Annotated in this window: 104 protein-coding genes, 4 tRNA genes, 3 rRNA genes, 1 pseudogene and 3 riboswitches (1 of these 115 running past the window's edge); of the genes and pseudogenes, 30 read left to right on the top strand and 82 right to left on the bottom strand. The window is 44.6% G+C overall.

Annotated elements, in window-relative coordinates; translation table 11 throughout:
• On the bottom strand, window positions 1–67 hold the 5' portion of the coding sequence (gene gatA / locus MHB62_RS03575; protein WP_003242878.1) for an Asp-tRNA(Asn)/Glu-tRNA(Gln) amidotransferase subunit GatA. Its footprint begins 1,391 nt before the window's first position; only the first 67 of its 1,458 coding nucleotides appear in the window; it begins with the start codon at window positions 65–67; its stop codon lies off the left edge, out of view.
• Window positions 68–82: 15 nt separating this feature from the next.
• Window positions 83–373: an Asp-tRNA(Asn)/Glu-tRNA(Gln) amidotransferase subunit GatC gene (gatC, locus tag MHB62_RS03570; RefSeq protein WP_003219442.1), complete on the bottom strand. Its 291-nt coding sequence runs from the start codon at window positions 371–373 to the stop codon at window positions 83–85.
• Window positions 374–786: 413 nt separating this feature from the next.
• Between gatC and opuE the strand changes: the two genes are divergently transcribed.
• Both opuE and MHB62_RS03560 read left to right on the top strand, forming a co-directional pair.
• A complete protein-coding gene (gene opuE, locus MHB62_RS03565) occupies window positions 787–2,265 on the top strand; it encodes a proline transporter OpuE (protein WP_003242814.1) in 1,479 nt (492 codons plus the stop codon).
• A 105-nt stretch (window positions 2,266–2,370) separates the two neighbouring features.
• Window positions 2,371–3,069, top strand: a complete 699-nt coding sequence (locus MHB62_RS03560; RefSeq protein WP_010886431.1) for an MgtC/SapB family protein — start codon at window positions 2,371–2,373, stop codon at window positions 3,067–3,069.
• Between the two features lie 37 nt (window positions 3,070–3,106).
• On the opposite strand, the gene MHB62_RS03555 is transcribed toward MHB62_RS03560, so the two are convergent.
• The 5 genes from MHB62_RS03555 to MHB62_RS03535 form a co-directional block, all read right to left on the bottom strand.
• Window positions 3,107–4,117, bottom strand: a complete 1,011-nt coding sequence (locus MHB62_RS03555; protein WP_003233909.1) for a phosphotransferase enzyme family protein — start codon at window positions 4,115–4,117, stop codon at window positions 3,107–3,109.
• Between the two features lie 161 nt (window positions 4,118–4,278).
• Complete coding sequence (locus tag MHB62_RS03550) at window positions 4,279–5,469, bottom strand: CamS family sex pheromone protein (RefSeq protein WP_003242795.1); 1,191 nt, start codon at window positions 5,467–5,469, stop codon at window positions 4,279–4,281.
• 15 nt (window positions 5,470–5,484) lie between these two features.
• A complete protein-coding gene (ligA, locus tag MHB62_RS03545; RefSeq protein ID WP_032722978.1) occupies window positions 5,485–7,491 on the bottom strand; it encodes an NAD-dependent DNA ligase LigA in 2,007 nt (668 codons plus the stop codon).
• Window positions 7,492–7,514: 23 nt separating this feature from the next.
• Window positions 7,515–9,734, bottom strand: coding sequence for a DNA helicase PcrA (pcrA, locus tag MHB62_RS03540; RefSeq protein WP_015383008.1), 2,220 nt, complete (start codon window positions 9,732–9,734; stop codon window positions 7,515–7,517).
• A gap of 61 nt (window positions 9,735–9,795) precedes the next feature.
• Complete coding sequence (locus tag MHB62_RS03535) at window positions 9,796–10,482, bottom strand: heptaprenylglyceryl phosphate synthase (RefSeq protein ID WP_032722977.1); 687 nt, start codon at window positions 10,480–10,482, stop codon at window positions 9,796–9,798.
• Between the two features lie 262 nt (window positions 10,483–10,744).
• Between MHB62_RS03535 and MHB62_RS03530 the strand changes: the two genes are divergently transcribed.
• Entirely contained in the window at window positions 10,745–12,322 is a 1,578-nt protein-coding gene (locus MHB62_RS03530; protein WP_032722976.1) for an FMN-binding glutamate synthase family protein, read from the top strand.
• Between the two features lie 37 nt (window positions 12,323–12,359).
• Here the strand turns inward: MHB62_RS03530 and MHB62_RS03525 are convergent, their stop codons facing one another.
• From MHB62_RS03525 to MHB62_RS03515, 3 genes are read right to left on the bottom strand one after another with little or no spacing between them, the layout of a single operon-like run.
• Complete coding sequence (locus tag MHB62_RS03525) at window positions 12,360–12,674, bottom strand: YerC/YecD family TrpR-related protein (RefSeq protein WP_003219429.1); 315 nt, start codon at window positions 12,672–12,674, stop codon at window positions 12,360–12,362.
• A gap of 2 nt (window positions 12,675–12,676) precedes the next feature.
• Window positions 12,677–13,672 (bottom strand): DUF3048 domain-containing protein, encoded by a 996-nt coding sequence (locus MHB62_RS03520; RefSeq protein WP_032722975.1) that lies wholly within the window; start codon window positions 13,670–13,672, stop codon window positions 12,677–12,679.
• A gap of 26 nt (window positions 13,673–13,698) precedes the next feature.
• The gene (locus MHB62_RS03515; protein ID WP_003233929.1) at window positions 13,699–15,441 is read right to left on the bottom strand and encodes an adenine deaminase; all 1,743 of its coding nucleotides are present in this window, start codon (window positions 15,439–15,441) and stop codon (window positions 13,699–13,701) included.
• A 128-nt stretch (window positions 15,442–15,569) separates the two neighbouring features.
• On the opposite strand from MHB62_RS03515, the gene MHB62_RS03510 reads away from it, so the two are divergent.
• The gene (locus MHB62_RS03510) at window positions 15,570–15,797 is read left to right on the top strand and encodes a DUF2892 domain-containing protein (protein WP_003233931.1); all 228 of its coding nucleotides are present in this window, start codon (window positions 15,570–15,572) and stop codon (window positions 15,795–15,797) included.
• 14 nt (window positions 15,798–15,811) lie between these two features.
• Here the strand turns inward: MHB62_RS03510 and MHB62_RS03505 are convergent, their stop codons facing one another.
• A complete protein-coding gene (locus tag MHB62_RS03505; RefSeq protein WP_029726603.1) occupies window positions 15,812–17,086 on the bottom strand; it encodes an APC family permease in 1,275 nt (424 codons plus the stop codon).
• 143 nt (window positions 17,087–17,229) lie between these two features.
• On the opposite strand from MHB62_RS03505, the gene MHB62_RS03500 reads away from it, so the two are divergent.
• Window positions 17,230–17,652, top strand: coding sequence for an Lrp/AsnC family transcriptional regulator (locus tag MHB62_RS03500; protein WP_003233935.1), 423 nt, complete (start codon window positions 17,230–17,232; stop codon window positions 17,650–17,652).
• Between the two features lie 38 nt (window positions 17,653–17,690).
• On the opposite strand, the gene purD is transcribed toward MHB62_RS03500, so the two are convergent.
• The 22 genes from purD to mneS all read right to left on the bottom strand — a co-directional run bounded on the left by purD (window position 17,691) and on the right by mneS (window position 42,145).
• Window positions 17,691–18,959, bottom strand: a complete 1,269-nt coding sequence (gene purD / locus MHB62_RS03495; protein WP_032722974.1) for a phosphoribosylamine--glycine ligase — start codon at window positions 18,957–18,959, stop codon at window positions 17,691–17,693.
• Window positions 18,960–18,974: 15 nt separating this feature from the next.
• On the bottom strand, window positions 18,975–20,513 hold the full coding sequence (purH, locus tag MHB62_RS03490; protein ID WP_032722973.1) for a bifunctional phosphoribosylaminoimidazolecarboxamide formyltransferase/IMP cyclohydrolase: 1,539 nt from the start codon (window positions 20,511–20,513) through the stop codon (window positions 18,975–18,977).
• Window positions 20,510–21,097: a phosphoribosylglycinamide formyltransferase gene (gene purN / locus MHB62_RS03485; RefSeq protein ID WP_032722972.1), complete on the bottom strand. Its 588-nt coding sequence runs from the start codon at window positions 21,095–21,097 to the stop codon at window positions 20,510–20,512. The genes purH and purN overlap by 4 nt, the downstream gene beginning before the upstream one ends.
• A complete protein-coding gene (purM, locus tag MHB62_RS03480; protein ID WP_003233945.1) occupies window positions 21,094–22,134 on the bottom strand; it encodes a phosphoribosylformylglycinamidine cyclo-ligase in 1,041 nt (346 codons plus the stop codon). The genes purN and purM overlap by 4 nt, the downstream gene beginning before the upstream one ends.
• Before the next feature lie 101 nt (window positions 22,135–22,235).
• Complete coding sequence (gene purF, locus MHB62_RS03475) at window positions 22,236–23,666, bottom strand: amidophosphoribosyltransferase (protein WP_003233947.1); 1,431 nt, start codon at window positions 23,664–23,666, stop codon at window positions 22,236–22,238.
• Window positions 23,642–25,870: a phosphoribosylformylglycinamidine synthase subunit PurL gene (gene purL / locus MHB62_RS03470; protein WP_015715441.1), complete on the bottom strand. Its 2,229-nt coding sequence runs from the start codon at window positions 25,868–25,870 to the stop codon at window positions 23,642–23,644. Before purL ends, purF begins: the two co-directional genes overlap by 25 nt.
• On the bottom strand, window positions 25,854–26,537 hold the full coding sequence (gene purQ, locus MHB62_RS03465; protein WP_015715440.1) for a phosphoribosylformylglycinamidine synthase subunit PurQ: 684 nt from the start codon (window positions 26,535–26,537) through the stop codon (window positions 25,854–25,856). Before purQ ends, purL begins: the two co-directional genes overlap by 17 nt.
• Window positions 26,534–26,788 (bottom strand): phosphoribosylformylglycinamidine synthase subunit PurS, encoded by a 255-nt coding sequence (gene purS / locus MHB62_RS03460; RefSeq protein ID WP_003219409.1) that lies wholly within the window; start codon window positions 26,786–26,788, stop codon window positions 26,534–26,536. Before purS ends, purQ begins: the two co-directional genes overlap by 4 nt.
• Window positions 26,781–27,506 carry a phosphoribosylaminoimidazolesuccinocarboxamide synthase gene (gene purC, locus MHB62_RS03455; protein WP_003233953.1) on the bottom strand — a complete coding sequence of 242 codons (726 nt, stop codon included), beginning with the start codon at window positions 27,504–27,506 and terminating at the stop codon, window positions 26,781–26,783. Before purC ends, purS begins: the two co-directional genes overlap by 8 nt.
• 73 nt (window positions 27,507–27,579) lie before the next feature.
• Window positions 27,580–28,875, bottom strand: a complete 1,296-nt coding sequence (gene purB, locus MHB62_RS03450) for an adenylosuccinate lyase (RefSeq protein ID WP_014663060.1) — start codon at window positions 28,873–28,875, stop codon at window positions 27,580–27,582.
• A complete protein-coding gene (gene purK / locus MHB62_RS03445; protein ID WP_032722971.1) occupies window positions 28,872–30,014 on the bottom strand; it encodes a 5-(carboxyamino)imidazole ribonucleotide synthase in 1,143 nt (380 codons plus the stop codon). Before purK ends, purB begins: the two co-directional genes overlap by 4 nt.
• Window positions 30,007–30,495, bottom strand: coding sequence for a 5-(carboxyamino)imidazole ribonucleotide mutase (purE, locus tag MHB62_RS03440; RefSeq protein ID WP_003244134.1), 489 nt, complete (start codon window positions 30,493–30,495; stop codon window positions 30,007–30,009). The genes purK and purE overlap by 8 nt, the downstream gene beginning before the upstream one ends.
• A gap of 141 nt (window positions 30,496–30,636) precedes the next feature.
• Window positions 30,637–30,738: riboswitch (purine riboswitch) on the bottom strand.
• 79 nt (window positions 30,739–30,817) lie between these two features.
• The gene (locus tag MHB62_RS03435; protein WP_003219403.1) at window positions 30,818–31,015 is read right to left on the bottom strand and encodes an NETI motif-containing protein; all 198 of its coding nucleotides are present in this window, start codon (window positions 31,013–31,015) and stop codon (window positions 30,818–30,820) included.
• Window positions 31,015–31,569, bottom strand: a complete 555-nt coding sequence (locus MHB62_RS03430) for a DUF2179 domain-containing protein (RefSeq protein ID WP_015482896.1) — start codon at window positions 31,567–31,569, stop codon at window positions 31,015–31,017. Before MHB62_RS03430 ends, MHB62_RS03435 begins: the two co-directional genes overlap by 1 nt.
• Window positions 31,570–31,782: 213 nt before the next feature.
• On the bottom strand, window positions 31,783–31,950 hold the full coding sequence (locus MHB62_RS03425) for a Fur-regulated basic protein FbpA (protein WP_003244066.1): 168 nt from the start codon (window positions 31,948–31,950) through the stop codon (window positions 31,783–31,785).
• 158 nt (window positions 31,951–32,108) lie between these two features.
• Window positions 32,109–32,912 (bottom strand): hypothetical protein, encoded by an 804-nt coding sequence (locus tag MHB62_RS03420; RefSeq protein WP_032677450.1) that lies wholly within the window; start codon window positions 32,910–32,912, stop codon window positions 32,109–32,111.
• Window positions 32,913–33,122: 210 nt separating this feature from the next.
• On the bottom strand, window positions 33,123–34,445 hold the full coding sequence (gene pbuG / locus MHB62_RS03415) for a hypoxanthine/guanine permease PbuG (protein ID WP_003233968.1): 1,323 nt from the start codon (window positions 34,443–34,445) through the stop codon (window positions 33,123–33,125).
• A 135-nt stretch (window positions 34,446–34,580) separates the two neighbouring features.
• A riboswitch (purine riboswitch) is annotated at window positions 34,581–34,682 on the bottom strand.
• Window positions 34,683–34,825: 143 nt separating this feature from the next.
• The gene (gene guaA, locus MHB62_RS03410) at window positions 34,826–36,367 is read right to left on the bottom strand and encodes a glutamine-hydrolyzing GMP synthase (protein ID WP_003233970.1); all 1,542 of its coding nucleotides are present in this window, start codon (window positions 36,365–36,367) and stop codon (window positions 34,826–34,828) included.
• Window positions 36,368–36,529: 162 nt separating this feature from the next.
• On the bottom strand, window positions 36,530–38,743 hold the full coding sequence (locus tag MHB62_RS03405; RefSeq protein ID WP_015715431.1) for a DUF4129 domain-containing transglutaminase family protein: 2,214 nt from the start codon (window positions 38,741–38,743) through the stop codon (window positions 36,530–36,532).
• Window positions 38,744–38,764: 21 nt separating this feature from the next.
• On the bottom strand, window positions 38,765–39,961 hold the full coding sequence (locus MHB62_RS03400) for a DUF58 domain-containing protein (protein ID WP_015715430.1): 1,197 nt from the start codon (window positions 39,959–39,961) through the stop codon (window positions 38,765–38,767).
• Window positions 39,961–40,923 (bottom strand): MoxR family ATPase, encoded by a 963-nt coding sequence (locus tag MHB62_RS03395; RefSeq protein ID WP_032722970.1) that lies wholly within the window; start codon window positions 40,921–40,923, stop codon window positions 39,961–39,963. Before MHB62_RS03395 ends, MHB62_RS03400 begins: the two co-directional genes overlap by 1 nt.
• Before the next feature lie 349 nt (window positions 40,924–41,272).
• Window positions 41,273–42,145, bottom strand: coding sequence for a manganese transporter MneS (gene mneS, locus MHB62_RS03390; protein ID WP_015382984.1), 873 nt, complete (start codon window positions 42,143–42,145; stop codon window positions 41,273–41,275).
• A 73-nt stretch (window positions 42,146–42,218) separates the two neighbouring features.
• On the opposite strand from mneS, the gene MHB62_RS03385 reads away from it, so the two are divergent.
• The 7 genes from MHB62_RS03385 (at window position 42,219) to MHB62_RS03355 (ending at window position 48,209) form a co-directional block, all read left to right on the top strand.
• Window positions 42,219–42,506 carry a hypothetical protein gene (locus MHB62_RS03385; protein ID WP_032722969.1) on the top strand — a complete coding sequence of 96 codons (288 nt, stop codon included), beginning with the start codon at window positions 42,219–42,221 and terminating at the stop codon, window positions 42,504–42,506.
• A gap of 37 nt (window positions 42,507–42,543) precedes the next feature.
• The gene (gene gabP / locus MHB62_RS03380; RefSeq protein WP_003233998.1) at window positions 42,544–43,953 is read left to right on the top strand and encodes a GABA permease; all 1,410 of its coding nucleotides are present in this window, start codon (window positions 42,544–42,546) and stop codon (window positions 43,951–43,953) included.
• Between the two features lie 151 nt (window positions 43,954–44,104).
• Window positions 44,105–45,646, top strand: coding sequence for an outer spore coat copper-dependent laccase CotA (cotA, locus tag MHB62_RS03375; RefSeq protein ID WP_014479048.1), 1,542 nt, complete (start codon window positions 44,105–44,107; stop codon window positions 45,644–45,646).
• 98 nt (window positions 45,647–45,744) lie between these two features.
• The gene (locus tag MHB62_RS03370; protein WP_032723013.1) at window positions 45,745–46,734 is read left to right on the top strand and encodes a DUF4003 domain-containing protein; all 990 of its coding nucleotides are present in this window, start codon (window positions 45,745–45,747) and stop codon (window positions 46,732–46,734) included.
• Window positions 46,735–46,746: 12 nt separating this feature from the next.
• The gene (locus tag MHB62_RS03365) at window positions 46,747–47,562 is read left to right on the top strand and encodes an alpha/beta fold hydrolase (RefSeq protein ID WP_032722968.1); all 816 of its coding nucleotides are present in this window, start codon (window positions 46,747–46,749) and stop codon (window positions 47,560–47,562) included.
• An 82-nt stretch (window positions 47,563–47,644) separates the two neighbouring features.
• Window positions 47,645–47,854 carry a cold-shock protein gene (locus tag MHB62_RS03360; RefSeq protein WP_003234008.1) on the top strand — a complete coding sequence of 70 codons (210 nt, stop codon included), beginning with the start codon at window positions 47,645–47,647 and terminating at the stop codon, window positions 47,852–47,854.
• A 196-nt stretch (window positions 47,855–48,050) separates the two neighbouring features.
• Window positions 48,051–48,209, top strand: coding sequence for a hypothetical protein (locus MHB62_RS03355; protein WP_003234009.1), 159 nt, complete (start codon window positions 48,051–48,053; stop codon window positions 48,207–48,209).
• Between the two features lie 33 nt (window positions 48,210–48,242).
• Here MHB62_RS03355 and MHB62_RS03350 read toward each other — a convergent pair whose 3' ends face one another.
• On the bottom strand, window positions 48,243–49,289 hold the full coding sequence (locus MHB62_RS03350; RefSeq protein ID WP_032722967.1) for a PD40 domain-containing protein: 1,047 nt from the start codon (window positions 49,287–49,289) through the stop codon (window positions 48,243–48,245).
• A gap of 65 nt (window positions 49,290–49,354) precedes the next feature.
• Window positions 49,355–49,726, bottom strand: a complete 372-nt coding sequence (gene walM, locus MHB62_RS03345) for a cell wall metabolism protein WalM (RefSeq protein ID WP_003234013.1) — start codon at window positions 49,724–49,726, stop codon at window positions 49,355–49,357.
• Between the two features lie 437 nt (window positions 49,727–50,163).
• Between walM and bdhA the strand changes: the two genes are divergently transcribed.
• Window positions 50,164–51,204, top strand: a complete 1,041-nt coding sequence (gene bdhA, locus MHB62_RS03340) for a (R,R)-butanediol dehydrogenase (RefSeq protein ID WP_003234015.1) — start codon at window positions 50,164–50,166, stop codon at window positions 51,202–51,204.
• A gap of 47 nt (window positions 51,205–51,251) precedes the next feature.
• On the opposite strand, the gene iolT is transcribed toward bdhA, so the two are convergent.
• A complete protein-coding gene (iolT, locus tag MHB62_RS03335; RefSeq protein ID WP_003234027.1) occupies window positions 51,252–52,673 on the bottom strand; it encodes a myo-inositol transporter IolT in 1,422 nt (473 codons plus the stop codon).
• Between the two features lie 584 nt (window positions 52,674–53,257).
• Here iolT and MHB62_RS03330 point away from each other — a divergent pair.
• Window positions 53,258–54,283, top strand: a pseudogene (locus MHB62_RS03330) (potassium channel family protein).
• Between the two features lie 46 nt (window positions 54,284–54,329).
• Here the strand turns inward: MHB62_RS03330 and MHB62_RS03325 are convergent.
• The 7 genes from MHB62_RS03325 to gutB form a co-directional block, all read right to left on the bottom strand.
• Window positions 54,330–55,301 (bottom strand): SPFH domain-containing protein, encoded by a 972-nt coding sequence (locus MHB62_RS03325; protein WP_003244029.1) that lies wholly within the window; start codon window positions 55,299–55,301, stop codon window positions 54,330–54,332.
• A gap of 30 nt (window positions 55,302–55,331) precedes the next feature.
• Complete coding sequence (locus tag MHB62_RS03320) at window positions 55,332–56,096, bottom strand: YgcG family protein (RefSeq protein WP_003242723.1); 765 nt, start codon at window positions 56,094–56,096, stop codon at window positions 55,332–55,334.
• Entirely contained in the window at window positions 56,096–57,121 is a 1,026-nt protein-coding gene (locus MHB62_RS03315; RefSeq protein WP_015252671.1) for a TFIIB-type zinc ribbon-containing protein, read from the bottom strand. The genes MHB62_RS03320 and MHB62_RS03315 overlap by 1 nt, the downstream gene beginning before the upstream one ends.
• Window positions 57,122–57,186: 65 nt before the next feature.
• A complete protein-coding gene (locus MHB62_RS03310) occupies window positions 57,187–57,870 on the bottom strand; it encodes a PspA/IM30 family protein (RefSeq protein WP_015715426.1) in 684 nt (227 codons plus the stop codon).
• Window positions 57,871–58,064: 194 nt separating this feature from the next.
• Entirely contained in the window at window positions 58,065–59,027 is a 963-nt protein-coding gene (locus MHB62_RS03305; protein WP_029726586.1) for a carbohydrate kinase, read from the bottom strand.
• A 94-nt stretch (window positions 59,028–59,121) separates the two neighbouring features.
• Window positions 59,122–60,513: an MFS transporter gene (locus tag MHB62_RS03300; RefSeq protein ID WP_032722966.1), complete on the bottom strand. Its 1,392-nt coding sequence runs from the start codon at window positions 60,511–60,513 to the stop codon at window positions 59,122–59,124.
• A gap of 73 nt (window positions 60,514–60,586) precedes the next feature.
• Window positions 60,587–61,648: a sorbitol dehydrogenase gene (gene gutB, locus MHB62_RS03295; protein ID WP_015715423.1), complete on the bottom strand. Its 1,062-nt coding sequence runs from the start codon at window positions 61,646–61,648 to the stop codon at window positions 60,587–60,589.
• A gap of 201 nt (window positions 61,649–61,849) precedes the next feature.
• Between gutB and gutR the strand changes: the two genes are divergently transcribed.
• Window positions 61,850–64,339, top strand: a complete 2,490-nt coding sequence (gene gutR, locus MHB62_RS03290; RefSeq protein ID WP_032722965.1) for a glucitol operon transcriptional regulator GutR — start codon at window positions 61,850–61,852, stop codon at window positions 64,337–64,339.
• A 105-nt stretch (window positions 64,340–64,444) separates the two neighbouring features.
• Here gutR and MHB62_RS03285 read toward each other — a convergent pair whose 3' ends face one another.
• The 3 genes from MHB62_RS03285 to groES all read right to left on the bottom strand — a co-directional run bounded on the left by MHB62_RS03285 (window position 64,445) and on the right by groES (window position 68,033).
• Entirely contained in the window at window positions 64,445–65,413 is a 969-nt protein-coding gene (locus MHB62_RS03285) for an alpha/beta hydrolase (RefSeq protein WP_032722964.1), read from the bottom strand.
• 657 nt (window positions 65,414–66,070) lie between these two features.
• Complete coding sequence (gene groL, locus MHB62_RS03280) at window positions 66,071–67,702, bottom strand: chaperonin GroEL (protein ID WP_003234067.1); 1,632 nt, start codon at window positions 67,700–67,702, stop codon at window positions 66,071–66,073.
• Window positions 67,703–67,748: 46 nt separating this feature from the next.
• A complete protein-coding gene (gene groES, locus MHB62_RS03275; protein ID WP_003155970.1) occupies window positions 67,749–68,033 on the bottom strand; it encodes a co-chaperone GroES in 285 nt (94 codons plus the stop codon).
• Window positions 68,034–68,270: 237 nt separating this feature from the next.
• Between groES and MHB62_RS03270 the strand changes: the two genes are divergently transcribed.
• Complete coding sequence (locus MHB62_RS03270) at window positions 68,271–69,005, top strand: CPBP family intramembrane glutamic endopeptidase (RefSeq protein ID WP_003234069.1); 735 nt, start codon at window positions 68,271–68,273, stop codon at window positions 69,003–69,005.
• Window positions 69,002–69,193: a YdiK family protein gene (locus MHB62_RS03265; protein ID WP_003225680.1), complete on the top strand. Its 192-nt coding sequence runs from the start codon at window positions 69,002–69,004 to the stop codon at window positions 69,191–69,193. The genes MHB62_RS03270 and MHB62_RS03265 overlap by 4 nt, the downstream gene beginning before the upstream one ends.
• A gap of 231 nt (window positions 69,194–69,424) precedes the next feature.
• Here the strand turns inward: MHB62_RS03265 and tatC are convergent, their stop codons facing one another.
• From tatC to moaC, 4 genes are read right to left on the bottom strand one after another with little or no spacing between them, the layout of a single operon-like run.
• Entirely contained in the window at window positions 69,425–70,189 is a 765-nt protein-coding gene (tatC, locus tag MHB62_RS03260; RefSeq protein ID WP_015252680.1) for a twin-arginine translocase subunit TatC, read from the bottom strand.
• A 6-nt stretch (window positions 70,190–70,195) separates the two neighbouring features.
• The gene (tatAY, locus tag MHB62_RS03255) at window positions 70,196–70,369 is read right to left on the bottom strand and encodes a sec-independent protein translocase protein TatAY (RefSeq protein WP_003234072.1); all 174 of its coding nucleotides are present in this window, start codon (window positions 70,367–70,369) and stop codon (window positions 70,196–70,198) included.
• 21 nt (window positions 70,370–70,390) lie between these two features.
• The gene (locus MHB62_RS03250; protein ID WP_003234073.1) at window positions 70,391–71,038 is read right to left on the bottom strand and encodes a redox-sensing transcriptional repressor Rex; all 648 of its coding nucleotides are present in this window, start codon (window positions 71,036–71,038) and stop codon (window positions 70,391–70,393) included.
• Window positions 71,035–71,547 carry a cyclic pyranopterin monophosphate synthase MoaC gene (moaC, locus tag MHB62_RS03245; RefSeq protein WP_003243499.1) on the bottom strand — a complete coding sequence of 171 codons (513 nt, stop codon included), beginning with the start codon at window positions 71,545–71,547 and terminating at the stop codon, window positions 71,035–71,037. The genes MHB62_RS03250 and moaC overlap by 4 nt, the downstream gene beginning before the upstream one ends.
• 125 nt (window positions 71,548–71,672) lie before the next feature.
• On the opposite strand from moaC, the gene MHB62_RS03240 reads away from it, so the two are divergent.
• Window positions 71,673–73,601: an ABC-F family ATP-binding cassette domain-containing protein gene (locus MHB62_RS03240; protein ID WP_029317385.1), complete on the top strand. Its 1,929-nt coding sequence runs from the start codon at window positions 71,673–71,675 to the stop codon at window positions 73,599–73,601.
• 228 nt (window positions 73,602–73,829) lie between these two features.
• Here the strand turns inward: MHB62_RS03240 and tsaD are convergent, their stop codons facing one another.
• From tsaD to MHB62_RS03180, 12 genes are all read right to left on the bottom strand, one after another.
• Window positions 73,830–74,870 carry a tRNA (adenosine(37)-N6)-threonylcarbamoyltransferase complex transferase subunit TsaD gene (gene tsaD / locus MHB62_RS03235; protein WP_032722963.1) on the bottom strand — a complete coding sequence of 347 codons (1,041 nt, stop codon included), beginning with the start codon at window positions 74,868–74,870 and terminating at the stop codon, window positions 73,830–73,832.
• On the bottom strand, window positions 74,863–75,318 hold the full coding sequence (gene rimI, locus MHB62_RS03230) for a ribosomal protein S18-alanine N-acetyltransferase (protein ID WP_003243019.1): 456 nt from the start codon (window positions 75,316–75,318) through the stop codon (window positions 74,863–74,865). The genes tsaD and rimI overlap by 8 nt, the downstream gene beginning before the upstream one ends.
• A gap of 9 nt (window positions 75,319–75,327) precedes the next feature.
• Window positions 75,328–76,017: a tRNA (adenosine(37)-N6)-threonylcarbamoyltransferase complex dimerization subunit type 1 TsaB gene (tsaB, locus tag MHB62_RS03225; protein WP_003234078.1), complete on the bottom strand. Its 690-nt coding sequence runs from the start codon at window positions 76,015–76,017 to the stop codon at window positions 75,328–75,330.
• Window positions 75,998–76,474: a tRNA (adenosine(37)-N6)-threonylcarbamoyltransferase complex ATPase subunit type 1 TsaE gene (gene tsaE / locus MHB62_RS03220; protein WP_032722962.1), complete on the bottom strand. Its 477-nt coding sequence runs from the start codon at window positions 76,472–76,474 to the stop codon at window positions 75,998–76,000. The genes tsaB and tsaE overlap by 20 nt, the downstream gene beginning before the upstream one ends.
• 14 nt (window positions 76,475–76,488) lie before the next feature.
• Window positions 76,489–77,466, bottom strand: coding sequence for a thiamine-phosphate kinase (gene thiL, locus MHB62_RS03215; protein ID WP_032722961.1), 978 nt, complete (start codon window positions 77,464–77,466; stop codon window positions 76,489–76,491).
• 179 nt (window positions 77,467–77,645) lie between these two features.
• Window positions 77,646–77,722, bottom strand: a tRNA-Asp gene (locus tag MHB62_RS03210).
• Window positions 77,723–77,782: 60 nt separating this feature from the next.
• Window positions 77,783–77,859 (bottom strand) — tRNA-Met (locus MHB62_RS03205).
• A gap of 14 nt (window positions 77,860–77,873) precedes the next feature.
• A 5S ribosomal RNA gene (rrf, locus tag MHB62_RS03200) occupies window positions 77,874–77,989 on the bottom strand.
• Between the two features lie 55 nt (window positions 77,990–78,044).
• Window positions 78,045–80,972, bottom strand: a 23S ribosomal RNA gene (locus tag MHB62_RS03195).
• Between the two features lie 170 nt (window positions 80,973–81,142).
• Window positions 81,143–82,692 (bottom strand): 16S ribosomal RNA (locus MHB62_RS03190).
• Together the 16S, 23S and 5S rRNA genes with 4 tRNA genes alongside form the textbook arrangement of a ribosomal RNA operon.
• A 161-nt stretch (window positions 82,693–82,853) precedes the next feature.
• Window positions 82,854–82,927: transfer RNA gene (locus tag MHB62_RS03185), tRNA-Gly, on the bottom strand.
• A 13-nt stretch (window positions 82,928–82,940) separates the two neighbouring features.
• Window positions 82,941–83,017: transfer RNA gene (locus tag MHB62_RS03180), tRNA-Arg, on the bottom strand.
• 334 nt (window positions 83,018–83,351) lie between these two features.
• Between MHB62_RS03180 and MHB62_RS03175 the strand changes: the two genes are divergently transcribed.
• The gene (locus tag MHB62_RS03175; protein ID WP_032722949.1) at window positions 83,352–84,206 is read left to right on the top strand and encodes a manganese catalase family protein; all 855 of its coding nucleotides are present in this window, start codon (window positions 83,352–83,354) and stop codon (window positions 84,204–84,206) included.
• 60 nt (window positions 84,207–84,266) lie between these two features.
• Here the strand turns inward: MHB62_RS03175 and gmuG are convergent, their stop codons facing one another.
• The 8 genes from gmuG to MHB62_RS03135 all read right to left on the bottom strand — a co-directional run bounded on the left by gmuG (window position 84,267) and on the right by MHB62_RS03135 (window position 91,507).
• On the bottom strand, window positions 84,267–85,355 hold the full coding sequence (gene gmuG, locus MHB62_RS03170) for a mannan endo-1,4-beta-mannosidase (RefSeq protein WP_032722948.1): 1,089 nt from the start codon (window positions 85,353–85,355) through the stop codon (window positions 84,267–84,269).
• An 18-nt stretch (window positions 85,356–85,373) separates the two neighbouring features.
• Window positions 85,374–86,321, bottom strand: a complete 948-nt coding sequence (gene manA, locus MHB62_RS03165; RefSeq protein WP_032722947.1) for a mannose-6-phosphate isomerase, class I — start codon at window positions 86,319–86,321, stop codon at window positions 85,374–85,376.
• On the bottom strand, window positions 86,318–87,217 hold the full coding sequence (gene gmuE, locus MHB62_RS03160; protein WP_003234095.1) for a fructokinase GmuE: 900 nt from the start codon (window positions 87,215–87,217) through the stop codon (window positions 86,318–86,320). The genes manA and gmuE overlap by 4 nt, the downstream gene beginning before the upstream one ends.
• A 28-nt stretch (window positions 87,218–87,245) precedes the next feature.
• Window positions 87,246–87,959 (bottom strand): transcriptional regulator GmuR, encoded by a 714-nt coding sequence (gene gmuR, locus MHB62_RS03155; RefSeq protein WP_003234096.1) that lies wholly within the window; start codon window positions 87,957–87,959, stop codon window positions 87,246–87,248.
• Between the two features lie 142 nt (window positions 87,960–88,101).
• Window positions 88,102–89,499, bottom strand: a complete 1,398-nt coding sequence (gene gmuD, locus MHB62_RS03150) for a 6-phospho-beta-glucosidase GmuD (protein ID WP_089172468.1) — start codon at window positions 89,497–89,499, stop codon at window positions 88,102–88,104.
• A 17-nt stretch (window positions 89,500–89,516) separates the two neighbouring features.
• The gene (gene celB / locus MHB62_RS03145; RefSeq protein ID WP_015715334.1) at window positions 89,517–90,845 is read right to left on the bottom strand and encodes a PTS cellobiose transporter subunit IIC; all 1,329 of its coding nucleotides are present in this window, start codon (window positions 90,843–90,845) and stop codon (window positions 89,517–89,519) included.
• A gap of 18 nt (window positions 90,846–90,863) precedes the next feature.
• A complete protein-coding gene (locus tag MHB62_RS03140; RefSeq protein WP_003234101.1) occupies window positions 90,864–91,196 on the bottom strand; it encodes a PTS lactose/cellobiose transporter subunit IIA in 333 nt (110 codons plus the stop codon).
• On the bottom strand, window positions 91,196–91,507 hold the full coding sequence (locus MHB62_RS03135; protein WP_014475989.1) for a PTS sugar transporter subunit IIB: 312 nt from the start codon (window positions 91,505–91,507) through the stop codon (window positions 91,196–91,198). Before MHB62_RS03135 ends, MHB62_RS03140 begins: the two co-directional genes overlap by 1 nt.
• 176 nt (window positions 91,508–91,683) lie before the next feature.
• A riboswitch (purine riboswitch) is annotated at window positions 91,684–91,783 on the top strand.
• A gap of 55 nt (window positions 91,784–91,838) precedes the next feature.
• Here MHB62_RS03135 and pbuE point away from each other — a divergent pair.
• Window positions 91,839–93,005 carry a purine transporter PbuE gene (gene pbuE / locus MHB62_RS03130; protein WP_003234105.1) on the top strand — a complete coding sequence of 389 codons (1,167 nt, stop codon included), beginning with the start codon at window positions 91,839–91,841 and terminating at the stop codon, window positions 93,003–93,005.
• 12 nt (window positions 93,006–93,017) lie between these two features.
• On the opposite strand, the gene MHB62_RS03125 is transcribed toward pbuE, so the two are convergent.
• Both MHB62_RS03125 and MHB62_RS03120 read right to left on the bottom strand, forming a co-directional pair.
• Window positions 93,018–93,638 carry a YdhK family protein gene (locus tag MHB62_RS03125; protein ID WP_080287654.1) on the bottom strand — a complete coding sequence of 207 codons (621 nt, stop codon included), beginning with the start codon at window positions 93,636–93,638 and terminating at the stop codon, window positions 93,018–93,020.
• Window positions 93,639–93,779: 141 nt separating this feature from the next.
• On the bottom strand, window positions 93,780–94,757 hold the full coding sequence (locus MHB62_RS03120) for an HD domain-containing protein (RefSeq protein ID WP_019712448.1): 978 nt from the start codon (window positions 94,755–94,757) through the stop codon (window positions 93,780–93,782).
• Between the two features lie 82 nt (window positions 94,758–94,839).
• On the opposite strand from MHB62_RS03120, the gene MHB62_RS03115 reads away from it, so the two are divergent.
• Both MHB62_RS03115 and MHB62_RS03110 read left to right on the top strand, forming a co-directional pair.
• Window positions 94,840–95,322: a GNAT family N-acetyltransferase gene (locus tag MHB62_RS03115; protein ID WP_010886425.1), complete on the top strand. Its 483-nt coding sequence runs from the start codon at window positions 94,840–94,842 to the stop codon at window positions 95,320–95,322.
• Between the two features lie 17 nt (window positions 95,323–95,339).
• Window positions 95,340–95,837: a YdhH/YoaO family protein gene (locus tag MHB62_RS03110; RefSeq protein WP_003234115.1), complete on the top strand. Its 498-nt coding sequence runs from the start codon at window positions 95,340–95,342 to the stop codon at window positions 95,835–95,837.
• Window positions 95,838–95,911: 74 nt separating this feature from the next.
• On the opposite strand, the gene fra is transcribed toward MHB62_RS03110, so the two are convergent.
• Window positions 95,912–96,283, bottom strand: a complete 372-nt coding sequence (fra, locus tag MHB62_RS03105; protein ID WP_003244145.1) for an iron chaperone frataxin — start codon at window positions 96,281–96,283, stop codon at window positions 95,912–95,914.
• Between the two features lie 330 nt (window positions 96,284–96,613).
• Here fra and phoB point away from each other — a divergent pair, with 330 nt between their 5' ends.
• Window positions 96,614–98,002: an alkaline phosphatase PhoB gene (phoB, locus tag MHB62_RS03100; RefSeq protein ID WP_080287651.1), complete on the top strand. Its 1,389-nt coding sequence runs from the start codon at window positions 96,614–96,616 to the stop codon at window positions 98,000–98,002.
• Between the two features lie 65 nt (window positions 98,003–98,067).
• Window positions 98,068–98,778: a membrane lipoprotein lipid attachment site-containing protein gene (locus MHB62_RS03095; protein WP_032722943.1), complete on the top strand. Its 711-nt coding sequence runs from the start codon at window positions 98,068–98,070 to the stop codon at window positions 98,776–98,778.
• Between the two features lie 38 nt (window positions 98,779–98,816).
• Here MHB62_RS03095 and MHB62_RS03090 read toward each other — a convergent pair whose 3' ends face one another.
• From MHB62_RS03090 to MHB62_RS03080, 3 genes are all read right to left on the bottom strand, one after another.
• Entirely contained in the window at window positions 98,817–100,004 is a 1,188-nt protein-coding gene (locus MHB62_RS03090) for a macrolide family glycosyltransferase (protein WP_032722942.1), read from the bottom strand.
• Between the two features lie 160 nt (window positions 100,005–100,164).
• Window positions 100,165–101,427, bottom strand: a complete 1,263-nt coding sequence (locus MHB62_RS03085) for a glycoside hydrolase family 18 protein (RefSeq protein WP_015715325.1) — start codon at window positions 101,425–101,427, stop codon at window positions 100,165–100,167.
• Between the two features lie 124 nt (window positions 101,428–101,551).
• On the bottom strand, window positions 101,552–102,226 hold the full coding sequence (locus MHB62_RS03080) for a GntR family transcriptional regulator (RefSeq protein WP_003234129.1): 675 nt from the start codon (window positions 102,224–102,226) through the stop codon (window positions 101,552–101,554).
• Between the two features lie 248 nt (window positions 102,227–102,474).
• On the opposite strand from MHB62_RS03080, the gene MHB62_RS03075 reads away from it, so the two are divergent.
• Window positions 102,475–103,212: a sulfite exporter TauE/SafE family protein gene (locus MHB62_RS03075; RefSeq protein ID WP_003234130.1), complete on the top strand. Its 738-nt coding sequence runs from the start codon at window positions 102,475–102,477 to the stop codon at window positions 103,210–103,212.
• A 35-nt stretch (window positions 103,213–103,247) separates the two neighbouring features.
• Here MHB62_RS03075 and MHB62_RS03070 read toward each other — a convergent pair whose 3' ends face one another.
• A complete protein-coding gene (locus MHB62_RS03070) occupies window positions 103,248–104,456 on the bottom strand; it encodes an MFS transporter (RefSeq protein WP_015715324.1) in 1,209 nt (402 codons plus the stop codon).
• Window positions 104,457–104,767: 311 nt separating this feature from the next.
• On the opposite strand from MHB62_RS03070, the gene MHB62_RS03065 reads away from it, so the two are divergent.
• Both MHB62_RS03065 and MHB62_RS03060 read left to right on the top strand, forming a co-directional pair.
• The gene (locus tag MHB62_RS03065; RefSeq protein ID WP_080287650.1) at window positions 104,768–105,262 is read left to right on the top strand and encodes a MarR family transcriptional regulator; all 495 of its coding nucleotides are present in this window, start codon (window positions 104,768–104,770) and stop codon (window positions 105,260–105,262) included.
• Window positions 105,263–105,277: 15 nt separating this feature from the next.
• Window positions 105,278–105,907, top strand: coding sequence for a nitroreductase family protein (locus MHB62_RS03060; RefSeq protein ID WP_032722940.1), 630 nt, complete (start codon window positions 105,278–105,280; stop codon window positions 105,905–105,907).
• A 145-nt stretch (window positions 105,908–106,052) separates the two neighbouring features.
• Here MHB62_RS03060 and MHB62_RS03055 read toward each other — a convergent pair whose 3' ends face one another.
• Entirely contained in the window at window positions 106,053–108,710 is a 2,658-nt protein-coding gene (locus tag MHB62_RS03055) for an MMPL family transporter (RefSeq protein WP_032722939.1), read from the bottom strand.
• Window positions 108,707–109,165, bottom strand: a complete 459-nt coding sequence (locus tag MHB62_RS03050; RefSeq protein WP_003242874.1) for a MarR family transcriptional regulator — start codon at window positions 109,163–109,165, stop codon at window positions 108,707–108,709. Before MHB62_RS03050 ends, MHB62_RS03055 begins: the two co-directional genes overlap by 4 nt.
• Before the next feature lie 168 nt (window positions 109,166–109,333).
• Here MHB62_RS03050 and dinB point away from each other — a divergent pair, with 168 nt between their 5' ends.
• From dinB to vmlR, 3 genes are all read left to right on the top strand, one after another.
• Window positions 109,334–109,852 carry a damage-inducible protein DinB gene (gene dinB / locus MHB62_RS03045; RefSeq protein ID WP_014478997.1) on the top strand — a complete coding sequence of 173 codons (519 nt, stop codon included), beginning with the start codon at window positions 109,334–109,336 and terminating at the stop codon, window positions 109,850–109,852.
• 171 nt (window positions 109,853–110,023) lie between these two features.
• Entirely contained in the window at window positions 110,024–111,400 is a 1,377-nt protein-coding gene (locus MHB62_RS03040) for an amino acid permease (protein ID WP_014475969.1), read from the top strand.
• A gap of 317 nt (window positions 111,401–111,717) precedes the next feature.
• Window positions 111,718–113,361 carry an ABC-F type ribosomal protection protein VmlR gene (vmlR, locus tag MHB62_RS03035; protein ID WP_032722938.1) on the top strand — a complete coding sequence of 548 codons (1,644 nt, stop codon included), beginning with the start codon at window positions 111,718–111,720 and terminating at the stop codon, window positions 113,359–113,361.
• A 159-nt stretch (window positions 113,362–113,520) separates the two neighbouring features.
• Here vmlR and MHB62_RS03030 read toward each other — a convergent pair whose 3' ends face one another.
• From MHB62_RS03030 to MHB62_RS03020, 3 genes are all read right to left on the bottom strand, one after another.
• Window positions 113,521–113,994: a GNAT family N-acetyltransferase gene (locus MHB62_RS03030; RefSeq protein ID WP_003234145.1), complete on the bottom strand. Its 474-nt coding sequence runs from the start codon at window positions 113,992–113,994 to the stop codon at window positions 113,521–113,523.
• 162 nt (window positions 113,995–114,156) lie between these two features.
• Window positions 114,157–114,501, bottom strand: a complete 345-nt coding sequence (locus MHB62_RS03025) for a DoxX family protein (protein ID WP_019712446.1) — start codon at window positions 114,499–114,501, stop codon at window positions 114,157–114,159.
• Window positions 114,498–115,094 carry a TetR/AcrR family transcriptional regulator gene (locus MHB62_RS03020; protein WP_019712445.1) on the bottom strand — a complete coding sequence of 199 codons (597 nt, stop codon included), beginning with the start codon at window positions 115,092–115,094 and terminating at the stop codon, window positions 114,498–114,500. The genes MHB62_RS03025 and MHB62_RS03020 overlap by 4 nt, the downstream gene beginning before the upstream one ends.
• Window positions 115,095–115,343: the final 249 nt, after the last annotated feature.

Raw genomic sequence — 115,343 nt, 5'->3', positions numbered from 1 at the left:
AAATCTTAATCTCTTTTTTATGTATGAGCTGTTTTAATTCTGTGATTTTATGATCAAATAATGACATTCTTGTGTCCCTCCTTTAGTCCAGAATTGATGGCACACGAATATAGCCGTCTTTATGGTCAGGCGCATTTTTCATGACATCCTCAACCGGAAGACCTTTACCCGCTTCATCTTCTCTCATGACATTTTTCATTTTCAGCACGTGAGTTGTAGGCTCCACATTGTCTGTGTTAACCTCATTAAGCTCCTCAGCAAATGAAATGATACTGTCGAGCTGTTCAGTGAACATTTTTGCTTCTTCTTCAGTAATCGCAAGTCTTGCAAGGTGCGCAACGTGCTTTACTTCTTCTATTGAAATTCGTGACATATGATCCACCTCCACATATTTCTCCGTTAAGTCATATAATACTGATCATATCAAAAACAAGCCCTTTAAAGCAACAAAACGCCTTGAGACAGGCCTGTGTTTTCGAAACAATACCCTATATATTTTATACTAAAATGAGGAGAAGGAGAAACGAAATATTTTTCTGAATATTTTTACTTTAATTATTTTTTGAAAGCGTTTTATTCTTTATTCCCTTCTAGGTTTGCAACGGTATTTCCAGCTTATGATCAATGTTTCATCGCTTGAATGGCCGGGAATACTTTGTTAGGTTAAGTTACCAAGTGCACCCGCAAAAGAATTTCTTTTGTTTTGCACTTACGCCAGGCTGCTTAACTGGCACCATCAATTTGAGAGGTGATGCAACATTATTAGAAATGAAGAGAGGGTAAAACGTGAGTATTGAAATTATTATATCTTTAGGAATTTACTTTATTGCCATGCTGTTAATCGGCTGGTATGCATTCAAGAAAACCACTGACATCAATGATTACATGCTTGGAGGAAGAGGCCTCGGACCATTCGTTACTGCTTTGTCTGCCGGCGCGGCCGATATGAGCGGATGGATGCTGATGGGTGTTCCCGGCGCGATGTTTGCGACAGGGCTGTCCACCTTATGGCTTGCTTTAGGTCTTACAATCGGGGCGTACTCAAATTACTTGCTGCTGGCTCCAAGACTGCGTGCTTATACGGAAGCGGCGGATGATGCGATTACGATTCCTGATTTCTTTGATAAACGATTCCAGCATTCTTCATCACTGCTGAAAATCGTATCTGCATTGATCATCATGATCTTTTTCACATTGTATACCTCTTCCGGTATGGTATCTGGCGGACGGCTGTTTGAATCTGCTTTTGGTGCGGATTACAAATTAGGCTTGTTTCTGACCACCGCAGTTGTAGTATTATACACACTGTTTGGCGGTTTCCTTGCTGTCAGTCTGACTGACTTCGTGCAGGGTGCGATCATGTTTGCAGCACTAGTGCTTGTGCCGATCGTTGCTTTTACCCATGTGGGCGGCGTTGCTCCGACTTTCCATGAAATCGACGCTGTTAATCCACATTTATTGGATATTTTTAAAGGCGCGAGCGTCATTAGCATTATTTCCTATTTAGCCTGGGGGTTAGGCTACTACGGCCAGCCTCATATCATCGTCCGATTTATGGCCATTAAAGACATTAAAGATTTAAAACCTGCACGCCGAATCGGTATGAGCTGGATGATCATTACAGTTCTAGGTTCCGTGCTGACGGGTTTAATCGGTGTTGCATACGCCCATAAATTCGGAGTTGCTGTAAAAGATCCGGAGATGATTTTCATTATCTTCTCTAAAATCTTGTTCCACCCATTAATTACAGGGTTCTTATTGTCAGCTATTTTGGCTGCAATCATGAGTTCCATCTCCTCGCAGCTCTTGGTCACAGCAAGTGCAGTGACAGAGGATTTATACCGGTCATTTTTCAGACGAAAAGCTTCTGATAAAGAATTGGTCATGATCGGGCGATTGTCCGTCTTAGTCATTGCCGTTATCGCGGTACTCTTGTCATTGAACCCGAACAGCACCATTCTTGATTTGGTCGGATACGCTTGGGCCGGCTTCGGTTCAGCTTTCGGACCTGCGATTCTGCTCAGTCTATATTGGAAGCGAATGAACGAATGGGGCGCGCTTGCTGCCATGATTGTCGGGGCTGCGACCGTGTTGATCTGGATTACAACCGGCCTGGCAAAATCAACCGGTGTGTACGAAATCATCCCTGGGTTTATTCTCAGTATGATTGCCGGCATCATTGTCAGCATGATCACAAAACGTCCTGCAAAAGCCTCTTACCGATTATTCGGTGTCATGGAAAAGCTGTTAAAACGCAAAAAGTAAGCAATAAGCCATCAAGCGCAGCTTGGTGGCTTTTGTGCTCTTGTTTTGCTATAAATACTGTGAGAAAATCATATTTATTTAAAAACACCATAGAGAAGGGTGAAGTTGCTGTTGAGCTGGTATATTGATCCTGATATTTTATTGAAATTGGGCATTGCCACATTGATTGGCATGGTCATCGGGCTTGAACGCGAATTAAAAAATAAGCCGCTCGGATTAAAAACCTGTATCGTCATCGCAGTCAGCTCATGCATGCTGACGATCGTCAGTATTAATGCGGCATATCATTTCCCTAAATACTACCGCATCATGATGGATCCGCTTCGTCTGCCGGCACAAATCATCTCCGGCGTCGGGTTTATCGGAGCCGGTGTCATCCTGCGAAAAAGCAATGATGTCATTTCCGGCCTGACGACATCGGCCATGATCTGGGGGGCAGCGGGGCTCGGGCTTGCTACGGGAGCCGGTTTTTATAAAGAAGCGTTTGCCAGTCTTCTGTTCATCCTGATCAGCGTGGAATTTCTCCCATGGGTGGTCAGAAAAATAGGCCCCGACCGCCTGCAGGAAAAAGACATCCGCATCAGAATGTCGCTTTCTGATAAAGACAAAATGACAGAGATTTTAAAAGAAATGAAAAGAAGAGATATCAAAGCACACTCCGTTCGGATCGACGACCTGGGCGAAAAGGATTTTCCAATTATGGAAGTGAAGGTCCGCGTCCATAAAAACAGATACACGACCGATGTCTACTATGACATTAAAGCCATTGAAGGCGTAGTCGGCGTGAAGTGTGATACATTATAAAAGCCAATGGGACTGGAATCCCATTGGCTTTTTCTATCTACACCAGTGCTGAAAAATCAAATGCTGTAATCGGCGTGCCATTCTCTATATCTCTTCTGAAACCGGCCAGCATTTCTTTTTCTTCTTCTCCTATTGTGTTAAGGTCAAACATCTGATGTAGCAATCCGTAAATCAGCATATGGCGAAGGCGGAGGAAATCAGGTATTATCATCAGCCATGCAGGGTCAAGCTCATTTTCCTCCCAGTACCCTTTCATAAAATGCGTCATAAATTCTTCTGTAAACGCAGCTTTATCATCATATGGCACAACAGGATACCACAGGACATTGTAGAGAAGAATGCTAATATCGTTAACAAACCAGTTGTAGCCGATATCATCAAAATCAAATGCCGTGATTTTGCCATGATCCCAGTTAAAATTGCCATGGTGCAGATCCGCATGCACCAAGCCGTAGCTGTCCTGGCTTTTCGGGAGCCTCCGCAGTTCATTCATCAAAGAATCGGCTTGCTGAAACACCTTTATCTGATCTTCAGGCACATATTTTCTCAGCTTTAATTGCTCCTCTTCATCCCATTCCTGTCTTTTGAAAGCGGGATTGCTCAATTTGTAGCTTTTTGTCAGGCTGTGCATGCTGCCTGTGTATCTGCCAAGCTCATAAAATAGCGTTTCATTCCAGTCCGATTCATCCACTTTTTGCCCCGGCGCTTTCTCATACACTCTCAATAAAAATGACCCGCCGTTTCCGTCCGGCACTGCTTCTACGTCTTTTCCGTTCAGCGACGGGAGCGGTTTGGCTACTGAAATTCCCCCTATTGCAAGGTGACGGAGCCATTCCATCTCTCCCATTATATAATCAGAAGATCTCCGAATCGTATGGGTAATCTTTAAAATATAAGGTTGATTGTCTTTCATACATTCATATACATAGTTTTCCGCATCAGCCAGAAAACGCACCTGATCTTTTGAGAAACCGTATCTCGCTGCAGCTTCTGCCAAAACCTGCTCTTCATGAAATATTTTTTTGATATCTTTATGCACGTCTAACATCCTTTCATTGCTATAGATTTGATAATGATTGTTTTCACACGATTTCCAGCATCAACATACCTCCCCTTGATTTGTGTTTCGGCAGAAGCGAAAATAATTTCCCTTTTCCTGTTAATTGTATCATAAAAACCCTTGTGCCAATATGGCACAAGGGTTTTCTATCAGTCATAAATGTGAACAGTCGGCTCTTTATCTCCGGCATTGCGGATAATGACCGCTTCCTGTCCGTCTGAGGACGTGATATTGACTTCGACATCAACTGAGCTCTTAGAGTAGTAGTCCATCACTTCACCCGTTAAGAACTGGGTAAACGCGACAACTTCACTTTTTCCATAGAATTGCATTGGTATGTCAATCTTCATTTTCTTCATTTCATCATTTTCATACAGCGCTGTACCGACAACGCCTGTATAGTTCGGGAAATATTCTTCAATTGAGTTTTTGAACCGCTTAAAGACCTCGGTGTCATCCGGGTACTTTTCTGCTGTGGTTGTATCCGCCGGATAGAATACATATTTTTCATTGATGTCATCCCAATTTGAGATATCAGTAGAGCCTGCTTTGACCTCTGTTTTGGCGATGAAGTTCCCCGGCACAATCGATGTTTTTGACGCCTGCTTGTAGAGCGCGACGGTAATCGGCACATTCTTCAAGTTATCTTTTTTGCGGAGGCGGTTAATAACCTCCTGTGCAATTTTTTCTCCCTGCTGGCGAAGCGTGCTGTCCTTAATCTCCACTTCTTTTTGCGGGTCGCCAGTTTTTTCACGATAGTAATACACTGAGTTTAACGCAAGTCCGATCATGACGCCGCCAAGCTGGATAGAATTCTTGTCTTTTCTGACTAAATAATCGTGCTCAAGCATGGATGCTAAATAAATCGGGCTGCTTTCGTTCTTTTCTTCTGTTGAACCAGAGCTCGGGAGCGCCGGGTTCAAGCCTTCATTTTTGAAGTTTTTATCTTCTTTTTCGGCTTTTTTCAAATCAGAGCCCGTTTTTTTCCGTGCCAGCCAGCTTAATACTGTATCCTCATCTAAATATTGTCCTTCTTGGAACAGATAATCGTCAGTCGAGAAAGAATCTTGGGCAAGACGCATCAGCCCTGTTTCAAACTCGTCAATGTCCAGCCTAGTGTTCAGCTGTTCCGTTGTTAAGCCGCGCGCTTTGCCTGCCTTAAACGGCAGCACCATTTTGTAATAGGAGTCAGAGATATTATATTTCGGGACAATCGCTTTTTCTGACGATTTCGCCGTCTTTTGCGTAATCTCTTCCTCCTTCTCCCCCCCGAAACCTGACGAGCAGGCAGACAGCATTAATACTGCCGCCGTTGCCGCCAATGCCAACGTCTTTTTCAATAGAAAACACTCCTCTTATTTCTTTAGCTCTCCCATTAACTGTTCTTCATTCCACACTTCAATGTTCAGCTCTTGTGCTTTTGTCAGCTTGCTTCCCGCCGCTTCTCCGGCGATGACTAAGTCTGTGTTTTTGCTGACGCTTCCGGTCAGCTTTCCGCCCAGCGCTTCGATTTGCGCTTTGGCTTCGTTTCTTGACAGCTCTTCCAGCTTTCCTGTCAGAACAATTGTTTTACCGGCAAAGTAAGAGTCGCTGTCCTCTGCTTTTACTTTTTTCGGGCCTTTGTAGAGCGTGTTTACGCCCAGCTCCTGAAGTTCATTCAAGAGTTCAAGCATTTCTTCTTTATGAAAATAGGTGATGACCGCGTCAGCCATTTTTTCACCGATTTCATCTACCGCGAGAAGTTCCTCTTTAGAGGCTTTTTTCAGGTTCTCCAAGCTTTCAAAATGCATGGCAAGCGTCTTTGCAGCCTTTGATCCGATAAAACGGATGCCAAGCCCAAACAGCAAACGCTCCAACGAATTTTCTTTTGATTTTTGGATGGAGCTGATCAGGTTTTCAGTGGACTTTTCACCCATGCGCTCAAGCTGGATGACTCGTTCCTTCGTCAGCTTATATAAATCTGCCACATTGCGGACAAGGTTTTCCTCAAACAGCTGTGTGATCACTCGTTCGCCGAGACCGTCAATGTTCATGGCATTGCGGGAAACGAAATGGATCAGCCCTTCCCGGATTTGCGCCGGACATTCAGGGTTAATGCAGCGAAGCGCCACTTCTCCTTCGATCCGGACGAGCTCACTGCCGCATTCAGGACATTCCGTCGGCATGCTGAATTCCTTTTCTTCTCCTGTACGCTGTTCAACGAGGACATTCACGACTTCCGGGATGATATCGCCCGCTTTTTTGACAACAACCTTATCCAAAATCCGAATGTCCTTCTCTTTAATTAAATCTTCGTTATGAAGGGATGCTCTTGAGACCGTTGTGCCGGCAACTTTTACCGGCTCAAGAATCGCGGTCGGCGTGATCACACCCGTTCTGCCGACATTTAATTCGATATCGAGAAGCTTCGTCACGACCTCTTCAGCAGGAAACTTATACGCGATGGCCCAGCGCGGGCTTTTCGCCGTAAAACCGAGCTCCTCCTGTTGATCGAGAGAATCGACTTTAATGACAATGCCGTCTATTTCATACGGCAGGTCAGCGCGCTTCGCCTGAAACTCATCGACCAGCACTATGACTTCTTCTATGTCGCCGCATTTTTTTCGCTCCTGATTCGTTTTAAATCCGAGTTCGTCGAGAAAATCAAGCCCCTGGCTTTGCGTCTCCACACCCATCTCGTCAAGCTCCGCTATACTGTAGACGAAGATATCGAGGTTTCGTTTCGCTGCAATTTTCGGATCGAGCTGCCTGAGTGATCCCGCCGCGGCATTTCGCGGATTGGCGAACGGTTCTTCCTCATTTTTAATCCGTTCCTCATTGAGAGCTTCAAACGAACGCTTCGGCATATACGCCTCGCCGCGCACTTCGATTGACAGCTCACGGTTCATTTTGAGGGGGATATTGCGGATCGTCTTCAGATTCTCCGTAATATCCTCTCCCGTCGTTCCGTCACCTCTTGTGGCTCCTCTGACAAAATAGCCGTCTTCATAACGGAGAGAAACAGCAAGACCGTCTATTTTCAGCTCCACATTATACGCCACATCGTCGCCGACGGCTTGGCGCACACGGCGGTCGAAATCACGAAGATCATCAGCATTAAAGGCGTTGCCCAAACTGAGCATCGGTGTGCCGTGGGTGACTTTCTGAAACGCTTCAAGCACGGCTCCGCCGACGCGCTGCGTAGGAGAGTCAGGCGTTCTGAGGTCTGGGTGCTCATCCTCGATCGCAATCAGCTCCTGCATCAATCTGTCGTATTCGGCATCTGGGACGCTCGGTTCATCTAAGGTGTAATATTCATAGCTATACTTGTTGATGGTGCGGCGCAGTTCTTCTGCCCGCTGCTTCGCTGTTTCTTTGTCCATCTGCTTCTTCCTTTCCTCTTCAATTACTGCTTTTCAATAGGAGCAAATGCTGCTAACAGGCGTTTCACGCCGACAGGGCTCGGGAAGGCAATATCGAGCTCCGTCCCTTCTCCTTCGCCTTTTACGCTGACGACAGTTCCTGTTCCCCATTTTTTATGGCCCGCCTTATCTCCGACTGCCCAGTTCAAGGTGTCGCCGCCTGTTTTGCTGGCGTAGGATACCGGGCGTGAAACAGGGCCGCGTCTCGGCTGCATTTTTCTCGCAGACGTCGCTCTCGTTTCTTTTTTCTCATTTAGGTTTTCCAATAAATCATCCGGTATTTCAGCAATGAAGCGAGATTCCGGGTTCATATTCGTCCGGCCAAACAAGGTGCGCATTTTAGCGTTGGTCAGATAAAGCTCCTGTTCAGCCCTTGTAATCCCAACGTACGCAAGGCGGCGTTCTTCTTCCATTTCCGCTTCCTCCATGAGTGAACGGCTATGCGGGAAGACGCCTTCTTCAAGCCCCATCAAGAAAACAACCGGGAACTCCAGTCCTTTCGCGGCGTGCAGTGTCATCAGGGTGATCGCATCCTTGCCGCCTGACTCTTCCTCCTTCTGATCGAGCTGATCAATATCTGCGATCAATGCCAAGTCTGTCAGGAACGCAACGAGTGTCTTGTCTTCACTTTTCTGTTCAAAGTTTTTCGTAACAGACAGGAACTCGTCGATATTTTCTAAACGGCTTTGGGCTTCGATCGATTTCTCAGCCTTCAGCATTTCTCTGTATTCCGTCTTATCAAGAATTTCTTCTGTCAGCTCTGTAATAGATAAGTAATCCTGCATATTGGTCAGGTTTTCAATCATCTGTCTAAAGCTGTCAAGCGCGTTTGCCGCTTTGGCACTGACGCCGATAAAATCAACCTGCTGAATCGCTTGGAAAAATGACAAGCCGTTTATGGCCGCATACGAAGCGATTTTTTCAAGTGATGTCGCACCGACTCCGCGCTTCGGCACATTGACAATGCGCGTGAAACTGATATCGTCATCAGGATTGGATACGAGGCGCAGGTACGCAAGAATGTCTTTAATTTCTTTTCTGTCATAGAACTTTGTGCCGCCGACAATGTTATAGTTCAAGCCCGCTTTGAGAAGCGTTTCCTCAATCACACGGGACTGCGCGTTTGTCCGGTATAATATGGCGATATCAGACAGCTTCCGCTTGCCTGAGCTGTGAAGCTGATGAATTTTACCGGCCACAAACTGTCCTTCTCCGAATTCATTATCACCGCGATAATAGGAAATTTTGATGCCTTCATCGTTTTCCGTCCACAAATTTTTCGGTTTGCGGTTAGAGTTGTTTTTGATGACCTCGTTAGCCGCACGCAAAATCCGTTTCGTTGAACGATAGTTTTGTTCTAGCAAAATCACGCTTGCATTCGGATAATCTTTTTCAAATGAAAGGATGTTGGTGATATCCGCGCCGCGCCATCTGTAGATTGACTGATCAGAATCCCCCACAACGCAAAGGTTCTGGAAACGCTCGGCAAGCTGCTTAACAAGCATGTATTGCGCCCTGTTCGTATCCTGATACTCATCAACATGGATGTATTGGAATTTGCGCTGATAAAATTCAAGTACTTCCGGCACTCGGTCAAACAGTTTAATCGTCGTCATAATCAAATCGTCGAAATCGAGCGACTGGTTTTTCAATAGCTTCTTCTGATAATCAGCATATACATCGCTGACCACCTGATCGTAGTAGCCGCCAGCAACTTTAGAGAATTCCTCCGGTTCGGTCAATTCGTTTTTCGCACTGCTGATCGTACCGAGGATGCTTCTCGGGTCAAACTTCTTCGGATCAAGATTGCGCTCCTTCAAAATCCCCTTGATCACTGAAAGCTGGTCAGCCGTATCAAGGATGGAGAAATTTCGGTTGATCCCAATCCGGTCGATATCTCTGCGCAAGATCCGCACGCACATGCTGTGGAATGTGGAAATCCAGATATCGTCCGCGCCGGGTCCGAGGATGCTTTCCACACGTTCTTTCATTTCGCGTGCCGCTTTATTTGTAAATGTGATCGCCAGAATGTTCCACGGCGCCACATGCTTTTCTGCCATTAAATAAGCAATTCTATGGGTCAGGACACGCGTCTTTCCGCTTCCCGCTCCCGCCATCAGCAAAAGAGGCCCGTCCGTTGTTTTGACTGCTTCCTGCTGAACGGGGTTTAAACCGCTTAGTAATTGATTGCTAATATAATTCAAAATTTGTTCACCCGCCTATACAAAACATATGTTCTATCATAAACCAAATCCGTACAATTTACTACTCGCCTTTCACAGCCGCTACTGTTTTCAAAGCCCTGTCAAAATCTTCATACACAGCATTGCCTACAACGATCACATCCGCATGCTCTGCATACTGTTTGGCCGTTTCCGCATCCTTGATGCCGCCCCCATAAAACAAGGTTGACGTTTCCAATACAGCCTTCGTTTTCTTGACAGCTTCTATGTCTCCAAGCATGCCGCTGTATTCTAAATAAAAAATCGGCAGTTGCAGCAGCTCCGACACACGCGCATAGGCGACAATATCATCCATATTCAGATCGGCGTCCGCTTTAGTCAGTGCCGCGGCTTTGCAATCTGGATTTGCGATGCAGTAGCCCTCCGCCACGATTTCTTCCATAGACATCAGTTCTCCGTATTCCTTCATGGCTTTCTGGTGCATTCCGACAATCCAATCCGCGTTTTTGCTGTTTAATACACTCGGAATAAAATATAAGTCAAAGCCGGGAACGATCGCTTCAATCGCTGATACCTCTAGGACACACGGCACCAAAAACCGTCTTACCTTAGACATCATCCGCAGGACATTATCCTCTGTCACACCATCGCTTCCTCCGATAATGACCGCATCCGTTCCTGATTCGCAAAGAATCTCCAGCTGTTCGTCAGGCAAATCTTTATTTGGATCGAGTTTAAAGACATGCTTCCACTCCGTTACATCGTACACGTCATACGTTCCTCCATTCGTTTGTTACCATTTAAACATTATAACAAATTCACATAGCGCGGAAAAACGGAAAAAGCCGTTAATCTCGTTATTCACTGAAAAAGGTGTTTTGATTCTATTTTCATAAAAAAAGAGCATATGGCAGTACCTGCTCTCTGAGTCCTGTATCGGCAGAAGCACACATTTTTCACCAGATTCCTTCTGCTATTGTTTGGAAAGTGTTCAACTGTGGAAATGGTTACATAAAAAGGGAGGCTGAGAGATGGAAACCATCATAATAGCACTCATCGCATTTATCATAGGGATCATCGCTATCCCGATCGTCTTGTTTGCCTGGATCTACATAAAGGATGAAAAACAGCAGGAGCACTCAATTCTTCGCAACTATCCCGTCATCGGAAGGTTTCGGTATACCCTTGAAAAAATCGGGCCGGAGCTCAGACAGTATTTATACAGCAATGACAATGAGGAGCAGCCTTTTTCACGAAAGGAATATGAGCAAACCGTCATCTCCGGCAAATACAAAAGCAGAATGATGGGCTTTGGATCTGTAAGAGATTTTGATAAACCTGGCTATTATATCCGTAACGCTATGTTTCCAAAACAAAGGGAAGAAATGCACGTAAATCAAACGCCAAAAATTGAAACCCAAATCTATAAAATGGATGCTGACAATCTGTTCAAACGCAAGGAGCATGCCGAACATATCAAGGCAGACCCGTATTTTCTCCATCCTGATGATGTACAGGTGATTGGCGAGCATACATGCGAGAAGCCATTTTATGTGAAGGGCTTAGTCGGCCAGTCTGCCATGAGCTACGGTTCTCTTGGAGAACGGGCTGTTACGGCGCTCTCAAAAGGGCTCCATCAGGCAGGCGGCACCTGGATGAATACAGGTGAAGGGGGATTGTCTGAATATCACTTAAAGGGCGGCGCCGATATCATTTGCCAAATCGGACCGGGCCTATTCGGCGTGCGCAAAAGAAACGGGGAATTTTCGTGGGAGGAATTTAAAAGAAAAAGCAGGATTGACCAGATTAAAGCGTTTGAGCTAAAGCTGGCACAAGGAGCGAAAACCCGGGGCGGCCATGTGGACGGCGCCAAAGTATCAGAGGAAGTGGCAGACATTCGGAATGTCGAACCTGGAAAGTCGATTGACAGCCCGAACCGCTTTTATGAATTCTCAAACCCTCCTGAAATGCTCGACTTTATTGAAAAACTTAGAGATGTCGGACAAAAGCCAGTCGGCATCAAACTGGTCGCTGGGCATCCTGAAGAATTACATGAGCTTTTCTCTTATATGCAGAAAAGCGGAAAGCATCCGGATTTTATCACGATCGATGGAAGTGAAGGCGGTACCGGAGCTTCCTTTTACGAGCTCGCGGATACAGTCGGCCTTCCGATTATGACAGCGCTGCCTATTGTTGACACGCTTCTTAAACAGTACGGCTTGCGCAGCCAGCTGAAAATCTTTGCTTCCGGAAAGCTCCTGACTCCTGATAAAATCGCGGTCGCCTTAGCCCTCGGCGCTGACTTTGTCAACATCGCACGCGGCATGATGTTTTCCGTTGGCTGCATCCGCGCTCTCGTCTGCCACACCAACACCTGTCCGGCAGGTGTGGCGACGACAGATCCGAAATTGCAAAAAGCACTGAGCGTTGAGGAAAAACAGCATCGCGTCTGCAACTACGTCATTTCCCTGCGGGAGGGGCTGTTTAACCTTGCAGCCGCAGCAGGGATCAATTCGCCGATTCACTTTTCCAAGGAGCATGTTGTCTATCGCAAAGAGGATGGCAGTCTCATCGATATCGACAACCTGATCCATCAATTTGTTTCATAAAGAAACCGCCCTTGCCGAACGGCAGGGCGGTTCTATGTTATTTTGAAGAAGACTCAGTTTCCGTTTCCTTCACACGGTCAAGCGCCATTTCATAAGCGTCATTTCCGTAATTTAAGCAGCGTTTCACACGGGAAATCGTAGCCGTGGAAGCGCCTGTTTCTGTTTCAATCTTATGATACGTGTTTCCTTCGCGAAGCATGCGCGCCACTTCAAGGCGCTGAGCCAGCGATTGAATTTCGTTAATTGTGCATAGATCATCGAAGAATCGGTAACATTCCTCCAGGTCTTTCAGCGATAAGATCGAGTTAAATAACTGGTCCAGCTCTTTGCCGCGTAATTTATCGATTTGCATCGTTACACACCTTCTCCTTTACTAATGGAAGCCGCATCAAGATCAGGTACGATATTGATCCAAGTCTTTCCTGGCACAAACGGAAGCCACTTGCCGTCTTTTACCGGCACAATTCTGCCATTCACTTGTTTCCAGTCTGTTTCAATGACGTTTCCGTGCTGAAACAACAGACCTTTTCCTCCTGATTCCAAGTCGATGTCCCGCCTTCCATCTTGATCAATAATATGATGGCTGGCTTCAACAATGAAAATATTTTGCATTGCAACCGGCTTTCCGGTTTCCCGGTCTGTCGTTATGACACCATCAGAGCTTCTTGTATAAGATTCAGCTTTTTTATCATAGTTGTATTCGACAAGATTTGTAACGTTTTTTGTTCCATAATCTACCCGAACATTGTAAGATTCATTTGCAGGTTTTGCATCTGATGTTTGAAACAGCAGCGGATTTGTTTCCTGCTTCAGCTTATAACCCTTTTGTTCTGCCGCCTTTTTTATGTAATCATAAGACGTATAGGAATTGTGGGGCGGTTTGCTGAAATCAGCTCTCCAAAATAAGCTTCCGTCAAAATCCAATCCGTTCATATAATCGGCAGCTCCGGATTCCAGCTGCTTTTTGGCGCCGGGACTCCAGCCGTGATGGACAAATATGCTGTCAAAGCCATTGCTGAGAGTGACGAAATATTCCCGCGCGCTCCGCACAGGTCCGACAGTTTCAGGCATCTGGCTTTGGAAAATAGCCAGAAATCTTGTGATTTGCCCTTCGGCTAGCGCTTCTATGACAATGTCGGCTTTAGACAGACCCGACTGCGGCCTCGCCTTCGGGTGATTGTTCACCACAACAGCAACAGGCCGGCGTTCAGTCACCTTCTGTTCAGTCTTTAGCCCCGTTAAAGGAGCTTTCAGCTTCTTTGCAGTATCCGGGACAGCATCCTTCTGCTGGCAGGATACCAGCAGAAAAAACACGAAACACAGCGCGCAAACTGTCATCCATTTTTTCATATGTCGGCTCCCTGCTCTTTTATATTTTAACGCATTATCGATGGAAAGAGTACAGTTTTTTTCATGACGTCGAAGATTCCTCTTGGCGTAATGCGTATATACGGAAGGTGCGTACTTTGCAAAAAGAGCAGCGTATAGATAGGATCGCAAAACTCATAGCCTCTTTCAGTCAAAAGATCTCTCAGCTTTTGTTCCTTCTCAAGCACGTCTTCATACGCTTCCGAAGAGGCGCAGCCGCACAGCGCAAGCGGGATTTCATGCAGAATGTTTCCGTTCTCCGCTAAAACAATTCCTCCTCCGATTTCTTTCATGCGGGCGAAAGCGAGCAGCATATCCGCTTTATTTTTTCCAATCGCGACAATGTCGCCCGTCGTCGTAAAGGAGCTTACAAATCCCTGCACGCTTGAGGCAAACCCTTTTATCATCGTATTGACGCGCCATTTCCCGTGTCTGTCGAGCATCGTCAAATAACTTTCATCATGGTCAAACGAGAGCTGTTCCATCGAATTGTCGATCTCAATCATATATGGCTCCATAATAACCGCATTCCGCATTTTCACGCCCATCGGCATAGAAAACTGCAAGTCATCCATCGTCATATCATATGAAAGCTCAAGCGGGACAAGACCGCCTTTGTGCCAGTCCGTCTTTGTAAACGCCTTCAAATCACAGCCGTTTTCACGCAGAATGGTCCCTTTTGACAGAACAGTCACTGGATTCGGATTTAACGGATCTTCCAGTATGTTTAGCGATGCCAGTCTGCCCGGTCCGACAACTCCTAAATAATCATCCATTTGGTAATACTTTGCGATATTAAATGATGCCATATTGTAGGCGTCGATTGCAGGTACGCCTTCTTCTAACGCAATGCGAATCAGCTCGTTTGTCATGCCGCCTTTATAGAAATTCGGGGTTGCGCCATCTGTCGTGTAAAAGAAGTGGTCATAATAGCGGAAGCCCTTCTCATGCAGCTCTTGCAAGATTTTTCTTACATCGGGGCGAATGGAAGAGTTCCGAAGGGAAACATAATAGCCCAGTTCCAGCCTTCTCATCACTTCATCACCTGTCATCGCTTCATGATCACAATCCGCACCGAACAGCTTCATTTTTGTAAGCGTTTTATCAGAAGCGCCGGGAAAATGCCCTTCAATACGTTTTCTCTGTTTCTTTGTAGCTTGCATACAGTGGAGCATTAAATCATCACCATCTACCAGGCGAGGCCATCCGGTCATTTCTCCGCCTTGAATCACATCCGGATGTTCAATCCACTGTTTTCTGACGTCAAATGGAAGGACGTGGTCCTCGTTCAGAACCTCGGTCTGGAGGTCATAGCGTGACCACCAAAAATACTGGACAGGCTGCTTTTTGAGTTCATTCAAAATCGTAAGCGCTTTCTTTTTTCCGCTTTGCAAAAGCAAAAATAAGTTATCATTCACGAATGTCGTTGTTCCGTATTGAGACACATATTCCGCCAGTGTTTGGGGATTATATATTTGAAAAGGATGTGCGTGCGGTTCAATATAACCTGGCACAATGTATTTTCCTTCACAATCAATCGTATGAATTTCTTCGGCTCTATTCGGAAGTTCATGACCCACATAAACAATGCGGTCCTGATAAATCCAAATGTTTTTTTTCAGCCATTGTTTTACATATGGATTTAAGACGAGAGCATTCCGTAAAAGGAGCGTTGGAAGCAGCTTTGAGTCTACAACATCAACCTGTGCCCTGATGTCTTTGTTTTTCCAGTTAAAGGTGCGTTCGGACATTCACATACTCTCCTTTACATGTATTAGACTCATGGTATCACATCCTTCCTCATCACGCACGATAAAAACGTTACAAATTTTTGAAGGTTCGATTAAAAAACTTTTTTAAGTAAAAGGAGCGGATTTCCTTGAAGCCAAACATCAGTCTCATCAATGCCGTGTTCAGAATCGCCTGCGGATTGACGATTATGTCAGCCGCCAGTGCAAAGTTTACGAAAAAACCTTGGTGCAGAATGCATCTCTTTTACATCTTTATGGGGGCCATGAAAGCGGGTTCGGGAATCTTGCGCTTCTGTCCTGTGACCTACATGTTTCAACACAGCGATTCTGGAAATAACGAGCATCAAAACGGATAAATGGAAAAGCTTGATCACAAAACGTGATCAAGCTTTTTTTTATGCCCACCCTTTGTTTTCATATAGAAATATCCTGCAGCTGCCAGCACTGCCGGATAAAGCAGTGCCCAGCCGCTGAATGAATAAATCACCGCGCACGCCACAAATGCCCCGAGCGCCATCCACCAGCCTATATCTCTCCTGCCCAGCAGTTTCAGTGCTGCCGCCATTGTACATATGTAAGATGCGATAAAAGCCGCGCTCGGCCCTTTCAACAGAGTCGTCAAATCGATTTGAAACAGACCATGCGCTGCAAGCACTAAGCCAAACACTGCGGCCATCGCTGTCAAAACGCGAATAGGCGTACGTTTTGTCGCACTGAGTTTTCCAAAAAATACGGGTATGTGCCCCTCTCTCGCCAATGCGTACACCATTCTTGAAAAACCGGCAATATTGGCATGGATGGTGGCGAATGTAATAAACAGCGCTAAACATACCGTGACATATACACCGCTTTCTCCTGCTCCTTTTGAAATGAGCATGGCAAGCGATGCAATTTCTCCATTCTCTCCATATGAATGAGTCCCCACCGTCACAAATGACAGCATGATATACAGCCCTGCCACACAAGACGCTGCCAAAAACAAGCTGAGCGGGACATCTTTTTCAGGGCGATGAAATTCCTCAGCCAACGGGGTAATCATTTCCCAGCCTACAAAAGAGAAAAAAATCATAACTGAAACAGATCCAGCGGCAGACCAGCCATGCGGAAGAAACGGCTTGAATTCTGCTATCGTGACGTGTGGCAATGACACAGCAATAGAAGTGACAAGCAGAAATACGATGACACAAATAACGATTGTACTGATGTTTGCTGATAGTTGAATGCCTCTCATATGAAGCAAAATAGATATAGCCAGCATGCAACCAGCAATCAATGTAATCTGCCAATCGGCCGCCTCTGTGATGTAACTGACGTAATGCGCGCCAGTCAAAGCGATGATGGGAACGCCAATCGGAACGGAACCTAACATGATCCAGCCCAAAATAGCCCCGGCTTTTTTCTGAAAGGCCAGCTGCACATAAGCAGTGATTCCTCCCGCGCTGGGCGCAATTTTCACAAGCCGTGCCAGCGTGCCGACGAGAAGAAAAGATAAAAAAGACATGAATACCCAGACAAATAAAGAAGCCGGACCGGCCGTATCCGCAGTGACAGACGGCAGGATTAATATCCCGCATCCTAAAACCGCCCCAATCGTTAACGCCGTCCCTTGTATCCAAGTAATAGAGCGCTGTAATTCTGGCAACATGATGCCTCCTCTCTGATTGATGGCTTTATTATAGAAAAAATAAGACGGCATCCATATGCTACAATGAAGTTAAATCAACAGCATTACCTTACGATCAAAGGAATTTTCATTCATTCGCCTAAATATGTAAAGGAGCCGGACAAATGGACGATACAGACCTTCAGATTCTCTCGCATTTGCAGCGAAACGGCAGATTAACGATGGTTGAGCTGGGAAAGCTTGTCGGACTCAGTTCGCCAAGCGCGGCGGAGCGTGTCAGGAAGCTTGAAGACAAAGGAGTGATTACCGGGTACAGCGCGAATATCTGTTATGAAAAACTAAACAAGCATGTCACCGCTTTCATTCTCATGGAGCCGAAAAGCTGCAAGCACTACGCCGCCTTTGCAAAAGCGCACCCTGATGTAGCAGAAAACCACCGCATCACAGGGATGTACAGCTATGTGACAAAGGTCGTGACTGAATCGGTACATACGCTTGAGGATTTTATTGACGCCTCGATGGCCCATGGAAAACCAACCACGCTCGTTGTCCTTTCTTCTTCCGCTCACCACCCCGCTTTTACATAATAAAAAAACCCGCAGCTTCATCTGCGGGTTTTCCTCACTTATTTTTGGGCAGCCTGTAAAGCGCGTGCCCCAATGTCTTTTCTGAAAAAGAGTCCCGGTTTGAATATTTCATCAACCGCTTTGTACACTCGGTCTCTAGCCGCTTCAAACGATTCATCAAAAGCTGTCACATTGGCGACGCGCCCCCCGTTTGTAACGAACTCTCCGCCTTCTGCTTTCGTTCCGGCATGGAAGACCACAACCTGCTCAGTTTCTGCTGCAAGGCTGCCGATCGGCGTGCCTTTTGCATAGCTTTCCGGATACCCTTCTGATGCAAGCACAACACTCACTGCCGCGGTACCCTTCCATCTTAAGTCAACTTCCTTATCATCTAAAAGATCAAGAAGCACCTGTACCAGATCAGATTCCATGCGCGGAAGCACGACCTGTGTTTCCGGATCGCCGAAACGGGCATTAAATTCAATGACCTTCGAGCCGTTTTCAGTAAGCATCAATCCAGCGTACAAAACGCCAGTGAAGGAACGGCCTTCTTGTACCATTGCTTTTGCGGCCGGCTTCACGATGGTTTCTACAGCATGGCGGACCGTTTCATCCGAAATTTGCGGAACTGGAGAGTAAGCGCCCATTCCGCCTGTATTCGGGCCTTTGTCTCCGTCAAACGCACGCTTGTGATCCTGGGCAATCACCATCGGATACACCTTTTCCCCTTTGACAAAGGCCATCAGAGAAAATTCTTCACCAGAAAGATATTCTTCAATGACAACGGACGCGCTCGCATCACCGAACTTTTCATCTTCAAGAAAGTCATGCAAACATGCAATTGCTTCTTCCTCTGTCATAGCCACAGTAACGCCTTTTCCAGCTGCAAGTCCATCTGCTTTTATCACAATCGGAGCACCTTTTTCCTGCACATATGCCTTCGCCTCATCAAAGGATGTAAACGTGTCGTATTCTGCGGTCGGAATGTCGTATTTCTTCATTAAATCCTTAGCGAACTGTTTGCTTCCTTCGATGATCGCCGCGGCTTTTGACGGGCCGAACACGCGCAGACCCGCTTTTTCGAATTCATCCACCAGACCTTCAATTAAAGGAACCTCAGGGCCGACAATGGTCAGGCCGACCTGATTTTCTTTTGCAAATGAGACAAGCCCTGCGTGGTCGCTTTCCTCAATGTTTACAAGCTGTGCGGAAGCTGCCATGCCGTCATTTCCGGGAGCGGCAAATACATTCTCGACGAGGCTGCTTTGCGCTGCCTTCCACGCCAGTGTATGTTCTCTTCCGCCTTTACCGATAATTAATACATTCACGTCGTTTTCATCCCCTTAATGTTTGAAGTGTCTGATGCCGGTGAATACCATGGCAATGCCGTATTCATCCGCTTTTTTGATGGAATCCTCATCTCGGATCGATCCGCCTGGCTGAATGATGGCTGTAACGCCCGCTTTTGCCGCTTCTTCGACAGTATCTGGCATTGGGAAATATGCATCCGAACCGAGCGCGCTGCCCTTCGCTTTTTCCCCTGCTTGCTCGATTGCGATTTTTGCCGATCCAACGCGGTTCATTTGGCCTGCTCCCACGCCGACTGTCATGTTGTCCTTCGCGAGAACAATCGCATTTGATTTCACATGCTTCACGACTTTCCAAGCAAGCTTCAAGTCTTCCCACTCTTGCTCGTTCGGCTCTCTTTTTGTCGGAATGCTAATCTCAGCATCATCAAAGCCGTGCATATCTAAATCTTGAATCAGCAGCCCGCCTTGAACAGATGTCAGCTGTTTTTCCTTTTGAACAGCGGCGGATACGTCAAGCGTCAGCAGACGGAGATTTTTCTTCGCAGTCAGGACGTCGAGCGCTTCTTGGCTGAATGAAGGTGCAATGATGATTTCTAAGAAAATGTTGTGAAGCGCTTCGGCAGTTGCCTTGTCCACTTCACGGTTCAGCGCGATAATGCCGCCGAAGATAGATGTTTTATCCGCTTCAAACGCTCTGTCAAACGCTTCGGCGATCGTTTTTCCTGTTCCTACACCGCACGGGTTCATATGCTTCACAGCAACAGCAGCCGGCTCAGTGAATTCACGAACGATTTGAACTGCCGCATCCGCGTCTTTAATGTTGTTGTAAGAAAGCTCTTTTCCGTGAAGCTGTTCTGCTTGCGCAATGGAGCCTTTGACAGGAAGAGCTGTTTGATAGAAAGTTGCTTCCTGATGCGGGTTTTCTCCATAGCGAAGCGATTGTTTTTTCTCAAATGTCACAGTGAATTGCTCTGGTTCTTTTTCACCGACAACATTTGTCAGGTAGTCAGCGATCAGTGCATCATATGCCGCAGTATGACGGAATACTTTTGCCGCGAGCTCGCGTTTTTTCTGAAGAGATACGCTACCTTCTTCTTTGATTTGATTCAGCACTGGGCTGTAATCGGCCGGATCGACGATAACCGTGACATCCTGATGGTTCTTTGATGCCGCACGCAGCATGCCAGGTCCGCCGATGTCGATATTTTCGATCGCTTCTTCATACGTGACGTCTTCTTTAGAAATCGTTTCTTTAAATGGATAGAGGTTGACGACAACGAGGTCAATCGGCTGAATCCCGTGTTTATTGATCTGCGCCATATGCTCTTCATTGCCGCGAACCGCCAGAAGACCGCCGTGAATATTCGGGTGAAGGGTTTTTAACCGGCCGTCCATAATTTCAGGAAAGCCTGTCACTTCAGAAATTCCGATCACATCTACACCGTTTTCTTGAAGCAGCTTTTTCGTTCCGCCTGTGGAGATGACTTCAACGCCAAGCTCTGTCAGTTCTTTTACGAAAGGAACGAGATTTGTTTTATCTGAAACACTGATTAACGCACGTTTAATGGTCATGCCTTTTCACCTCTGTTATTTAATCCTAATAGCTGTTTAATCACACTCGGATACCATTTATGCTCAAGCTTGTGAATCCGCTGTTCGATTGTTTCCAATGTATCATGTTCATCAATTTCGATTGCCTTTTGAGCGATGATCGGACCTGTATCCATTCCTTCATCGACATAATGCACAGTGATTCCGGCCACCTTCACACCCGCCCGGTATGCCTGTCCGACTGCGTCGATTCCAGGAAACGCCGGAAGAAGCGACGGGTGAATGTTAATGATTTTTCCTCCATATGCTTGAAGGAGCGTATCACCGATCAGCCTCATATAGCCGGCAAGAACAATCAATTCAACCTCGTGAAGGCGAAGCTGTTCAATGATGGCTTGTTCAAATGCAGCCTTGTTTTCATAAGACTTCGGCTCAAATGCGAAGGATGGAATGTGGAATGCTTCCGCCCGTTCGATGACTTTCGCCTGCGGTTTGTCGCAAACGAGAAGCGCTGCTGACGCATCCCAGTTCTCCTCCTTCAAACGCGTGACGATGGCTTCGAAGTTTGAACCGTTTCCTGATGCAAATACCGCAAACTTTTTCATGAAAGTGCCGCACCGCCGAATGTGACGCCTTCACCTTTTTTCACACGCCCAATTAAATAGGCTTTTTCGCCATGGCTTTCAAGCGTTCCGATCACATCTGTCAGATGCTCTTCTTTGACTGCCAAAACAAAACCGATACCCATATTAAAGACGTTGAACATGTCTTCTTCCTTTAGCTTGCCGTACTCTTGCAAGAAAGAAAAAATTGGCGGGATCGGCCATGAGCCATGATCAATTTCCGCACTTAAGCCTTCCGGAAGCATACGCGGAATATTTTCTATAAATCCTCCGCCTGTCACGTGCGCCATGCCGTCGATTTTTCCGCTTTTGACCGCGGCAAGCACAGGCTTCACGTAAATCCTTGTCGGTTCAAGCAATTCCTCGCCAAGCGGGCGTTCAAACGGCTCATATGTTGTATCAAGGTCCAGCTCTGCATCATCCAGAAGCACTTTTCTGACAAGGGAAAATCCGTTGCTGTGAAGGCCGCTGGAGCTGAGGCCGATCAAAAGATGGCCCTCTTCGATGTTTTCTCCAGTCACGATTTCGTCCTTTTCTGCCACTCCGACTGAGAAACCGGCAATATCGTATTCATCAGCTGTATAGAGTCCCGGCATTTCAGCCGTTTCACCGCCGACTAAGGCTGAACCTGACTGCTCACAGCCTTCCGCCACACCTTGTACAATCTGTTCAATTTTCACTGGGTCCGCTTTGCCGACCGCTAAATAATCGAGGAAAAACAGCGGCTCTGCCCCTTGTGCTAGCACGTCATTGACACACATTGCAACAGCGTCCACGCCAATCGTGTCATGCTTATCCATGGAAAAAGCGAGCTTTAATTTTGTGCCGACACCGTCCGTTCCCGAAATGAGAACTGGTTTTTGATAAGAAAGCTCAGACAGGTCAAACATGCCGCCAAAACCGCCAAGGCTGCCCATAACGCCAAGCCGTTTCGTGCGCTCCACGTGTTTTTTCATTCGTTTTACAGCTTCATATCCGGCTTCGATGTCAACTCCTGCGTTTTTATATGCTTCAGACATCCTATTCACTCCTTTAAGGCGCTTTTCAAAATATCTCCCCGAAAGAGGGCAGAAAGAGAAAGGCAGCCTAACTGCGCTGCCTTTATGTCATTTTTCAAGTTTTATTTGGTTAATACTGCTTCTTTTACGTGAGGAAGCACTGTATCCTGGTAAATTTCAGTCGGATATTTTCCTGTAAAGCAAGCGAGACACTGTCCGCAATTCGAGTCATCGTATTTTCTGCCGATGCCTTTCAGCAGCCCTTCCACACTCAAAAATGAGAGGGTATCGGCTCCGATTTCCTGACGGATTTCTTCAACAGAATGCGAAGACGCGATTAATTCTTCATGTGTGGAAGTATCAATGCCATAAAAGCACGGATGAGCGATCGGCGGTGAACTGATTTTCACATGCACCTCTGTCGCACCCGCTTCTCTAAGCATCGTGACAATCCGGCGGCTAGTTGTTCCGCGTACGATAGAGTCATCCACCATCACGACGCGTTTGCCTTCTACAACCCCGCGCACCGCAGACAGCTTCATTCTAACGCCTTGCTCACGCAGAGCCTGGGACGGCTGAATAAACGTTCTGCCAACATAACGGTTTTTGATTAAGCCAAGCTCATACGGAATGCCTGTTGCCTCTGCATAGCCGATCGCCGCTGAAATACTGGAATCCGGAACCCCGGTTACGACGTCAGCTTCAACTGCGGATTCCTGAGCCAGCATTTTCCCAAGGTTTTTACGGGCACTGTGCACATTAATACCGTCAATATTGCTGTCTGGTCTGGAGAAATAAATGTACTCCATGCTGCAAATGGAACGATTGATATTCATGGAAAAACGCTCTGATTTCATGCCTTCATCATTAATGATCAGCATTTCCCCCGGCTCTACCTCGCGAAGGTACGTTGCGCCGACGACGTCAAATGCGCATGTTTCTGATGCGACCACATAAGCATCGCCCATCATGCCGATGGATAGCGGTCTCAGCCCGTTCGGATCAAGTGCGACAATCATTTCTGTTTCGGTCATGATCAGGAACGCATAGGCGCCTTTCAGCATAGAAAGCGAGTTTTTAATTTGATCCTTCAGCGTGAAGTGTCCGCTTCTTTTGATCAGGTGAGCCAAAACCTCTGTATCCGAAGAGGTTTGAAAGATGCTCCCTTGATTTTCGAGCTGCTGCTTCAGCTGAGTGGCATTGACAAGATTTCCGTTATGAGCAAGCGCCAGGCTGCCGTTGTTTTGGGAACGGAAGAGGAGCGGCTGAACATTTTCGTATCCGCCGCCTCCAGCCGTTGCGTACCGAACGTGCCCGATAGCGCCTTTTCCCTTTACTTTGCTGAGTTCGCCATTTTGAAATACTTCAGTGATCAGACCTTGGCCTTTGTGAGCCGTCAGCTTTTCACCGTCAGTCGCTACGATGCCAGCACCCTCCTGTCCTCGGTGCTGAAGGCTGTGGAGACCGTAATACGTGATCTGCGGGGCTTCTTCATGTCCCCAAATCCCAAAAACGCCGCATTCTTCATTTAAGCCTTTGATTTCAGCAAGCATGGGATAGCTCCTTTCCATACGCGTTCAAGCTCTTTCGTTTGCGCATGAATCATTTGTTGTCCGTCTTGGTTTTGAATCGCCAGAATTCCGTCAGCTGTTACTTCACCAATATGAACCGCATCTTTGACAGTTGCTTCAAACGCAGCTTGATGTTCTTTTTTCACTGAAACGACGAAGCGGGATTGAGATTCAGAGAATAATAACGCCGCTTCCCCTTCTACAGTCACATTAGCGCCAAGGTTTTCCGTCGTCATGACACTTTCCGCAATCGCTACGCCTAAGCCGCCTTCAGACACATCATGCGCAGATTGAACGAAGCCTTTTTTAATCGCGTCAAGCAGTGCTTTTTGACGAGACAGCTCTACATCAAGATCGATTTGCGGCGCTTTGCCGTAAATACGGCCTTCTGTCATTTTTTGCAGCTCGCTTCCCGCAAACTCTGGTTTTGTTTCACCGATCACATATACGAGATCTCCCGCTTGTTTGAAATGCTGCGTTGTAATGTGTGCTGTATCTTCAATTAAGCCAACCATGCCGATAACTGGTGTTGGATAGATCGCCGTGCCGTTTGATTCGTTATAAAGCGATACGTTACCGCCAATAACCGGTGTGCTGAGAACATTGCATGCTTCGCTTATGCCGTCTGCCGCTTTTTCGATCTGCCAGAAGATTTCCGGCTTCTCCGGGTTTCCGAAGTTAAGGTTATCTGTGACCGCAAGCGGTTCTGCGCCTGAACAAATGATGTTGCGTGCCGCTTCAGCAACAGCAATTTTTCCGCCGACTTCAGGATCAAGATAGAGATAACGCGCGTTACAGTCTGTCGTCATCGCCAGCGCCTTTTTCGTTCCGCGGATTCTGAGAACACCAGCATCAGACCCAGGAGCGACAACTGTATTCGTGCGCACCATGTAGTCATACTGATCATAAACCCACTCTTTACTCGCAATCGTCGGCTGCTGAAGAAGGGCCTTCAGCGTTTCATTCGCATCTTCAATTTGCGGAGCCGGAACGTCCGTTTCCAAAAACTCGCGATAGTAAGCAGGCTCTTGAGAAGGCTTATGGTAAACCGGTGCTTCTTCTGCCAAGGCATCAACAGGCAGCTCGCACACAACCTCTCCTTTGTGTGTCAGGCGAAGCATTTTATCATCTGTCACACGTCCGACAGAAACCGCTTCAAGATCGTACTTGTCAAAAATATCGATGATTTCCTGCTCACGTCCGCGCTCAATAACCAAAAGCATCCGTTCTTGTGATTCAGAAAGCATCATTTCATACGCGGTCATGCCTGTTTCGCGCTGAGGAATCAGGTCAAGGTTCATTTCAATGCCAGAACCGGCTTTACTTGCCATTTCTGCACTTGAGCTTGTTAAACCGGCAGCTCCCATATCCTGAATGCCGACTAAGGCGTCGCATTGGATGACTTCCAGACATGCTTCAAGCAAAAGCTTCTCCATAAACGGATCGCCGACTTGGACAGCAGAACGCTTTTCTTCAGACGAGTCTGACATTTCTTCAGAAGCAAACGTAGCGCCGTGGATGCCATCACGCCCTGTTTTCGCTCCTACGTACATTACTGTGTTGCCGACACCCTTCGCCTGACCTTTTTTGATGTCTTCATGGTTGATTAAACCGACGCACATGGCGTTGACGAGCGGATTTCCTTCATAGCTGCTGTCAAACTGCACCTCTCCGCCGACTGTCGGGATGCCGATACAGTTGCCGTATCCGGCGATACCCGCTACTACTTCTTCAAACAAGTACTTCACGCGGGGTGAAGTCAGTTCACCAAATCGAAGAGAGTTCAATACAGCGATTGGGCGTGCACCCATTGAGAATACATCACGGATAATTCCGCCTACGCCAGTCGCAGCGCCTTGGTAAGGCTCTAGAGCTGATGGGTGGTTATGTGATTCAATTTTGAACACAACCGCTTGGTTATCACCGATATCAACGATTCCGGCGCCTTCCCCCGGCCCCTGCAGCACACGCTCGCCGCTTGTCGGGAATTTACGCAGAATCGGCTTTGAGTTTTTATAGCTGCAATGCTCAGACCACATGACAGAAAAAATTCCGATTTCTGTGTAGTTCGGCAATCTTCCAAGAATGGATTCTATCAATGCAAACTCATCATCACTGACACCCATTTGCTGATACAGTTTCTCTTCTTTTATTTGTTCTTTACTTGGTTCAAGCAGTAGTGACATGAGTTTCCCTCCAATTTTTCACGATAGACTGGAACAATTTAAGACCGTCGGCGCTTCCAAGCAGTTCATCGACCGCGCGCTCAGGGTGAGGCATCATGCCTAATACATTGCCTTTCTCATTCACGACACCGGCAATGTCGCTGACACTTCCATTAATATTAGAGCCGTATGTGAAAGCAATTTGATTGTTTTCCTTTAATGAAGCAAGCGTCTCGTCATCACAGTAGAAATTCCCTTCACCATGGGCAACCGGGATTGTAATCGATTCTCCCTTTTCGTAGGAAGCTGTGAATAAGGTTTCGTCGTTCTGAACAATCAATTCAACCGGACGGCAAATGAACTTCAGATCTTTGTTGCGTCTCATTGCGCCTGGCAGCAGCCCAAGCTCCTGTAAAATCTGGAATCCGTTACAGACGCCAAGAACAGGTTTTCCTTCAGCCGCTGCTTGTTTGACAGCTGGCATAATATTCGCAAATCGGGCGATGGCGCCGCATCTTAAGTAATCGCCGTAAGAAAATCCTCCCGGAATTAACACGCCGTCGAAGCCGTCAAGACTTGTTTCCTCATGCCAGACGTATTCCACTTCATGGCCGAGCTCATCCTTTACAGCATGATACATATCGATATCACAGTTGGAGCCGGGTAACACAATCACCGCAAATTTCACTGTGCGACTACCTCCTCAACCTCGTATCTGTAATCTTCAATTACTGTGTTCGCAAGAAGTTTTTCGCACATTTCTTTCACTAGCACGTCAAGATCACGGTCAGATTTTTCAATGGTAAGCTCCATGTATTTCCCGATGCGCACATCTTGAACTTCGTTATAAGTCATACTGTGCAAGGCATGCTGGACAGCGCTCCCTTGTGGATCTAGTACACTTTCTTTTAAGCTGACATAAACTTTTACTTTATACATGATGAATGCCTCCCAGTCTTTTGAAAATCTCTTCGTATGCGTCGGTTAAGCTTCCCAGATTGCGTCTGAATAAATCTTTGTCCAGCTTTTCGTTCGTTTCTTTATCCCACAAGCGGCATGTGTCAGGTGAAATTTCATCCGCCAAAAGCACTTGCCCATCTGCATCTAGACCGAATTCAAGCTTGAAATCTATTAATCTGACATGACAATCGTCGAAAATGCTTTGAAGCTCTTCGTTTACTGTTTTTGTAATGGACTTAATGGTTTCTACCTGCTCAGGAGTCGCCGCCTTCAAAAGCCAAATATGATCTTCGGTGATGAGCGGATCACCCAGCGCGTCATCCTTGTAGTAAAACTCGATAATCGGCTGCTCAAGCTCCGTGCCTTCTGGAATGCCGAGACGTTTGGACATGCTTCCTGCCACAACATTTCTGACCACGACTTCAAGCGGCACAATCGTTACCTTTTTAATGAGCTGTTCCGTTTCCGAAATGCGCTCGATAAAATGATTGTTAATGCCCTTTGCATGAAGGTGTTTGAAAATTAAGCTTGAAATCTCGTTATTTAAGCGTCCTTTTCCGCTGATTTCTGCTTTTTTCTCGCCGTTAAAGGCAGTGGCGGAGTCTTTATACACGACATACAGCGTGTTTTCGTCATCGGTTTTGTAGATCTTTTTTGCTTTTCCTTCGTATAAAAGTTCATTCTTCACAATATTCACGGAAGGCCTCCTAACCCGAATGTTGGGAATTTTCAAACTGCGGCGGCATAGAAGAAGCCGCTAATAGCTTCTTCTATGCTAAACCTAAACGTTCAAAGATCAGATCAACATTTTTCAGATGGTAATTGTAATCAAAGCAGTCAGCAATTTTTTCTGGAGAAAGACGTGACGTGATTTTCTCTTCCGCTTCCACAAGCTCGCGGAACGGCACTTGTTTTTCCCACGCTTCCATTGCTTTCGGCTGAACTGTATCATAGGCTTCTTCACGAGTCAGGCCTGTGTCAATCAAAGCAAGCAGCACACGCTGAGAATAGATAAGACCGAGAGTGCGGTCCATGTTGCGCTTCATGTTTTCCGGGAAGACCGTTAAGTTCTTCACGATGTTGGAGAAGCGGTTCAGCATGTAGTTCAGCGCAATTGTCGCATCCGGAAGAATAATCCGTTCTGCTGAAGAATGAGAAATATCGCGCTCATGCCATAATGGAACATTTTCGTAAGCTGTCATCATGTAGCCGCGGATCACGCGCGCCATGCCTGTCATGTTTTCAGAGCCAATCGGATTTCGTTTATGCGGCATTGCAGATGAACCCTTTTGCCCTTTCGCGAAAAATTCCTCTACTTCACGTGTTTCACTCTTTTGCAGTCCGCGGATTTCCACAGCGAATTTCTCAATGCTTGTCGCGATCAAAGCAAGTGTTGCCATATAGTCAGCATGGCGGTCACGCTGAAGGGTTTGAGTTGAAATCGGTGCTGCTTTCAATCCGAGCTTCTCACAGACATATTGTTCAACAAATGGATCAATGTTCGCATATGTGCCGACAGCGCCAGAAATCTTTCCAACCTCGATGCCTGCTTTCGCTTGTTTGAAGCGCTCAAGATTACGTTTCATTTCTTCATGCCAAAGCGCAAGTTTTAAGCCGAAAGTTGTAGGCTCAGCATGTACGCCGTGCGTGCGCCCCATCATGACTGTGTATTTATGTTCTTTCGCTTTTTCTTTTATAATGTCAACAAATCTCTCAAGATCCTTGAGCAAAATATCGTTTGCCTGTTTTAATAAGTAGGAAAGAGCCGTATCAACAACGTCAGTTGACGTTAATCCGTAGTGCACCCACTTTCTTTCTTCGCCCAGTGATTCGGAAACAGCGCGTGTAAAAGCGACAACGTCATGGCGCGTGTCCTTTTCAATTTCTAAAATGCGGTTGATGTCAAATGACGCGTTTTCGCGCATAATCTTTACATCTTCTTTCGGAATGACGCCAAGCTCCGCCCACGCTTCACAGGCAAGAATCTCTACCTCCAGCCATGCTTGAAATCTGTTTTCATCCGTCCAAATCGCGGACATTTCAGGTCTTGAATAACGTTCGATCATTCTGCTTGTCCTCCGTCTCTATTCATCCATTTATTTGTGATCTCCTGAATCCATTCGTCTTCAGGCTGCTTCATAAATGTAATATGCCCCATTTTGCGGCCTTTTTTGATTTCATGTTTTCCGTATATATATAGCTTTGCCTCTTTTAAAAGCTCCGGGTCTTCCTCAACAAGCTTCACTTCATCGCCGAGAAGATTCACCATCATGCCCGGCTTCAGCAAATCTGTCTTCCCAAGCGGAAGCCCGCATACCGCTCTGATATGCTGCTCAAACTGGCTCGTCTCACAAAGGTCCAGCGTATAATGCCCAGAATTGTGCGGCCTTGGCGCCAGTTCATTGACCAAAAGCTCTCCGTCCTCTGTCAGGAACATCTCAACAGCAAGCGGTCCGACAAGGTTAAGCTCATCTGCAAGCTTAACTGCGAGATCAGCAGCCTTCTGCTGAATCCCTTTCTCTACCCGTGCGGGCACGATGCTTTGGAAAAGAATATTGTTGTGGTGAATGTTTTCAGCTGTCGGAAATGTTGAAATTTCACCGTTTACCGATCTGACGACGATCACCGACAGTTCCATTTCAAAAGAAACCCAGCTTTCAAGAATGCAAGTTCCGTGTTCTAACAGACCGGCTGCCTGCTCCATTTGCGCCTCTTCTTTTATCACAAATTGGCCTTTGCCGTCGTACCCGCCGCGGCATGTCTTCAGAACTGCGGGTAACCCGAGCTCCTGTACCGCCTGTTTCAATTCATTCTTTGTTTTGACGATGCTGTACGGTGCGACTTCACAGCCCGCGGCTTGAATTGCTTTTTTCTCTGTTTCACGGTTTTGGGTAATGAGCAGCAGCTCACTTCCTTGCGGGAGATACGCATGATCTTTTAGCCAATGCAGCGCATCATAGTCGATGTTTTCAAACTCATATGTGATGATATCGCTGATTTCAGCCAATTTTCGAATCGCTTCACGGTCATTATAATGAGCGGTAATTTCGACATCCGCAACCTGCCCGCACGGCGAATCTTTCATCGGATCAACGACCGCGACTTTATACCCCATTTGTTTGGCGGACACAGCCATCATTTTCCCAAGCTGGCCGCCGCCGATAATGCCGATTACAGCTCCCGGATAGATGATTTGTTTAGACAAGCTGATCACTGCTTTCTAACACTGTCTGTTTTGTATTTTCTCTTCTCTCATCCAGCTTACGGGCAAGGTCTTCGTCAAATGCTGACAAAATTTGCGCCGCTAACAGGCCTGCGTTCACAGCACCCGCTTTGCCGATGGATGTTGTCGCAACAGGCACGCCTCCAGGCATTTGGACGATGGAAAGAAGTGAATCCATTCCGTTCAGCGCCTTGGACTGAACCGGAACTCCAATGACTGGCAGTGTTGTTTTCGCAGCCGTCATCCCTGGCAGATGCGCCGCTCCTCCGGCACCGGCAATAATCACCTTGATGCCTCTTTCTCTAGCAGTTTCAGCATATTCAAACATGAAATCAGGCGTCCGGTGAGCGGAAACGACCTTTTTTTCGTACGGAACATTGAGTTCGTCAAGTATGTCGCATGCGTGTTTCATTGTCTCCCAATCGGAAGTGCTTCCCATGATGATTCCTACTAGCGGCTGCATTCTGTTCCCCACCTTCTAATGCTTTTGTTTTCAGAAAATAAAAAATACCCGCTCTGCATTGCACTTATGAGGAAGCAATACAAACCGGGCATGGTACATGTATCGTCAGTCGTTCGCTTCTGCGATATATCCATGTCAGTTTTATCGATCACTTTCCTGCATAGTCCGGCAATTTACGGTTGCCGGGTAGAAACTTATGGGCCATATTCCCAAGATTATATGAGGTCGTGTTTTGATTTCATGTTTATCTTAACAACGGACATGGATAATGTCAACGATATTATCGAACGATACAAAAATTCATTCTACTAATGTTCGTGTTTTAGATCAATTTCCCTTCAAATACGATTTTTTTCCCGCACGGAACGATCTGAATTGACCCATTTTCCTTTTTTTCCATAAAAATAGGTTCTTCCATTCGCCTTACAGGCAGATATCCTTCTTCTTTCATTTGCTGAAGCACCGCATCAATCGTTTGCTGCTCTGTCACTTCAAACTTTTTCTTCTTCGGCTTTGCCATTATTCTTTAATTCTCCTCTTCTTCACCGCTTTGACCCAGAAGCCGCCGTGGATTGTTTTTGGTTCGTACGCAATAATAAAGGCTTTTGAATCAAGTGTTTTAATCGTATCATATAGCTGGAGTTCATATTTTCTCGGCGTTAGGATCTGAAGGGCTGTGCGGTCGCCTTCAAGCCCGCCTGCCACCCAATTTGTCACGCCGTAGCCTTTTTCCCGGAGCTGCTTCGGAAGATCAAGATCGAGCTCCTTCGTAATCACATTGACCATAATATAGCCAAGCGCCAATTTTTCTTCTATTTTCATGCCGACAATTACGCCAAGACCGTAACCGAGCGCGTACGCGATCACATTTTGAATCTGATCTAAGTTATCGAGCACCAGACTCAGCCCTGTCACATAAACCAGTATTTCAATCGTACTGATGCCGGCCGCTAAATAACGCTGTCCTTTCAGCGTTAAAATCATTCTTATCGTAAAAAATGACACATAGACAATATTAATAATGAGAATTATGAGAACCATGGCTATCCCATTTGATAAGATGGTTTGCATCATTTTATTCATCCCCCTACTCTTCAGCTTGCACAAAGCATTCATATTCTACTAGAGAAATGAGCCGTTTACAATTAGCTTCGCCCGTAAGTTTAAGCAAAATATTTCGACATGCTTTTATGAGTTGAACAGTAGTAGTTTACCCTCTTTCTCGCCTTTTCAAAATCAAAACAAAAAAGCCCGCTTTTCAGCAGACTCACCTCTTTATATCTATTGTCAGATCTCTTTTTTCATTTTCTGAAGGGACTTGTATTCTTTCTCAAGCTCACTCAGCGTGTAGTCCGCAAGCTGTTCCCCTCTTCCTTGATAAAATTCCGAGAGCAGTAATTTGGTTTTTAAAAATTGCTTCTTTTGGTTAATTGCTCGGCGAAGTACATCAGCCATGTCCATCATCCTCCTTAAACATAAAGGTTTTTGCGCTGGACGTTTTCAGCATTTTCCCCATCATACACGGGTTAATCCTACAAATCAACTATGTTTTTTAGATATATTTGTAAAAAGTGTGACATAAAAAAACCGGCTAGGATTAGCCGGTTTTTTCATTAAAGCGGAATCAGCGACGCCGTAAAATATTCAGAAATAAACGGCCAAGTCACTGCCGTAAACAGCAGCGCTATCGCAACCACTGCAAATACACAATAGATATAATCAATTGGTGCATCTTGTGCCGCCTGGTACACACGCTGTACATACAGCGCGATGATAAAAAAGATGGAAAACAAGATCAGCACCGTAAACAGTACTGTCAGCATTGGAATATTTACGATCGCAAAGATCAGCCAAAGGATTGAAACAGCAATTACCGGTACAAGCAATGAACCCAATACGGCAGCCGCTTCTCTGAACGTCACCTTCTGCTTCATCATATAGCGGGAGACAGCCCATATAGCAAAGACCATTACCGCGAAAAAGATCAGCAAATACACAAGAACAACTAAAAACCCGTCATAGAAAGCATGATGGCGTTCTCCGAAACCGAGCGGCCGATTCCAGCTTGCCTTTAACTGAAACCAATTCCCAATTGAAAAAATGATACTGAATATAAGCATTGAAATCAGACCGTACTTATAATGAGAAAAACCATCCGTTACGACAGTTTTCGCCGGTGATTTTAAAATCGAGAACGCAAAACCGCAATATCTGTTGATGGCTGCCCAAACAGACACAAGCTTGTCTTTAACAGTTGATTCACCGCGTTCCTGGCGCGGTTTCTGCTTTTGTTTTTGCTTCTGCTTGCTTTGCCGGCTCGCCTTTCTGGACATTCTCGATAGCGGTTCTTCATCTGCATCTATTCTTTCACTCTGGTTAATTTCTTCTTCAAACGTTTCTTTTCTTTCTTCCGTCATGTCAGCAACTCCTATCAAAAAAATACGGCGGAATACCATTCAGCAAGAAAATAAAACACTTATATAAGGTACCGAAGCCTTCCTGAACAGTCAAGTCATTTCCATTTAAGTAAAGCATGGCGGCACATCTACATGACGGTATATCGTATGAAATGGTTTTATCTTTTGCAACAAAAAAACCAGCTGCCGGTGCAGCTGGTTTTTCAATTCTTATTTTAAGAAGATAAAGTACAGGATAAATACGATAAACAGCCCGTACATGATTGGATGAACCTCTTTGGCTTTTCCTTTGCACACCATTGTAATCGGATAGAAAATAAACCCGATGGCAATACCAGTCGCGATGCTGTACGTTAACGGCATCATGATCATGGTAAGGAAAGCAGGAACGGCCACCTCGAACTTATCCCAAGCGATTTTGCCAAGCGGCGCCACCATCAATGCACCCACAATAATAAGCGCCGGCGCTGTTACATTTGACGTAACGACTGATAGAAGCGGAGAGAAAAACGTAGCCAGTAAAAAGAGAATCCCTGTTACAATTGCGGCAAATCCTGAACGGGCACCCGCAGCGACACCTGAGCTTGATTCCACGTAAGAAGTTGTTGTAGACGTACCAAGCACGGCACCGATCACAATAGAAGATGAATCAGCTAAAAGCGCACGGCCCGCACGCGGCAATTTGTTTTCCTTCATTAAACCAGCTTGTGTTGCCACAGCAACAAGTGTACCAGCTGTATCAAAAAATCCGACAAACAAGAATGTTAAAATAACGATCAGCATTTGTACAGAGAAAATATCCGGGAGGTGAATCCACGCTTGTCCGAAAGTCGGCGCAAGGCTTGGCACACTGCCTATAATTTGAGTCGGAACCGGAACCAAACCGAAAATCATGCCGGCTACCGCTGTTAATAGCATCCCGATAAACACGCCTGCGTTCACGCGAAGCACCATTAAAATAACCGTGACAATCACACCGAAAATCGTTAACAGCACAGGTCCGCTGTGAATGTTTCCGATCGTGACGAGCGTAGAAGGATTTGCAGTAATGATTCCTGAGCCTTGTAAGCCAACGAATGTAATAAACAGGCCGATCCCCGCACCGACTGCCAATTTCAGCTCAGGCGGAATGGCGTTGATGATTTTTTCACGAAAACCTGTTAAAGAAAGAGCAACGAAAATAAGACCTGAAATAAAAACACCGGACAAAGCTGCCTGCCATGAAATACCCATACCAAGGACAACAGAAAACGCAAAAAACGCGTTCAGCCCCATACCAGGCGCAATGGCAATCGGATATCTCGCTATTAATCCCATTAAGATACAGCCTGCTGCAGACGCCAGCGCTGTCGCCGTAAAGACCGCACCCTGGTCAATTCTCAGCGCCTCCGGAAAATCTTTCACGCTCTCCAAAGCAAGCGTAATCGGATTGACGAACAAAATATATGCCATAGATAAAAAAGTCGTTAATCCGCCAATGATTTCATTGCGATAGCTGGTGCCCAGCTCATCAAACTGAAAAAACGTTTTCAAGCTATTTGACTCCCTTCACTCTTTGCTATTTATTCTGTCCTGAAAACGCCAAATAAAAAACGCCCCAATACATTTTGGGACGCTTGACTACAGACAGATTTCAGTTCGAATAAATAAACGTGTTTTATTTATATCAAACGAAAGAAATGTTTACGTAGTCAAGCCATTTACGGTAGCTTGGTAGAGACTTGCGAGCCATATTCCCGCGATTATACGAATTCATCTTATTTGATTTCTGTGTCTATTGTACCAACTTCATTTTGAAAAAACAATACAAAAAGCGAACAATAGTCACACAAAATCGGATTTTGTTCGTAATAAACAAATAAAACCATCTTCCCGGCAAAATTGCCAAAAAGATGGTTTCCATTAATTGATTCTTATTCCCACTCAATCGTCGCAGGCGGCTTACTTGTAATATCGTACACCACGCGGTTAATGTGCTTCACTTCGTTTACGATACGTGTCGAAATAACTTCAAGCACATCCCACGGGATACGCGCCCAGTCAGATGTCATGCCGTCGATTGATGTAACGGCGCGGATTCCGATTGTGTAATCATATGTTCTTGCGTCACCCATAACACCAACGCTGCGGATGTCAGGTAGAACAGTGAAGTATTGCCAGATATCACGCTCTAAGCCGTGATTTGCAATTTCCTCACGCAAGATTGCATCTGATTCACGAACGATTTCAAGTTTTTCTTCTGTTACTTCGCCAAGAACACGGATTCCGAGTCCCGGTCCTGGGAACGGCTGACGCCATACGATTTCATCCGGAATGCCGAGCTCTGTGCCAAGCGCGCGCACTTCGTCTTTGAAAAGCGTGTTTAACGGCTCGATCAGCTCAAACTGCATGTCTTCAGGAAGTCCGCCGACATTGTGGTGAGATTTGATCGTTTGTGCCGTTGCTGTACCGCTCTCGATGATATCTGTGTAAAGCGTACCTTGTGCAAGGTAGTCGATGCCTTTGAGCTTGTCCGCTTCATCATCAAACACGTAAATGAATTCATTACCGATGATTTTGCGTTTTTGCTCAGGATCAGAAACGCCTTTTAGTTTGTTTAAGAATCGATCTTTTGCGTCTACTTTAATCACGTTCATGTTAAAGCCTTCGCTGAATGTTTTCATAACACCCTCAGCTTCGCCTTTACGGAGAAGACCATGGTCTACAAAGATACAAGTCAGCTGGTCGCCGATCGCTTTATGAATCAAAACAGCAACAACAGAGGAATCAACGCCGCCGCTTAGCGCGCAAAGAACCTGTTTGTCTCCGACCGTTTCACGGATTTTTTGCATTTCGATTTCGATAAAGTTCTCCATTGACCATTCGCCTTCGCATTCGCAAACACCGAATACAAAGTTTTTCAGAAGATCATTGCCGTATTCAGAGTGGCGCACTTCCGGGTGGAACTGAACGCCATACCATTTTTTGTCCGCTTTGCTCATCGCTGAGTTCGGGCAATGATGGCTTGTCGCGTCAACAGTGAAGCCTTCAGGAACTTCTACAACCAAATCGCCGTGACTCATCCAAACCACTTGTTCGTTTGGAAGATCTTTGAACAAATCAGGTGTGCCTTCGATGCGGATGTTTGCTTTTCCGTATTCACGCTGGCTTGCCGCTTCAACTTTACCGCCAAGGTAATGAGTCATCAGCTGCATGCCGTAGCAAATTCCCAAAACAGGAATATCAAGCTCGAAGATTTTCTCGTCACAGCGGAAAGAATTTTCATCATACACACTGTTTGGACCGCCGGATAAAATAATTCCTTTTGGATTCATTTTTTTAATTTCTTCAGCCGTCAATGTATGTGGATGCAGCTCGCTGTATACACCGAATTCACGGATACGGCGTGTAATCAGCTGGTTATACTGACTGCCGAAATCAAGGACAAGAATCATTTCATTCACTAACTTTGTCATGGTTGTCACCTAATCTCCTCTAAGTTTTTTGACACAGAAAAAAACGAGGACAGATATGAAGCTCGCTCCGCCCTCTTTGGCAAGGCCGTTTGCCGGAGTCAGGCCAACTCGCTCCCAGACTCCGATAATATTCACTAATTCTAACAACACGTCGATAAGTGGTCAAGACCATCTTCTTTTAATTAAATTTTCCCATAACTCTCTCGAATCATTCCATAGCGCCGAAGAATCTTCATTTCTGTAAAGCGCCCTTTCATAGCTTAATGTCAGCTTTGACATGTCTTCTATGTCGTATTTTTCATCGATTCGTTTTGCATAATCACGCAGCGTTTCACTGTCTCGTTTCGGCAGTCCTTTTCTCTTCAGTTGTTTCAGCAGCGCGCCATATGCCTCAAAAAACGCGTGCTGATCGCTGCGCCGCTTCAATTTCCTCACGGCGAAAACAGGAATCCATAACGAGCGGAAAACATACAGCAATACAGCTGCCACCAGGAGGACTGCAAGAACCGCAAGCGCTGCATACAAGCCCGCACCGGCATTGGTATGTGAAGCGGACGGCTTTTTAGAAACAGCTGGCTCCCGCTTTTCCTTTTGTTTTTCCTCTTTTTGCGGCTGTTTTTTCTCTTCTTTCTGTTTCTCTTTTGCTTTCTTCGGCGAGCTGCTGTTATCGCTGCCGGAGTCTTTTGTGTCAGAAGAAGTAAATTCAGCCGGATTTGTAAACCCTTTAGTCGGCTCAAATGTAACCCAGCCCTGTTCCGGGAAATACACCTCTACCCAAGAATGGGCATTGTTATTTGTCACTTCGTAGATGCTGCCATTTTTGTTTCCTGCTTCTTTGTATTCGCCGGACGTATAACCCTTTACCCAGCGGGCCGGAATCCCGGCCGAGCGCAAGAGCACCACCATGGCGGAAGAAAAGTTATCACAATAACCCATTTTCGTTTCAAAGAGAAATTGATCGACATAATCTTCATCATTCTTAGGAATGGTCACGTTTTCTGTTTCATATGTGAACGCATTTGACCCTAAATAGTCCTCAACCGCTTTCACCTTATCAAACATATTGTCGTGATCCTGAGTCAGTTTGATCGCAAGGGTTCTCACCCGCTCTGGCAGTGAATCTGGAAGCTGCATGTAGCGATCGCTGAATGTGTACTCCTCACTGTTTTTTCTCACTTTTACCTTTCTCAGTTCATCCAGCTTATAGACCGGGGAATTGTACGTTACAGTATAATTCCCCATATTTCTGATTTCACCGGCTTGTTCACTGATCGGAGAAATTTGCTCCGTGTTGCCGTTCATTTCAAGTGAGACAGCCTGCTTTGGCTGAATGGTTTCCGCACCAATCGGATACATCAGATGGTTATACCCGTAGTGCTTATCGACTTTTACACGGACGGTGCGGCGCTCTGTCGCAACCTTATGGTCAAACCACAGATTTTCAACTTTTCCATTGCTAAGCTGATACGACATGCCTGTGTCTGTTTCAATCCAGCCTTTCCCGGTATACGTGTCCTTCGTTTCCACACGGAAATACGTACGCTCTTTTCCCTGCCATGTAAAAACAGGTGTAGCATCCTGCTGGAACGGGCCGCCGAGTGATTCATCATGATTCCCGTATCCGATTTTGCTTTCCCCTGCAGACACGCGGTCTTGATGAGTGATTTTTTTAAGAAAAGGCACCGGATCAGGCCAGGCCGGATCTGATTTTGGAGCGGCGAGTCCGAATCCCGTTGCAGCCAAAACCAATACAGATAAAGGAAGAAACCATTTCAGGACAGATGTTTTTGGCAGTGTGATTCTTTCCATCAGCTTAATGCGCTCCAAGTATAAAAGGCCCAGCATAAAGAAGCCGATCAGCACGATACGGATGACGGCAAAAGTGGCATCATATGGCGTAAAGGTATCAAGAATCGTAATATACGCTACTGTCATCAAAAAGAAAAACAAAATTCTTCTCTGGTAAATCACCCAATAATGCAGGAGATAGACCAGCAGCCACAGCAGCACAAAAAACAGCAGGGTCCGAAATGAAGGAATCATGTCATTCCATTGCCCTGATTGAATCAGCGTGATATTCAGATAGACATCCTGCAAAAAAGAGCTGATCCAGCTCAAGTCGAATATAGATCCTTGATAAAACAGGATGTGTATCGAGATCAATGTAAATATGACACAAAAAGGAACGGTGACAAACCACCTCATCCTGAAAAAAGTCAGCAGAAACGTCAAGCCGATAAAGACACTAAAAAAGCCTGTATGTTTCGTTTCAGTAAAACTGTCAAGCGGCCTAAGCCACTCCCACAGCAATAAAAAAGCCAGAAAATAAAATAACAGCAAGCTCAAACGGCTTCCCTTGTGATCATCATGCGGCATGTGAACCAGTCACCTCTCTTTCTAAACAACACGCGAAACTCGCCCGCCCCTCATGATCCGAACTCTGATTTGGCGTTTCATCATGCGTTCAATCATGGCATTTTCAGCTTGAGAGAGCTCAGCATCTTTCTCTTTTGCCAGTATCACCGTAACCCGGCCGCCTCCTATTTCTGCGAGGTGCAGCATATCTTCCGTTAACTGTCCCGTGACAACAACTTGATCAGCTTGGCGAACAGATGGCTTTCCCAGCTCTTCCCGTGCATATCGGCTTATCGGGTCTGCCGCATCACAATGAGCGATGGCTAAATGCCGAAGCATGTGCTTAAAATGCTGATCCCCTTCCTGAATAGGGAAAATGTTTTTTTCCTTTCCGATGGAAGCCAAGCCAGCACCCGCGCCGTTTTTTAAAACAGAATGAAGAATCGAAGCTGTCACTGAAACGACCTCTTCGAATGCGTCTGAGGAAAAACGGTCCATCAGCAGAAACAGATTTTTGCTGCGAGAAGGCTCAAATTCCTTCGTCATCAGCTGGCTCCGCCGTGCAGATGTCTTCCAATCTAACGCAGCAAACCGGTCTCCCGGCTGATAATTCCGCACACTTGCTGCGACTGAGGAATGGTGCTGATGAATTGGAGAAGAACCGCTTACACCGTCTTCCTGATGCCTCTCATTCACCTGATAGGAAAAACGCTGATAGAATGGATAAACAAACAGGGTATCATCCAGCTCAAAAAATGCAGTTTTTTCAATTAAGCCAAGAACATCCCCGGTTCGCACCCTGACAGAATGAAAGTGATGCTCTCCGCGCGGTACCCGAGCTAATTCATACGACATCGTCATGCTCCGTTTAAACCAAGGAAAAACGAGCCGTTTGGCCGCGGCTCCGTCTCGATTTAATGACTCGATACCTTCTGGCAGGCAATCTTCAATCACCATATACATCAGCGGAAATGGCAGCTTTCTTCTCAGCGTAACCGTTACGCCCAGCCTGTCCCCCGCATGCAATTGTGTTTTATCCATTTGCCTTGAAGCCTGAAAAGAACGGAGCGGATACAAGGCCAACAGCCCGGCATACAAGACAAAAGGGAGAAACGCGTAAAACAAAAACCAGCTGACAAAGCCGCCCTGAAACATCGCATAAGAAAAAACAGCAGCCGTCAATAAAGTTAATATAATCAGCTTCCAACCATATATGAGCCATTGCCATTTCTTATTCATCAGCGGACCGACGACCTTTGAACCGGCACCTTCACAGCTGACATGATCTCCCTTACGATCGCTTCTGCCTGAATCCCTTCAAATTTTGCCTCAGGATGAAGCATCATCCGGTGCGGCAGCGTGAAAGGAGCTAAATATTGAATATCATCCGGTATGACATAGTCGCGATGATGCAGCAGCGCGTATGCCTGTGCCGCTTTCATGAGGGCGATTGAGCCGCGCGGACTGACGCCTAATTGAACAGAAGGATGCTGTCTCGTTTTCTGCACAATTTCAACGATATATTCCTTAATGCTGTCATCAGCACGGACATTTTGCACTTCCCTCTGTAAACAGATGAAGTCTTCTTTTGCAATAACCGGCTCAAGCGTCTCAATCGGATGGCTTTTTTCCTGAAGAGATAAGACGTCAAGCTCTTCATTAAAGGACGGATAACCCATCCGAAGTTTGAATAAAAAACGGTCAAGCTGAGCTTCCGGCAAAGGATAGGTCCCTTCATATTCGACCGGGTTTTGCGTTGCCATCACAAAAAACGGATCGGCAAGCTGCATCGTATGGCCATCTACCGTGACGCTCCCCTCTTCCATCGCTTCGAGCAAAGCCGACTGTGTCTTCGGAGAGGTACGGTTGATTTCATCTGCCAGCACGATATTTCCCATAATTGGGCCGGGACGATATTCAAACTCCATCGTTTTCGCATTATAGATAGATACCCCTGTTACATCAGATGGCAGCAAATCCGGAGTGAATTGGATTCTTTTGAAATCGGCGCCGATTGACTTTGCCAGCGCGCGGACCATCATCGTTTTTCCGACTCCGGGTACATCCTCAAGCAGCACATGCCCTTTGGCAAAAAGGGCTGCTAAGCTGAGTATGGCGATGTCTCGTTTTCCAACCATTACTCTATTAATATGTTCAACTGCTTTCCCCAGCAAAGGATGCAGGTCTTCTTGATATGCCATTCTTTTCCTCCTAGTCATCTACAAAATTCATCATAATGTAACCTAACTTTACCACAAAAAGCAATCTGTATAAAAAAACGATTCTAGCAAATTGTTTCCAATAAAGCTGGCCAAAACACACAAAAAAGCTTCCTGTGACAGGAAGCTCCAGATTGTTGACAAAATCCTAAAATGGCTTTCATTTTAGGGTTTTGTCATCTTTTCAGCGTGATTGAAAACCCTTGAAGTCTAGGAAGGACGAGCATAGGAGCGGAGCGAATGTTCTAATTCGTGAGCACCGAAGCGCAGACCTGACAACGAATGCGAGGGTTTGTCGACACGCTGAAGCTTCCTGTGGCAGGAAGCTCAATTATTTGTGTTCTAAAGGCTCCATATGAACATGCGAATAATCAATCGCATGCTCCTCCTTCATTCTCCGCTCAATTTCATTGGCTATATCGTGGCTTTCCGTAATATTTAAATCTGCTGATACCTCAACCACCACATCAACATGAACCGTGCTGCCCAAGTATCTTGCTTTTATGTCTTTTAAACGGCTCACACCGGAGATTTTTTCGATTGTCTGTTTATAAGCGGAAATGTCCTTTATGTCGAATCCATCTGTCAAAGAGTGAGATGACTCTTTAAAAATATCCCATGCGGTCTTGCAAATAAGCAGACCGATCACAAACGCAGTGACCGTATCAATCCAAGCAAGATGGAATTGAGCAGCCACAATGCCGATAAATGTGCCGATACTGACGAATGCGTCTGATTTATTATCAGCAGCCGCAGCAAGGAGCGCCTGGCTCTTCACCTTTTTGGCCAGCCTTTTATTGTACCGATAAACGATCAGCATCAGGACTGCCCCGCCCGCTGCCGTCCAAGCCGCAATCATATCCGGCGTCTCTTGTTTAGCAGAAAAAATAGATTCTCCCGCGCTGAACAGCACTTGCAGTCCGACAACCATCATAATAAACGATGCGATAAGCGATGCAATCGTTTCCGCTCGAAAGTGGCCGTATGGATGATCTTCGTCAGGAGGCTTTTGAGAGATGCGCAGGCCAATCAGCACAGCAACAGAAGCAATAATGTCAGTTGTGTTATTTAACCCGTCTGCCGTAAGTGCTTCCGAGTGAAAAAGATAACCGATGATCAGTTTAATTGCGGAAAGAACTAGATACGCGGCAATGCTGACCAGCGCTCCGGATTCTCCCTTTTTCAGTTCATCATATCTCTCCATACAAAACCTCCTCCCCGCTCACATTTTCCTATTATTATCTTACAAAGCTGAACCGCAGTGGGTCTACAGAAACATGATTCACCCGCCACAGAAAAATAGTGATGATGGAACACTTTTTCTCCCATCCAATTTATTTGCTCCGCCAAAAAGCCCATCAAATCCAATGACACCAGCGCTTCTCGCATTCTATCGAATTGTAAATAGTACACAAAATTACACAGCGAATAAAAAACGAAACATTTTTTCCACACATTCGCTGAAAGCGCAAACAAAACACTACAAATTTGAAATAAGCTGGTATATTTTCTTACACGAATTTTCGACAAACTGTATATTTATGATAGAGTTTCAATTATCATAATATTCAGTAATGATTGCATTTTAAAAGGAGGTAACTTATGAACCAGTCTCAATCAGGATTAAAAAAGGAATTAAAGACCCGCCATATGACAATGATTTCGATTGCCGGTGTAATCGGAGCCGGCCTATTTGTAGGCAGCGGTTCAGTGATTCACTCGACCGGTCCGGGTGCCGTTGTTTCTTACGCGTTAGCCGGATTATTGGTGATTTTTATTATGAGAATGCTCGGTGAGATGTCTGCCGTAAACCCGACGAGCGGATCGTTTTCTCAATACGCTCACGACGCCATCGGACCGTGGGCAGGATTTACAATCGGCTGGCTGTACTGGTTTTTCTGGGTGATCGTCATAGCGATCGAAGCCATTGCCGGTGCTGGCATTATTCAATACTGGTTCCATGATATTCCGCTGTGGCTGACAAGTTTGATCTTGACCATTGTGCTCACCCTGACAAACGTCTACTCTGTTAAGTCTTTCGGTGAGTTTGAATATTGGTTCTCCCTCATTAAAGTTGTGACTATCATTGCTTTTCTAATCGTTGGTTTTGCCTTTATTTTTGGCTTTGCACCGGGCAGTGAGCCAGTCGGTTTTTCGAATCTTACAGGCAAAGGCGGATTTTTCCCGGAGGGCATCAGCTCCGTATTGCTCGGCATTGTCGTTGTCATCTTCTCTTTTATGGGAACTGAAATCGTTGCCATTGCAGCAGGGGAAACATCCAACCCGATCGAATCTGTGACAAAAGCCACCAGATCCGTTGTATGGCGCATCATCGTCTTTTACGTGGGCTCAATCGCCATTGTCGTGGCGCTGTTGCCATGGAATTCAGCAAATATTTTAGAAAGCCCTTTCGTCGCTGTACTTGAGCATATAGGAGTGCCGGCAGCCGCACAGATTATGAACTTTATCGTCCTCACAGCCGTACTCTCTTGCCTGAATTCAGGTTTGTATACCACATCCAGAATGCTGTATTCACTTGCAGAAAGAAATGAAGCGCCGCGCCGTTTTATGAAATTGAGCAAAAAAGGCGTTCCCGTACAAGCCATTGTGGCCGGGACATTTTTCTCTTATATCGCGGTCGTAATGAACTATTTTTCACCGGATACCGTCTTTTTATTCTTAGTCAACTCATCAGGCGCAATCGCTTTACTCGTCTATCTTGTCATCGCCGTTTCCCAGCTGAAAATGCGGAAAAAACTCGAAAAAACAAACCCAGAAGCATTGAAGATCAAAATGTGGCTCTTCCCTTTCCTAACCTACTTGACCATCATCGCCATTTGCGGAATTTTAGTGTCCATGGCGTTTATTGATTCCATGAGAGACGAGCTGCTGCTGACAGGCGTCATCACGGGAATCGTTTTGATTTCTTACCTTGTGTTCAGAAAACGCAAGGTGAGCGAGAAAGCGGCTGCCAACCCAGTCACACAGCAGCAGCCCGATATCCTGCCTTAATGCTGATCAAATCCTAAACGGCCTGCCGTTTAGGATTTTGTTATTTTCTTCTTCGGGCGGTCTGCAGCACGAAGATTTTTTGTAACCATCACGTCCTTATTGTCATTAACTATAGTACCAATTTGGAAAATTTAGATAAGGACAGATGAAAATGACACTTGAAAAATTTGTGGATGCTCTCCCAATCCCAGATACACTAAAGCCAGTACAGCAATCAAAAGAAAAAACATACTACGAAGTCACCATGGAGGAATGCACTCATCAGCTCCATCGCGATCTCCCTCCAACCCGCCTGTGGGGCTACAACGGCTTATTTCCGGGGCCGACCATTGAGGTTAAAAGAAATGAAAACGTATATGTAAAATGGATGAATAACCTTCCTTCCACGCATTTCCTTCCAATTGATCACACCATTCATCACAGTGACAGCCAGCATGAAGAGCCCGAGGTAAAGACTGTTGTTCATTTACACGGCGGCGTCACGCCAGATGATAGTGACGGGTATCCGGAGGCTTGGTTTTCCAAAGACTTTGAACAAACAGGACCTTATTTCAAAAGAGAGGTTTATCATTATCCAAACCAGCAGCGCGGGGCTATATTGTGGTACCACGATCACGCCATGGCGCTCACCAGGCTAAATGTCTATGCCGGACTTGTCGGTGCTTATATCATTCATGACCCAAAGGAAAAACGCTTAAAACTGCCTTCAGACGAATACGATGTGCCGCTTCTTATCACAGACCGCACGATCAATGAGGACGGTTCTTTGTTTTATCCGAGCGCACCGGAAAACCCTTCTCCGTCACTGCCTAATCCTTCAATCGTTCCGGCTTTTTGCGGAGAAACCATACTCGTCAACGGGAAGGTATGGCCATACTTGGAAGTCGAGCCGAGGAAATACCGATTCCGTGTCATCAACGCCTCCAATACAAGAACCTATAACCTGTCACTCGATAATGGCGGAGAGTTTATTCAGATTGGTTCAGATGGAGGGCTCCTGCCGCGATCTGTTAAACTGAATTCTTTCAGCCTTGCGCCTGCTGAACGTTATGATATCATCATTGACTTCACAGCATATGAAGGAGAATCGATCATTTTGGCAAACAGCGCGGGCTGCGGCGGTGACGTCAATCCTGAAACAGATGCGAATATCATGCAATTCAGAGTCACAAAACCATTGGCACAAAAAGACGAAAGCAGAAAGCCGAAGTACCTCGCCTCATACCCTTCGGTACAGCATGAAAGAATACAAAACATCAGAACGTTAAAACTGGCAGGCACCCAGGACGAATACGGCAGACCCGTCCTTCTGCTTAATAACAAACGCTGGCACGATCCCGTCACAGAAGCACCAAAAGTGGGCACAACTGAAATATGGTCCATTATCAACCCGACACGCGGAACACATCCGATTCACCTGCATCTAGTCTCCTTCCGTGTATTAGACCGGCGGCCGTTTGATATCGCCCGTTATCAAGAAAGCGGGGAATTGTCCTATACCGGTCCGGCTGTCCCGCCGCCGCCAAGTGAAAAGGGCTGGAAAGACACCATTCAAGCGCATGCAGGTGAAGTCCTGAGAATCGCGGCGACATTCGGTCCGTACAGCGGACGATACGTATGGCATTGCCATATTCTAGAGCATGAAGACTATGACATGATGAGACCGATGGATATAACAGATCCCCATAAATAACCCGACAAACTTGCCTCTAGCAGGCAAGTTTTTTCCTTATGAAACCTTTGGCCCTATTTATCGTATTACGTAAAAACAGCAAAAAGGAGCTGCTTTTTATGCTGACACACGACCTACATGAAAAAATAAAGCAATACATTTCCATTTATGCTGAATTAAAATCAAAATTAAAATGGAAAGTTTCACACGATCAGATATTAATGCTCATTTCTTCTGCATATATTGTGAATAAAAGAGAGTTTGATTTTCAGCGCTTTTATGATTTGAGCAGCTATATCAAATCAAACATCGGCAGCTTCTCAACACTCAATTCACACCACCGCTTTACTGTTGCATCTATTCTGGACATTCATTTTCAGCATGAGGCAAAACAAACATTTCATACTTTTATCGATGTATACAATGAAATGGTGAAGCTAGGATATAAGCGGGATATGTTCACATACCTTTCCACTCTGATCTTGCTCACCGGCAAATCTGAAACGACAAACCAAAAAGAACAGATGAACATGGGGCTAGCAGTTTATCAGCAGATGAAGAAAAATCATTATTTCCTCACTTCAACTCAGAATGTTCCGCTCGCCATACTGCTTGGAGAAAACGGAGAAGGTTTGCAGGCGCTACAGAAGGCGGAAACATGCTATCAACTGCTGGCAGCCAACGGCTTTAAAAAAGGACAGTACTTACATCAGGTCAGCCATATTCTGGCCTTGCAAAGTGAAAAAGAGCCCGAAATGCTTGTTTCCGCTTGCAAACAGATATATCAATCGATCACTGAATCTGTCAAAAAAACAAAGGATTATCATTATCCAGACCTTGCTCTCCTCACATTTCTGGAAGAGCCAGATATCAAAACCGTTTTGTGCATCACTGACGAATTAAACCAGGAAAAAGCTTTTAAATGGCAAAAGGAAATGAACTTTAAAATTGCTGTCAGCCTCTATCTCAGTGAGCATATGGAGAAAAATCTGCTGATGGAATCAGGACTATACACCGCTATCGAAACAGTCATTCAAGCGCAGCAGGCAGCCGCGACAGCTGCCATCATCAGCTCAACAGCAGCCAGCCATACTCATGATGGAAACTAAAGGAGGAGAAACATGCCATACATCATATTAGAAGATCAGACACGCCTTTACTATGAAACACACGGGAGCGGGACGCCGATCCTGTTTATACATGGGGTGCTGATGAGCGGACAATTTTTCCACAAACAATTTTCGGCGCTTTCTGCCAATTATCAATGTATTCGTCTTGATCTTAGAGGACACGGCGAATCTGACAAAGTGCTTCACGGCCACACCATTTCCCAATATGCCCGTGACATAAGGGAATTTCTAAATGCAATGGAGCTTGATCATGTCGTTCTTGCCGGCTGGTCAATGGGTGCTTTTGTCGTATGGGATTATCTCAATCAGTTTGGGAATGATAACATTCAAGCCGCTGTGATCATCGATCAATCCGCTTCGGACTATCAATGGGAGGGCTGGGAACATGGTCCATTTGATTTTGACGGCTTAAAAACAGCGATGCACGCCATTCAAACTGACCCGCTGCCTTTCTACGAAAGCTTCATCCAGAATATGTTCGCAGAACCGCCTGCCGAGACCGAAACAGAATGGATGCTGGCAGAAATCCTCAAACAGCCGGCTGCCATTTCTAGCACGATTTTATTTAACCAAACGGCCGCTGATTACCGGGGCACCCTCCAAAACATCAATGTGCCGGCATTGCTGTGCTTCGGGGAAGACAAGAAATTTTTCTCTACAGCAGCTGGGGAACACTTGCGCAGCAATATTCCAAACGCGACACTCGTTACCTTTCCTAAAAGCAGCCATTGCCCGTTTTTAGAAGAGCCAGATGCTTTTAACAGCACACTCCTCTCCTTTTTAGATGGGGTTATTGGAAAGTCATAAAGAAAAAGGAATTAGGAGATTAGGGAAAAGTATGAGACAATAGGAAATGTGCAGTAAAATACATGAGGGAAGAAGTGACTTTATGTCTTACTATAACAAACGAAATCAAGAACCGCTGCCAAAAGAAGATGTGAGTACTTGGGAATGCACAAAAGAAGACTGTAATGGCTGGACCCGAAAAAACTTCGCCAGCAGTGATACGCCATTGTGCCCTTTGTGCGGAAGTAAAATGGTCGACGGCATCCGTTCATTAGTGAATCTCCAAAACAACAGCCAAACGAAAACAAGCTAGTTCTTCCCTATAACAAATGCAGACTCCTGCAAGCAATAAGCAAACAAACCCCGAACGGAGACAAAATTCTATATTTCAGAATAAAAACCTCTCATTGCAAGAGGCCAAATACGAAGAAAGAAGCCCAAAACTGTAAACGTTTAGGGCTTTTTCGTCTGTTTTAATGGTGTAATATGGATATAAGAGGAGCGATAACGTGATCCCAAACCAGCAGCAAAAAGACTTGAAAAAAAGAGCTGCGTTCAAAAAGCTGGATGTTGCAATGAACTTCTATGTTGAACTTCTGTTTTTGTCGGTCCCTCTGATTCATATCTTTAAATGGCTCGGATCATTAGCCCTGCACCTCATCCATTAAAAAAACCACTCAGCCCAAGCCGAGTGGTTTTTATTAGTTAATCACAGAAAAGCTGTTGATGATGCCGTTCGGATTTTCCCATACTTTTTTGAAGGTCTTATTTTCAAGGCTATAGGAATAAATCGTCCGCACCTTAGCTTCACGCCCTGTTTCGTCCTTCAGCTTTTTAGCCCCCTTGGCTTCGGCAAGAAAATAAATGTTCTTCCCATCCTTAGAAAACTGAGGCTGTGCGTCAATTAACAGCTTAAATGATTTTTGATTTGAGATGATGCCTTCATATTTTTTCGTATCCGCATTGAGCATTTGAATAGAAGCGGTTTGCTCCGTTCCTTTTTGCGTATATGATGTGAATAAAATACGTTTATCATCATCAGAAACAGCAATATCGCTGATAAATTGGTTCAGGCTTTTCAGCTCATTAAAATTATTTTGGCGGCCTTCCGCAAAATGAATCGTTGTCGGTTCAGGGTCGATGCCCTTTTCGTTTGCTTCATCTGTTTTCTTGTAGTCTTCTTCTACAGAATAATGAAGCAATGCAAATGAATCGTTTTTTTGGTTATAAAAGAAGCTGCTGACGGTGTTATCCTGATCATTAGCGGCAGGATAAAGATTTTTGTACTTTTTCGTTTTCAGATCAAAAGCGGCGATCCGAAAATTGCTTTCGTCCGCTTTTCCTAAGCGGAAATAGATGGTTGAACGGTCCTTTGATAAAAACAAACTGTCCGCACTCTCCGCGCCTTTATAAAGCACCGTCTTTTTATTAGACTTTAGATCCAGTTTAAAAAGCCTCATTTCATTCTGTTCATTATTGCCCGTATAATAGAGCACCTGCTGTTTTTGATCCAAGGCAAATGCCGGATAGCTGGTCAGCTTCTCCTCATGGATCACCTTGTCATTTTCATAATACTTTGTCAGCAGATCCGTATCTGTAATTGAAACCAGCAGCTCATCACCGCTATCGGTATTGACTGAAACATCAGCAGCCTTCTCATGGCCTTTATCCTTTGCAACATAAAACGCAACCCCCGCGGCAGCTGCCGCTATTATCACTGCTAACAATAATATGATTCTTTTTTTCATCTTTTATCTCCACCAATAGAAAAAGCAAGAATGTCACTTCTTGCTTTCCAGATTATATATGTACACTAATAGCTGTAATGCCCCGCTACTTTACCTTTGCTTAATGGATATCCAAGCGCTTTAAACGCTTTAGGGCTAACATCCAGCACTGCATTAGGCATTCTGCCAACATCATTTTTATAAACCGTAATCACCTTTTTAGGCTTCGCTTTTGCATAAGCTCTGATTTTTGTCCCGTTTCTAGGAACATCAAATCCGATTTTGGTCGCACAATCCCAATGTCCAAGTTTCTTACCTGAAGAGCCTTTTTTCCCGACTCCATTATACCAAGTAATATTTCCGTTCACATGTTTCGCACTGGCATCTGATGAAAAACTAAAAGCTCCCAAAGTACTTCCTACTAAGATAAAAGCGGCTAAAATGACTTTCTTCAACATTTCGTCCCCCTGTTTGTTAACATCTAGGAAGATTATACACGATCAACCAGCTATTTTTTATTTCAATATCCTTACAGTAATGTTACAAAGTCAAAAAAGTTACCTCTGCTAAAATAAACCATGGAAGATTATCCTATTATAATAGCAGTATTAGCGTTATAATTATTGATAGAGTAGTTGTCGCATTCAATATGAACGAACCATTACCGTATTGTTCAAACCAAATTCATAGCTATGTAAACGATTGATACTCTCATATAAAGAAAAAAGAGTGTGCGAGACCCTTTTTTCTTCAAAGTTTCTTTTTTCAAAAAAACGTAGATTATATTATATAAAAATTTCATTTCTTTTTTGGTTTTAAAAATGGCGATTTTGTGAACAGTTCATATTGACCGGTGCGGAATTACTCACATCAAAAGTTATAGGAGTGGTAATCCATGAAGGCAGCAAGATGGCATAACCAAAAGGATATCCGTATTGAACATATCGAAGAGCCAAAAACGGAGCCGGGAAAAGTAAAGATCAAAGTCAAATGGTGCGGCATCTGCGGAAGTGATTTACACGAATATCTGGGCGGCCCGATCTTTATTCCGGTTGACAAACCGCACCCATTAACAAATGAAACGGCACCTGTCACAATGGGGCATGAATTCTCCGGTGAAGTTGTCGAAGTCGGAGAAGGCGTTGAAAATTATAAAGTTGGAGACCGCGTTGTAGTCGAGCCGATTTTTGCTACACACGGCCACCAAGGCGCCTACAACCTTGATGAACAAATGGGATTCCTCGGCTTAGCCGGCGGAGGCGGCGGTTTCTCTGAATACGTCTCTGTGGATGAAGAGCTTTTGTTCAAACTTCCTGATGAATTATCATATGAACAAGGCGCGCTCGTTGAACCTTCTGCAGTTGCTCTATACGCTGTCCGCTCAAGCAAACTCAAAGCAGGCGACAAAGCGGCTGTATTCGGCTGCGGCCCGATCGGACTTCTTGTCATTGAAGCGCTGAAGGCTGCCGGTGCAACTGATATTTACGCTGTTGAGCTTTCTCCTGAACGCCAGCAAAAAGCTGAGGAGCTTGGCGCGATCATCGTTGATCCGTCTAAAACAGACGATGTAGTCGCTGAGATTGCAGAACGTACAGGAGGCGGTGTTGACGTAGCATTCGAAGTCACTGGTGTCCCAGTGGTGTTACGACAAGCCATCCAGTCCACTACAATTGCCGGTGAAACCGTCATCGTCAGCATTTGGGAAAAAGGTGCTGAAATCCATCCGAACGATATCGTAATCAAAGAACGTACAGTAAAAGGAATTATCGGATACCGCGACATCTTCCCGGCTGTATTGTCATTAATGAAAGAAGGCTATTTCTCAGCCGACAAACTCGTAACGAAAAAAATCGTACTAGATGATTTGATCGAGGAAGGCTTCGGGGCTCTTATTAAAGAGAAAAGCCAAGTCAAAATCCTTGTTAGACCTAACTAATTTGAAACCAAAAAGAATCCGCACTCGGGTGCGGATTCTTTTTTAAATTATCCAATCACTTCAGCCCCAGAATCCTTCTTTGCCCCGCTGTGATCATAAGCGCGGAAGTTTTCCTCCAGCTGCTCAAGCGAAAGCCCTTTCGTTTCCGGCAAAAACCTCTTCACAAACAAGACAGAGCAAATTCCTAATCCAACGAAGATAAAGAACGTTGTGGACAGCCCGATAGCTGCCAGCAATATCGGAAACGTGAAACTGACTGCAAAATTCACCATCCACAGACAGAATACCGTAACACCCATTCCCAGTCCGCGAAGGCGAAGCGGGAAAATTTCAGATAGCATCAGCCAAGTCACTGGTGAAATGGCGCCCTGCTGAAAAGCAAGAAATGTGACCGTTAATGACAGGACTACATACGGAAGTGCCGGTGATCCTTCAAGTACAAGTGAGAATATCCCGATTAGCAATAATGCTGTTGTCGTACCGATCAAGCCTGTCATCAGCATCGGCCGGCGCCCCACTCTTCCCAGCAGCCAGATTCCGACGAATGTTGCCAATACCGAAATCACGCCATTCGCAATATTTCCGATTAAAGCGGCTTCCGTTTGGAAACCGGAATTTCTTAGAATTTCAGTCCCATAATACATAATCGAATTCACACCTGTAATTTGCTGTACAATCGCAATCCCTAATCCAATAAACACAATACGGCGCACCCATGGGACTGAAAGATCTTTAAATGTCGCTTTTTCAAGCTGGTCTTCTTTTTTGAAAGCGAATTCAATTTCTTGCAGCTCAGCTGCTGCCCGTTTTTCGTCCCTGATTTTTTTCAATACACGCAAAGCATCTTCTTTTCTTCCTTTAGAAACAAGCCAACGGGGACTCTCGGGCATTCTGATCATGCCGAAAAACAGGAACAAGGCTGGAAGTGACGCAATGACCAGCATAAACCTCCACACATGGGAGTTGTCTCCCATTGTTGTTCCAAGGATCGCATTAAAAACAAAGGCCAAAAGCTGTCCTGATACAATCATCAATTCGTTCTGCGTCACCATCCGTCCCCTGCTTTCCACAGGAGACATCTCTGCTAAATAGGCAGGCACCGTTACGGATGCACCCCCAACCGCAATACCGAGCACAAAACGGGAAATAATCATGACCGTAACATTTGGTGCAAACGTACACCCAATCGTTGAAATAAAAAATATAACAGCGAGGAACAAAATATTTTTGCGGCGGCCGTTAAAATCAGACATCCTGCCGCCAAACACAGCACCCAGTGCCGCTCCAAAAAGAAGTGAACTGGTGACAAGGCCTTCTGTGAAGGCATTGAGATTAAGCTGATCCGGCTCTCCCATATACGGCAAAGCTCCATTGAGCACACCGGTATCATAGCCAAAAAGAAGCCCGCCGAAAGTGGAGACTAAAATAATTGTACGTAAAAATGACATTTGATTTCCTTGTTTATTCATACTGTTTCCCCCAGTCTTTTTCAAAATGCGTATGTCAAAAACTTATTCCAGGGCTGCTGCCTTCCTCACATTTCGTAAGCAGGCTTCAGAAAATAGTTGTTCATGTTTTTATCCAATAACCTCATAACCTTCCCTTCTTCTTAGCATGTCAATCCCTATGGAAGCGATTTCATTTCTCGTTAAAAGAACAATGGTCATTTCTTTGTGCATAACCTCGTTCATTTGGTATTTATTAGTCACTTAATAGTTCAATTGTAGTGATGTTATAGTGACATTTTTGTTATATCTGATATTATCATAATTATAAAAACGCTTTCAGTCAATATAAATTTCTGAAAATTTTTTACTCTATAAAAGGAAAATCACCAATTCAAGGGGAAAATGAACGTTTTTCTTCATGAAAATGTGTGAATCAAGTCAAAAATCTTGTGATTTTCTGTTCATATCGAAAAATGAGTAAGTGTTGGGTAACTCCCACCTATTTTTCTCTGTAAAATCAAACATTCGTTCAATTGTTTCAGACTCAGGATAAAAGGAAATAGAGAAGAAAATAAAAGAAGGCTGACTTAAGGGAGGCAACCAAAATGAATGAGGGTTATATCATTGCAGGCCTTTTATTATTGACAGCGGGGATGATTGATTTTTTATGAACCACGTTATGGTTAGAGAGCGGTGCCGGCCCGATCACAAGATGCCTGTCTGCCTGGCTGTGGAAGGGCTGCCGCAAAATCAGCGGTGACCACGCAAAGGTTCTAAGTATGGCTGGTCCTCTGCTGTTATGCCTGACGTTAGTGATATGGATCAGTCTATTTTGGAGCGGGTGGGTTTTGATTTACTCGAGTGACCCTCACTCACTTATGGAAACTCAATCAAAAGAACCGGCTTCCTGGTCAGACCGAATTTATTTTTCCGGCTATGTCATGTTTACATTAGGAAATGGCGACCTCGCTCCGAACGGAGGCCTATGGAAGCTTGTCACGATTATTGAAACAGCTCAAGGACTGCTTACCATCACATTTTCTGTCACGTATTTGATTTCCGTCTTGAGTGCGGTTAATCAAAAACGCTCCTTTGCCCAAAGTGTATTAAGTCTAGGGCATGACGGAACTGAAATCGTCCATAATGCATGGAATGGCAAAGATTTTCACGATATTGATTTTCTTCTTGTCGCTGCCTCATCAGAACTGGGAAAGCTGACCGCTCAGCATAACGCCTTCCCCATCCTTCATTTTTACCACAGCACGCAGCATCAGGAATCATCCATTATAGCTGTTGCTGTATTGGATGAGGCTCTAACCATTTTCAAATACGGAATTCCTGAACAATATCAGCCGAATCAGCTTCATATCAAAGAAGCGCGCTCAAGTATCAAAAACTATCTGGATACCGTTCATACTGCCTATATCCATCCTGCAGAACAAGCGCCGCCAGAACCAGACATCTCAAAGCTTCAACAATCAGGCATACCGGCTTTATCAAAGCAAACATTTCAAATTGCCGTCAATTCAATAAAGGAACGTCGTCAATTGCTGCTGGGAATTATCCAAGCGGGGGCTCGAAAATGGCCTGTTCAGGAGCAAGCAATAGGTAATGCTTATTCTCCTAAATAAAAAAGTCCCGAGTGCTGATCACTCCGGACTTTTCACTGTATGATTCTTATACAAGCTTCTGGCCGCAATTCGGACAAAAATTGGCTTCGCCCGTTTTTGTTCCGCAGTTTGGACAGAAATTCGGTTTGCTTCCGCTGCCAGTTGACTGTGGGCCTGATGACTGTGCCTGCTGATTCTGATTCATTTGGTTCATCATCTGATTGGCCATATTCATTCCCATCATCATTCCAGCCATATCCGAAGCCGCTCCGCTTCCGCTCATCTTTCCGGATGCCATTCCATCCGTCATTGATATTTGCTGGTATCTGTTCACATCCCCAACCATACCGTAGGAAGCGTTCTTTGTAATCATATCTTGAACCTCTTGAGGATAATTAAAGCTCATGATTTGAAAACCAGTGACCGTCATCCCGTCGCTTATTAATTGCATATCTAAGTCCTCTTGAATTCCCTTGGCAATATCAAAAGCGTTTGCTTGAAGATTAAACATATCTTTCCCTTCTCTTGTGATCCACTTCATGAGAAGCTGATCCAGAATAGAAATGATACGGGTTTTAATATCCTCTACAAAATATTGATCTTTCACGCCAGCGATTTTATCAATCAGGCTGATATAGTCCTGCACCTTGAAATTAAATGTGCCGTTTGCGCGAATGGGCATCCCGCCTGGCATTCCCGCTGCCGGAATATTTATCGCCTGTTTTGTTCCCCATCTTACGGTAAATTCCTTCGTATTGACAAACAGCACCTCAGCTCGCATGCCGCTGTTAAAGCCAAACTTAAAGCCCTTTAACGTTGAAAGGAATGGAATAATTTCTGATTCAATATCATAATCGCCATCATCTTGAAAGACTCCTTCAACCCGCCCATTGTTCAAAAAGACAGCATCCTGTCCGGGACGAATGATTAAACGGCTCCCTTTTTTGATTTCACGATTGTTCCATTTATAAAAAATCATATCATCTCTAAATTCTTCCCACTCTACTACATTCGCTAATTGATTTCTGAAAAACGACATTACGCCTCTCCCTTTCTCTATTTCTTACATTTAAAAACTGCCCCGGCTCCCACTGTATGACGTGCCGCCTTTCGTAACACCGCCATCGCTGCCGCTGTCTTTATCTGATGGTTTTCTTTCTCTTGTTACAGTCGTTCTAATATAAGTGTCGTATTGATCAATCACATCAGACGTACGCTGATCCATATATGTACTTCCATTAACCGTTACTTTGCCGCCTGCATGATAAAGCATGATTGAAACCGCAATTCCCCCGACTGCGATGGCAGCAATCAGCTGAAACCACCATGTAAAGAATATGTTGTCAGGGTTTACTCCCGGTTTTATGCCCATATCTTTATAGGAAAGCTGAATATATGTCTCAAAAGCTTCAAAATAATTTTCATTGGATAAATCAGATGAAATCGTATTTCTGATGCTATTGAGCCTGCTGTTGTCCAAATACTGTTCGGCTTTTTTAAAGCCTGCGATAAACACTTCTCTGTTTGTCATATCAATCGTCAGAATGGCTGTACTGCCTTTTCCGTAACGATCATAAAAATCGCCGGTATAGTCTGCAATATCTTCACCGTTTGTGCTTTTGGTCGTAATAATGATGAAATCAGTGTCCCTCTTTGCACCCAGCTTTGCCGAGAGAGATTCAAGTTTTCCGATCTCCGCTTTTGACAATAGATGAGCGCGATCGTACACATGCTGCTGCAATTCAGAGGCTCTTACCGCTTCGATACCCAGTAAAGGCATCATGATGAAAACAGCCAGCACAACAAAGATCGCTTTCCCAAAAAATCCACGCATCAAAATCCGCCTCCCATCATCAATGAGACGAGCTTCAACGCAAGAAATGTCCCGCCTGCTATTCCGCTAAACCATGCAGCCACTTTTCCTCGACTGATCGGCGGCTTTCCAACAACCTTTCCTGTTTGCCCGTTCATCGCAAAGATATGCTCCGCTCTTTCATAATCGTAACTGACCATCCAAACAGGAAGCAAAACGTAAAAGCTGTTCACGTTTTTCGTGTGAATATGTTTGTCCCTCACATTGACTGACGTATATCCGGAAAAAGTAGAATGGATGTATGAATCTATATAACTGCTTATTTTCTCTTTTGCCCTTGGAAAAAGCTCCTCATCGGTATAATTGTACTTTTCCGCAATATAACCGGCCAAATATGCCGTTTGAAAGTCCTTCAGCTCTTCGTATGAATAAGGCTCCAATTTGTCCATTAATTCGTCTTTCATTTTTTCAGAGGCATCGACAGGGATTTTCAAATAATCGAGATTGATATCACGAAACGCTTCAAAGTGCTCTGTTTCCGTGCAAATATAATCCCCTTCTTCATATTGATGGACTCTGGTACAGTTTGCTCTCACCTGTACTTCACTATTTAAATCAAACATCCAAAACGGAATATACATGCCGGTGATGCTTTTAATGCGATCGGCAGACATGAAACCTCTTGGTGTCAGAAGGCCTTTTTTGCACCACTTTCGAAATGCCTGCTCCGCTTCTTGCTTGCTGATTGTAAATGGAATGACCTTCGCCGGCGCCAAATGTCCTGATAAACGATCGGCAAGTATTGCAGCACCTCCGCAGAAGCTGCACGTCGTTGCTGTCGTTTCAGCTTCCGTGATCAAAATGGCACCGCAGTTTTCACATTGATATTCTTTTGCTTCATCATCAGAAAACCGTGCCGCAATGTTTTCTTTCGGAAGGCTTTCAATATTGTCCTGTCTTCCGCAGCTGCTGCAGGATAACGAGCCGGTTTCACTGTCAAATGCCATATCACTGCCGCAGTTCGGACACTTATAAGATATTATCATTACCGTTCCCTCTCACATCTTATGATAAAATAACGCCGCAGCCGAAAGCTGCGGCCTCCTATGTATTACTTATCGAGCATCATTTTCGCTTTTAACGCCGCAAGTTCATCATCAACCTGGCTTGAACCGCCAGTGTCATACTTTGCAGTCAGATCAGCCATATCATCCTGCGGAGCGCTGTTCAGTTCAGCCATTGCATTGGCCTGATCAAGTGCCTTATTTACTTTGTCCTCCATTCGGCCGAATGCAGACATTGATTGGCTTGTACTTGAAACAGAAGCGCCCAGTTTGTTCATTCTTTCTTGCGTTTTCGCTACTGCCCACTTCGCCTTGATCATATTTTTGCGTGCTTCCAGCTCTCCAATGTCAGATACCAATTTGTCATGCATCTTTCGCATCTGTGCGGCATTGGTTGCAGCAATTTGATTCGCCGCCTGCAGCTCAGAAAGCTTTGATTCCAAAGATGTTTTTCTTTCAAGGAACTTTCTCGCATCGCCCTCATTCCCGGCTTGCAGCGCCTTCATTGCATAGCTTTCCATCTTTTCCATATCCGCCTGGCATTCGTGATATTCTCTTTTTGCTCTCTGCTCCTCGGCCATAACAGCTGCTGTTTCTGCCTTAACCTTAGCCAAATCGCTATTCATGTTTCTTAAATATTGATCTGCCATTTTCTCCGGATTTTCAGCCTTGTCCAATAAAGCATTGATATTCGCAGACATAATATCTTTAAATCTTCCAATTATACTCATCATATCGTTCCTCCTAAAGCTATTCGGTAACCCTTGTTACATATACTATTTATTATCGTTAAAAGTTTCACTTTTTTAATAAAAAATGACATTTCAAACGAAAAATATACAACTTTTTACCTGAACAAAAATGTAAGTAATAAAAAAAGATGCCCCCAAAAGTCCAAAGACTTTCAAGAGACATCTTCAATGATTTACAAAGAAACTTCAATCTCATCCATGCTTGGCAGTGCATCAATCGCTCCAATTTTAGTGCAGACAAGAGCTCCGACCTTATTGGCAAACGCCACAATCTCACGCAGTTTCACAAAATCAGCATCTACAGATTGAATCTGATCCGTGTTTGCCAATTGATATAAAGCCGCACCGACAAAAGCATCTCCCGCCCCTGTTGAGTCAATTGATGTCACAGGAATGCTTGGAATGATTTCACGGTCTTTTCCATTGGAAAGAAGCGTTCCGCTTTTCCCAAGTGTCACAGCGACAATGTTGGCTCCGATCTCATGAAGGATCGCAACTCCCTTTTCATGATCCTTCACACCGCTTATAATCTCAAGCTCCTCGTCACTGACTTTCACAAAATCACTTACAGCGATCGCTTTTTTCGCAACACTTACAAACTCTGAGACTCTTCCCCTCCATAAATCTTCACGGTAGTTAGGGTCAAACGAAATAAACTGTCCATTGTCTTTCGCAATCGACATCAGCCGTAAATAGGCTGAGCAAAACGGATCCGATAACAGTGCCGTCGCAGAGCCGAAATGAAGAATTTTCGCTTCGTTTAGTTTTTCCTGGTCAATATCCTCCAGCGTAAACAAAGCGTCCGCGCCTCTATTAAAAACAAAGTCACGCTCTCCATTTTGTTTTAATGAAACAAAAGCAAGCGTTGTAGGCGCTTTCTCATCCATGACAAGCATTGAGGTATCCACCTGTACAGCGTCCAATGTTTGCTTGAGAAAATACCCAAACGGATCCTTGCCTACTTTTCCGCTGAAAGCGGCGTCTCCGCCCAGCTTGGCAATCGCTGCTGACACATTCGCCGGTGCACCCCCGGCACTTTTCAAGAAATGGCGCCCTTCCTTTAAATCAACGTCGACATCGGTACAAAAGAAATCAATTAACAATTCTCCAATACAAACTACAGAATGACTACGCATATTATCACACTCATTTATAAAGTCTAGATTACAGTCTCAGTATATTACTTTCTGCCATAAATACAACATTGAATATTAAAAATTTTACATATATTTATCTCGCAGACCTTTGCTCCAGCTCAGAGATGATGTGTTTATATCTTTTTTCCGTTAAAGGATAGAAGGCGATAAGAATAATAGAAAGCAAAATGAAAAATCCCGGAATCAAAGCATTCATATTTTTAATCGCATTCAATGACGCAACTGTCTGGTCTGTATTCGCCACATACCCGGCGATTCCTAAATAGATGGCCGAAAATGACCCGGCCAACGCCACACCCAGCTTATTGATAAAGCTCATGCTCGAAATCACCACACCATCCGCGCGAATTCCGGTTTTCCATTCCGCATAATCGACACAATCCGCAACCATTCCCCAAGCAAGCGTATTTAAAGGCGTTGTGAAAAATCCCGAAGCGAAAAGCCAAATGAAAATGAGTGGAATTGAAGAATACGGCGTAAAATGCAGGCCGGCATAAGAAATAAGCGATAGAGCTGCCGTGATGATCATGACTTGTTTTCTGCCCCACTTCTCAGAAAAGAAAGGAATAAACAAATTACTGATCAGCGCTGCCCCGAAAAATAAAACGGTGCCCATAAACACGAACTCTTTATGGTTGACGTTATACGTAAAATAATACACCATCGTGCTGAGCTTAATATTAAACCCGATCGCAAAAGCCAAAAATGATGAAATTAACATAAGCAAGGGTTTGTTTTTGAATAAAACGGATAACGTCTTTTTGATCCCTTGTTTTTTTCTCTTTTTAGGCTGAATTCGCTCCCGTACAGTAAAGAAACTAAATAGATTCAAAACGATGCTGACAGCCGCATAGATGAGCGCCGTCATCTGAAATCCAAACGCCTGATCCTCTCCTCCGATAGCAGTTGCAAGCGGTGTCGCACAGGAAATGGATAAAAGAATGCCGATATACACCAAAATCATCCGGGTTGTGGTTAGAACCGTCCGTTCCTCCACCGAATTCGTCATCCGCCCCGTTAAGCTGTTCACCGGGATCGTTTGCATACTAAAGGACATCCCAAGCAGAATATAAGTGACATACGCATATACCATATTTCCGGTCTCACCGAAATGAGGCGTCGTGAAACATAAGAATGTGAATAGCGCAAAAGGAAATGCCACCCACAGCAAATAGGGCCTTGCTTTTCCCCACCTTGTATTCGTTTTATCTAAAATCAATCCCATGATCGGGTCAAAAATAGCATCCAGCACACGCACAACAAGAAACAAAGTTGCGATCACCGCAGGCTGAATGCCGCCGACGTCTGTATAATAGAATAATAAGTATGCGTTTACAAACTGAAAGATAATATTATACGACATATCGCCGAATCCATAGCCGATTCGTTCAAACCAGGACAGTCCGGTACTCGATTTTGACTGATGCTTCACTTTCATTGCCGTTACTTTTTCTGTTTCAATCATCATTTCCCACCCCAAGAATCCGTTTTCATTTCCAGTAAACAAGAGGGAGAATACGAAGATCCTCCCTGTTCACTCAGCGATTTGGATACACCATCACTTTTAAACATTCATTCTTAAATTGAAGCGCCCGCTCCATCGCATCTTGCGTCTGCTCCAGCGAATATTGGTCCGTTACTAGATGCTTCGTGTCCACAATGCCTGAAGCAAGAAATTCGATTCCCTTTGGATACGTATTGGCATAACGGAAGATCCCGTAAATATCAATCTCATTATCCGCAATAAACGGCACGTTGAGCGGAATCTCGTTCTGTGAAGGCAAACCGACAATCGCCAATTTTCCGCCCCGGCGCACAGAAGCCAGTGCGGATTGCAATGCCGCTGGATTCCCTGCTGTTTCCCAAGCAACATCAACGCCTCTATCATTCGTGATCGTTTTAATCTCTTCAAGTGCATCCTGTTCACGTATATTAATAATGTGAGTCGCTCCCATTTTTTTCGCAGCTTCTAACCGCAGCGGCTCTAAGTCGGTGACAATGATTGTGCCTGCCCCAAATGCTTTAGCTGCGGCAACAGCCATTAACCCAACAGGGCCCATCCCCATAATCGCAATCGTTGATCCGGGCTGTAGCTTCGTTCTGGCCGCCGCATGGATGCCGACAGAAAACGGCTCGATCAAAGCAGCATCTTCATAAGAAAGTGAGTCTGGGATTAAAAAAACAAAGTCCTGACGCATTTTAATATATTGGACAAACGCGCCGTCTACCGGCGGTGTAGCCAAAAACTGTACATCCGGGCAAAGATTATAGCGCCCTTCTTTGCACGCTTCACAGCGTCCGCACGTAACACCCGGCTCTACAGCGACGCGGTCTCCCACCTTGAATTGATCGACAGATGATCCGACAGCGGCAATTTCACCCGCACATTCATGCCCAAGGATAAATGGTTTTTCCACAACATAGTTGCCTATTCGGCCATTTGTATAGTAATGCAGATCAGATCCGCAAATTCCGACAGCCATCACCTTAATCAACACTTCATCATGATTGATATCAGGCACAGGCAATGTTTCAATTTTGATCTCTCTTGTGTTGTGCATAACAGCCGCTTTCATGTTTTGAGGTACTGTGTGAGTCATTTGGCAAGTTCCTTTCTTTAGAAAATAAAATGTAAGTGCATACATTTTTGTTTTCTCTGTTACTGCCCCCATTTTATCTGCTTTTCAACACGTTCAACAGCCTTTCCTGCTGTATAAAAGGACAGCGGCACTGTACTTTTATTTTTTCATATACAAAAAACGCTGGATTGATAAAATAGTACTAATAGGAGGTGCAGGCTTATGGCTGAACTTGAAAACCGAAAACAATTTGCACAACTGCTGGCACCTGGCGTCAAAACGCTAAAACTTCATCCTGATTATAAAATCAGAAGGAAAAAGAATGAAAAAACAGGACAGTCTTACATAGATAAAATCGCACTCCAGCTGGGAGTCTCCCCAAACACGATCAAAAGCTGGATCGGACAGATGGGAGCAAACTACATTCCCGGAAGAATCGACGACGGAAAACTGTTCGGAATGATCTGGATCATTCTCGAAAAGACCGACTTGGATATCGAGTGGTTGACCGACTTGCTGGAAGCCACCACTATCCCAGTCATCAAACCCGCATTGCCTGTATGGGCAGCATCCTGTTTGAAAAAAGCGAAAATACTGCGAAAAGACGGATTATTCGGGGCTCCGAGTGAAGACGAAATTGAAAATGTAGTAAAACGGCTGTTTCATGACAGACCCGGCCATGAAACGAATGCGCTTACAGAACAGCCTATCACTCATAATTTACCCTCACGCTGGTCCGGACGCTTTATCGGACGCAGCTTTGATATGGAAGCGATACGGCAATGGATGCTTTCTCCGTCACCAGTCTGTTTAATCACCGGCTGGGCTGGTATGGGTAAAACCACAATCGCTCTTGAAGCAGCCTATTCCTGTGTCGACGATACTTCAGATTGGCCGGCGTTCAACAGTATCATTTGGGTCAGCGCTGATTGGAAAGGATTGAGCTTTAGCGATTTTTTAAATACGATCGCCTATCAGCTCGGACGCACAGAACAAATCGATAAATCAATCAATGAAAAACGGTTTGTCGTCCGCAATGCGTTAGCCAATTACACTAGTGAAAAACCGATCCTGCTGATCGTTGACAGCATTGATACTGCAGAACGTGACATTCATGAATTTATCACCAGCCTTCCGCAAGGCGTAAAAGTTCTCCTCACAGCGCGGGAAAACGTAAAGCAAACTTATCGGGAAAGCTTCGGAGAAATGACAGCCATTCAGCTAAGCGGTCTTGACCAAACAGATGCCCACGAATTTTTTCAACAAGAAGTGCATCACTGCTTACAAACATGCAACCTCCCACGTAAACGGGAAAAGCTGGAGCAGCTGTTACATCTATCATCTGACCTGAAAAACGAATTCATTTCAGCGACTGCCGGAAACCCGAAAGCCATGGCACTCAGCATTGCCTATATGTCAGACGATGACATCCCCGCTCAGCAGCTGATTCATGAGCTTGGAAAAGCAGGCTACTCACTGCTGGAATTGTTTGAATTCCTCTTTGGCCGCACCTGGGATAGATGCAATGAAGATACGCGAAAGCTCTGGCAGACGCTTTGCTTTTTCAGCAAGCCGCCTGATGAAAAAAGCCTGGCGGCAGCAGCCGGATTAGACGCCCGCCGTTTTCATTACGCTATGGAACAAATGCGGTCATATGCGCTGATTCAGCCGGAACGAAGCCAAGGCAGGACACAATACTTAGCGCACCAAACCGTTGTCGCTTACGGAGAACAGCACTTGTCCGAACAGCACGAATATGAAAAAGAAGCCCGCAATCGCTGGGCGCACTATTATATTGATTATGCCGAAACCCATTTAAAGCGGGAACAGCCCAACTCTATCTATTGGAGCTACCTGCTGGGACGGAACTTAGATCAAATGAAACAAGAATGGCCAAACATCTTAAAGGTCATCCAATGGGCAAGTGAAACTGAACAAAAAGAAATCCTAATCGAACTCATCACCCGCATTAGCCATTTTCTAAGCAGAATCAACCTGCCCCTGCGAATCGAATACGGACGCAAAGCGGCCGACGCCGCCCATCACTTAGGCCAACACACACGAGAAGCGTACTTCCGAATCGACACCTCAGGCTGGGCATTGATGGAAGTCAATGATTTAGACGGAGCGCTTCAGCAAATAGAAGCCGGGCTGAAGATTCTTGAACAATCAGACGCTCACGATGCCTATGATCTAAAGGTTTGGGGACATGCACTCAAAGCAAGGCTGTTTTTAAAAGACGGGCAACAGGAAAAAGCAGAGACAATTTTAAACGAAATCGAAAATCAACCGATTTCCCCTACCATTCAACACAGAGTTCTATTGGTTCGCGGTGACTTAAGCTTTGCGAGAGGTTATCATGTAGAAGCCATTCAATTATACGAAGCGGCAAATGAAATCAGCTCCACATACGGCGGCGAAAAAACGATAGAAGCCTATTTCAATCTGGGTGTCGCTTACGTGAAATGTGATCAGTTTGAAAAAGCGGAAGAAGCCTTTGAGCAAATGCTCTATGACAAACATAACGCCAATCAAGTTGAACTGATCTACTATCACTACGGAATGGCGCAGCTGTTGTATCGTAAAGGAGAGAAAACGAAAGCGGTGGAATCTAATCAGAAGGCGATTCGTTTGATTGATTCGTGGGAGCCTGCGATTGGGATTCGGGGAGAGGTTGAACGATTAGCAAGGGCAACTAAAGAAAACGAGTAGTACGTAGTTCTGTCAGCAATCTCACTCAATTTCTTTATTATAAATAGGAAAGGCCAACTGAAGTCGCAGTTGGCCTTTCGTTTCTTATTAAAGTCTACAAATGTATCAAACCAGTTTTTCTCGTATAAAGGAAAGCGTATCATTTGCCAGCTTTTTGCGACAAAGAACAATACCGGAATGACCACAATTGTAGACATATCTTGTAGGTCTCCCCCAACTTTCCCATAAATAATCTGCATCTTTCAAGTCAATATATTGATCATGTTTAGCAGAAATCAGCAGTACGTTATCTTTATTAACTTTCGGCAAGGCTTGACTAGGATCTGTGATATTCCAATATTTTGTTAAATCTTCATAGGTCACACCATTTTGTTCTAATTCTTCTCTTATGAATTTACCTGGGATCGTGTTCCATATTGAATAAGAAAGGCGATTGGCATAAAAGATTGATACCACTACATCAATTTGGGATTCTAGGGTTGCAATTAGATTAGTAACCCATCCCCCTAAGCTTACCCCCACTATGATAACAGGGCCTTTTTTATTTGCTTTTATCCAGTGAATTAATGCCCGTAAATCGACAATGGCCTGTCTTGTCGACTCAATTGTACGATCAATATTTGCACTAATCATCAACTCGCCACTATACAGTGAATTTTCCGGTTCTCTTTCAAAATGGTATGGAAGAGAATAATAATACATATTCCAGCCTAAATCGTTCATTATACGTTTATGAAATATTTTTTTGATTCTATCGAACGAATCCATGCGCCAGCCGTGTACAAAGATGACATTGGGTTGATCTATATCATTTTTATGTAAAAAAACCTCCCCTTTTAAAGTATCATTAACAGGATTCCCAGTTTGAATTAAGGATTCATAACGAAATGTTCCAACCCTATAATTTTTTTTAGATTCATTCAAGTCAATTGAAACATCAGCTATATTTGCACTGTAAAATTCCTCTCTATCATCGATATCGGCTGCAATAGCAGCAGAAAAATGTTTATCTTTGCTTCTTTTTCTGTGTAAATCATATAAAGCCAAGCGATCTATCATTTCTGAAAAATGCACTATTAAGTCCTCCTTGGTAATCATAAAAAACTAATATTAGATTTAATAATTGGAATGTCGGTCTCCATAGAGTAGGGATCAATATTATCAAGATGTTGGTGGAAGAACCTAACTACATCGCCAGTGAATTTACATACATCGTCTTAGTAGCTAAAAAGCAGCACAAATAGACATTTTAATAGGATTTCTTTTGACAACGTTTTCCTTGGGGAAACGTCTAAGAGTGTTGGTGACACTATTTATTTAGATAACTGGGGCTTTTTTATCTTATGAGAGGATACCATCTCCTGTCTGCAATAGGGAGAGAAGTAACAGAGGATTTGCACGAATAATTTTTAAACCCTTTTTATAATCATAACAGAAATGCAGTTTACTGAAGTTACAGTAAGCCGTTTGTTAAAGGTAAACAGGAATCTGAGCCTGTGGAATTTTGTATTTTGGTCAATTGAATAGTTCATATCGGGATTATCAAAACTATTGAAAATCGATATAGAACAGTGCTGAAAAAATCAAACTACGAAAGACAGAAAAAAGAAGCTTCTCACAAGTTCGGTGAACTCATGAGAAGCCTCGAAATTTACAAATGGCATCAAAAGGGCATCAAAAATGACGTCCATTGCCGACAAACCTTTGTAAATCAAGGTTTTTTTGTCGGTTTTACATCATTCCACCCATACCGCCCATGCCGCCCATGTCAGGCATTCCGCCGCCAGCGTTTTCTTCTGGCTTGTCAGCGACAACGGCTTCAGTTGTTAAGAACATTGCAGCTACAGACGCAGCGTTTTGAAGAGCTGAGCGTGTAACTTTCGTTGGGTCAACGATACCTTTTTCGATCATGTTTACCCATTCGCCAGTTGCAGCGTTGAAGCCTACGCCGATTTCTTCGTTTTTGAGGCGTTCAACGATGACAGATCCTTCAAGACCAGCATTGTGTGCGATTTGACGGATTGGCTCTTCAAGCGCGCGAAGCACGATGTTGATACCTGTTTGAGCATCGCCTTCAGCTTCAACTGCAGCGACTTTATTATATACGTTTACAAGCGCTGTACCACCACCGGATACGATGCCTTCTTCAACAGCTGCGCGAGTTGAGTTCAGGGCGTCTTCGATGCGAAGTTTACGCTCTTTCAGTTCAGTTTCAGTCGCAGCGCCGACTTTGATGACAGCTACGCCGCCAGCAAGTTTAGCAAGACGCTCTTGTAATTTTTCTCTGTCGAATTCAGAAGTTGTTTCTTCCACTTGAGCGCGGATTTGAGTCACGCGGGCAGAAATTTTGTCTGTTTCGCCAGCGCCTTCAACGATTGTTGTGTTTTCTTTAGTAACGACAACTTTAGAAGCGCGTCCCAATTGAGCGATTTGAGTAGATTTCAGGTCAAGGCCAAGATCTTCTGTGATGACTTCTCCGCCAGTAAGGACAGCGATGTCTTCAAGCATTGCTTTACGGCGGTCACCGAAGCCAGGAGCTTTAACAGCAACTGCGTTGAATGTGCCGCGAAGTTTGTTCACAACAAGTGTTGCAAGTGCTTCGCCTTCAACATCCTCAGCGATCAGAAGCAATGGTTTGCCTTGCTGAACAACCTGCTCAAGCACAGGAAGGATTTCTTGAATGTTTGTGATTTTTTTGTCTGTGATTAAGATGTAAGGATTGTCAAGAACCGCTTCCATCTTATCAGAGTCAGTTACCATGTAAGGAGACGCATATCCGCGGTCGAATTGCATACCTTCAACAACTTCAAGCTCAGTTGTGAAGCCTTTAGACTCTTCGATTGTGATAACGCCGTCGTTTCCTACGCGCTCCATTGCTTCAGCGATAAGGCTTCCGACTTCCTCATCAGCAGCAGAGATCGCAGCAACCTGAGCGATAGACTCTTTGCCTTCGATTGGCTTAGAAATTTCTTTTAAGTTTTCGATCGCAACCGCTACAGCTTGTTCCATCCCTTTACGCACGCCTACAGGGTTAGCGCCTGCTGTTACGTTTTTAAGGCCTTCACGGATCATTGCTTGCGCAAGAACTGTTGCAGTTGTTGTACCGTCACCTGCAACGTCGTTTGTTTTGCTGGCTACTTCAGCAACAAGCTTAGCACCCATGTTTTCAAACGCGTCTTCTAGCTCGATTTCTTTAGCGATTGTTACACCGTCATTTGTGATTAACGGAGAACCGAATTTTTTCTCTAGAACCACGTTGCGTCCTTTTGGTCCTAAAGTTACTTTAACAGCATCAGCAAGTGCATCGACACCGCGAAGCATTGCGCGGCGAGCTTCTTCACTAAACTTAATTTCTTTTGCCATGTTTACAAGACCTCCTCAAATGTTTTAAATATTGTTTATTTAAGAATTAGCCGATAACAGCTAAAATGTCGCTTTCACGTAAGATTAAGTATTCAGTACCTTCGTATTTCACTTCAGTACCTGCGTATTTTGAGAAGATAATGCGGTCGCCCTCTTTTACTTCTAAAGCAACGCGCTCTCCGCTTTCTAACACGCGACCTGAACCAGCTGCCACGATTTTGCCTTCTTGCGGTTTTTCTTTTGCAGAATCCGGCAACACAATTCCGCTGGCAGTTTTTTCTTCAGATTCTACGAGTTCAATGACAACGCGATCACCTAATGGCTTTAACAATGTAATAACCTCCTCAATAGTATGAATATGTAATTTTAGCACTCATCACTAAAGAGTGCTAACACAATTCTTATAATAAAGAATCTCCCTTCCAATTTCAAGTGATAAGATAAAAAATTTTTCACGCTTACATCATTCTTTTCCGTCCCTTTTCCGTTAGCTTTTTCACCCCCGTTCCGATTATGTTACAATAGCTGTAGATGAACGAAACCTACTTAACAAAGGAGTACATACCATTTGAGAAAACAGTATTGGTTTATTATTTTGACATATATCATCATGCAGTTTTCCGCATTAATCGCGATTCCCTTGTTATTTAAATTCGGTTATGCCGGAGGACAGCCTACAGATGAAAATATGCTGCATGCACAAGGATTATGGTCCGTTATCAGCTTTATCGCCTGTCTCGTTGTTGTTCTGCTCATTCTGAGAACCGTTCCGAAAGAAACGCTGCGAAACGGACAGAAGGACTCAATCGGACTTTCTATCCTTTGGGCGATAGCCGGTTTTTTCATTGCCCTTTTCTCTCAAGGAATAGCAGGCTCTATTGAATATTATGTTTTTGGCATCGGAAGAGAATCAGAAAATACACAAGCGATTCTGGATGTCATTCAGGCAGTCCCGCTCATGATTATCGTTTCTTCCATCGTCGGGCCTATATTAGAAGAAATCATCTTCAGAAAAATCATTTTCGGCGCGCTGTACGAAAAAACGAATTTCTTTTTTGCAGGACTGATCAGCTCGGTTATTTTCGGTATTGTTCACGCTGATTTGAAGCATCTTCTTCTATATACAGCAATGGGCTTTACCTTTGCCTTTTTATATGCCAGAACAAAACGGATATGGGTGCCGATTTTCGCCCATTTAATGATGAATACATTCGTCGTCATCATGCAGCTTGAGCCTGTTCGGAATTACCTTGAACAGCAGAGCACACAAATGCAATTGATTATTGGAGGATTATTTTTATGAGAAACCCGGTAGTTTGGGGAATGATCTACTTTGCCGTAGGGTGCATCTTTACTTATCTTGCCGCAAGCTCGCCAGGCAGCATGTGGTCATTTTACTCCATCCTGCTGATGGTGTTCGCCGCTTACAACATCAGCATTTCTTTTAAGATGTTCGCCTTTTCATTTAAAATCAAAAAGAACCAAAAATAAAGAAAATCCATTTCTGAATGAGAAATGGATTCAAATTAAATCCTAAAACGGCTTTCGTTTTAGGATTTTGTCATTTTCAGCGTGATTGAAAACCCTTGAAGTCTAGGAAAGGCGAGCATTGGAGCGGAGCGAATGTTTTCATTCGTGAGCACCAACGCACAGGCTTGACAACAAATGCGGGGGTTTGTCAACACGCTGAATCCATTTCCCTCATGAGAAATGGATTTTTTATTATTGCCCCGAAGACACGTCCTGATCGGCAGCACTGCTTTTCTGCGCTTTCCGATAAGCGGCCTTCGATATCAGAATACTGATTTCATATAAAATCAAAAGCGGGACTGTAACCATCATATGGGACAGAAGCTCAGGCGGTGTAATCAGGGCTGCGATCACCAGCAGCGTAAAATACGCATACTTTCTGATTTTCGCCAAGAACATCGGTGTCACAATTCCGAGCCTGGTCAAAAACATGAGGATGACCGGCATTTGGAACAGCAGTCCAAACGGAATCGTCAGCTGCAGAAGAAAATGAAAATATTCATTAATTCCGATCACCTGATTGACATTCAAGTCCTGAGAAATTCGCTTCATAAAATCAACAACAAAAGGAAATAAAATATAATATGAAAAAGATAAGCCCGCTAAAAACAGCAAAATAGAGATCGGAATGTAGCTGAGCGTTACTTTGCGCTCTTTCTCATAGAGGCCCGGGCTCACAAAAGCCCAAAGCTGATAAAGAATAACTGGCGAGGTCAAGACTATGCCGATGATAAATGCAAATTGCATAAACACATAAAGCGGGTCTGTCAGGTTAAACGCGTTAAGCGTAAGCTGCTTCGCTTCATCTGTTTCTTGGAGGTACACAATAATCGGCTTTGCTAAAAAAAATCCAGCAATAAAGAAAACGACAAACGCCAGCGCTACAATCAGCAACCGTTTTCGAAGCTCAGCAATATGCTCCAGCAGCGACATTTGATTCACTTTCATTCGTGTCATCCTAACTTACTGGTCTTCTTTCTTTTTTTCCTCTTCATCACTCGTTAATCCTTTAGTAGCGTTTTTGAATTCACGAAGTGTGTCTCCCGCTGCTTTCCCCAATTCAGGCAGCTTTTTGGGACCGAAGATAATCAGAGCAACGATTGCGATAACAGCAAGGCTTCCAGGACCGATCGGCATATTTAGGCTCCTCCTTTCCCTCTATTCGATTTCCTCTAAAACTGAATAATGCTTCAAAAAATAAACCAGTGACTGAAGCTCAACTGCTAAATCTATATGATGAATTCGAATGTGTTCCGGCACATTCAAACGGGCCGGCGTAAAATTAAGGATTCCCTTGATTCCTAATGCGACCAATCTGTCTGTAATGGATTGAGCGGCAACTGCTGGCACTGTAAGAATGGCAACTGATTCATCTTTTACGTGTTGTTCAAGGTCATCAAGGTTATAGACGGGCACGCCGCCTACCTCAGTTCCTATTTTACTCTCATTTATATCAAAAGCCATAGAAATTTTTGTGTTATTATTTTTTGTGAAATTATAGTGAAGAAATGCCGTTCCCAAGTTCCCGACACCAATCAAGATGACGTCTGTCATCTCATCCTGATCAAGCGTTTTTCGGAAAAAAGACAGCAAATAATCCACATTATATCCGTATCCTTTTTTGCCAAGAGCTCCAAAATAGGAAAAATCCCTCCGAATCGTGGCAGAATCAACCTTTACGGCATCACTGAGTTCAGCGGATGATACACGCTGTTTTCCTGACGCATGCAGATTCTTTAAAAAGCGATAGTAAAGCGGCAACCGTTTCGCCGTCGCCTGCGGAATTTTTGATTGATCCTTATTCATTTTTGGTCCTCCAAATTATACTCGGATAGTTCTCTTTTAAAGTCACCGTTTTTCCCGCCTGTTTTCTCCAGCAAGAAAGTAGGGCCGATGACCATCCCCTTATCAAGAGCCTTGCACATATCGTAAACGGTAAGAGCGCACACCGATGCAGAAGTGAGCGCTTCCATTTCCACACCTGTACTCCCTTTCGTTTTGACCTGTGCTTTTATATGAAGTATAACTTCTGCTTCTTTTATTTTCCAGTCAAACGATATATCTACCCCGCTCAGTGAAAGTGGGTGGCACATCGGAATGATATTCGACGTTTGCTTTGCGGCCATAATGCCTGCCACCTGTGCGACAGCCAGTACATCTCCTTTGCCGATATCGTGACTTTGTATTTTCTCGTACACTTCATTCTTCATGTGTACGCTTGAAACAGCCGCCGCAGTACGGACAGTCGAAGATTTTTCGCTGATATCCACCATCTGGGCTCTGCCCTGTTCATTAAAATGAGAAAATCCATTCATATTAAAACGCTCCTTAAACAGATCATACACTATTTTCTTCTCTATGTCTTATATGGCCAATGTATTGTTTGCTGACTTCTGGTTCATAAGCTACACTTAACTTATTATAGCAGAGGTGAAATAATATGATGATCTTACAAGTTAATCAGCTGTCCAAATCGTTTGGTGCTGATACTATTTTAAACAATATAAAGCTGGAAGTCAGAAATCGTGATCGCATCGCCATTGTTGGAAGAAATGGCGCCGGAAAATCCACGCTCCTTAAAATTATCGCAGGCCAGCTTTCGTATGAAAAGGGCGAAATTATTAAACCGAAAGATATTACAATGGGATATCTCGCTCAGCATACTGGCTTGGATTCTAAGCTTACCATAAAAGAAGAGCTGCTGACTGTTTTTGACCACTTAAAAGCAATGGAAAAGGAAATGCGGGCTATGGAAGAAAAAATGGCGGCAGCTGACCCGGGTGAATTAGAAAGCATCATGAAAACCTATGACCGCCTTCAGCAGGAATTCAAAGATAAAGGCGGCTATCAATATGAAGCGGATGTTAGATCTGTGCTGCATGGTCTCGGCTTCAGCCATTTTGACGATTCTACACAGGTTCAAAGCCTCAGCGGAGGCCAGAAAACAAGACTGGCTTTAGGTAAGCTTCTGTTAACACAGCCTGATTTGCTCATTCTCGATGAGCCGACAAACCATCTGGATATTGATACGCTTACCTGGCTTGAGCATTATTTGCAAGGCTATTCAGGCGCCATTCTCATCGTTTCGCATGACCGCTACTTTTTGGACAAAGTAGTAAACCAGGTATACGAGGTATCAAGAGCAGAAAGCAAAAAGTATCACGGCAACTACAGCGCTTATCTCGACCAAAAAGCCGCGCAGTATGAAAAAGATCTGAAAATGTATGAAAAGCAGCAGGACGAAATTGCAAAGCTGCAAGACTTCGTAGACCGAAATCTGGCGAGAGCCTCTACCACCAAAAGGGCGCAAAGCCGCAGAAAGCAACTTGAGCGAATGGAAGTCATGTCAAAACCGCTTGGCGATGAAAAATCCGCAAACTTTCATTTTGATATTACAAAACAGAGCGGAAATGAAGTCCTTCGTGTTCAGGATCTCACAATCAGCTATGAAAACCAGCCGCCGCTTTTAACAGAAGTGTCATTCATGCTCACAAGAGGAGAAAGCGCAGCGCTTGTCGGCCCTAACGGAATTGGTAAATCGACATTGCTGAAAACATTGATAGACACCCTAAAACCAGATCAAGGAACGATCTCATACGGCTCAAATGTCAGTGTCGGCTATTATGATCAGGAACAGGCTGAGCTGACTTCCTCTAAACGTGTCCTTGATGAGCTGTGGGACGAGTACCCCGGGCTCCCAGAAAAAGAAATCAGAACGTGTCTCGGAAATTTCTTATTCTCCGGAGATGATGTGCTGAAACCAGTTCATTCACTGAGCGGAGGCGAAAAAGCAAGATTGGCTCTAGCTAAGCTGATGCTTCAAAAAGCCAACTTTCTCATCCTTGATGAACCGACTAACCATCTGGATTTAGACAGCAAAGAAGTTCTCGAAAACGCGCTGATTGATTATCCAGGCACACTGTTATTTGTCTCACATGACAGATATTTTATTAACAGAATCGCCACAAGAGTATTGGAGCTTTCTTCAAGCCATATAGAGGAGTATCTGGGAGATTACGATTATTATACAGAGAAAAAAACAGAGCAGCTTGAATTGGAGAAAATAAATCAGCAAGAAGAAACTGAAAAAACGCCAGCTACTGTGAAGTCTGACTCCAAACGTTCCTACGAGGAAGAAAAAGAATGGAAAAAGAAAGAGCGCCAACGACTCCGTCGGATTGAAGAAATTGAAACCACCGTTCAAACCATTGAGGAGAACATCAGCCGCAATGATGAATTGCTATGTGACCCTGAAGTCTATCAGGATCATGAAAAAGTACAAGCTATCCATGCAGACAATGAGAAGCTCAATCAGGAGCTGGAATCTCTTTTGTCCGAATGGGAAGAACTATCCACAGAAGAAGATTAAAAGTCAAGCACCTCTTTTTAGAGGTGCTTTTTATCCACAGAACATACCCTAATAAGCAAAACAAAGTAAGCGCTTTATACACAATATCCACAAAATATTCTGAATTTATCCACTTTATTAACAGCGACTTCAGCCCTTTATCCATCTATATCTCTATAATTACTCACAGACATGTTGATAAGTTGTGAATTATCTGTTAATAACAAACATATAAAAAGTCTCACGCTATTATCTCGTGAGACTTTGATAAGAAGTCAATTCAAGGCCGGGCTGGCCATTCATATCATATGTACCGCGAATTCCTTTTTCAAAAGCAATTGTACCAGCAGCAGCAATCATCGCAGCATTATCCGTGCATAAAGCTAATGGAGGAATGACAAGCGTAATCCCTTCATGCTGGGCAAATTCCTTTTCTAATGCAGCTCTGAGGCTTCTGTTTGCAGCTACTCCTCCGGCTAAAAGGACCTGTTTGACATCATATTCCTTTGCCGCGCGCGCCGTTTTGGTTACCAAGACATCGATCACACTATTTTGGAAGCTGGCAGACAAATCTTCCGGAGCAATCTCTTGCCCTTTTTGGGATGCATTATGAAGCGTATTGATCACCGCAGACTTCAACCCGCTAAAGCTGAAGTTGTAAGAGCCTTCTTCAAGCCATGCGCGAGGAAGCGGAATATTGTCATTCCCTTTTTCAGCTAGCTTGTCAATTTGCGGTCCACCCGGATATGGCAATCCCATCGTCCGCGCCACTTTGTCGTAGGCTTCTCCTGCCGCATCATCAAGGGTTTCCCCAATGACTTCAAATGATCCATGTTCCTTCATATAAACCAGTTCTGTATGGCCTCCTGAAACGACCAATGCCAGTGCCGGGAACACGATGTCTTCTACAAGACGGTTCGCGTATATATGACCGGCTATATGATGAACGCCTACTAACGGAATGTTATGTGCAAAGCTCAATGCTTTAGCGGCATTCACTCCAATAAGAAGCGCCCCCACCAGTCCCGGACCTTCTGTTACTGCAATCGCATCAATATCACTATACGTCATGCCAGCTTTGCGAAACGCCTCTTCTATAACCAAAGTGATTTGTTCAACATGATGTCTTGAAGCAATTTCCGGAACAACGCCTCCGAAGCGCTTATGGCTTTCAATTTGAGAGGCTACTACGTTTGAAATGATCTCTTTCCCGTTTTTCACAATAGCTGCAGCAGTCTCATCACAGCTTGTTTCAATTCCTAATACGTACATGTCTTTTTGCTCACTCATTTATCGTCACCCACATAATTAACGCATCTTCCCCGTTATCAGTATAATAGTTCTTTCTTATTCCGCCGGGCTGCATCCCGAATTTCTTATATAAGCCTTGAGCAGGATGATTCGAAACCCTCACTTCAAGCGAAAGCCGCCTTGCGTCTTTTTCTTTGCACAGTTCAACAGCTGAGCGAAAAAGCGTTTCTCCTAAAGACTGGCCGCGATACTCTGGTTTTATCGCTATATTTGTAATTTGGGCATCGTCCATCACAATCCAAATCCCGCAATACCCAGCAAGATGGCCGTCCTTTTCAATCACGAGATAATGAGCATACGGATTTTCCAGCAGCTCATGATAAAACGAATCCTTCGTCCAAGGAGACGTAAAGGAGGATGCTTCGATTTCGTATACGTGATCTATATCTTCAAGCCGCATATTTCTAACCGCTGCTTTTGTTTTCATCCTATCACCCTACTTTTGACTTTCAATCCATTTCGCTTCAGCTTCTGCCAGCCGCAAGTAATCCGGGACAAGCCCATGAACATCAGCTGCTTCCTTTTCCTTCCCGAGAAAAGCCAATTCTGAAGGACGCGGGTTATGCTGGGCGGCAGTTCCAATGAACCCTTTTGTTCCAAGCACATCCTCGATCATCTGCTTGTGAAGAGAAGTATCATGGCCTAAAAACAAAACAGGGCGGTCCTTTTCTTTTAGCATCTCCAGCCAATCTGCCAGCATCACATTTTGATCTGGAACAACTTGCTCTAAAAGCCCATTTTTATATTGATACAGACCTGTGTACACCTGTCCCCGTCTAGCATCAAAGATTGGGCTGATCAGACCGTCAAAATGCCGGCCATTTGCCGCAAGCGTCTCAAGACTTGATACAGCACTTATTGGAATGTCTAAAGACCAGGCAAGTGTTTTGGCCAACGTCACACCTATTCTTACTCCTGTGTATGAACCAGGGCCTTTTGCAACGACAATTTTAGAAAGGTCCTGCGGTGCCATATCACAATCATTCAGCAATGAATGAACAGCAGGCATCGCTCTTACAGAGTGGTTTTTTTTCAAGTATGTAATGTATTCTGCTATAACGGTGTCTTCTCGAAGCAACGCAATGCCCAATGTATAATTTGATGTATCAATTGCTAATATTGTCATGTCTACTTAACTCCTCACAAAGCATTTCATACCGATTCCCGACAGCAGTAAAGGTAATTTCCCGCTCATCATCACCAGCTCTTTTGATGACAATTTGCAGTCGCTCCTGCGGCAGCTGTTCTTCAATTAAATGAGCCCATTCAACGAGACAGACACCTTGTCCGTGAAAATATTCATCAAGTCCCAAATCTTCACTTTCATCTTCCATTCTATACAAATCCATGTGATAAAGAGGAAGTACGCCATCGTTATATTCTTTTATAATTGTAAAAGTCGGACTGTTTACAATACGTGTAATTCCCAGCCCTTCTGCAAAACCTTTCGTAAAAGTCGTTTTTCCTGCACCTAAATCGCCCTCTAATGTCAGGACGTCTCCCGGTTTAGCAAACGCTGCCGCAAGCTTGGCAATTGCTTTTGTTTCTTCTGGATTTACAGTTCTCCATTTTAATTGCTTCACACGAGTCACCCGTCTTATTTAAAATGATTATATCCCTTTTTCTCTAAGATCATTGATGTTTGATCTGTTTTTAGGATCACTTTAGATTTTGTTTTTTTCCTGACATGACCAATCTTTGTAATGGGAAGTTGACGTGCTGCGCACTGCTGCTTCAACACTTCCCACTCCTCTTTTGAAACCGTCCCTGTCAGCTCAAAATCCTCACCGCCAAACAAAGCCCATTCTTTCCAGTTAGGATGAAGCTTAGGTAAATCAGAATGAATTGGAAGCATGCTTTCAACAATTTCAATTGAAACACAGCTGGCTTCTGCAATCTCGTTCAGTTCACTAGCCAATCCGTCACTAACATCATTTAAAGCTGCCCGTTTAAAAATCGAGCATAATCTGCCGACGCTTACTCTTGGCTCAGGCCGTTTATGCCTGTGGATAAAGTAATCCGTTTCCACAGATGAGTTTTGAGGATTAGTCTCTTCCAGCAATAAAGAAAGCCCTGCTGCAGAAGAACCGATTTCACCGGTTACAAACACAATATCATTCGGTTTTGCTAAGCTGCGCAAACAGGCCTGTCCCTTTTCAACTTCACCGATCACAGTGACTGTAACGACTAATTTGTCAGCGGTAGAAACTGTATCGCCGCCAATCAGATCCATCTGATATAGTTTCGCCAGTTCATTCATTCCTTCATACATCGCCTTGATTTCGGATGCCGTCCATTTTGAAGGTACCGCAAGTGATACCAAATAAAATTTCGGAATGCCTCCCATCGCGGCAATATCACTTATATTAACGGCTAACGCCTTATACCCGATATCTTCAGGTGAGGAATAGTGTAATTTGAAGTGCACGTCTTCTACCATAGTATCAACACAAACAATTTCCTGAACGCCGTGTTTCGCAGTGTAGAGCGCTGCATCATCACCTATTCCTACATCAACGGAAGAATGGTGAATGGTCCGCGGAGTAATGCTATGTATCAAATCAAATTCATCCATGAACCAAAATCTCCTTTCAACCCTGCTTATCCTATATGTGCTCTTCCTAGTTTATCGAATTTTGCTGAAATATCCAAGATGTTCCCGATATAAAGAAAGCTTGGCTATGACACCAAGCAGAAGATATAGTAAAAGAAAACACAAAAAAAACGAAAACATGATCGTTTCGTTTACATTAATGGCGGTCCGGACGGGACTCGAACCCGCGACCTCCTGCGTGACAGGCAGGCATTCTAACCAACTGAACTACCGGACCATATTTGTATAAGATTATTTTAGTTGTACCCTTAGGGCACTCCTTATTTAATCATATATTTGGTTGCGGGGGCAGGATTTGAACCTGCGACCTTCGGGTTATGAGCCCGACGAGCTACCGAACTGCTCCACCCCGCGATGATAAAAGTAATGCTTGGCGGCGTCCTACTCTCACAGGGGGAAACCCCCGACTACCATCGGCGCTGAAGAGCTTAACTTCCGTGTTCGGTATGGGAACGGGTGTGACCTCTTCGCTATCGCCACCAAACAAATTGAGAGTGTTCTCTCAAAACTAGATAACAGGTGTGACATCATTCAAAAATATGGTTAAGTCCTCGATCGATTAGTATCTGTCAGCTCCATGTGTCGCCACACTTCCACCTCAGACCTATCAACCTGATCATCTTTCAGGGATCTTACTTCCTTGCGGAATGGGAAATCTCATCTTGAGGGGGGCTTCATGCTTAGATGCTTTCAGCACTTATCCCGTCCGCACATAGCTACCCAGCGATGCCCTTGGCAGAACAACTGGTACACCAGCGGTGCGTCCATCCCGGTCCTCTCGTACTAAGGACAGCTCCTCTCAAATTTCCTGCGCCCGCGACGGATAGGGACCGAACTGTCTCACGACGTTCTGAACCCAGCTCGCGTACCGCTTTAATGGGCGAACAGCCCAACCCTTGGGACCGACTACAGCCCCAGGATGCGATGAGCCGACATCGAGGTGCCAAACCTCCCCGTCGATGTGGACTCTTGGGGGAGATAAGCCTGTTATCCCCGGGGTAGCTTTTATCCGTTGAGCGATGGCCCTTCCATGCGGAACCACCGGATCACTAAGCCCGACTTTCGTCCCTGCTCGACTTGTAGGTCTCGCAGTCAAGCTCCCTTGTGCCTTTACACTCTGCGAATGATTTCCAACCATTCTGAGGGAACCTTTGGGCGCCTCCGTTACCTTTTAGGAGGCGACCGCCCCAGTCAAACTGCCCACCTGACACTGTCTCCCCGCCCGATAAGGGCGGCGGGTTAGAAGGTCAATACAGCCAGGGTAGTATCCCACCGATGCCTCCACCGAAGCTGGCGCTCCGGTTTCCAAGGCTCCTACCTATCCTGTACAAGCTGTACCAACATTCAATATCAGGCTGCAGTAAAGCTCCACGGGGTCTTTCCGTCCTGTCGCGGGTAACCTGCATCTTCACAGGTACTATAATTTCACCGAGTCTCTCGTTGAGACAGTGCCCAGATCGTTGCGCCTTTCGTGCGGGTCGGAACTTACCCGACAAGGAATTTCGCTACCTTAGGACCGTTATAGTTACGGCCGCCGTTTACTGGGGCTTCAATTCGCACCTTCGCTTACGCTAAGCGCTCCTCTTAACCTTCCAGCACCGGGCAGGCGTCAGCCCCTATACTTCGCCTTACGGCTTCGCAGAGACCTGTGTTTTTGCTAAACAGTCGCCTGGGCCTATTCACTGCGGCTCTCTCGGGCTTGCACCCTAACAGAGCACCCCTTCTCCCGAAGTTACGGGGTCATTTTGCCGAGTTCCTTAACGAGAGTTCTCTCGATCACCTTAGGATTCTCTCCTCGCCTACCTGTGTCGGTTTGCGGTACGGGCACCTCTCACCTCGCTAGAGGCTTTTCTTGGCAGTGTGGAATCAGGAACTTCGCTACTATATTTCGCTCGCCATCACAGCTCAGCCTTATGGGAAACGGATTTGCCTATTTCCCAGCCTAACTGCTTGGACGCGGATATCCAATACCGCGCTTACCCTATCCTCCTGCGTCCCCCCATTGCTCAAATGGTGAGGAGGTGGTACAGGAATATCAACCTGTTGTCCATCGCCTACGCCTTTCGGCCTCGGCTTAGGTCCCGACTAACCCTGAGCGGACGAGCCTTCCTCAGGAAACCTTAGGCATTCGGTGGAGGGGATTCTCACCCCTCTTTCGCTACTCATACCGGCATTCTCACTTCTAAGCGCTCCACCAGTCCTTCCGGTCTGGCTTCACAGCCCTTAGAACGCTCTCCTACCACTGTTCGAAGAACAGTCCGCAGCTTCGGTGATACGTTTAGCCCCGGTACATTTTCGGCGCAGAGTCACTCGACCAGTGAGCTATTACGCACTCTTTAAATGGTGGCTGCTTCTAAGCCAACATCCTGGTTGTCTAAGCAACTCCACATCCTTTTCCACTTAACGTATACTTTGGGACCTTAGCTGGCGGTCTGGGCTGTTTCCCTTTCGACTACGGATCTTATCACTCGCAGTCTGACTCCCAAGGATAAGTCATTGGCATTCGGAGTTTGACTGAATTCGGTAACCCGGTAGGGGCCCCTAGTCCAATCAGTGCTCTACCTCCAAGACTCTTACCTTGAGGCTAGCCCTAAAGCTATTTCGGAGAGAACCAGCTATCTCCAGGTTCGATTGGCATTTCACCCCTACCCACACCTCATCCCCGCACTTTTCAACGTGCGTGGGTTCGGGCCTCCATTCAGTGTTACCTGAACTTCACCCTGGACATGGGTAGATCACCTGGTTTCGGGTCTACGACCACGTACTCATGCGCCCTATTCAGACTCGCTTTCGCTGCGGCTCCGCATCTTCTGCTTAACCTTGCACGGGATCGTAACTCGCCGGTTCATTCTACAAAAGGCACGCCATCACCCGTTAACGGGCTCTGACTACTTGTAGGCACACGGTTTCAGGATCTCTTTCACTCCCCTTCCGGGGTGCTTTTCACCTTTCCCTCACGGTACTGGTTCACTATCGGTCACTAGGGAGTATTTAGCCTTGGGAGATGGTCCTCCCGGATTCCGACGGAATTTCACGTGTTCCGCCGTACTCAGGATCCACTCAGGAGAGAACGAAGTTTTGACTACAGGGCTGTTACCTCCTATGGCGGGCCTTTCCAGACCTCTTCATCTACCTCGTTCTTTTGTAACTCCGTACAGAGTGTCCTACAACCCCAAGAGGCAAGCCTCTTGGTTTGGGCTGATCCCGTTTCGCTCGCCGCTACTCAGGGAATCGCATTTGCTTTCTCTTCCTCCGGGTACTTAGATGTTTCAGTTCCCCGGGTCTGCCTTCTCATATCCTATGAATTCAGATATGGATACCACTCCATTACGAGTGGTGGGTTTCCCCATTCGGAAATCTCCGGATCAAAGCTTGCTTACAGCTCCCCGAAGCATATCGGTGTTCGTCCCGTCCTTCATCGGCTCCTAGTGCCAAGGCATCCACCGTGCGCCCTTTCTAACTTAACCGTTAAAAAGAATCACTATGTGATATCTTGTGTTACTAATTGAATGTGATGTCTACTGTTATCTAGTTTTCAAAGAACACGTTTCGAAGGAATGATCCTTCAAAACTAAACAAGACAGGGAACGTTCTGTTTATAAGACCCAAGGTCTTATATTCCGTATAATATCCTTAGAAAGGAGGTGATCCAGCCGCACCTTCCGATACGGCTACCTTGTTACGACTTCACCCCAATCATCTGTCCCACCTTCGGCGGCTGGCTCCTAAAAGGTTACCTCACCGACTTCGGGTGTTACAAACTCTCGTGGTGTGACGGGCGGTGTGTACAAGGCCCGGGAACGTATTCACCGCGGCATGCTGATCCGCGATTACTAGCGATTCCAGCTTCACGCAGTCGAGTTGCAGACTGCGATCCGAACTGAGAACAGATTTGTGGGATTGGCTTAACCTCGCGGTTTCGCTGCCCTTTGTTCTGTCCATTGTAGCACGTGTGTAGCCCAGGTCATAAGGGGCATGATGATTTGACGTCATCCCCACCTTCCTCCGGTTTGTCACCGGCAGTCACCTTAGAGTGCCCAACTGAATGCTGGCAACTAAGATCAAGGGTTGCGCTCGTTGCGGGACTTAACCCAACATCTCACGACACGAGCTGACGACAACCATGCACCACCTGTCACTCTGCCCCCGAAGGGGACGTCCTATCTCTAGGATTGTCAGAGGATGTCAAGACCTGGTAAGGTTCTTCGCGTTGCTTCGAATTAAACCACATGCTCCACCGCTTGTGCGGGCCCCCGTCAATTCCTTTGAGTTTCAGTCTTGCGACCGTACTCCCCAGGCGGAGTGCTTAATGCGTTAGCTGCAGCACTAAGGGGCGGAAACCCCCTAACACTTAGCACTCATCGTTTACGGCGTGGACTACCAGGGTATCTAATCCTGTTCGCTCCCCACGCTTTCGCTCCTCAGCGTCAGTTACAGACCAGAGAGTCGCCTTCGCCACTGGTGTTCCTCCACATCTCTACGCATTTCACCGCTACACGTGGAATTCCACTCTCCTCTTCTGCACTCAAGTTCCCCAGTTTCCAATGACCCTCCCCGGTTGAGCCGGGGGCTTTCACATCAGACTTAAGAAACCGCCTGCGAGCCCTTTACGCCCAATAATTCCGGACAACGCTTGCCACCTACGTATTACCGCGGCTGCTGGCACGTAGTTAGCCGTGGCTTTCTGGTTAGGTACCGTCAAGGTACCGCCCTATTCGAACGGTACTTGTTCTTCCCTAACAACAGAGCTTTACGATCCGAAAACCTTCATCACTCACGCGGCGTTGCTCCGTCAGACTTTCGTCCATTGCGGAAGATTCCCTACTGCTGCCTCCCGTAGGAGTCTGGGCCGTGTCTCAGTCCCAGTGTGGCCGATCACCCTCTCAGGTCGGCTACGCATCGTTGCCTTGGTGAGCCATTACCTCACCAACTAGCTAATGCGCCGCGGGTCCATCTGTAAGTGGTAGCCGAAGCCACCTTTTATGTTTGAACCATGCGGTTCAAACAACCATCCGGTATTAGCCCCGGTTTCCCGGAGTTATCCCAGTCTTACAGGCAGGTTACCCACGTGTTACTCACCCGTCCGCCGCTAACATCAGGGAGCAAGCTCCCATCTGTCCGCTCGACTTGCATGTATTAGGCACGCCGCCAGCGTTCGTCCTGAGCCAGGATCAAACTCTCCGATAAATGGATCACAGGTTAAGTTCACCGCATCCTGCGGCGACACCTGTGTGACCTACGTCGTGCAGGCCCTAGTTTGACTGACTACGCACATTGCTGTGCGATTTTTAAAAACTGAATTAACAGGTACGTTTTGTCTTGTTTAGTTTTCAAAGATCATTCAATAATGGAGCGGGTGATGAGAATCGAACTCACGACATCAGCTTGGAAGGCTGAGGTTTTACCACTAAACTACACCCGCATGGTATCTTATATGGCGCGCCCGAGAGGAGTCGAACCCCTAACCTTTTGATCCGTAGTCAAACGCTCTATCCAATTGAGCTACGGGCGCTTATCAAACGACTTAACTATCATACTATCATTTGATGTTGAAGTCAAGAAGTTTTTTAAAAATGTTTTTCGAATCTTTTTCAATTCGACTTTTCTTATTATACACATTTTTGAAATTTTGTAAACACCTTAGAAAAACTTTTTTGTTTTTCTGTTTTGTTTCACGCTGTTCATCAGCGACGTTTAATAATATACCATGCCTGTTTTATTTGGTCAACACTTTTCCTGTATTTTTTTATTTTCTTCTTTCACGCCTTCCCATGCTTATCATGTATATATTTTATCTCATCTTACAAATAATATAGAAAATCTCTTAAGAAGAAATGAGGCGTGTCATGTATTACTACAAAGAGGAACTGATTAATATCATTAAACCGGACAAGCCAGACCCGGCAGCTGCTAAGGTCCTGCAGGAGATATTAGGCGGTCATTACGGAGAAATGCGTACAATGATGCAGTTTTTTTTCCAAAGCTCTAATTTCAGAGGAAAGCAGAAACAGTACCGCGATCTGCTTCGCGGCATTTTTTTAGAGGAGATTGCCCACGTTGAACTGGTTCAAAACACAATCAATGCTTTATTAGATGAATCAGGCAGTGAAGGTGTCGGCAGTCAAGGTGCAGATCAAGCGCCACTTGATGAAGCGGTTAAACATGCTAATCCTCATCATTATATTATTGGAGCGCAAAGTTCCCTTCCTGTTGATGCAGGGGGCAATCCGTGGAACGGGTCGTGGGTGTATAACCACGGAAACTTAATTACTGACCTGCTGGATAACCTGCTTCTTGAGTCGACAGGTGTGCTGCAAAAAACAAGAATTTATGAAATGAGCTCTAATCAGACGTTCCGCGAAACACTTGCTTTTCTGATTGTACGCGACAATGCTCACCAGAATGCATTCGCGAAAGCGCTCGAGACATTGGGCGTTGAGTGGGCGAAGCTCCTCCCTGTACCGAATTATGACATTAATAAATATCCTGAGTGCAGAAAGTATGTCGAATTAGGCTACCATAATGCACAGTTTAACTTTAGGTTGGATGAAACGAGAATCGGTGAAATCTATCAGGGGAAATCTCCAAGCCGAAATGGCGGAGAGTTACAAGTCATAGATCCTCCGGCAGGTTTTCCCGTACCAGTGCTTCCTGAAATACCAAATGAACACAGTCCTGGGTTAGGCGATATGAATGCTTAATCCAGTGGGAAGGTGCTCAAGAAACTTCTTGAGCACCTTCTTAATTGTGACATTACGGATTCACTCAACGATTGGCGTTAAAGAATCGCCATTCCATATTTCTCCCTTATTGAGTGTCCAGCTGTCATGATATAAAGCTGAAGCCCCCTTGTTTACAGCTGGGCTCCATTCATCATTCCATGCCAGAAAGTAAATGGTTTTAGGATATCTTTGTTTTATTGCGTTGATAAATAGGCTGTAATCAAAGCTGCCGTTTGCTGTTTGCGGGCCGACTTCTGTAAAAGCAAAAGGTTTATTAAGCGCTGTTAGCTGATCGTATCCATTGATCGAGTAGGCATCTTGAAAATACGCATCTAATCCGACAATATCCACGTAAGACGCGCCCGGGTAAAAATCAGTTTTAAAATCTCGGTTGGCGTCGGGAGAGTAAACCCAAATCAAATGATCAAGTCCTCTTGTGTCGGTCATATAATGATAGATTTTCTTGTAGAGCTGTTTATATAGAGAGATTCTTTCATTATCCTTTTGGTTATATGATGTGAGTCCCCACCAAAACCATTCGCCGTTCATTTCATGCAGCGGCCTGAACAGAACAGGCACACCTTGGTTCTCCAACTCTTGAAGTCCGTCAGCAATTTTGCTGAGCATGGCATTTAGCCGCTTTCCTTCTACTGTTGAAGAATCTAGTATTTTTTTATACTGATCATTTGTAATCGGTGTTTTAAAATGCCCTGACTGAAAAGCAGGATTCGCCAGGTGCAAGCTGATTTGCGGGATTCCACCATTTTTCCAATACGATATTAAATTGCTGTTGCAGCTTACATCTATTGTATCTTCAATATTTGCTGTTTCAAGCCATCCTCTGGCATAATCGCAGCCGTAAATAGCAGGCGATTGCCCGGTGGCGCTTCGGATTCTATCAGCCTCAGCCATAGAAAATGTGTCATGGCTGTAACCTCCGAACGCTCCGGAAAGGACTCTGTTTTCCGTTCGGTTCGGCAGGTGCGCAAGCCAGTTAATCACTGCTTTTGTTGTCTGCTGTGCATTAGGATTCACAGGCGACACAGTATGCGCTTCAATTGGTTTTGCTAAAACAGCAGACGCAAGTAAAAATAAAATGAGCAAAGAGATCGTATGTTTCTTAAACAAATGCAACTCCCCCATTCATTAAGGATGAGATATCATGAATTCACATGTTCCTTCTATTGAAAACTCGCCAAAATGCGCAGGCAAGACAAAGTGTGAGCCTGCATTGCATTCATACTGACTACCATTATTTATGATTCGTCCTGATCCGCTCAGAACACTCCCCAGCAAATAGGTTTGATATGAAGGAAAAGCAGCTCGGCCGCTAATCTTCCATTTGTACACTGAGAAATAATCTGATTGCACATAAACAGTGATCTCGGCGTTACCAACTTCTTTCACTTCCGGTGTATGCACTTTATCGATATGCGGTATCGTTATGACTTCCATGGCTTTTTCTATATGAAGAGTTCTTTTTTGGCCCTGGTCATTACAGCGGTCATAATCGTATACGCGATACGTTGTATCAGAGTTTTGCTGGATTTCAAGGACAAGGGTTCCCTCACATAAAGCATGGAGTGTACCGCTTGGCACATAAAAGAAATCTCCGGGCTTGATTTTGATTCGCCTCAGCAGCCCGTTCCAATCACCGCTTTCTATTCGTTGTTTGAACTCTTCCTTTGTGCTTGCATGATGTCCCAAAATCAGTTCGGCGTCATCTTTGCAATCAATGATATACCAGCACTCCGTTTTACCAAGGTCGCCATTTTCGTGCAGTTTTGCATAATCATCATCAGGATGGACTTGCACGGAGAGATCCATATTGGCGTCCAGCAGCTTTACCAGCAGCGGAAATACCTTCCTATCCGGAAAACCGAAAATCTCTGGATGATCTTGCCATACTTGATCAAGTGTCTTTCCTGCCAGCGGGCCATTTTTTACAGCCGACGGGCCATTGGCATGTGCAGAAACGGCCCAGCACTCACCTGTTTTTTGTGAGGGTATTGCGTAGCCAAAAGCGTCACGAAGCTTCGTCCCTCCCCATAGTCTTTCTTTAAAGACAGGCTCTAAAAATAAAGGATGCGTCATGATCGCACCTCCCCGGATGCTGCCTCTGCTTGTAAGGCCTGATGCGCCAAAACTAGCGTGCCGATGATTCCGGCGTTACTGCCTAAACGTGGAGGTACAATATAATCACTTATATCATCTGATAATTCAGAAAAATCTAAGTAGCTGTTCATGATTTTTGGTACATATTGATAGATATAAGAAAACACTTGTTTCTGTTGCATGACGCCGCCGCCAAGAATGATTTTTTTAGGTGCAAGGATCAAAATATACTGAGCCAGTGCTTGGGCAATATAGTACCCTTCCAGTTCCCAGACTTGTGCTATATCTGATAAATCCGCGGCTTTTTTCCCCCAGCGGGCTTCGATAGCGGGGCCTGAAGCTAAGCCTTCAAAGCAATCTCCATGATAAGGGCACTTCCCTTGGTATACGTCATCCGGGTGCCTCCGGATATAAATATGGCCCATCTCTGGGTGTGACAGCCCCTGAAGGAGCCTCCCCTCTACAATAGCCCCCGCTCCGATGCCAGTGCCAATCGTTATATACAGGCAGCTGTCAAGACCCTTCGCTTCACCGAAAAGGAATTCACCCAGCGCCGCAGCGTTGACATCTGTACTAAATCCGACTGGGATCTTCATTTCGTTCTTAACGGTTTGCAAAAAGGGATAGTGTCTCCAGCCCGCTTTCGGCGTGGCCGTAATGGTACCGTATGTTTGACTGGTTTTATCGTTATCAACGGGACCAAAGGAGCCGATGCCGATTGCCTGTAATGAAAATTGGCTAAAATATTGAATTACTTTCTCTATCGTTTCATCCGGCATCTTTGTGGGGAATTCTATCCTGTCAATGATCGTTCCATCTTCTCTACCGACAGCACAAACAAACTTTGTGCCGCCTGCTTCAATACCGCCAAGCATGCAGATGGCCTCCTTGTTGTCTCCGCAATCAGCGCCGTATGTTTACAGAAGTCACAACAAACTTGTCATGCCGATGACGTGAAAAGGAATATTCAAATGGAATCCCGGTATCTAAGAAGCCCACATGTTCCACTTCAAGAATTGGATCATCCTGTTTACAGCCCAGATGCTGCTGGTCAATATGATCAGATTTGCAGGCTCTGATTTTCCGATGCGTTCCGGCGATTTTGAGCTGCAGCACATTTGTAATATGATTGTAGATCGAATCATGAAGGACATCGTCATTAATGCCCGGTATTAAATGAGTCGGCATATATGTTTTTTCTAATACATAGGGTTCACCTTCTACAATTCGCAGCCGAACGACATAATAAACCGGTGTTTTCTGATCAATAGACAAATGGGCGGCCACTTCCTCAGTGGGAAATTGCACTTCAAACTGAATGACCTTGCTTTTGATTTTTTTATCTTTCAGCAAGTTGGTCAATCCGAGAATCTCATTGCTGACTACATGGACATGGTCATCCTGTATTGCAGATTGAATAATAAACGTGCCATGGCCTCGTTTTCTAAACAGCAGACCCTCGGCAACTAAATTATCCAAGGCTCTCTTCATCGTCATGCGGCTTGAGTTAAATTCTTTTGCAAGAGATACTTCATCAGGAATGGGCTGATCGATCGGATATACGTTATTTTTAATTCTATTTCTCATTTCATTTGCAATGATTTCGTATTTATTCATTGGTATCCTCCGGCAGCTGTTTGATATCACATAAGCTTTTACGGATATCATAAGTTCTTTTCCCTATTTCATCAATGTTGCGGATTTTCGTCATCTCTATTCGTTATGATGATTGCCGGAAGATCTTGACCTTTAGGAAAATCTAGAAACCGCTATGCTCAGCAACCTCTTTGAACCATTTTCCGCTCTTTTTGACGGTTCTTTCTCCGTCTTTCTCAAGATTGACTGATACAAATCCGTATCGGTTTTTATAGGCATTTGTCCAAGACCAGTTGTCCATGAACGTCCATAAGTGATAGCCTTTTACGTTCGAGCCTTCCTGTATGGCGCGGTGAATCCATTTGAGGTGCTCTTTTATAAATTCAATCCGGTAATCATCCTGAATGATGCCTTGTTCATCCCTGAATCGCTCTTCACCTTCAACCCCCATGCCGTTTTCAGAGATAAAACACTCGATGTTGCCGTAGTTTTCTTTTAAATTGATCAAAATATCATAAACGCCTTTTTCATAGATCTCCCAGCCGCGATGCGGATTCATTTTGCGGCCCGGCATGACGTAGGGATCAAAATACCTGTCCGGCAAAAAAGGAGCGTCGGGATTCGGAAGATGTTCTTTCGCTTTCACACGTCTCGGCTGGTAATAATTCACTCCCAACAGGTCAACCGTGTTCTTTTTGATGATGTCAAGATCTTCAGCGTTGTAATCTGGCATAAAGCCTTCATGCTTCAAAATGTCAACCAGCTCTTTGGGAAATTCGCCTTTGACAGATGGGTCTAAAAAAGATCTGTTAAAAAACGCGTCTGCGATTTCCCCGGCTTTCACATCCGCCGGATGGCTGCTTCTCGGGTATGAAGGGGTCAAATTTAAGATGATACCGATTTTTCCGTCCTGCTTCATCTCCCTGTAAGCCTGAATGGCACGGGCACTTGATAGCATCGTATGAAATCCAACCTGGACGGCCTCTTTAAAATCGACCTTGTTTGGATAATGAAAATCATATAGGTATCCGCCTTCTACGGGAACGATTGGTTCATTATGCGTGAACCATTTTTTCACCCGGCCGCCAAACAAACGGAAGCAAGTTCTTGCATAGTTTTCATACGCGTCAACCGTCTCTCTGTTGACCCAGCCACCGATTTTTTGAAGCGCCATCGGCATATCGAAATGAAACAAATTGACAAAAGGTTCAATTCCGTTAGCGATCAACTCATCAATGACATTGTTATAGAAATTTGCGGCTTTATCGTTGATCTCGCCCGTTCCGTTTGGTATTAAACGTGACCAGGAAATCGACATCCGGAACGAGTTGTGGCCAAGCTCCTTCATCAGCCTGATATCTTCTTTATAGTTGTCGTAAAATTGGGATGTGTCTGCGGGGCCGACATGATCAAAAAAACGATGCGGTTCTTTTTCAAACCAATAATCCCATATATTCTGGCCTTTTCCGTCTCTGTCGGCGGCACCCTCCGTTTGTGTTGCTGAAGCCGATGATCCCCACCAAAAATCCTTTGGAAAACGATATTGTTCTGTTTGTGCCAAGTCTCTCTCCCCTTATGTCACATTTTTATGCTGTTATCATTTTGCTGAGCAGCTGTTTCCTGCACAGCCTGTTCTTTTTCTTTTGCCAGATTTAATTTATCCATTGCTTTTAGGAATGGAAACCAGATCACGAAGACAATCAGCAGATTGATAAGCTGCATCACGCCCCCCATGATTGAGTTCGTCGCCATGATGCCATTAATGAATAATGGAACCGTCCACGGCACCGTCACACCAGTCGGAGGCGGAACGAGCCCGGCTGACATAGCCAGATAGGTGACGAGCGTAACAACCATCGGTGCCAGCACCCAAGGCACAATAATGATCGGATTCATGACAATCGGAAGCCCGAAGATAATCGGTTCGTTTACGTTAAAAATACCGGGAGCGAGGCCAAGTTTTGATACTTGCTTCATCTGCCTGCTTTTCATGAATATGAGAATGGTAAACACAATCGCAAGCGTCATCCCTGTTCCGCCCATCCCTACTGTATAAATCTCCATAAACGGTTTTGAAATAATATGAGGGATTTCTTTTCCCGCCGTGTAAGCAGAAAGGTTTTCTACCTGCAGTGTATTCCAAATCGGGTCCATTACGGAGTTGATAATGATCTGTCCATGCAGTCCGAAAAACCAAAGAATTTGAATAAAAAACACGGCAATAAGCGTTGGAATGATACCGCTTCCAAGTCCGACAAGCGGAGCCTGAATTGCGTGATAAATGACGTCGTGCATATTTGTTTTAAAAAACAGAGTCACCATTACGTTAATCAGCAAAAATACGGTCAATGTGATAAAAGCCGGAATAAGTGCGGCGAATGATTTTGCTACAGCAGGCGGAACGCCGGCTGGCATTTTGATTGTCAGGTTTTTTTGAACGATTCTTCTGTAAATTTCACCAGAAAGAAATGCCGTAATCATCCCAAGAAACATCCCTTTTGCACCGAGACGATCGACCGGGATAACCCCTGTAATGGCATCACCTGTTTCCGGCTGAACGATAAATGGCGTTAAGAGCAAAAAGGAGACCAAAGCGATCGCTCCGCCAAATACAGCTTCGACCTGATAGCTTTTCGATAGGTAATAGCCTATCCCGAACACAACAAAGACAGACATAATGCCCATTGTCGCCGTGGAGGCAATGCCGAAATGAGACTGAAACGACGTAAGCATTGAGGCGTTCATGATTTTGTTTAGAAACGGCAAATTCGTTAACACGACAAAAATGGACCCGAATATCGTCAGCGGGAAAGCCAGCATAAATGCATCACGCAGCACTTGCAAATAGCGGTTATTGTTTAACCTCCCTGCAATTGGAACAAGGAATTGGCTGATTTTCTCGAACACCCTATCCACCCCGATTATTTATAGATTCTTGGTTTTAAAGAGATCAAGCATCTCTTTCACTAATTCTTTCATGGATAATGTTGACATCAGATGATCCTCTGCATGCATAAGCAGCAATGAAAAAGCTGTTGCTTCTCCGCCGGATTCCTTCTGTATCATTTGAAAGTGAATGTCATGGGCCGCGGATAAATCATGCTCAGCCTTGGCAATGAGGGCATCAGCCTCGTCCTTGTTCCCTTCTTTGTAGGCGCGCAGTGATTGTATGATGCAGCTTCGGGCATTTCCGCTGTGCAGGATTAGCTGAAAACTGATTTGCTCGTCTGTTAAATTCGTGATTTTCATCTGTTCCATTATTGATTCACCATTAAGGACAATGCCTGCTCATACGCTTTTTTCCCATCTGCCATTCCGTAGGCCATCATGTCAATGACTTCAACCCGAATGTTGTATTGATCCGCTTCTTTTTGGAGTTCGCTTTTCAGAAAGCTCATTTGCGGACCGATCAAAACGGCATCCGCTTTTCTCATGTCTTCTTTTGCTTTATCCTGGCCAACAGCCCAAATCTCCGCTTCCTCACCGATAGACTGTGCGTATTCCTTCATTTTTGTCACCAATAAACTGGTAGACATTCCTGAACTGCACGCGAGTAATATTTTTTTCAACTGCTATCCCCCCTTGTTATTAAAACGCTTACATAGATTATTATAGTCATTTATTTTTAAATGTCTATACTTTTATAAAATAAATATAATCATATACTTGTCCGGTTCATTACTTTGTAAATTTTTCTATGGAAGATTCATTCATAATGTGGTACACTCATCAACGGAAACGAATCAATTAAATAGCTATTATCACTTGTATAACCTCAATAATATGGTTTGAGGGTGTCTACCAGGAACCGTAAAATCCTGATTACAAAATTTGTTTATGACATTTTTTGTAATCAGGATTTTTTTTATTTATCAAAACATTTAAGTAAAGGAGTTTGTTATGAATTTCAAAGTTTTCCTGCTTGCAGCTTCTACGATTGCAGTCGGATTGGTTGAGTTAATTGTGGGAGGAATTCTTCCTCAGATCGCAAATGATTTAGACATTTCCATTGTTTCAGCCGGACAGCTGATCAGTGTGTTTGCGCTGGGATATGCAGTATCTGGGCCGCTGCTTTTGGCATTGACTGCGAAGATTGAGCGGAAGCGCTTATATCTAATTGCTTTATTTGTTTTCTTCCTTAGCAATCTTGTCGCCTATTTCAGCCCTAATTTCGCAACACTGATGGTATCTAGGGTATTGGCAGCAATGAGTACAGGGCTGATTGTTGTGCTTTCTTTAACAATTGCCCCGAAAATTGTAGCGCCTGAATACAGAGCCCGCGCAATCGGAATTATTTTTATGGGTTTCAGCTCTGCTATCGCATTAGGCGTGCCGCTCGGAATCTTAATCAGCGATTCCTTCGGGTGGCGGATTTTGTTCCTTGGCATCGGCCTGTTGGCACTGATCTCCATGCTGATTATTTCAATCTTCTTTGAAAGAATACCGGCGGAGAAAATGATTCCTTTCCGGGAACAACTCAAGACGATCGGTAATCTGAAAATCGCGAGTTCACACCTCGTCACGATGTTTACATTAGCTGGCCACTACACGCTTTACGCTTACTTTGCGCCGTTTTTAGAAGAGACTCTTCACCTGAGCTCTTTCTGGGTCAGCATTTGTTATTTCCTTTTCGGGATATCTGCTGTATGCGGAGGCCCTTTCGGAGGAGCGCTATCTGACCGGCTTGGTTCCTTTAAGAGCATTTTGCTGGTGACCGGTTCCTTTGCCATCATTATGTTCTTACTGCCGCTGTCTACATCGTCTATGATTTTCTTTTTGCCTGTCATGGTGATTTGGGGTCTTCTGAGCTGGAGCCTTGCCCCGGCTCAGCAAAGCTATTTAATTGAAATTGCACCTGATTCGTCTGACATTCAGCAAAGCTTTAACACATCGGCCCTCCAAGTCGGAATTGCCCTTGGCTCAGCCATTGGCGGTGTTGTTTTGGATCAGACGGGTACTGTGGTGTCAACGGCATGGTGCGGCGGATCGATTGTGATCATCGCTGTCCTGTTTGCTTTCATTTCTTTAACAAGACCTGTTCAAACAGCAAAAAAATCCTCCTTGTAAAAGGAGGATTTTTTATGATTTAGCTGAAAGCTCATCTTCGGTGACCCATTTGTGGTTTTTCACTTTTTCGCCGCTCGTTGTCGATGTATAGTCAACCATGTATACAGTTGTTTTTTCCGCGGAGTCGATCTCGGCTGTTGCTCCTTTCATACCTTTCATATGAGAAGCCTCTAAAATCACCTGATCTCCGGGTTGTAATGTTTTATCTCCAGCATCTTTGATTTCTTCTTGGATCACCCATTTGTGTTGATCCACACGCTGTCCCCCATTAGTCGGAGTATAAGAAACAACATACGCCGTTGTATCATAGGCGCCTGTTACCGTAGCTTCAGCACCTTTCATGCCTTTCATATGGGAAGTATTGATGATTACCTGGCTGCCTACTTTGTATTTCGGATTTTTAGATTCCTGTAATCCCTCTGGAACGTCAGCTGATCCGGAATGGTCCATCTCTTCATGTGTTGAGGAGTCTGAATGATTGTCATGTGTGCTTTCTTTCGTACTGTTGTTATTGCCGCATGCTGATAAAACAAAAACTAGAGATAACATCAGAATTCCCAGTGCATTTTTAGAGATTTTCATGTTCATTCTCCTTTGCTTCATTTTTTTCCTGTAACTTTTGCCCGCAGACAATGAAAACATGCCCTCTCGATAATACTATACCCCCGAATGGTATGTAAATACGCTGATATTCTCATAATGCGTTCCCGCAGTTTGTCCTATTCCCCTTTGTTTGCAAAGCCAAACATAAAAAAAGCCGCTGTCAGGCGGCAATTACTGATTTAAGATTTTTATATACACACCTTTTTTTGCTTTTTGATAAGCGGCCTCACCCATTTTTCTCACCTTTTCAGAAACATCTGAGGATTTGATCCATTTGTCATCAAGAAAAATGGATGGATCGATTAGGCGCATTTTCTTCTTTTGATGGAAATCGTACTGGATGTCATCCTCTATTACTTGTATGCCGGGATGAATGGATGTAAGCAAGCTCAGGACTTCTTCATTTTTTGATGCACGCAGGATGTTCAGTACCTCTTGGTCCGTTTTCAGCAGATCCTCTGCAGATATGACATCATGCCGCAGCGCTGCCTTCAATGCTCGCGCTAAATATTCATATCCATATACATTCACAGGATTCAAAAAGAAATCAATTACTTCCTTGTAGTACACACTGACAAACCATTCGGCGGCTTCAATACTATCAGGAAACATCCTTCCGTTTCTCACAATAAGATGATCCAAAAAGGTTTGCGCTTCGTGCAGGTTAATGTGTCCATATCGGTACATATCACGCAGCGTATAGTCTGTCCGATCAGCACACAGCTCCGGTGCGGGCTGTTCGAGCAATGTCCACCTTGAATCGTCAGATAAAAGTTCTTCAGTATGATAGCCGTGTTTTTGTAAAATGTCCGGGATTTCAGAGTGAACAATGACTTGTTGAAAGATGTTTTCATGATAGTCTTCTGCTTGATTTTCAAAGACAACGTCGACCACATGAGAAAAAGCTGTGTGTGATACGTCGTGGAGCAGACCCGCAATCTGTTCTTCTATCGTTCCTCCGAGCTTTTTGATGAGGAGCATCACGCCGATGGAGTGCTCATACCTGGTCACATTCCACTTTCGATTGACTAAAAAGCTTGCTCCGCCTTGATAGATTCCTTTTAATCTTTGCACAGGAGCGCTTTTGATAAGCTCTTCCAGCACTCCGTCTATATGGTGCTGCCCGTAAATGATATCGCTGATTTCCATGCCGTCACCTCAACATCTATTTTTTTTGTTATATATTGTTTATATTGATAGTACATATGCAATCTTTCAATAGAGGAGTGTTATGATGATCATCATCCCAAACAATGAGATAGCGAAACATATGTTGACCGATTTTTTTGCCAAGCATTGGGGTACACCCGAGATGGCGATTTCCAGCGGCATTTTTCGGTGTGATGAATTAGATGGATTTGCCGCAGTAAATGAAAGCGGCGAAATCATTGGCTGTATTACATACACAATAGATGGGAAAGATTGTGAAATTATTTCATTAGATAGTATGATTGAAAATAAAGGAATCGGCACAGCTTTACTTCAGCAGGTTGAAGAGAAGGCTAAACATGCACATTGTCAACGAATAAAGCTTATCACAACGAATGATAATGTAAATGCGATAGCGTTTTATCAAAAGAGAGGCTATCAATTCGCCGCAGTGTTTCCGAACGCAGTTGAAAAAGCGCGCCGACTCAAGCCGGAGATTCCCGAGGTGGCTGAAAACGGCATTTTGATTCGGGATGAAATTCTATTTTCGAAGGTAATTGATTAAACGAATAGGAGTCTTTTATGTCCAGTCATTATAAATACCCTCTCATTTTCACGGCATTCCTATTAATCGCTTTCTGCTTGATCTTTTTTTCCTATCACCTGATTCATCATGTTCGTTTGGAGTATCCGAATTGGCAGGGAGAAAGCAAAGATCAGAATTGGGAAGCTGTTTTCACAAAAAATGAAGATGCACCGAATGAATACAGCGGCAAACTTTATTGGATCGGTGATACAATTGAAATAGACAACACTTATCTGGAATCACTGATTGTAAAAAAGGATGATGAAGTTCTGCTGAGTTCTGACACGGAAATCCCGATGCATGATTATGCTGGAGGCACTTTTTCTGATGGAAGCGCAAAAGAAAAGTCCGTTTCTTTTTTAGAGCGGTTAGATGAACATGAGCTTGAAGGCCATGATATTACGATTGAAGTGAAATGGAAACAAGGTAATCATTATTCTGCGAGTCAGCTTACGCTCAATGAAAAGACCTTGTTTGATGAAAAGCAGCAATAGATGATCAAAACGAAAAATAGACAAATGAAAAGGCGTAACATATTTTATACAGCTCATATGTTATGCCTTTTTCTTCATTTCCGCCAAAAAGTGGAGCAGTCCGCCTTGTCCAGAATATTAAACTCAATCATTTTCTCAAGTAGCGTATAATCAACTGGACCGTTCCAAGGGATACGTATCAGCTGCTCGGTGTAATCATATCCGGCCTTCACAATATCATCCTCTACGTGCGCTATCGTTACTTTTTCAGGAGCGACAGCTAAATGCTTTTTAGAAACACTAAAGCCAATAATAAATGTACCGTGATCTGTAAACATCGGCTGATTCCATTTTATTTCTGTATGTAAATTTGGATATTTATTTTTTATCCAAGTTAACACCTCTTCCGTTCTTTCTCGGTGGAACGGGTCAGCAATCCCCGCTAAGTACTCAGAAAAAACGTCCATGTTGTTCCCTCCTAAAATAAAATGATGCCACTCCATATGAACTGCTCAGACATGTGCTTACACAATACCTCTTTCCAACGTAATACTTTAAATTGTTCAAGATGTAAGCGGGTTGCTTCTATGCGACTATAGCAGATTTCAGTCCGCCTATCCACGGCCAGTATCTATTCCTCTAATTTATTTCTTTAGTACTATCACTCTTTCCTTCTTTTGATAGCAGTTCATTATTCTTGTAAATCCAATCTTTAAAATCGATTAATACTAGCTTAACAGTTTAAAAATATAATTGGGTTGTCATTGAGATTCATCTATATTTAGGAGGTTATCCAGTTGAAAAAATTCCCGAAGAAATTACTGCCTATCGCGGTTTTATCATCAATTGCGTTCAGCAGCTTAGCCAGCGGCAGTGTGCCTGATGCCAGCGCCCAGGAAAAGAAAAAGGGAAACCAAGACGAAATTAAGAATGTTATTGTTCTGATTGGTGATGGTATGGGTGTGTCTTATACGTCCGCTTATCGATACTTAAAGGATAATAAAAAGACAAAAGTTGTGGAGCCTACGGCTTTTGATCAGTATCTTGTCGGCCAGCAAACAACTTATCCCGATGATCCTGAACAAAATGTAACGGATTCTGCAGCGGCGGCAACGGCTATGTCTGCGGGAATTAAAACATACAATAATGCCATAGCCGTTGATAACGACGGGTCAGAAGCCAAAACGGTGCTTGAAGCTGCGAAGGAAAAAGGAAAAGCAACAGGACTTGTGGCCACTTCAGAAATTACACACGCCACTCCGGCCTCTTTTGGTTCACACGACCATAGCCGAAAAAATATGAACTCAATTGCGGATGATTATTTTGATGAGATGGTCAACGGCAAGCACAAAATTGATGTCCTTTTAGGCGGAGGAAAGAGCAATTTTGACCGTAAGGACCGTAATTTGATCAAGGAATTCAAAAAAGCGGGGTACAGCTACGTGGATGATCGCAAGGACATGCTGAAAAATAAAGACAGCCAAGTTCTCGGCCTATTCGCTGACGGCGGCCTGCCTAAAAAGATTGACCGGACGAAGGATATTCCATCACTTAAAGATATGACAAACACAGCCATTAAAAAATTAAACAAGGATAAAGACGGATTCTTCCTCATGGTGGAAGGCAGCCAGATTGACTGGGCGGGCCATGACAATGATATCGTCGGTGCCATGAGCGAGATGGAAGACTTCGAACAAGCTTATAAGGCGGCTATTGATTTCGCTAAAAAAGACAAGCACACATTGGTTGTCGCAACGGCTGACCACTCAACCGGCGGATATTCCATCGGTGCGGACGGCATCTACAACTGGTTCAGTGAACCCATTAAAGCCGCAAAGCGCACACCTGACTTTATGGCAGAAAAGATCTCTGACGGCGCGGATGTTGAAAAAACTTTGAAAACATATATCGATCAAAAGAAATTGGCTTTAACAAAAGCCGAAATTCAATCTGTTGAAGAAGCGGCAAAATCGAAGGAAGTACTGGATATCGATAACGCAATCGAGAACATCTTTAATAAACGCTCTCACACTGGATGGACAACAGGCGGACATACCGGTGAAGATGTTCCCGTCTATGCATACGGTCCGTCTAGTGAGACATTTGCCGGCCAAATCGACAATACAGAAATCGCCAAAAATGTCTTCAAGGCTTTACAATACAACATTAAGATTAACGATAAGTAAAAGATTACAAGGTGTCCCGTTGCTTGTATGAAGTAACGGGATCTCTTTTTAATGGAGGAATCATCATGAGAAGAATTCTTTCAATTTTCGTTTTTGCTATCATGCTTGCGGGCTGCTCATCAAACGCCAGTACTGAAAAACAGCATGCAGGCGGGGAGAAAACAGTAAAAGCTGAGCCGCAAAGCACTTCATCCCAGAAGGACAGCACAGATAATTATCAGCCTAATTCCCAGGTAACTGATGACCGGTCATTGCTTAAGGTCGGCCAAACGTTTTCAGATGATAAAGGAAAAGCTGTCTTAAAAGATATCAAACAAGTGAACAAAACCTATAAGATTGGCGACGTGGAGTTAACAGTAAAAGAAATGAAGCTGATCCACTTGCGCCCGGACTACAGCATGATTGATTACTTTCATGAGTTAACACACGATGAAGAGTTTGATTTCGTTAAGGTTTTCGTTGATATCAAGAACACCTCTTCAAAAAAAGTAAATGTTGCGCCGATTGCATTGATGAAAACAAATACGGGCGAAACCTTTGATTGGAACAAAGATATTTATCTTGAAGAGTTAAACGGCGAATTGGAAGGCGGCGCCGAAAAGTCTGGAAATCTCGGCTTTATTGTGAACGCATCAAGCCGCCATGCTCATGATAAGGCCGCGGATGCTGAGAAGAAAACAAAAGAGATCAAGTGGATCGAAATCACGACAAGTGACGTCTTTGACCATAACCATAAGAAAATCAGTGATGCTCAAAAAATCAAAATCAAGTTTTAAATCAAGAACTCCCGTACAAGGTACGGGAGTTCTTTTTCTTATTTGTTTTTTTGGCGAATCAACTCATCAATCCGCTCCATCACTTCTTCCATGTCCATACATTCTTTGAAGCTTTGATTGATTTTTTTAATGCCTGCCGTATACTGATCGTTGCGCAAAACCTCATCTACGGCCTGTTTTAATATTTGGGCATTGACTTCATCTTTAGAGATGACATAGCCTGCATGGAGTTCAGAGAGACGCTGCGCCACCATCGGCTGATCCTTGTCATGAGGCATGACAACCAGTGGCACGCTGAAATGAATGCCTTCGTTTACGCTGTTCATTCCGCCGTGTGTAATGAAAACATCCGATTGCTCCAGCACTTCCAGCTGAGGGACATACGGAGCAATGATAAAGTTTTCCGGCGCCTGCTTTAATTTGGTCAGGTCCGCTTTTTCTCCGGCAGCGATGACGACTTTTCCGTTAAAGCCTGAAAATGCATCAATACAAAGGTTGAAGAAATCCTCTGTATGATCCAGTACAGTCCCCATTGAAATATAAATGACACTCTCATCTTTTAGCTGTTCAATCGGGAAATCCGTTTTTTCCGCTCTCTTTGGAAAGCTTGGCCCGATAAACAGACATTCATCCCCGAAACGATCACTTTCTGGCTGAAAATAACGGCTTGTATACACTACGTTCAATTCCCCTTTATTGTTCATGAATTGAACCAGGTTTTTCGGGGCAACACCGTACGTTTCTTTCATTTTTGCCAAAAGATCTTCGCACTCTTGATCCAATTCAAGCGGCGCTCCAGACTCCGGATGCAGCGGCAGGATTTTCAGGTGCTCCTCGCCAAACAAGAAAGACGCCGATGAAGAGACCCCTGGAATATCTAAGTAATCCCTTACCAATTCCCCCGCGCCGAATTTATCATAATAAACAAAATCAAATTGAATGCTCTTAGATAAGTCTTTGACAATCTGTAAAATGTCCAATGACGTTTTGATATGGATTTTCACGAAATCAAGAATGCCATTGGGCGAACCGACATGAATAGGTGTTGTTCGCAGCAGATCCTGGTGAAGATGGACCGTTGCTCCCGCTGCTTCTAATCGTTTTTTATATTTTTCAGTGGATATATAATGGACATCATATCCCTTATCGGAAAACGCTTTTGTAATGCCTAAGGTAGGATTCACATGGCCTTCCGCAGGAAAATTCAAAATCAATACTGTCTTCATGTAGACAACTCCTTCTCAAATCGTATTCTGACTCTTTGTTTGATCAGACTACTACTAATCGTAAAATGGGAACACAACCCATGCAAGGTACAAATGAATGAACTATTCTGCTGCTCTGGACTTAATCAAAAAAAAGACACCCAAGCTCTGGTGTCTTTTTTTACACTTTTCTGATCGTAAAAAATTTCCGCAGTAGCCATGGGCCCGGTGTAAAGCCCAGCGTTAACTGCCAAGCGCCAATAGCCTGCAATCTGTATTCGCGGACGATCTGCATCTTCCGGCTCATGCTCCTGACATCCTCAAACCATACCTCATGCGTCCGCCCCTGCTGATCACTGTACCGGAAAAACGGTGATTGATATTCGGCTGAATATTGTATCGGGGCTTGGTACCTCATCGCTCTTTCGATTGCGTTTTGATTTGAAATCGCTGAAGCAACTGTGCCCGGCTGGTACGGGATGATCCAGTCGTACCCGTAGAGCGGGACTCCGATAATGATTTTTCTGCTCGGCACCTGCGCAATCGTAAACTCAATGGTTCTCCTTATTTCAGTAATCGGCGCTACAGGACCCGGCTCACTTCCGGCATGATGCCAATCATAAGCCATGATAAACATATAATTGACAACCGCTCCTATCCCCCCGTAATCGTAGCCCCTCAGCCATGGAATATTATCACTTGTTTTTGCAGGAACAGCTATCGTCAGCACATACCCTCCCGCCTGAAGTCGATCTCTCAGCTGGCGTAAAAACCCAGTGAAAAGATCGCGATCCGCGGCGCTCACCTGCTCAAAATCGATTGTGACACCGCCATATCCCCTTGTGGAAACTAAGTCATAAATGTTGTTGACCAGATTGGTTCTCGCTGTCGGATTGTTTAGCACTTGGTGAACAATCTCCGTACTGAAGCCTCCTGATGTAAGGTTCGTTATTGTTGCCAGCGGCGTGACTCGCCTTTGCCAAGTTGTCTCAATAGCGGCCGCATCATTCAATTGGTTTGCAATGTCGCCGTTCGGTGCAATATGGTATTCGAAAATCGAAATCGAAGACGAGTATGGCGCATAATCATTGATTAATTCCCGATCGAGGTCTGGGTTACGGAGCACATAAAAACTCAATGTTCCCGCAATGTAATTTGAGATCGAAGGAATCGTTATTTTTGCTCCCGCTTGTAAAGCATTTGGGCTGATGCCCGGATTGGCCGCTCGCAGTCGCTCTAATGGCACAAACGCTTTAGCTGCAATGGCGGTAAGCGTATCTCCCGGCTGGACTGTATATACATAAAGAGGGATAAGCAGAGCCTGCCCCGGCACGATATTCGTTTCATCTAAACCATTCACACCCCGTATTTGATCAACAGAAGCACCGTATCTTCTGCCTATCGAAAACAAAGAATCACCAGGCCCGACGATATGGATAAACATGTTTAACCCCCATTATTCGTTAGTCAAACCATCATAAAATCTTATTAACGGGGCCTCTTAGATATGTGGTGAATACATAAAAAAACCAAGGGTTCTGCTCCCCCTTGGTACCGGATCATAGAAATCAATTCTCTTTACCTTCTTCAAGCACATGCTTCAAATGCTCACAGTCATGATTGAAATGAGCCAGCACATGCTGTTTGGCTGCTTCTTTGTTTTTCTTTTTCACTTCTTCAAATATCCTGCGGTGCTCACGCAGTATCGTTTCTGCGCGGTGATCGCCGGTATAATTAAGGATTCTGCAAAAATGAATCAGGTCATTTACATGCTCAAGCAAATTTTTCAAATGTCTGTTATGGCTGAAATCAACCAGCAGCTCATGAAATTTTTGGTTTAAACGAATGATTTCTGTATCTTCCGTGCCGTTGTGAATCGCTTTCTCTGTTTCTTCAAGCTGTTTTTCGAGTATGGTCAGCTCTTCTTCGTCCGCTTCGTCTATGACTAATTCGACTGCCAGCTGCTCCAGCGGAATTCTGATTTTATAAATCTCATCTACATCTTTTGCCGTTAACGACGTGATCGAAAATCCATTTCGGTCATCCGCTTTTAACAAACCATCTTTCTCAAGCAATCGCATGGCTTCCCTTATCGGAGAGCGGCTGACGCCAAAGCTTTTCGCCAGCTGTGTTTCGTTTATCCGTTCCCCAGGCTTAAAAGTCCCGTTGAAGATCATTTTTTTTAGCTGGTTATAAAATTGCAGGTAGTAGGGAGTCGGCTTATCTAATTTAAAATCGTCCATATATAATACCTCTTTTGAATATATTCAAGGGTTTTTCTTCATCAAAATCATATAACAGATGGTAATGGGAAGCAACAAACTGCCTTGTCAGATCCCTGAATTTGAGGTACGATATGTTTGCTGAACGACGGTCGACGGACTACTGGCAACTGAAAAAACGGCGTGTTTTTCTTCGTCAATAGGACACCATACCTCCGCCAGAATAGCGCACGATTACATTTTTACATCTTTTCAATGGAGGAAAAAATATGCTCATTATTCTTGTTATGTTTCTTCTAGGAATTATTTTAGGCTTTATTGGCGCCGGTGGAGCCGGCTTTGTCATTGCCCTTTTAACGCTTCTTTTCCATATCCCGATTCATACGGCTTTAGGCACTTCGCTTGCCGGCATGGCTTTTACAAGCTTATCAGGGGCATACAGCCACTATCGCGAGGGTAACATTCAAATGAAAATCGGCTTAATAGTCGGAGGCTTTGCTGCGGTTGGCTCATTTTTCGGCGCCAAGCTGACTTCTTTTATTCCGGCTGATTTGCTTCATTATTTGACGGCTGGAATGTTATTTTTATCAGCAATTCTCATTTTAATCAGATTATTTATTTTAAAAGAGAAGGCTCAAGTGAATCAAAGCACTCTTTCAACGTATACGAGAGCGGTCATCTTAGGAATTGCAGCCGGCGTTCTTTCCGGCACATTCGGCATCGGGTCGGCACCTTTTATTCAAATCGGTTTAATGATTATGCTGAATCTGTCCATTCGCCATTCTGTCGGAACGACGATGCTTGTGATCATCCCTCTGGCTGTAGGTGGAGGCATCGGATATATTACAGAAGGTTTTGTTGATTACGTTTTACTTGTCAAAGTTCTGGTCGGGACAATGTGCGGGGCCTATGTAGGCGCGAAATTCACCAACCTCATGCCAAAGGTGGTTTTGAAATCAGCCATCTTTTTGACTCCGGCGATTGCAGGCCTGCTGTTGTTATTCTAAATAAAACAAAAAACCTGACGTCATGTCAGGTTTTTTTATGAATTCTGCCCTACTCGTTCTTTCGTTAATCCAAAAAACGCCAGTGAGCCGATGACAGCTGTCACAAACATGATGGCTCCCATCGGAACGGCTGTTGTCTCATTAATGCCTACAAGCGGTGACACGATTGAACCGAGGAGCAGCGGAAGCATTCCAAGCAGCGCACTTGCACTTCCGGCGCGGTGCCCCTGCTTTTCCATGGCTAGGGTAAACGTGCTGGTCAGAACCATGCCGATCGTAATCATGTAAATGAAAATGGATATGACTAATGTAGCAAGAGGACCGTGAATCATGGTCATGGTTAATAGCACAGCCGTCGCAATCATAGCCGTAATGACCGCTATACGAAGCAGGCTTTTTTCATGAATGATTCCGCCAAAGCGTCCGATGATAAAGCTGCCCGATATAATCGCCAGCCCGTTAATGCCAAAAAGAATACTAAATACCTGCGGAGACACCCCGTAGATATCCTGGTATACAAAAGGCGTACCAGACACATATGCAAAGCTTCCCCCGTGAATAAATCCGACAGTTAACGCGTACCCCATAAAGGATCGATCCTTCAGCAGGCTGCCCATCGTTTTGACGGATGTTCCGATTGAGCTTGGAATCCGTTTTTCCGGCGGAAGCGTTTCTTTTAACCTCAATGCAATCAGAAGAACTAGTAAAAATCCGATGATCATTAAGACGTGAAAAATTGTATGCCACGTTGCGAACGGCAAAAGCAAAATGGCACCGCCTGTCATAGGCGCAACCATTGGCGCCACCGCGGTAATGACCATTAACAGCGAGAAAAATTTAGAAAGCTCTCTTCCGGTAAACACATCGCGGACGATTGCGCGAGACAGCACAAGCCCTGCAGAAGCAGTGAAGCCTTGTAAAAAACGCGCAGCCACTAAAGTTGTTATATTGGGCGACAGTGCACAAAACAGAGAAGATAACGCAAATAAAAAAATACAGATTAATAGCGGTTTTCGTCTTCCCTGCGCATCGCTGACCGGCCCGACAATCAGCTGGCCGATCGTAAGCCCGACCAGACAGGCTGTTAAACTTAACTGAACAAGTGAAGCACTTGCTGATAAATCTTTCGCGATTTCAGGAAAACTTGGCAAATACATATCTATATTAAGCGGGCCCAATATAGCAAGCATGCCGAGCAGAAACGCTAGTGCCAAGCGTTCTTTTCCAGTTGGATTGTGCAGCATGTTATCAAACCTTCCCTTCAACCTAGTCCCTTATATAATGGATGTCAGCTCCAACTATGGATTGAAGCTGTGAAACATTTGTATATTGTATCATAACTTTCAGCCTGTGAAAGCCGCTTGAGCACGGGCTCGGCAAAGTGATATTCCGAACACCTATAAATGGGAATGATGCAGGGAATCATCGTGACCAGCATCATCTGAAGAAGCGGCCAGCTTTTTTTGCTAAGTTCTAGCCTAGCGAATTTTATGCGCTGGGAGGTTGTTCAAAAGTGCAAATGGCTTGCAAGATGAAATCAATCGTTGTATATTAATTGACGTGTCAATCATTGATATATCAATTAATAGTTTTGACAGGAAAGAAGGGATGGGTTTTGGCGTCATTTTGTTCAGAGGAAGCCGAGATTTTATATCAGCTGCAAGGCGTGAACAAGGTGATTGGCGTGAAGTTCGAGGCATGCACGGGCATCAGCCAATCTCGTTTGGAATTGCTGACATTGCTTTATCATGCAGATGAGATCAGTCAAAGCGACCTTCAAAAGAAAGTAAATATCGATAGCGCAGCCGTTACCAGACACCTGAAACAGCTGGAAGCCAAAGGCATGGTATCAAGGCGGCGCAAGCCTGAGGACAACCGCATCACCCTTGTTCGGTTAACAGACCAAGGACGAGAGCGAATTGAGTCTTCTAAGAAGGAAAAGGAGCGTTTCATGAAGGAAATGCTCGCAAATGTAAGCGCAGAAGAACGCCGCCTGCTCATTGATGTGCTGGCGCACATGCGAAACAATATAAATAATATCGAAGCTTAAGAGGAGTGTATCAACATGATCAAAACAAACGATTTTATGGAAATTATGAAAGGCCGCCGTTCGATTCGCAACTATGATCCGGCAGTAAAAATCAGCAAAGAAGAAATGACAGAGATCTTAGAGGAAGCAACAACTGCGCCATCTTCTGTTAACGCGCAGCCATGGCGTTTTCTTGTCATTGACAGCCTGGAAGGAAAAGAAAAGCTCGCACCGCTTGCAAGCTTTAACCAAACACAGGTCACAACATCATCTGCTGTCATCGCTGTATTTGCAGACATGAACAATGCAGACTACTTAGAAGAAATCTATTCAAAAGCCGTGGAACTTGGTTACATGCCGCAGGAGGTCAAAGACAGACAAATCGCCGCGCTGACCGCACATTTTGAAAAGCTCCCGGCACAGGTCAACCGTGAAACGATCCTGATTGACGGAGGTCTCGTTTCCATGCAACTGATGCTGACTGCACGCGCGCATGGCTACGATACAAACCCGATCGGCGGATACGATAAAGAAAACATCGCGGAAACCTTCGGATTAGATAAAGAACGTTATGTACCGGTTATGCTACTTTCTATCGGAAAAGCAGCAGACGAAGGCTATGCTTCCTACCGTCTGCCGATTGATACAATTGCAGAATGGAAATAAAACAAAGAGCCCGGGAATGTTTTCCGGGCTCTTTGTTTTTAAGTACAGCCGCCGTTTGATCGTCTGATCTTTTTTGGTAACACGTCTGAAGTTAGTCGTTTAGTCATGAAAAAAGAGTGATGACCATTCATCACTCTTCTCTCGATTATTCTTTTCCTTTCTTCCTGCCGAACGGCCACCAGTTTCCTTCTCCAAAGGTCGCAATGATTGCCGGGATGAAGAGCGGAAGTATGACAAGGCCGTAAAGCAAGAGCCCGATGATGATAACACTTGCCACCTGCATCAGTGTATTGACACCTGAAGGCATCATCGCCGCGAACGTACCGGCCAATATAATGGCAGCTGTAATAATGACAGATCCCATTTTGCTCATTGACCTGACGACACCTTGCTCAATGCCAAGGTGCACCTCTTCCTTAAATCGATCCAGCAAGAAGATCGAATAATCTACCCCTAACGCGATCAAGATGACAAAGCTGAAGAATGGCACTGCCCAGCTGACACCCGCGTTTCCTAAGCCGTTTACAAAAATTAATTCTGTTATGGATATCGACGTATAGTACGTCAGCAGCAATGACGCGATCATATAAATCGGCATGATCATTGAGCGGAACAAAATGGTTAACACGATAAACAGGCCTATAATCATAATCACCATTGTTCTGGAGAAGTCCGTTGTGGATAGCTCCTTTAAGTCCGCATTCATACTCGTGACCCCGCCGTACACGATCTGTGCATTCTCCAAAGGAGTGCCGTCAACTTCGTTTGCGACAGCTTTTTTGATTTGGTTTATTGTCGTAATAGCTTGTTCTGAGTACGGATTTGAATCCAGAACGACACTTAATTGAACACCTTTGCCGTCTGCAAAGGAATACTGGTCAATTGACTTCTTAAAGTCTTTGTCCTTCATTACTTGATCAGGAATGAATATGCCAGTATCTCTTACAGTTGGACTTTTGCTCATGTCCTCTAATATATCACTGGAAGCTGTAATACCGTCAGAGACTTTCGTCAGGCCCTCATTTGCGCTTTTCACGCCTTCGGACAGCTTTTTCAGGCTTTCTGTCAGCGTTCCGGCTTGTGCCTGCTGGCCTGAGAGCTGTTGGTTCGCTTGTTCAAGGCCGGTTTGAATCTGGCCAAGCTGTCCGCTTATTGCCGTAAGCTGCTGCACGGTCTGTGCGGTATTGCCGGTTTGGGAAATCTGTTTGCTCACGAGCTGCAGCTGCTGATTGATTTTGCCCAAGCCATCTGCCGCATCGCCCAGTGAACCGCCAGACCCTCCATTTGAGGCCGAGCCGGTTTGCCCTGCCATTTGATTCAGTCCGTTTTCTATATCCGTTAATCCGCTTTGGACATCGGCAATCCCTTTCACCGTCTTATCCAGCCCGTCTGAAACCGATCCTAGCTGGTTATCAATATATAAATCTTTGATTTTTTTACCAGTCGGCTGCGTAATGGTCATAACAGAGTCAACATGATCAACTTTCTCGATCGCTTTGCTGATATTTCCTAGATAGGGGATTGTATCAGCTGTTGTAAGATCTTTGTCTCCTTTTACGACAACATTGATCGGGAACGCTTTTCCTTCCCCGAATCCATCCTTAATGGCCTCGAGAGCTTTTATAGATTTATAATCGCTGCTGATTTCCGCAGTTGAGTCGAATGAAATCTGGTCATCATAGGTCAAGATGAACGGAAGCGTAATCACCACCGTGATGACAATGAACAGAAACGGACGCGCAACGGAGTGTCTGCCGAGAAACGCCCATAGTTTGTTATCACTGTGTGACAGCACTTTCTTAGAAGGCCAGAATAATTTTTCACCCAGCGTCACCATAAATAATGGCAGCAGTGTGTAGAGGATGATCATTAAAATTCCCACACCGACTGCTACCCCTACTGCGGATTGGAAAATCGCAAACTTCGCAAATCCTAAGGCGGAAAATCCGATCAATACCGCAAATCCGCTGATAAATAAGGTTTTTCCCCCTGTGCGGTAAGCGATAAGCGCCGCTTCTTTTTTATCATGCCCGTTTGCCAATTCTTCACGGAACCGTGTAAGAAGCAGTATGCAGTAATCTGTTCCAATGCCGAACAGGATCGCAACTAAGAAGGTTTGCGTAAACGTCGAGATAGGAAAATCAACATTGTATACAAGGATGCCCAGTATAGATTGACTGATCAGATAAGAAAAACCGACAACCACAATCGGGATAAAAGGCGTCACAACAGATCGGAACACGATCAACAGTAAACCGATGATCAGGCAGACTGTTATCACTTCCGTTTTCTTAAGCCCTTCCTCTGAGCTGTGAGCGAAATCCTGGTTGATAAGGGAAGCTCCCGTAATATAAGCCGTCAAATCATCAGGAACGATTTGATAAATCTCGTCCGCGATTTTTTCCGCCTTTTTATCAGAACCTGTAATCGTGATAGGCATGAGAACGGTTTTCTTGTCTTTCGACATCAACTGGTCTTTGACTTCTTTTTCCGCTGACAGAGGAGATGTTACCTCTTCTACACCGTCGATCTTTTTGATTTTATCAATCATTATCCGGAGCTGATTCTCTGTTTCTTTCTTTATAGCGTTGTCTAATGTAAAGACAACACTGATCGAATTATTGTCTTCTCCCGCTTGTTTTAAAATGGCGTTTGCCCTTTCTGAAACAGCATCAGCGGGAAGCTGGGCCTGCCCCTTTTGATTGGCCAGCTCCGTTAAGTTCGGAGAAAACAAACTCAAAACGACGGTAAGTGCTAATACTATGGCTGCAATTGCCCACTTGAATTTGATGATTGCTCTCATTCGGCAGAATCTCCTCCTTTAAATTTGCTTTTTAAAATGGTGAATATCTCGATGATGGAATGTAAGTGTTCCTCATCTATATCATCAATCAGCGGTTTGAGCGCGTTAAAGATGGCTGAATCTAATTCTTCTAGTATGTGTTCACCACTGGGTGTAATGTTAATAAGCTTAGAGCGCCTATCACTTTTTTCCGGACAGTCGTCCCATTGAACCAATCCCTTTTCGAGCAGCTTTTTCAGTCTGTTAGAGATCGCGCTCTTATGTACATTTTGGTACATGGCCAGGCTGCCGGGAGAGGTTGGGCCCTTGACTTTTAAAATTTTCAACAGGTCTGCCTGTTCCCTTGAGATATGCTTGAAGACATCCTGATTGATTTCACGATGTACAAATTCTGTCCCTTCAAGCAGGACTTCCACAAACAGGTTTATCGCCTGACATAGCTTTTGTTCATTCAATATCTTCCCCTCCTCATTATAGTTTACCCCGCTAAACTTTATGTTCAATGTCAATTAGTTTATTCCTCTAAACTATATATGTCAACAAATTTTATTTTTGAGCACTCTATATAAGAACTCATGTTCGTGTATAATGGAAGCTATACACACGAAAGGGGGAATTTTAACATGTCAGATTTTGCATTCAAATTGTATGAATATAACGTCTGGGCCAATCAACAAATATTCAACCGATTAAAAGAGCTTCCAAAAGAGGTATACCATCAAGAAATTCAAAGCGTGTTTCCGTCAATATCCCATGTATTGTCTCATGTTTATCTTTCTGATCTCGGCTGGATTGAAGTGTTTTCCGGCAAAACCTTGAGCGATGCGTTGGCTTTAGCTGAACAGCTTAAAGAACAGACAGAGGCTAAAGAAATAGAGGAAATGGAAGACCTTTTTCTGAGGTTATCCGAGCGCTATATACTATTTTTACAGCAAAAAGAACAGCTCAATAAGCCACTCCAGATTCAGAATCCCTCAAGCGGAATCATGAAAACAACTGTTTCCGAACTGCTTCCCCACGTTGTCAACCACGGGACATACCACCGTGGCAATATCACAGCAATGCTGCGGCAGGCAGGCTACGCATCCGCACCGACAGATTACGGGCTCTACCTGTTTATGAAAAAAACTGAAAAAGCATAAGAAAGCGGCTCCCTAAATGGAGCCGCTTTTTTCGGGAAATAGTCCAAATCACATTAAAATTCTTTTCATCAATCCTTTTTTAGTAAAAAAGATAGAAATTTTAGTGTTATAATAATCATTAAAAATAGATTGCTGACTCAATAAACAATTTTCAATGGAGGAACACATAAAGTGACAGACGACATGACGAAAGACAATATAAATCAGCAAACGTTGCAGAGAGGCTTGAAAAACAGGCATATCCAGCTCATCGCCATCGGTGGAGCCATTGGGACAGGCTTATTTCTCGGCTCGGGCAAATCGATTCATTTTGCCGGACCTTCGATTTTATTTGCTTATATGATCACAGGGATCATTTGCTTTTTAATTATGAGATCGCTGGGTGAACTGCTGTTATCAAACTTGAACTATCACTCTTTTGTGGATTTTGTACAAGACTACCTAGGCGATATGGCAGCATTTATCACCGGCTGGACATATTGGTTCTGCTGGATTTCCATTGCGATGGCTGATCTGACAGCAGTCGGGCTCTACACTCAATATTGGCTCCCGGGTGTGCCGCAATGGGTGCCTGGCTTAATCGCTCTTATTATTTTACTGATTATGAATCTGGCGACAGTCAAGCTTTTTGGAGAATTAGAATTTTGGTTTGCTTTGATTAAAGTCATTGCCATTTTGGCGTTAATCGTCATTGGCCTTGTGATGATTTTCAAAGGCTTTTCCACAAGCTCAGGAGTGTCCAGCTTCACAAACCTCTGGAGCCACGGAGGCCTGTTCCCGAATGGCATGCACGGGTTTATCCTCTCGTTCCAGATGGTTGTGTTTGCTTTTGTCGGCATTGAGCTTGTCGGGCTTACGGCCGGTGAAACAGAAAATCCTGAAAAAGTAATCCCTAAGGCGATCAACAATATTCCTGTCCGTGTGCTGCTTTTTTATATCGGGGCTCTTCTCGTGATTATGAGCATCTATCCTTGGGATGTCATCAATCCCAGCGAAAGCCCATTCGTACAAGTATTTGTCGCGGTTGGCATCGTCGGGGCTGCAAGTATTATCAACTTTGTTGTATTGACTTCCGCTGCTTCAGCATGCAACAGCGCTGTATTCAGTACAAGCCGTATGGTCTATTCCCTGGCGAAAGATCACAATGCGCCTGAGTCAATGGCGAAACTGACTCAGCGTAAAGTGCCTAGAAATGCTTTATTCTTTTCAGCTATCGTGATTTTAATCGGTGTTACGTTAAACTACATCATGCCAGAAGGCGTATTCACCCTGATCACAAGTATTTCAACCGTATGCTTTATCTATATTTGGGGGATTACGGTCATCTGCCATATGAAATACCGCAAAACAAGACCTGAATTAGCGAAAACAAACAAGTTTAAGCTTCCGCTTTATCCGTTTACAAATTACCTGATTCTTGCGTTCCTGGCGTTTGTTCTGGTTGTGCTGGCACTGGCACAGGATACTCGTGTTTCCTTATTTGTCACACCGGTTTGGTTTATTTTGCTGATTGTAATTTATAAAGTGAGAAAAGCGAAGCATCAATAACACTCGAAACTCCTGCCTCAAAAATGAGAGCAGGAGTTTTTTGATGAAAATGACCTTTGCTTTTGAATTTGAAGGTATGCTATAGTGTTTGTAATCAAAACAAGAAGGGATGATGGGTGGACAATGATTAACTAATCTTATTTTTACCGTTTGAAATCAATATTTCAAATCAAAAAATAGGATTAGTCTGCCCATTTTCTATATATACGACCTGCTATTTATAAAAAATAGCTTATTTGATCATGCACAGGCACGGCTAATCCTTCCAACACATTTGGGAGGATTTTTTTATTCTCCCTTTAAAGCGAGGGATATGGATGAAAGAGATCGTAACATTAACAAACGTTAGCTATGAAGTGAAGGATCTGACTGTTTTTAAAAATATAAATGCCAGTGTTCAGCAAGGAGATATCATTGGAATTATCGGCAAAAACGGCGCTGGGAAATCTACGCTGCTGCACCTCATTCACAATGACTTAGCCCCTTCCCAGGGTCAAATCCTTCGAAAGGATATAAAACTGGCTTTGGTTGAACAGGAAACAGCGGCATATTCCTTTGCGGATCAGACACCTGCCGAAAAGAAGTTACTGGAGAAATGGCATGTGCCTCTTCGTGATTTTCATCAGTTAAGCGGCGGTGAAAAACTAAAAGCGCGGCTGGCGAAAGGACTATCAGAGGATGCAGATCTGCTGCTGTTAGATGAACCGACAAACCACCTTGATGAAAAAAGCTTGCAATTTCTCATCCAACAGCTGAAACATTATAACGGCACTGTGATTCTCGTTTCTCACGATCGATATTTTTTAGACGAAGCCGCAACAAAAATATGGTCGCTTGAGGATCAGACGCTGATTGAATTCAAAGGGAATTACTCCGGGTATATGAAGTTCCGGGAGAAGAAAAGACTCACCCAGCAGCGTGAATATGAAAAGCAGCAAAAAATGGTTGAACGGATTGAAGCACAAATGAATGAGCTCGCTTCTTGGTCGGAAAAAGCCCATGCTCAATCGACGAAAAAGGAAGGGTTTAAAGAATATCACCGGGTAAAAGCGAAGCGTACGGATGCCCAGATAAAATCCAAGCAGAAGCGGCTTGAAAAAGAGCTGGAAAAAGCAAAGGCAAAACCCGTTACCCCAGAATATACAGTCCGCTTTTCAATCGATACAACCCACAAAACAGGAAAACGTTTTTTAGAAGTTCAGAATGTAACAAAAGCGTTTGAAGAAAGGACCCTCTTTAAAAACGCAAACTTTACGATTCAGCACGGCGAAAAGGTTGCGATCATAGGCCCCAATGGCAGCGGAAAAACGACATTACTGAACATCATTCTGGGACAGGAAACAGCAGAAGGAAGTGTATGGGTGTCGCCGTCCGCAAACATCGGCTATTTAACGCAGGAGGTGTTTGATTTGCCTTTAGAACAAACACCGGAAGAGTTATTTAAGAATGAAACATTCAAAGCAAGGGGGCACGTTCAAAATCTGATGAGGCACTTAGGTTTTACAGCCGCCCAATGGACTGAACCGATCAAGCATATGAGTATGGGTGAGCGTGTAAAGATCAAGCTGATGGCCTATATTCTGGAGGAAAAAGACGTGCTGATTTTAGATGAGCCGACAAACCATCTCGACCTGCCGTCACGCGAACAGCTGGAAGAAACACTGTCACAATACAGCGGCACATTGCTGGCGGTTTCACATGACCGATACTTTCTCGAAAAAACAACAAACAGTAAACTCGTCATCTCAAACAACGGCATCGAAAAGCAGTTAAACGACGCTCCTTCAGAAAGAAATGAGCGGGAGGAGCTTCGGTTAAAGCTTGAGACAGAAAGACAAGAAGTGCTGGGAAAGCTCAGTTTTATGACGCCAAATGATAAAGGGTATAAGGAGCTTGATCAGGCTTTCAATGAGCTTACGAAACGAATAAAAGAGCTGGATCATCAAGACAAAAAAGACTGAGGGAGAAAGTTCAAGCGGCATTGAAAAGGACAACAGCTGTTGTCCTTTTTCTTTATATGTTCAAGCCTCCCATGACCTTAATCTTTCTAATGATGACTTATAGTACCCTGCCACCGCTTCCAGATAGGCATGTTGTATTTGGGTAACGTAAGCGGCTTTTCAGCATAGCTGTTTCCGCATACGTATATTGGTCATGGCATAGCCCATCTTCTGATAAAGATAGACGGCTGTCTCGTTGTGTGCAAATACATGTAGAGCCAGCCTTTCCGCACCAAGCTCTCTTGCTCTTTCATCAAGCGTTTGAAGCGCCAATTGAGCAAGTCCTTTTCCGCGAAAGGCTTCATACAACCCAAAGGAATAGATAAACGCTTCCTTTTGCGGATGTAATGGATCAGCATACAGCCAGAGCCAGCCCATTCTTTCTCCTTGGTCATTTGTGATGTTCCAAAAATAATGATTGCTGCTGTCTCGCCCATTCGGAATCATGTTTTCATATGCCTGCTCCGATTTCTCAAACGCCTCTTTTTCCGTCCAAGTTCCTGACGTTATGTTTTGTTTCGCAAAATTTTGCACGGACATCCCGCGAAAGGCTTCGAACTCTTCCTCAGTCATGTCTTCCAAAGTGAATGCCATCCTGTATTCCTCCTTTATAAAAAAAGCCCAGCTGATGCCGGACGAATAACACAGAAATGGAGCTCTATTTTACTGATTCAGTTAATTCCTGGACTTTCTATTATTCGATAAGAAAAGGAGATTTCCTGCAAATGGGCTTGTTCTTAAACATTAGTGAAAAGCTTACGTGTAACTCCCCATGATGATCATGATTGAAACAATCAAACAAATCATCGCTGGTATCGCCATGATGACAGATTGTCTTGCTCGAAACATATGCGCATGAATTGCTCCCGCCATGAGAACGACAAACAGAATACCTGCTCCAATTGCTGCATACCGATTCCAAATTCCCGCTGTCATAGCAAGTGCCCCGGCTATTTCAAGAATGCCAGTAACAGTCAGAAACCATAATGGATATTGATAATGCCGCCAATGCTCAACTTGAAAGGGAACGCGGCTTACCTTTATGATGCCTCCCGCAAGCATAAAAACTGCCAAACTGACTTTCATCATAATAGATATCATCTTACATCATTCCCTTTCGGAAGCATCCCGTAAATTAAAAGATTCACAACCTCTGCTGCGAGGCTTGCCGGATCTTTGATTCCGGTTAACAAAAATGATTCGGTTAAATGTTCAATCATGCCGACCAAACACTCAGCGACAGTTTCCATATCCAGTTCAGAGTGAAAATAGCCAAGCCGCTGTTCTGCTTCTAAGTTCTCTTTCAAAACCATCGCCAAGTCTTTTTTCATTTGTTTTGCTTCCGGGTTGAGAAAAAAGCCGATCTTGGTTAAATCCTTGTCCTCATCCAAAAATTGAAAAACAGTCTCTACAGCTAGCAGTACCCGTTTTGACACATCCTCCGTGTTTAATCCGTTTTCCAGAAGAAGTGACTCTGTCAGCTTTCTGACTCGAGAGTGAAAATCGGTTATTAACTCGGCAAAGATGGCTTCTTTGCTTTGAAAGTACAGGTAAAATGAAGGCTGCGTGAACCCAGCTTTTTTCACAATTTCACTTACCTTCGCGTCATGGAATCCCCGAACCGAAAATTCATTAGCGGCAGCTTTAAGTAACCGTTTTCGGCTTTCTACTCCTTTACGTCCTTTACTTTTCAACTAGGACCACCCCAAAAATAATACTCACGATTAATGTTACTCACGAGTATTATTTCATGGCATTAGCTTCATTGTCAATTATTTCAAACTGATCCTGTTTGCCAGCTTCCTTTATTAAAAGGTCTCATGCATTTCGAATAACTGAATCAATTCATTGATTCCTATATCAATGGCTTTTCATTCACTGATAATTGAGCATCACTCCGGGGCCAGATAGAGTTTTGCCCGTAAATGCAAGGAACAATTGGG

This window comes from Bacillus sp. FSL K6-0255 (assembly GCF_045040725.1).
In the GTDB taxonomy this organism is placed as follows: domain Bacteria; phylum Bacillota; class Bacilli; order Bacillales; family Bacillaceae; genus Bacillus; species Bacillus subtilis.
The sequence above is the reverse complement of the archived record's forward strand: the minus strand, read 5'-3'. Positions and strand labels throughout refer to the sequence as shown.

Excerpts from the sequence above, each read along its gene's own strand:
- gatC (WP_003219442.1), bottom strand. The coding sequence starts at position 373 with ATGTCACGAATTTCAATAGAAGAAGTAAAGCACGTTGCGCACCTTGCA.
- MHB62_RS03555 (WP_003233909.1), bottom strand. The coding sequence starts at position 4,117 with ATGTTAGACGTGCATAAAGATATCAAAAAAATATTTCATGAAGAGCAG.
- ligA (WP_032722978.1), bottom strand. The coding sequence starts at position 7,491 with ATGGACAAAGAAACAGCGAAGCAGCGGGCAGAAGAACTGCGCCGCACC.
- MHB62_RS03530 (WP_032722976.1), top strand. The coding sequence starts at position 10,745 with ATGGAAACCATCATAATAGCACTCATCGCATTTATCATAGGGATCATC.
- MHB62_RS03525 (WP_003219429.1), bottom strand. The coding sequence starts at position 12,674 with ATGCAAATCGATAAATTACGCGGCAAAGAGCTGGACCAGTTATTTAAC.
- MHB62_RS03520 (WP_032722975.1), bottom strand. The coding sequence starts at position 13,672 with ATGAAAAAATGGATGACAGTTTGCGCGCTGTGTTTCGTGTTTTTTCTG.
- MHB62_RS03515 (WP_003233929.1), bottom strand. The coding sequence starts at position 15,441 with ATGTCCGAACGCACCTTTAACTGGAAAAACAAAGACATCAGGGCACAG.
- MHB62_RS03505 (WP_029726603.1), bottom strand. The coding sequence starts at position 17,086 with ATGTTGCCAGAATTACAGCGCTCTATTACTTGGATACAAGGGACGGCG.
- MHB62_RS03500 (WP_003233935.1), top strand. The coding sequence starts at position 17,230 with ATGGACGATACAGACCTTCAGATTCTCTCGCATTTGCAGCGAAACGGC.
- purH (WP_032722973.1), bottom strand. The coding sequence starts at position 20,513 with ATGACCATTAAACGTGCGTTAATCAGTGTTTCAGATAAAACAAATCTC.
- purN (WP_032722972.1), bottom strand. The coding sequence starts at position 21,097 with ATGAAAAAGTTTGCGGTATTTGCATCAGGAAACGGTTCAAACTTCGAA.
- purM (WP_003233945.1), bottom strand. The coding sequence starts at position 22,134 with ATGTCTGAAGCATATAAAAACGCAGGAGTTGACATCGAAGCCGGATAT.
- purF (WP_003233947.1), bottom strand. The coding sequence starts at position 23,666 with ATGCTTGCTGAAATCAAAGGCTTAAATGAAGAATGCGGCGTTTTTGGG.
- purL (WP_015715441.1), bottom strand. The coding sequence starts at position 25,870 with ATGTCACTACTGCTTGAACCAAGTAAAGAACAAATAAAAGAAGAGAAA.
- purS (WP_003219409.1), bottom strand. The coding sequence starts at position 26,788 with ATGTATAAAGTAAAAGTTTATGTCAGCTTAAAAGAAAGTGTACTAGAT.
- purB (WP_014663060.1), bottom strand. The coding sequence starts at position 28,875 with ATGATCGAACGTTATTCAAGACCTGAAATGTCCGCGATTTGGACGGAT.
- purE (WP_003244134.1), bottom strand. The coding sequence starts at position 30,495 with ATGCAGCCGCTAGTAGGAATCATCATGGGAAGCACTTCCGATTGGGAG.
- MHB62_RS03435 (WP_003219403.1), bottom strand. The coding sequence starts at position 31,015 with ATGGCAAAGCCGAAGAAGAAAAAGTTTGAAGTGACAGAGCAGCAAACG.
- MHB62_RS03430 (WP_015482896.1), bottom strand. The coding sequence starts at position 31,569 with ATGATGCAAACCATCTTATCAAATGGGATAGCCATGGTTCTCATAATT.
- MHB62_RS03425 (WP_003244066.1), bottom strand. The coding sequence starts at position 31,950 with ATGGCTGATGTACTTCGCCGAGCAATTAACCAAAAGAAGCAATTTTTA.
- MHB62_RS03420 (WP_032677450.1), bottom strand. The coding sequence starts at position 32,912 with ATGACGGAAGAAAGAAAAGAAACGTTTGAAGAAGAAATTAACCAGAGT.
- guaA (WP_003233970.1), bottom strand. The coding sequence starts at position 36,367 with ATGACAAAGTTAGTGAATGAAATGATTCTTGTCCTTGATTTCGGCAGT.
- MHB62_RS03405 (WP_015715431.1), bottom strand. The coding sequence starts at position 38,743 with ATGCCGCATGATGATCACAAGGGAAGCCGTTTGAGCTTGCTGTTATTT.
- MHB62_RS03400 (WP_015715430.1), bottom strand. The coding sequence starts at position 39,961 with ATGAATAAGAAATGGCAATGGCTCATATATGGTTGGAAGCTGATTATA.
- MHB62_RS03395 (WP_032722970.1), bottom strand. The coding sequence starts at position 40,923 with ATGGCATATCAAGAAGACCTGCATCCTTTGCTGGGGAAAGCAGTTGAA.
- mneS (WP_015382984.1), bottom strand. The coding sequence starts at position 42,145 with ATGGAGAGATATGATGAACTGAAAAAGGGAGAATCCGGAGCGCTGGTC.
- MHB62_RS03385 (WP_032722969.1), top strand. The coding sequence starts at position 42,219 with ATGATTCACCCGCCACAGAAAAATAGTGATGATGGAACACTTTTTCTC.
- gabP (WP_003233998.1), top strand. The coding sequence starts at position 42,544 with ATGAACCAGTCTCAATCAGGATTAAAAAAGGAATTAAAGACCCGCCAT.
- cotA (WP_014479048.1), top strand. The coding sequence starts at position 44,105 with ATGACACTTGAAAAATTTGTGGATGCTCTCCCAATCCCAGATACACTA.
- MHB62_RS03370 (WP_032723013.1), top strand. The coding sequence starts at position 45,745 with ATGCTGACACACGACCTACATGAAAAAATAAAGCAATACATTTCCATT.
- MHB62_RS03365 (WP_032722968.1), top strand. The coding sequence starts at position 46,747 with ATGCCATACATCATATTAGAAGATCAGACACGCCTTTACTATGAAACA.
- MHB62_RS03360 (WP_003234008.1), top strand. The coding sequence starts at position 47,645 with ATGTCTTACTATAACAAACGAAATCAAGAACCGCTGCCAAAAGAAGAT.
- MHB62_RS03350 (WP_032722967.1), bottom strand. The coding sequence starts at position 49,289 with ATGAAAAAAAGAATCATATTATTGTTAGCAGTGATAATAGCGGCAGCT.
- walM (WP_003234013.1), bottom strand. The coding sequence starts at position 49,726 with ATGTTGAAGAAAGTCATTTTAGCCGCTTTTATCTTAGTAGGAAGTACT.
- bdhA (WP_003234015.1), top strand. The coding sequence starts at position 50,164 with ATGAAGGCAGCAAGATGGCATAACCAAAAGGATATCCGTATTGAACAT.
- iolT (WP_003234027.1), bottom strand. The coding sequence starts at position 52,673 with ATGAATAAACAAGGAAATCAAATGTCATTTTTACGTACAATTATTTTA.
- MHB62_RS03325 (WP_003244029.1), bottom strand. The coding sequence starts at position 55,301 with ATGTCGTTTTTCAGAAATCAATTAGCGAATGTAGTAGAGTGGGAAGAA.
- MHB62_RS03320 (WP_003242723.1), bottom strand. The coding sequence starts at position 56,096 with ATGCGTGGATTTTTTGGGAAAGCGATCTTTGTTGTGCTGGCTGTTTTC.
- MHB62_RS03315 (WP_015252671.1), bottom strand. The coding sequence starts at position 57,121 with ATGATAATATCTTATAAGTGTCCGAACTGCGGCAGTGATATGGCATTT.
- MHB62_RS03310 (WP_015715426.1), bottom strand. The coding sequence starts at position 57,870 with ATGAGTATAATTGGAAGATTTAAAGATATTATGTCTGCGAATATCAAT.
- MHB62_RS03305 (WP_029726586.1), bottom strand. The coding sequence starts at position 59,027 with ATGCGTAGTCATTCTGTAGTTTGTATTGGAGAATTGTTAATTGATTTC.
- MHB62_RS03300 (WP_032722966.1), bottom strand. The coding sequence starts at position 60,513 with ATGATTGAAACAGAAAAAGTAACGGCAATGAAAGTGAAGCATCAGTCA.
- gutB (WP_015715423.1), bottom strand. The coding sequence starts at position 61,648 with ATGACTCACACAGTACCTCAAAACATGAAAGCGGCTGTTATGCACAAC.
- gutR (WP_032722965.1), top strand. The coding sequence starts at position 61,850 with ATGGCTGAACTTGAAAACCGAAAACAATTTGCACAACTGCTGGCACCT.
- groL (WP_003234067.1), bottom strand. The coding sequence starts at position 67,702 with ATGGCAAAAGAAATTAAGTTTAGTGAAGAAGCTCGCCGCGCAATGCTT.
- MHB62_RS03265 (WP_003225680.1), top strand. The coding sequence starts at position 69,002 with ATGAGAAACCCGGTAGTTTGGGGAATGATCTACTTTGCCGTAGGGTGC.
- tatC (WP_015252680.1), bottom strand. The coding sequence starts at position 70,189 with ATGACACGAATGAAAGTGAATCAAATGTCGCTGCTGGAGCATATTGCT.
- tatAY (WP_003234072.1), bottom strand. The coding sequence starts at position 70,369 with ATGCCGATCGGTCCTGGAAGCCTTGCTGTTATCGCAATCGTTGCTCTG.
- MHB62_RS03250 (WP_003234073.1), bottom strand. The coding sequence starts at position 71,038 with ATGAATAAGGATCAATCAAAAATTCCGCAGGCGACGGCGAAACGGTTG.
- moaC (WP_003243499.1), bottom strand. The coding sequence starts at position 71,547 with ATGAATGGATTTTCTCATTTTAATGAACAGGGCAGAGCCCAGATGGTG.
- MHB62_RS03240 (WP_029317385.1), top strand. The coding sequence starts at position 71,673 with ATGATGATCTTACAAGTTAATCAGCTGTCCAAATCGTTTGGTGCTGAT.
- tsaD (WP_032722963.1), bottom strand. The coding sequence starts at position 74,870 with ATGAGTGAGCAAAAAGACATGTACGTATTAGGAATTGAAACAAGCTGT.
- rimI (WP_003243019.1), bottom strand. The coding sequence starts at position 75,318 with ATGAAAACAAAAGCAGCGGTTAGAAATATGCGGCTTGAAGATATAGAT.
- tsaB (WP_003234078.1), bottom strand. The coding sequence starts at position 76,017 with ATGACAATATTAGCAATTGATACATCAAATTATACATTGGGCATTGCG.
- thiL (WP_032722961.1), bottom strand. The coding sequence starts at position 77,466 with ATGGATGAATTTGATTTGATACATAGCATTACTCCGCGGACCATTCAC.
- MHB62_RS03175 (WP_032722949.1), top strand. The coding sequence starts at position 83,352 with ATGTATTACTACAAAGAGGAACTGATTAATATCATTAAACCGGACAAG.
- manA (WP_032722947.1), bottom strand. The coding sequence starts at position 86,321 with ATGACGCATCCTTTATTTTTAGAGCCTGTCTTTAAAGAAAGACTATGG.
- gmuE (WP_003234095.1), bottom strand. The coding sequence starts at position 87,217 with ATGCTTGGCGGTATTGAAGCAGGCGGCACAAAGTTTGTTTGTGCTGTC.
- gmuR (WP_003234096.1), bottom strand. The coding sequence starts at position 87,959 with ATGAATAAATACGAAATCATTGCAAATGAAATGAGAAATAGAATTAAA.
- MHB62_RS03140 (WP_003234101.1), bottom strand. The coding sequence starts at position 91,196 with ATGGAACAGATGAAAATCACGAATTTAACAGACGAGCAAATCAGTTTT.
- pbuE (WP_003234105.1), top strand. The coding sequence starts at position 91,839 with ATGAATTTCAAAGTTTTCCTGCTTGCAGCTTCTACGATTGCAGTCGGA.
- MHB62_RS03120 (WP_019712448.1), bottom strand. The coding sequence starts at position 94,757 with ATGGAAATCAGCGATATCATTTACGGGCAGCACCATATAGACGGAGTG.
- MHB62_RS03115 (WP_010886425.1), top strand. The coding sequence starts at position 94,840 with ATGATGATCATCATCCCAAACAATGAGATAGCGAAACATATGTTGACC.
- MHB62_RS03110 (WP_003234115.1), top strand. The coding sequence starts at position 95,340 with ATGTCCAGTCATTATAAATACCCTCTCATTTTCACGGCATTCCTATTA.
- fra (WP_003244145.1), bottom strand. The coding sequence starts at position 96,283 with ATGGACGTTTTTTCTGAGTACTTAGCGGGGATTGCTGACCCGTTCCAC.
- MHB62_RS03095 (WP_032722943.1), top strand. The coding sequence starts at position 98,068 with ATGAGAAGAATTCTTTCAATTTTCGTTTTTGCTATCATGCTTGCGGGC.
- MHB62_RS03090 (WP_032722942.1), bottom strand. The coding sequence starts at position 100,004 with ATGAAGACAGTATTGATTTTGAATTTTCCTGCGGAAGGCCATGTGAAT.
- MHB62_RS03085 (WP_015715325.1), bottom strand. The coding sequence starts at position 101,427 with ATGTTTATCCATATCGTCGGGCCTGGTGATTCTTTGTTTTCGATAGGC.
- MHB62_RS03080 (WP_003234129.1), bottom strand. The coding sequence starts at position 102,226 with ATGGACGATTTTAAATTAGATAAGCCGACTCCCTACTACCTGCAATTT.
- MHB62_RS03075 (WP_003234130.1), top strand. The coding sequence starts at position 102,475 with ATGCTCATTATTCTTGTTATGTTTCTTCTAGGAATTATTTTAGGCTTT.
- MHB62_RS03070 (WP_015715324.1), bottom strand. The coding sequence starts at position 104,456 with ATGCTGCACAATCCAACTGGAAAAGAACGCTTGGCACTAGCGTTTCTG.
- MHB62_RS03060 (WP_032722940.1), top strand. The coding sequence starts at position 105,278 with ATGATCAAAACAAACGATTTTATGGAAATTATGAAAGGCCGCCGTTCG.
- MHB62_RS03055 (WP_032722939.1), bottom strand. The coding sequence starts at position 108,710 with ATGAGAGCAATCATCAAATTCAAGTGGGCAATTGCAGCCATAGTATTA.
- dinB (WP_014478997.1), top strand. The coding sequence starts at position 109,334 with ATGTCAGATTTTGCATTCAAATTGTATGAATATAACGTCTGGGCCAAT.
- vmlR (WP_032722938.1), top strand. The coding sequence starts at position 111,718 with ATGAAAGAGATCGTAACATTAACAAACGTTAGCTATGAAGTGAAGGAT.
- MHB62_RS03030 (WP_003234145.1), bottom strand. The coding sequence starts at position 113,994 with ATGGCATTCACTTTGGAAGACATGACTGAGGAAGAGTTCGAAGCCTTT.
- MHB62_RS03025 (WP_019712446.1), bottom strand. The coding sequence starts at position 114,501 with ATGATATCTATTATGATGAAAGTCAGTTTGGCAGTTTTTATGCTTGCG.